We start from the raw sequence: 86,464 nt of genomic DNA, 5'->3' as shown, positions 1-86,464 counted from the left end.
ATGCGCCACGCCGTCTTACCCGCGCCTGGTTCGGAGGTAGAACAGGAGCCCCGATACATAGCCGGCGATTTCCTGCCTCGGCCCATCGTCCGCCAGGAACATCGGTACCACTACGGTAGCATTGCCCTGGATCATCGAGCTTTCGTTTTTTAGGCAAGAGTCGGCGAATGTTAAAACGGATGACGGCATCGGACGGCAGCGCCGCCCTGTCAAGATCGGGGCGAATTAGAGGCAGGCAAAAAAGACTTGGAGACAGGCTTGAATCGCAAGCGCTCACGTCCGACGGCGTAGAGCTGAGATCGATGCGCTGGTGCATTTCCACTCGCGCATTTCCTCGCCGCTGGGGTGAGGATCATCTGGTCTTCGCCACACCACTTTATAAGCCTGAACTGGCTGGCCCGTCGGCGGCACAGCGCAAATCAATGTCACTGTGCGGCGGTAAGCCTGACAAGGCTCGATGTCCGGTCCAGGGGCGGTCGCCAGCATCGTGAACGATGCTGGATGGTTGCCCTGGACCTCACGAACTCGAAGCATCCGCTGGCGGGAATGAGGCATCGGTTGCTGTTGGCAAAGCTTCGTCCTCCCGATCTCGCATAGGTGAACAGCCGCTCCGTCAATATCCACCGACGACCGGCAATATCTCGCCGGTGATGTAGCTCGAGCAGTGTGGCGAGGCGAGGAACACATAGGCGGGCGCGAGTTCTTCCGGTTGCGCCGGTCGTTTCATCGGCGTGTCGGCGCCAAACTTCGCCACATCATCTGCTTCCTTGTCCGCCGGATTGAGCGGCGTCCATACCGGACCGGGCGCCACGGCGTTCACCCGTATGCCCTTGCCGATCAGGCTGCCGGAGAGCGCTCGCGTGAAGGCATGGATGCCGCCCTTGGTCATGGAATAGTCGACCAGCGCCTTCGAGCCCTCGATACCCGTGACCGAGCCGGTGTTGATGATGGCCGAGCCGGGTTTCATGTGCGGCACGGCCTCCTGAGCCATATGAAAATAGCCGTAGAGATTGGTCTTCAGCGTGGTGTCGAAATGCTCTTCGGTCACTTCGCTGAAATCCTGGGAGTGAATCTGGAAAGCCGCATTATTGACCAGCACATCGATCCGCCCGAATTTTCCAACCGTCTCCGCCACCGCCCTGTGGCAATGTTCGCGCTTGCTGACATCGGCCTTCACCAAGACGCAACTTGCGCCTTCCTTCTCGACAGCCTCCTTAGTCTCTTGGGCGTCCTTGTCCTCCGCCAGGTAGACGATCGCAATGTCGGCGCCTTCTCGGGCAAACAAAACCGCTACGGAACGGCCGATGCCGGAATCGCCACCTGTGATCAAGGCCACTTTGCCGTCGAGTTTTTTCGATCCGAGGTAGTAGGGCGCGTCGTAAAGCGGAGCGGGCTCGATCGCCCACTCATGCCCAGGCTTTGGCTGGTGCTGCTCGGGGAAGGGCGGTTCGGGGTAATTTCGCGCGCCTGCCTGCATGGCGCGTTGCTGTTTGGCTTTGGGTCTCGATTTGTCCTTTGCATCGATGCTGCGCTGGATGTGACGCTGCTTGGCCGCCTCGCCGGCGATTTCCGATTTCATCCGCATGGCTGTCTCCTGATTTGGAGAACGAACAACTCCCGTCAGACAAAAAGGTTTACGCCGCTCACATCATTTCCTTTATCGGTCGCTGCTATCGGCCGGGCCGGAACTGCGGCTGTCTTGTCACCGGCTTAGCTGAAACGGCTGGCGCGGAAGGTTGCGAGCATTGGGTGTGGATTGCCCGAGACGATCTCGCGGGCAAGCAACTCGCCGACAATCAATCCAAGCGTGGCGCCGCTGTGGCTGAAGGCAACGTGGAGACCAGGGACGGTCTCGAGTCCTCCAAGCACCGGCTCGCCGTCGCCGGGGATAGGCTTCGGGCCGACGGCGTAGGCGGCGAGCTGGAGCCGCGGATTGCCGTCGAGCACTGCACTGGCTTCGTCGAGCAGTCCCTGGACGGTCCTGTCGTGCACGGTGTAGGTGCCGTCCGAGTTGGCGATGACCTCTTCCTCCGACCATGCCGAATCCAAAGCAAGCGCACCACCGGGCGTTGGCCGCACCGCCACCCGCGGCGTGTTCAGAACGGCACGAAGCTCGGTCTTGATTGGTTGGGTTTTCAGGAGCAGCGAAATCGGCGTGGCGTCGGGGACATGAACGCCAATCTCGGCGAGCGCGGCTGGAGTGGCTGGTCCAACGGCAAGCAGCACTGAATCCGCCTTTAGCGGCTCGCCGCCAGCGGTGACGACGCCGCGAGCGCGGCCCCCCGTAACATCAATCCGCACGCGTCCGGCATCCTCGACAAGCTTGCCGCCTTTGGCGCGGAATTCGTTGAGCAGCCGATCGATCAGAGCGGGCAAGTCGACCCATCCCTCGCCAGGATTGAAGATGGCGCCCTGTGGACTGATCGCACCGGCATTGACACCGGGCGTCACGGCGGCAACTTCCGCCGGGCTGAGCAACAGGGCGTCATAGCCGATGTCCTGTTCCAGTTGGCAGATCGAGACGATCTGGTTTGTGTTCTCGTCCGCATCCCAAGTCAGGCCGCCGTCGAAGCGGAGCCACGATGCCGTTTCCGGCTTTGTGGCGGCCAGCGTGCGATAGCGGTCGATGCCAGCGAGCCTCAAGCGATGATAGGCAGTGTCGGCGCGCCGCGCCGAGTTCAACCAGGAAAGTGAACGGCCCGAGGCCCCGTTGGCCGGCGCACCATCGTTCACGATCGTCACATCCAGGCCAAGACGAGCAAGATGCAGAGCGGAGGAGACACCAAAGATGCCTGCGCCGACGACGATCACCTGGCGCGGCTTTGGGGATGCGGTCATGGAGATTTCCTTCTACGCGGAAGAGGAATGGGGAATGCCGACATTGGGCAAGGAACGGTCGATCTAGTAGTCCATCAGCTTCTTCATGTAGCGCCGGCCCTCAAGCATCGGCCGGTCGCGCAGATCGGCCAGCTTGTAGGCAAACCGCCATAGAGTGTCGAAGAAAACCAGGGGCACGAGATAAGGCTTGATCCGATCTGCCATGCCCGTGAGATCGAGTTCCGTTGCGTCCACAAGCAGGATGTTCTCACGGCTGCCATATTTGAAAAGAAAGTCGCGCGCGCGTTCGGTGAGGCGCCGCGTCTCGTCCAGCCCCAACATCACAATGAAACCTGCATCCTCGTCCACCACCTCGAAAGGCCCGTGGAAGAACTCGTTGGCATGTATGGCCTGCGAGTCGTACCACTGCATCTCCATCAAGACGCAGATGGCGTACGAATAGGCCGCGCCATAGCTGGCACCGCTGGCGAGGGTATAGATTGCCTTGCGCGGCGCGAAGCGGGGTGCAAAGGCCTGAAACCGGTCTTCATAGATCCGGTGCGCACGATCGATCGCCGGCTGGAGATGGCCGAGGCTGGTCAGCAGGTCGGCGGTCAGTCCGGCATTCTCCCGATCATCGATCAGGCCAGCGAGCAACATGTAGAGCACTCCGTAGTTGCTGTAGGCTGAATCGATTGTTTTGCCGGTCGTATAGGAAGCCTGGTAGGTGACCGAGTGGTCGACCGCCCGGGCAAGCGGCGACGTTTGGTCGAGTGTCATGCCAATCGTCGTGGCGCCTCGATCTCGCGCATGATTGGCAACGCGCACCGTTTCCTTGGTGGTTCCGGTCTGCGAGCAAAGGACAACGAGCGTATCGGGTCCCAAGCGCCGTGGATCACGGCAGACGAATTCATCCGCATTGTAGATGTCGCAGGCCATCGTGCCGCTGTGACGGTCTACGAAGTATTTTCCTGCCATCATGACGGAGAGCGAGCCGCCGCACGCCACGAGAAATAGATGCGAAAACCGCCTGCCCGCCGTGGCGGCCAGGGCGCGTTCTGCATCGGCGGGCAGTGCGGAAATCATGAGCATCCTCGTCTCGTTCGGAAAGCTTGAGGCCGGCGCACAATTGACAAACAGCAGTCATTGTGTGAACGTTCTCATATTCATAAACCGAAAGTTCCGCCATGGTCAAGATTGCCGCGATGGGCGATAACGTTGTCGATTGCTATCTTGCCCGGGGCGAGATGTATCCTGGCGGCAACTGCCTCAATGTGTCGGTCAATGTCAGCCGCTTCGGCGGGCAGGCGGCATATGTCGGGGCGATCGGCAGAGACCGGGCCGGGGACCTGATCCACACCGCGCTGTCATCGGAGCGCGTGGACATCAGTCGGCTGCGCCGCCTCGACGGTCCTACCGCCTACTGCATCATAGGTCACCACAATGCCGATCGGATTTTCCTGACCTTCGATCTCGGCGTATCGATGTTCACGCCGAACCGACAAGATCTCGATTTTCTCTCGGGCTTTCAGGCCACCCACATCGGTCAGTCTAGCGGGCTCGATGCATGGATACCGGAGATTGCCAGTAAATCGTTGGTTTCTTATGATTTTTCGACGCGGCGGGAAGCGGTGCATCGCTATTCGGTCGGACGCTACTGCTACCTGGCCTCTGTGTCGGGTGACGGTCTCGATGACAAGGAATCGGACGCAATTGCATCCGAATTGCTTGCATGCGGTTCCAAATGGGTCCTTGTCACGCGTGGTCGGGCCGGTGCGCTGCTTCGCAGCCACTCGGTCTCCTGCCGTGTCCCGGCGCGACTCGTCGAACCGGTCGACACGCTGGGCGCGGGCGACACCTTCATCGCCCGAACGCTGTTCGGCCTGCTTAAGCAAGAGGCGCCTCGGGACATTCTCGCCCAAGCCGCCGAGGCAGCGGCGGCTACATGCCAGTACTACGGGGCGGTCGGCCATGCGGCGGCGATCGATATAGGCGAGGTCACGTCCGAAATCCTGCTCCGAGCGCAGCGCGCTCAAGAATTGCGGGGCTCTCCGGAACAATTGACGCAAGAAAAGGACAATGCTAGAAAGTGAGAACGTTCTCACTTTTCGAGCCGGACGCCGCCAGAGAGCGTCGGTCGATGAATGAGACGTCGAGTGGGATCGCGGGCCGGGTTCGGCCCCATAGATGTGAGGAGAAGACATGCAAACGAATTCGAGCAAGCGCCGATTGATGAAATGCGGTCTGGCGCTGACTATCGCCCTGGTGACAGGGCTCGGCGCGTTGGGTGCCTCGACGCGAGCAGAGGCAGCGGACAATCCCTACAACCTGATCGATCCTGCGGTGATCAGTGTGGGTACCATGGGTGACGCGAGGCCTTACGTCTTCACCGACGCCAACGGAAATTTCACCGGCTTCGATGCCGAACTCTTCCGAGACGTGGCGCGGCGGCTCGGGTTCAAAGAGGACCAGGTGATCTTCACCGGTCAAGATTTCGCGGCGCTGTTGCCATCCGTTGCGAGCGGTCGCTTCGATGTCGGTGTGGCGGCCATTGGAACAACGGCGGAGCGAAAAAAGACCGTGGATTTCAGCGACGGATACTTGGCTGGTTATCTGTCGATCATCTCTGCCGATCCGGCTCTGACCAGCAATGAGAGCACCGCGGGAAAGCGCATCGGAGTAATCCAGGGCACGCTTCAGGAAATCTATGCCGAGAAAAATCTGAAGGGCGACATCGTCAAATTCCCCGATAACAACTCCGCCGTGGCGGCGCTGAACAACGGGACCATCGACGGCCACTTTACCGACTATGAATCGGCCAAGCAGTATGTGGAGCGCTATCCAAACCTCAAGATAACGATGAACGTGCCATCCTTCGATGCGCCGGCGGGCTTCGTCGTAAAAAAGGGCAATGACGCCTTTCGCGAGGCGCTGAACAAGGCACTGCGCGCGGCCATGGACGACGGCACCTGGAAACGGCTGCACGAAAAGTGGTTCCCAGGCACCCCGATGCCGGACCAGTATCTGCCCAAGAAGTAGTCCGCAGGGCGTCTTTCATCGATGCTTTTTCGGCCGGGCTCGTGAGCGACGTGCCCGGTCGCATTTCAGGTGGGATTGAATATGAGCTGGCTCGATACATTCACGCGCAGCTTCCTGGATTTCCAGGCGATGGTGGACGTCCTGCCCAACATGATCATGGTGGGTCTGAAAAACACCTTGATCCTGGCGATCGCGTCGACCCTGTTCGGCACGCTCATCGGAATGGTGCTCGCCGTGATGGGGATCTCCGAAAGCTGGCCGCTGAAGCTCATTGCACGAATTTATACCGACATCTTTCGCGGGCTGCCCGCCATCGTCACGATCCTGATCATTGGCCAAGGGTTTGCCCGGCTGGGCCGCGACTTGTTCGGTCCGTCACCCTATCCTTTGGGCATTCTGGCGCTTAGCCTGATTGCCGGGGCCTATATCGGAGAAATCTTTCGCTCAGGGATTCAGAGCGTCGAGCGCGGGCAACTCGACGCCACGCGGACTCTCGGCATGACGTATGGCCAAGGTATGAGGCTGGTGGTTATTCCGCAAGGCATCCGCCGCGTGCTGCCGGCGCTGGTCAACCAATTCATTGGCAACGTCAAGGATTCCAGCCTTGTCTACTTCCTCGGCCTTCTGGCTTCGGAACGCGAACTGTTTCGGGTGGGGCAAGATCAGGCCGTCCTAACCGGCAACCTCTCACCGCTTTTGCTGGCGGGCGTATTCTACCTGGTGATTACCGTGCCTTTGACCCACCTTGTCAACTATATCGATGCGCGCATGCGCGTTGGCAAGCGCATCGTCGCTGTGCAGAGCGGGCTCAAGGAAGTCGCCGAGCTTGCCGAAGCGGGTGCGCCGGACCTTGCGAAGTCGTCCGCGGCAGCGACGACGCGTTTCAAGGGCGGCGGCATCGAAGTCAAAAACATAGATATGGCCTATGGCAGCCTTCAGGTCCTGCATGACGTCAGTCTGAAGGTAGAGCCAGGGACTGTCACGTGTCTCATCGGGCCATCCGGGTCGGGCAAATCAACATTGCTGCGATGCCTGAACCGGCTCGTCGAATGTCGCGCGGGGGATATTCTGCTCGATGGCGAAAGCATTCATAAGTCGACGCCTGACCAGCTTCGCCGGCGCGTCGGCATGGTCTTCCAGCAGTTCAACCTGTTTCCCGACCGCAGTGCCCTCGCCAACATCACTTTGGCACTGCGCAAGGTCAAAGGCGTGTCGCGCGAAAAGGCCGACAGCTTGGCCCAGGAACGACTCCAGGAGGTCGGGTTGCTGGAGCGCAAGGATCACCGGCCGGCCAATCTTTCGGGCGGACAACAACAGCGGGTGGCTATTGCGCGGGCATTGGCGCTCGAACCTGAAGTCATGCTTTTCGATGAGGTCACCAGCGCACTTGACCCGGAACTGGTGAAAGGCGTCCTGAATTTGATGGCCGACCTTGGGCAAAGGGGAATGACCATGGTCGTGGTCACGCACGAGATGAATTTCGCTCGCAAGGTCGCGAACCAGGTTGTGTTCATGGACGAGGGCCGGATCGTCGAAGCAGGGCGGCCGCAGGATCTTTTCGACAATCCGCAGAGCCCACGCCTCCGGCACTTTCTGTCCGAGGTGTTGTGATTGCAATGATGTGCGCAACTTCGGGTGACGCGGTTTTCAGCCTTGCGGGACAGGGGCTGCTGCCGCTAGCTCGTCTCTTCACGATGCACCCATGGGCGGCAAGGCTTGGTGAGTGACTCCAAGATCGTCAAAAAATCCAACCATCATCGAGGTCGCTCGCCGGGCCGGGGTGAGTTCCGCCACGGCAGGGCGCGTACTTGGTGACTACGGCTACAGCAGCCCCGAAGTTCAGGAGAAAGTGCGCGCCGCCGCAGCCGCGCTGGGCTATCGCCCCAACCGCCTGGCCAAGGGTTTAATCACCGGCAAGACGCAGACCATCGGAGTTGTGGTCGGCGACATCGAAAGCCCATTCTATGCGAGCGTGCTGCGCGGAATAGGGGATGTTGCACGTAGCGGCGGCTTCGGTGTCATCGTTACGAACAGTGACGAAAATGCCGAACTCGAGCGGGAGGCGGTTCAGCTGCTGCTGGAAAAGCAGGTCGACGGACTGATCGTCTCATCGACGTTTGTGGACGAGCCGGATCATCTGCGGGAAGCCATCGCGGCCCGCTGTCCCGTCGTCCAGTTCGATCGCATCGCGGCGGGTCTGGAAACCGATTCAGTGGTGGTCGACAACGTTTCTGCAACGCGCAGCGGCATCGCGACGATGATCGCGGCCGGCCACAGCCGCATCGCCATACTGGCGGAACTCGGGCCCGGCCAGCGCGATGATGTCGGCTCCTTTGTGGCAAACACCGATCTCTCCAGCGCTGATGTTCGCTGTCATCATCCAAGCTGGCAAAGGCTATTGGGTTATCTGGAAGCCCATCGTGCCGCGGGCATCAAGCCGGATCTGCGGTTGATCCGTCGCGTGGCGGTTTATTCGAGCGAGGCAGCCCGCAAGGAGGCGCTCGATCTGTTGACGATGCGCGATGCGCCGTCTGCCCTGTTTACCGCCGATGGTGTGATGTCGACTGGGGTTTTGGAGGCGACTTCCGCACTGAAACTTGCGATTCCGGGAGACGTATCGTTGCTTTGCTTCGACGATCTCGACTGGATGCAGTTCGTAGCCCAAGGCATCACCGCCATAGCGCAGCCGGCGCATCTGATTGGAGCGGCAGCCGCGGAACTCCTCTTGAAGAGGCTGGCCGAGGCGATGATGCCTTTCGAGCACCGTATCTTGACGGCCCGTCTGGTGGAACGCAGTTCGATCGCCGTGCATACCGACGCATAATCCGCCCTCGCGTCCGACGAGCATGATGAATTCGTACGCCGGTCAAAGGCGCACACCGCCCGCGATCTTCATCAGGCCGCGCGATGCACCGCGCAGGATCTGGTCGCCGAACTTGGCCCGCGCTAAGCCGCGGTGACGGGGGCGGTACGAGGCGTTCGGTTTCGTCGAGATGCTGCAGGCGATGAAGGGCAAGGGCCAGCCAGAGCACATTGCCGATGTGGTGTCATTCCTGGCGAGCGACGACGCCCGCTGGATCACCGGCCAGACGCTCAATGTCGACGCCGGCATGGTCAGGCACTAGGTGTTTAGTCCCGGCATTTGATGGATTGGATTGAGTCTGAAGCGCTCAGGCTCTTTTGTCCAGATATTGCAGATGAACTCATAGGGTGTGAGGCCCTTGAGGGTCTTCAGTCGCCGGGCAAAATTGTAGGCTGCCATGAAGTCGGCAAGGTGCTGGCGAAGTTGGTCATGGTCGTCGTAGTGGAAGCGCTTGACGGTGGCTTCCTTGATGGTTCGGTTCATTCTCTCGACCTGGCCGTTAGTCCAGGGATGCTTCACCTTGGTCGTGCGATGCTGGGTGCCGTTGTCGCGGCAGGTGCGCCCGAAAATGTGCTCCATGGCGGTGCGATCCTGCTCGCGGTTTTTGAACTGGATGCCGTTGTCGGTGAGGATGGTGTGGATCTGGTAGGGGACCGCCTCGATGAGGTGGCGCAGGAAGTCGGCTGCGATCATTTTTGTTGCCCGCTTGTGCAGCTCGACATAAGCGAACTTGCTGGTCCGATCGATGGCCACGAAGAGATACAGCTTGCCCTCGGCGGTTTGCACCTCGGCAATGTCGACATGGAAGTAGCCGATCGGATAGGCCTTGAACTTCTTCTCGGGCTGCTTGTCGCCTTCAACCTCGGGCAGCCTCGAAATGCCATGGCGCTGCAGGCAGCGATGCAATGACGAGCGCGTCAGGTTCGGGATCGTCGGCTGGAGCGCGTAGAGACAATCATCCAGCGGCAATAATGTGTACTTGCGGAAAGCGACGATAACGGCCTCTTCCTCGATCGTCAGCACCGTCGACTTCGGGTCTTTGGGTCCAGTCGGCAGGTCGGCGACCGAAGTGCGCCCCTTCCACTTGGCAACCGTCTTCGGGTCGATCCCGTAGCGCTTGGACAGCTTCCTCAGGCTCTCTTGACTATTTTGTATTGCTCGACGGATTGCCTCTGTCGTTGTGGCGCGCCCATGCAGAACCTGGCCCATAGTGCCTCCTTCCACTCCAGGGAAAATAATGCACCATTAAAGGTCGGGATGAAACAACTAGGCTCCAAACCCCAATCAGGCTCCCGGATGAGGCATCCGGGGCTGGATTTCCGGCGCTGTTACTGCCGAATTCTGGCCTGCCGCGACCTCCTGGCGGTCTTCTCGCCAAGTGGCGGACATCTTGCATGCGCGGCCTATGGGCCGGGCCTTAGTTTGCCGGCCGAAATGGTTTCGCGAGCGAGGCTGGAAAATGCAGTGCAAGCATTTGGCGATTTCGCGAAATAAGGACCAGTACGACGATCGTCGCCAGATACGGCAGGGCCGACAACAGTTCGGACGGCACCTCCAGTCCCAACGCCTGTCCTTGCAGCTGGAGGATGGTCATGCCGCCGAACAGCCATGCGCCAAGCAGGATGCGGAGCGGCCGCCATGTGGCGAAGACCACCAGTGCCAGCGCGATCCAGCCTTTGCCGGCGGTCATGTTCTCGACCCATAGGGGCGTGTATGCCACCGAAAGATAAGCGCCGGCCAGGCCGGCCATCGCGCCACCGAACAGCACCGCCATATAGCGTATCCTGATCACGGGATGGCCGATCGCATGGGACGTCTGTGGCGACTCGCCGATCGTGCGCAGAACGAGGCCGGCTTTCGTGCGGTAGAGAAACCAGCTTATGGCGACGAACATCAGCAGGGCCAGGTAGACCATCGGGTCGAAGCGGAAAAGCAGCGGCCCGATCAGTGGCAGGTCGGACAGAACCGGGATGTTGACGCCATGCAGCGCTTCGATCGGTTCGCTGCCGAAGCCGCGCCCGAGGAAGGCGGACACGCCGGAGCCGAAAATCGCCAGCGCCAGACCGGCCGCATATTGATTGGTCAGGAAGGTCAGCGCCAGCACGCCGAACAGCAGCGATGCGGCGGCGCCTGCCAACGCGCCGGCAAGGATCGCGACCGGCATGGAATAGCCCGCGGTGACGGCCCAGAAGGCGAGGGCGGCGCCCATCAGCATCATGCCTTCTATGCCGAGATTGAGCACGCCGGACTTCTCGACCACGAGCTCGCCAAGCGCTGCGAATATCAGCGGCGTGGCGGCGATGATGGTGCCGGTGAAGATGGCGATGAAGAGATCCATCAGGCTGTCTCCTGCGCAAACCGAAATTCACTCATCGTGCCGTCTCGAGTGCATGCGCATCTCGGGCCGGCCGTACCAGGCGAACGCGGTAGAAAATGAAGAAATCGGCGGCGAGCAGGAAGAACAGCAGGATGCCTTGAAAAATGCGCGTCAGCGCCGAGGGCAGGCCAAGCGTCATCTGCACGCCTTCGCCCCCCAGGAAAAGCAGCGACATCAACAGCCCGCCCAACACTATGCCGAAGGCGTTCAACCGCCCGATGAAGGCGACGATGATGGCGGCAAATCCGTAGCCCGGCGAAATCTGCGGTGAGAGCTGACCGAGCGGTCCGGCGGCTTCCGCCATGCCGGCGACGCCGGCCGCGGCACCACCCGCCAGAAGGCCGATCCAGACCGCGGCCGATTCGCGAAAGCCGGCATAGCGCGCGGCAAGGGGGGCCGCGCCGCTGACCGACATCTTATAGCCGAGGAAACTGCGGTCCGTGAACAGCCACATCAGGAACACAGCCACGATGGTGATGAAGATCGAAGGATTGAGCCGATAGGCCGGATCGAAGGGTCCGAACATCGCCGCCGCCGGCAGCAGCGCGGTTTGCGGGTAATTGAAGCCGGCCGGGTCGCGCCACGGTCCATGCACGAGGTAGGACAGGAACAGCGTCGCGATATAGGTCATCATCAGCGTGACCAGGATCTCGTTGGTGTTCATGCGGGCACGCAGGAAGGCGGGGATCGCTGCCCATGCCATTCCGGCGCCCATGCCGGCGACGAACATCAGCGGCAATAGCAGCGCGCTCTCCGGGTTCGGCCAGAACAGTCCGACGCCGCTGGCGGCAACCGCGCCCATGGTGAACTGGCCTTCGGCGCCGATGTTCCAGACGTTGGCGCGGAAGCCGACCGCCAGCCCGCAAGCAATCAGGATCAGCGGCGAGGCCTTGAGCAGCCACTCCGACAGTCCGTTCATGGAGTTCAGCGGCTCGACGAAGAAGGCATAGAGTGTCGGCAGCGGATCGTGCCCGAGGGAAGCGAAAAAGATCGAGCCCACGGCCAGTGTCAAAATCGCCGCCACAACCGGCGCGGCGATGCGCATCGGTGCGGAAGGCTCGGGTCTTTGTTCAATCCTGAAGCGCAACGTCGCCACTCCCACTTGCCATCGTGTCCTTGCTCATCGTTCTGCCGGTCATCAGCAGTCCGATCTCCTCGCGATCGGTCGTCTTGCGCATCAGCGGTGGTGAAACCCGTCCTTGGCAGATGACCAGAAGCCGGTCGCAAATCTCGAACAGCTCATCAAGTTCCTCCGACACGACGAGTACCGCCGCGCCGGCGCGGCTGAGGTCGAGGATGGTCTGGCGGATGAAGGCGCTTGCACCGACGTCGACACCCCAGGTCGGTTGCGAAACAATGAGAAGTTTCGGCGCCAGTGCGATCTCGCGTCCGACAATGAATTTCTGCAGATTGCCGCCGGACAGGCTCTGCGCGGTCGCTCCCGGGCCGCTGGCCTTGACCTTGAACCTGTCGATGATGCCTGCGGCGAAACCACTGGCCTTGCGCCGGTTGACCAATCCGTTGCGGACGGTGCCGAAGCGATGTGCGGTCAGCACCGTGTTTTCCCATAATGTGTGCGATGGCACCGCACCCCGCCCGAGCCGCTCCTCCGGAACGAAGGCGAGACCGAGCTTGCGGCGTTCGTCGGGACGCAGGCGGGCGGCAGCCGTGCCGCCAATCCTGATCGCATCGCTTTGCTCATGCGTGCGTTCGCCGCTGAGCAGGGCGATCAGCTCGGCCTGGCCATTCCCCGAGACCCCCGCCAGGCCGACGATCTCGCCGCCATGCACGGCGAAGGACACGTCCTCCAGGTCAACGCCGAAATGGTCCCTTGCTTTCGCCGACAGGTTCCTGACTTCCAGCACCGGCTTCTCGGTTGGGACAGAGGGGCTGACATGCATTTCCGGCAGCTTCGAGCCGACCATCATGCGGGCGAGCTCGAGCGATGTCGTTTCCTTCGGACGAGCGGTGCCGGTGACCTTGCCGTTCCGCAGCACCGTGGCGGAGTCGCAGAGCTCCTGCACCTCGTCGAGCTTGTGGCTGATATAGACGATGCTGCACCCCTCGGCCGCGAGCTGCCGAAGCGTCTCGAACAGCTTGACCACGGCCTGCGGCGTCAGCACGGATGTCGGCTCGTCGAGGATCAGAAGCTTCGGCGCCTGCAGCAGGCAACGCACGATTTCGACACGCTGGCGCTCGCCAACCGAGAGATCGTGCACCTGGCGGTGCGGGTCGATCGGCATGCCATAACGAAGCGAAAGCTCACGGATCTTGTCGGCAAGCGAGGGCAAGTGAAAGGCGCTGCTTGTCGAGAGCGCTATGTTTTCGACCACCGAGACGGATTCGAACAGCGCGAAGTGCTGGTAGACCATTTCGATGCCGAGCGAGCGCGACATCGCTGGATTGTGCGCCGCGATCGGATTGCCGTCGCAAAAAATCTCGCCGGAATCGGCTTGTGCCGCGCCATAGATGATTTTCATCAGCGTCGATTTGCCGGCACCATTCTCGCCGAGCACGGCGTGGATCTCGCCGGGCTGGATCGACAGCGAGACGTCGTCGTTGGCGATGACGCCCGGATAGCGCTTGCAGATGTTGCGCAATTCTAGTCGCGGATGCATGGCGGGTCCTGCCGTGGCGTGAAGCAAGGTTGGACGGGAACCAGGCAAGGAGACGCCGAAAGTCAGGCTTCGGCGTCTCCCGGCTCTGCGATGGCGATCAGCTCAGCTTGCCGATCATCCCCTTGACGAACCAGTTCATGCCGCGAATGCCGTCGTCGGTCAAAACCGATCCCGCCGCGACCTTGACCTTGCCGTCCTGGTCCTTCAACTCGCCGGCATAAGGGTGCACCTTGCCGCTGCCGATGTCGGCCTCGAGCTGCTTGAGCTTGGCCTTGGTGTCGGCTGGCATGCCGTCATTATAGGGGGCCATCTTCACGACGCCGGCTGCCAGTCCGTCCCAACGCACTTCCGGCTTCCAGCTGCCGGCGGCGACAGCCTTGGCGGCACCAACATAGTCGCTGGTCCAGTCCAGCACGAAGGAGGTCAGCTGCTTGCCCGAGCCGAACTTGGCCATGTCGCTGGCATAGCCGATCGACCAGGCGCCGCCTTCGCCGGCAACCTGGACGCCGGTCGCGGTATCGGTCATCGAACAGATGACGTCGCAGCCTTGTGAAAGCAGCGTCTTGGCCGCTTCCTTCTCCTTGCCCGGATCGAACCAGGAATTGAGGAAAATGGCGTTGCAGGTGGCGTTCGGGTTGACGCTTTGCGCGCCGAGCAGCAGCGCATTGGCGGGGCCGACGATATCGGGGATCGGAAAGCCGCCGATGAAGCCGATCTTGCCCGATTTCGACATGTAGCCGCCCGCCGCTCCGGCGACGAAAGTGCCTTCGTAGTACTTGGCCTCGAAGGTTCCGAGATTGGCGAGATGGACGATGCCCGAGCAATGTTCGAAGGCGATCTTGGGGAAGCGCGGCGCCACCTTCTGCATCGGCGTGCCGTGCGAGAAGCTGGTGCCGAAGATCAGTTGGTTGCCGGCGCTGGCGAGCTCGCGGAAGATGCGCTCCGCGTCCTGTGGCATGAAGATGTTGTCGATGACGGTCAGGGCGACCTTGTCGCCGAATTGCGACTTGATCGCGTCGACGCCAAGACTGTGCTGCTTGGTCCAGCCGATCTCCGCGACCGGCGAGACATAGACGACGCCGATCTTGAGCACCTCCTGGGCCCGCGCGATGGTGCTCAGTCCTCCGGCGCCGAGCGCGGCGCCGATCGCGCCGCTGTATTTGAGGAATCCGCGTCTTGTCAGGTTGTTCATGTTGGTAACCCTCTGTTGGTTTTTTTGGTTGATGCCCGGCTTGTCGATGCCCGGTCTGTTTTGGGGAGATGGACGTGCACGTGCCCCGCGCTGTCGCCATTTCCGGATGTCCTTGCCGGCTTCCTCGATGGCACCAGGGTTGCACCGTCGGCCTTGCCGTCAAGGTAAGGTGCCAGCGCCTCGGCCGGCGTCATTTCCGCAAAGACTTCACGGTCCATGATGTAGCCGCGCACCACCGTGCGGTGATGCGTGTCGATCAGGTCCATGGCCTGTTTCAGGCGGCCCTTTTCCAAGAGGTCGACCACCCGCGAATGGTCGTCGAGCAGATTGCAATAGTCGAAATCCGCGGTGATGAGCGAGCGCAGCAGCGTCGTGCGGCGCACGAGCTGCGCATGGATTTCCTGCATCACCTTGTTGCGGCTGAGACGCACGAAAACGGTGTGGAATTCCTGCCCGAGCACATCCGCCAACGCATCGTTGCCGGCGGCAACCGCCTGGCGCTGACGTTCGACATGCTGGCGCAATTCCGCCCAACCGGCCGGACCAAGGCGGTCGCTGAGCTGGGCGGCCACGCCCTGTTCGACAAGCGTCAGGGCGTCGTAGATTTCCATCGCCTCCTGCATGCTCGGCTTGGCGACGAAGGCGCCACGATTGCGCTCGATCTGGGCCAGTCCATCGTCGGCAAGCCGTATCAAAGCCTGGCGCACCACGATGCGGCTGACGTCGAATATTTCCGCAAGTTCGCGCTCGCCGAGCTTGCATCCCGGAACCAGACGGTGATCGATGATGGCGCGTGTCAGTGTATCCGCGATCGTCTGGGAACGGCTGGTCAAGGCGTGGCTCTCCGCCATTTCGAGGGCATGATCAGCAGGCTCTCCGTGGTGACGACGTGCCTCGTTGGGATGCGACATATCCCGAATTCAGAATTTCATGTATCGGAAGTCAATCACCGAATTCTGTCAACACAAAAAACGAATTTGGCCGACAAAAAATTATTGATTGATATCCAATCTTATGGTTTCGTGATCTCGAAACGCCGGGCTAGGTTCATGGTGAAGGGCTAGCCGAGTTGGGAGGGAAGCCGATGGCAACCCGCTGCGTCGATCGCGAGCTTCTGAACGACTGGCATGTTGTCGCCGACCAGGAATCGCTCAGTCCGGATACGCCATTTCCGACACGTCTGCTGGGGGCCGACCTCGTGGTGCGCAGGCGTCGCGACAGGACTGATGTCGTGCGCACCGATACCGGCGCCGCGCTGAGGAGCGCTGAGCGCTACGGCTTCATCTGGGCATGTCTCGACAAGCCCTGGCGCGACATCATCTACATTCCCGAGGCCAACGAGGCCGACCGCCATCTCGTCAGTGGCGGGTCGATCGCGGTCAAGGTGTCCGGCCTTCGGGCCGTCGAGAATTTTCTCGACATGGGCCATTTCCCATTCATCCACACCGGCTGGCTTGGCGAAGAGCCGCATACGGAAGTGGCTCCCTACAAGGTGGAAATCACCGCCCAGGACGAGGTGCTGGCGACCGAATGCAAATTCTATCAGCCCATCGCCTCGCCGACCGCCAAGGAAGGATTTGTCGTCGACTACATCTACAAGGTGATCCGGCCCTATACGGTGGCGCTTTACAAGAGCAATCCGATCCAGAAGGACCGGCTCGATGTGATCACTCTGTTCGTGCAGCCGGTCGACGAGGAGAACTGCATCGCCCATCCCTATCTTTGCTATCTCAAGGAAGGCATGGCGGCGGCAACGGTGCGTAGCTTCATGCAGCTCATCTTCGCCCAGGACAAGCCGATCCTGGAAAACCAGGTACCCAAGCGCCTGCCGCTTGATCCGCGCGCCGAAACGCCGATCCGAGCAGATGCCGTCTCGGTTTCATACCGGCGCTGGCTGCGCGATCGGGCCGTCACTTATGGCGCCATACCGGCACAATCCTGATGACGTCCAAAACGGCATTCAAAGGTAACACGATGACAAAATGCTCCGATCCTGTGATTCTCAATCTCTGGCATCCTGTCGGTGCGATCGCCGAGGCCGCCCCCGGGGTTATCCAGGAAACAGTTTTGCTTGAGGAACGCCTCGGTTTCGCAGTCGAGGCGAATGGAGAGCCCGTTGTCTGGCGCTCGCGGCCGGATCTGCGTTGGGCCGATCAGGTTCCGAGCGTCGACAGGCTTCCGGCAAGGAGCGCCTATGGCTACGTCTGGACCTCGCTTGGGTCGCCGCCAGCCGATCTGTTCCCGATCCCCGAATATGGCGAGCCGGATCGCCGCAAGCTCAACGCGGCAACCTTTGGCGTCAATGTCTCGGCGCCTCGCGCCATCGAAAATTTTCTCGACATGGGCCACTTTCCCTATGTGCACACCGACATTCTCGGCGTCGAACCGCATACCGAAGTGAAGGAATACGATGTCGAGATTTCGGTGGATCGTGACGAGATCCTGGCTACCCGTTGCCGCTTCTTCCAGCCGATGGCTTCGACTGCTTCCGATGGTGGCGCCGACGTGGATTACGTCTATCGCGTGCCGCACCCCTATTGCTCGGTGCTCTACAAATCGAGCCCGGTCGACGAGGCCCGGCGCGACGTGATCGCCATCTTCCTGCAGCCGGTCGATCAGGAGCATGTACGTGCGCACATGCTGCTTTGCGTGCTCGACGAGGATAATGAAGACAAGGTGATCAAGCGCTTCCAGCAGACGATCTTCGGCCAGGACAAGCCGATCCTCGAGAACCAGGTGCCGAAACGCCTACCGCTCGATCCGCGCGCCGAAACTCCGATCCGTGCCGACAAGTCCGCGATCGCATACCGGCGCTGGCTCAGCCAGAAGGGCGTGACCTACGGGGTCATTCCGGCCGCGGCCTGACAAGACATTTTTTGGAGACGACGAATGCTGGAAGTAGCCAAGAGCCAGTGGCATCCGATCGCTGCCGCCCATGACCTGCCCTACCGCCATGTTTTCCATGGCCAATTGCTCGGCCGGGAATTCGCCGTCTGGCGTGCCGACGACGGCTACGTCAACATCTGGGAGAACCGCTGCCTGCATCGCGGCGTCAGGTTGTCGATCGGCATCAATGACGGCCGCGAGTTGAAGTGCCAATATCACGGCTGGCGCTATTCGAACCGCACAGCCGGCTGCACCTATATCCCCGCACATCCGGCCGACGCGCCGGCCCGCACCATCACCAACCGCACCTTTCCGGCCGTCGAGCGCTACGGCCTGGTCTGGTCGTCCGAAGAGCCGCGCGGCGAAGTGCCTGTCATCGCCAGCCTCCCCGAGGGCAAGCTTCTTGCATTGCGTGGAATTCCGGTCAACGCGCCGGCCGACCGGGTCGTCGAACGGCTGAAGGCCTACCGCTTTCAGCCGAATGGGGCGATCGATGGCGATGGTGGCGAAACCCTGGTCGAGGCCGCTCAGGATTTTGCCGTGGCGCTGCTTTCGCGCGACGGCAACGCGCGGACGCATGGTGTCTTCTTTGTTCAGCCGGTTGATTCCAACCGCTCGGTCATCCGCGGCGTGCTCGACCAGGATGCCGAGGGGGCTGTGCGCATCGCCATCCTGCGCCACCACAATGAACGGCTGTCGAAGCTGCGCGACGAGGCGGAGCGCGAGGCGGCCAACGCGTCGGCGCCCGCGCCGCTCGAGCCGGTCTATGAAAGGGTGTCGGCCGAGCTTGCCGAAATGCCGGAGCTGACCACGCATGGCCGCAAGGCGGCGCTGCGCGTCACGGTGGCGAGGAAATGGCCGGCGGCTGATGGGATCGCGGGCTTCGAGCTTCGCCCGATCAAGGGTCTTCTGCCCACTTTCCAGCCCGGCGCGCATATCGACGTGCACATGCCAAATGGCGAGGTCCGCCAATATTCGATTACCAATGGGCCCGGCGAGACCGACAGTTTCGTCATCGGCGTCAAGCTGGAACGGGATTCGAAGGGCGGTTCGAAATGCATGCACGAGACTGTGCGCGAGGGCGATGTGCTGGCGATTTCGGAGCCGCGCAACAACTTCCCGCTGCGCCGCGACTCCATCAAGACGATCTTCGTCGCCGGCGGCATCGGCATCACGCCGCTGCTCGCCATGGCGCAGGCGCTGAAGAACCAGGACCTGACGCATGAGCTGCACTATTTTGCCCAAGGCGAAGAGCATCTCGCTTTTGCCGACCGGCTGAAGCAACTCGGCGATGCGCTCAAGCCGCATCTCGGGCTGTCGCCGGACGCGACCGGCGCCGAGCTTCGACAGGTTCTCGGCGGTTACCGGAACGGCATGCATCTCTACATCTGCGGCCCCGGACCGATGCTGGAAGCCGCGCGCAAGATCGCGGCCGAGCAAGGCTGGCCGGATACGGCAGTGCATTTCGAGTACTTCAAGAACACCAACAAGATCGACGACAGCTCGAGCTTCGAGATCGCTTTGGCGCGGTCCTGCGTCACGCTGCAAGTACCGGCCGGCAAGACGATCATGCAGGTCATGCGCGAGAACGGCATCGAGGTGCCGTCATCTTGCGAGCAGGGCGCCTGCGGCACCTGCGTGGCGGCGGTGATCGAAGGCGAGCCCGACCATCAGGACGTCTATCTCAACGACGCCGAGAGGAAGGCAGGGACCAAGATCATGACCTGCGTGTCGCGAGCGAAGTCCGCGCGCCTCGTGCTGGACATCTAGGGGATGCCGATGATCACGCTTTACGACTACGAACTCTCTGGCAATTGCTACAAATTGCGGCTGCTGATGAGTTTCCTCGGCATTGAGTACAAGACCGTGCCGGTGGACTTCTATCCCGGTCGCGAGCACAAGTCGGAATGGTTCCTGAAGCTCAATCCGCTCGGGCAACTGCCGGTCATCGAGGATGGTGGACTGATCCTGCGCGACGCCCAGGCAATCCTGGTCTATCTCGCATCGAAATACGATCCGTCCGGCACCTGGTACCCGCGAGACAATCCGGACTTGCTTGGCGAAGTCAGCCAGTGGCTGGCTTTTGCCGACAGTATCACCGCAACGGCGTCCGCCGCCCGCCTGCATGATGCGCTATTCTACGATTTCGACATCGATGCCGCGCGCGCTGGAGCGCATCGGCTATTCCGCATCCTCGACGAGCATCTATGGTTCGGCGAGCAGCAAGGCCGCAACTGGATCTGCCCGGCCGGTCATCCGACCGTCGCCGATATCGCCTGCTTCCCCTACATCATCCTGTCGGAGGAGGGGGGCATCCCGCGCCAGGACTATCCGGCGATCCGCCGTTGGTGCGATCGCGTCAAGCGCATCAAGGGATTTACCGTTATGTCGGGCGTGTTCCCGGCAGGACCGGCCAGGGCCGCAGCATAATCATTTTCAGAAGAGTCCGGGCACGGCCTGGCAAATGAAGTTTGGGGAGAAGGAAGAATGAAAACGCGCGCCGCTGTCGCCGTCGCCGCCGGAAAGCCGCTGGAGATCATGGAGGTCGACCTCGACGGTCCTCAGCCCGGCGAGGTGTTGGTCGAGATCAAGGCGACGGGCATCTGCCACACCGACGAGTTCACGCTCTCGGGCGCCGATCCGGAAGGCATCTTCCCGGCCATTCTTGGCCATGAAGGCGCCGGTGTCGTGGTCGATGTCGGCAAGGGCGTCACCTCGGTCAGGAAGGGCGACCATGTCATCCCGCTCTATACGCCCGAATGCCGGCAGTGCCCGTCCTGCCTGTCCAGGAAAACCAACCTCTGCACCGCCATTCGCGCCACCCAGGGGCAAGGCCTGATGCCGGACGGCTCGTCGCGCTTTTCCACCGGCAAGGACAAGATCTTCCACTATATGGGCTGCTCGACCTTCTCCAACTTCACGGTGCTGCCCGAGATCGCGGTGGCCAAGGTCAACCCCGACGCCCCCTTCGACAAGATCTGCTACATCGGTTGCGGCGTCACCACCGGCATCGGTGCCGTCATCAACACCGCCAAGGTCGAGCAAGGGGCAACGGCCGTCGTCTTCGGCCTCGGCGGCATCGGCCTCAACGTCATCCAGGGCCTGAAGCTTGCCGGCGCCGACATGATCATCGGCGTTGATCTCAACAACGACAAGAAGGAATGGGGCGAGCGCTTCGGCATGACGCATTTCGTCAATCCGAAGGAGATCGACGGCGACATCGTGCCTTATCTCGTCAACATGACCAAGCGCGGCGCCGACCAGATCGGCGGCGCCGACTACACGTTCGACTGCACCGGCAACACCAAGGTGATGCGCCAGGCGCTGGAAGCCTCGCACCGCGGCTGGGGCAAGTCCGTCGTCATCGGCGTCGCCGGCGCCGGCCAGGAGATCTCGACGCGGCCGTTCCAACTGGTCACCGGCCGCAGCTGGATGGGCACCGCCTTCGGCGGCGCGCGCGGCCGCACCGACGTGCCCAAAATCGTCGACTGGTACATGGACGGCAAGATCCAGATCGACCCGATGATCACCCACACGCTGAAGCTCGAGGACATCAACAAGGGGTTCGACCTCATGCATGAGGGCAAGTCGATCCGAAGCGTCGTCGTTTATTGAAGCCAGCCACACGCCGCCAGCCAAGACCGGGCTCGAACCCTACGATTGCCTCAAGCCCCGGCCTGATGGACAGCCAGGAAATCCGGCGCCTGCGGCCATAGTCACGGAACGCCAAGGCTTTTCGCGGGCCTCCAGCCTCCCGGCCAGGTCAGCGTGTTCCCCAAGCCCGGCGTCAACCGGCGGCGCCATCGAGGTGCACCCCGATTACGCCGCCGGCGCTGTTTGCCCCCTCCAGGCTAGTGCCCTTGAGGTTTCGGCTTGGGAGATCGGAGCAAAAGCGCCAGGGGAACAAGCAAGGCCGTCGCCACCGCGCAATAACGGAAGACGTCGACATAGGCGAGCAGCGACGCCTGGCGCGCGATGAGCTGGCCGATCCAGCCGATGGCTTGCTGCTTGGCTTCGACCAAGGGCGAGCCCTGGGCGACGAAATGGTCGGTCACCTGGCGAAGAACCTGTTGATAGGTCGCGGACGATTGTGCCGTATGGGCGACCAGATTGGATTGATGCAATTGCGCGTTTTGAGCGATTACGGTGTTGGACAACGACACGCCGACGCTGCCGCCGATATTGCGGGCGACGTTGATCAGGGCCGAGGCCTGGTTGGTCTGCTGCGGCCGCAGGCCGACATAGGACGCGGTCGAGATCGGAATGAAGAGGAAGGGCAATCCGATCATCAGGAAGACGCGGGCGAAGGCGAAAAAACGGAAGCTGGCGTCCGGCGTCAGCGACGTCATGTGCCATAGGGCGACCGCCACCACCGACATGCCGAGCATGATCAGGTATTTGGGCTGGACGATACCAGCGGCAAATCCCGAAACCGGCATCAGCATCAGCATGGCGATGCCGCCCGGCATCATCGACAAGCCCGACAGCGTCGCCGTGTAGTCGAAGGCGGTCTGCTGCAGCTGCGGCATCAACTGCGTGGTGGAGAACAGGACGGCGCCGACCGCCATCATCACCAGGAACGACGTGCCAAACTGGCGGCTGAAGAGCAGCCGTATGTCGACGATCGGGTCGTCGCGGCTCAGTTCCCATGGGATGAGCAGCAGGAACGAGATCGCCGAGATCACGGCGAAAATGGTGATGAAGGTCGATGCGAACCAGTCGTTGCGCTGCCCCTCGTCAAGGAAGATTTCCAGGCAGCCAAGCGCCAGGGCGACGAGCAGGAAGCCGACCCAGTCGATCTTCAGGCCGCCGCGCAGCCTCTCCTGGCGTTCGTCCTCGAGCACCTTAGGCTCAACCAGCAACCACTGGACCAGCGCCACCGAGAGGATGCCGAACGGCACGTTGATGAAGAAAATCCAGTGCCAGGAGAAATGGTCGGTCAGCCACCCGCCTAGGGTCGGTCCGACCGTCGGCGCGACGATGACGGCGATACCGTAGAGGGCGAATGCCTGCGAGCGCTTTTCAGGTGGAAAGGTGTCGGCCAGGATGGATTGCTCGCTTGGCGCCATGCCCCCGCCGCCAAGGCCTTGCAGGATCCTGAACAGGATCAGCATTTCGAGATTCGGGGCCAGCCCGCACAGCAGCGATGCGATTGTGAAGGTCGCGACGCAAAACATGTAGTAGCGTTTGCGGCCGACAACGCTGGCCAGCCAGCCGCTGACCGGAATGATGACGGAATTGGCGACAAGGTAGGTCGTGATGATCCAGGTGCTTTCATCCACGCCGGCCGCCAGGCTGCCGGCGATGTTGCGCAGCGCCACATTGGCGATGGAGGTGTCGAGCACCAGCATGAAGGTGGCGATGGAGACCACGATGGCGATGAGCCAGGGGTTGCGGCCGCCGGCGGCCGAACGGCTTTCGTCTTGCCCGCGCGTCGCTTCGCCGGTCATCGCACCTTGCCGTCGGCACCACCGAAAGGCCGGGGCCCAGAAGCACGTCAGGCGCATTGTCGAAGACGATCTTGACCGGCACACGCTGCACGACCTTGACGAAGTTGCCGGTGGCGTTTTCCGCTGGCAGCAGGCTGAAGGCGGTGCCGCTGCCGGCCTGGATGCTGTCGACACGGCCATGGAAAGTCTTGTCGGGATAGGCGTCGATGTCGATGTCGACTGGCTGTCCGGCCCGCATCAGGTCGAGTTGGGTCTCCTTGAAGTTCGCCTTCACCCAAACCTCGTTGGGAACGAACATCATCAGCACCTGGCCCGGCTGGGTATAGGTGCCGATGGCGGCTGAAATGTTTGTTGCCCGGCCGGCGACAGGCGCGGTTATGGTGGTGCGTGCCAACGCCGTGCGAGCCTGGTTCTGGGTGGCTTCTGCCTGCCGGAGCTTGGCTTCGCTGGTTTTGGTCTGCGCCTGCAAAACCGAAACCTGGCTCTTCGCCGCGGCCACGTCCGCCACCGTGCTGTCGAGCGTTGCCTGGTCCTGCCGCAGCGTCGATGCCGCCTGCTGTGCCTGCTGTTGCGTCGCTGTTCCCTTGGCCAGCAATTCGCGATTGCGCTGGTCCTCTGCCTTGGCGAAGTCGACCGCCGCCTGCGCCTGGGCAACCTGCTTCTGCGTCGCGTCGATCTTGGCGTTTTGCGCCTCGATCTGGGCCGCGACATTGGCGATGTCGGCTTGCGCGGCGGCCACGCCGGCGTCGGCTTGGTCGAGCGATGCGCGGTAGTCGCTGTCGTCGATGCGCAACAGGACATCACCCTTGCGCACCGGCTGATTGTCGGTGACGGCCACGTCGGTGATGCGCCCGGCGATTTCGGCGCTGACGGTGACCGTGCGGGCATCTATGAAAGCATCGTCCGTGGATTCGTATTGGCGGGCATTGAGCCACCAGATGACGCCTCCCGCCACGATCAGCAGCAGCACAAGGGCAATGGCGGCTGTCGCATAGGGATGACGCCTGGGAAAACCGAGCAGATCGGTGTCCCGCGGCGGGGCGTCCGGCCCTCCCTTACCGCTATTACGCGGTCGTTGAGCCCGCGCTTGGCGGAGCGCCGCTCGCGTTTCATCGACGCGCTCAGCTTTTGGGTCGGCTCTTTCAACTTTCGTGTCCAAGGGGATAGCTTTCGGGTTACCGAGGCTTTCGTCGACGCCGGCGGCGGACGCAAAACAACGAAGGGCCTTGGCAAAGGTTCCTGTCCAAAGGACATGACCCCTCGCGGCTTGGCACCTCAGCCGATCGCAAGGCGCAGCACGATTGCCAGCGCTACGATACCAATCAGCCCGGCGATGAAGATGATCCGGCCGTGCGGGTTCTCAGGACGATTTCGCCTTGCCGAGCGTCTTGTGCGGAAAGACCGGTCCTTCGTTCTCACGGCGGGTTTGTCGATCGCTCATACTTAATCGCCTCCTGCTCAGGCAAAGAACCGCCGCTGAAGGAAGGAGGTTCCCGCTGGAGTTACTTGTCAAAGAGGAATGCGATCACAGAGACGTGAGGGGGGAACCTTGTGGCATCTCGGCGGTTCGGGCCACTCAAGCCAGCCGCGAGCCAGCCATGCCCAAGGTCATATCAACCGGCACCTCCACCGTTTCGAAACTCAGCCGGCGCAGCTTCATGAGCGGATCCGTTCTTGCAGCGGCGACAATGCCGATCATTACCCGGTCGGCGAAAGCCGAGGAGCCGCCATCCGACGGTCAGGACAATGCGCGCGCTCTTGCGGCGGTTTCGATGCGCGTCAACAGGCAGTCCTACAATTTTGCCCTCGACAATCGCACCAGTCTGCTGGACGCGCTGCGCGACCATGCCGGACTTACTGGTACCAAGAAGGGTTGTGACCACGGTCAATGCGGCGCCTGCACTGTTCTTGTCGACGGCAGACGGGTGCTCTCGTGCCTAAGCTTCGCGGTCATGAACGAAGGCCGCGACGTTACCACCATCGAGGGGCTTGCCGCCGCCGATGGCAGTCTGCATCCGATGCAACAGGCCTTCATCGACAATGATGCCTTCCAATGCGGCTATTGCACGCCGGGCCAGATCATGTCCGCGATCGGCTGCGTCAACGAAGGCCATGCGGGATCGGAAGATGATATCCGCGAATATATGAGCGGCAATCTTTGCCGGTGCGCCGCCTATCCGAACATCGTCGCGGCCATTGTCCAGGCGCGGGACGAAACGAGGAGGTCCTGACATGCGGCCCTTCGTCTACGAAAGACCTGCCGACGTCTCCGCCGCGGTTGCGGTCGCCTCGCGCTTTGCTGACCAGCAGGATCAGCCGACGAAAGCCGACGTTCAGTTCATCGCCGGCGCCACCAACCTTGCTGACTACATGAAACTCGGCGTTGCCAAGCCCAAGCGGCTGCTCGATCTGAACGCCCTGAGAGAACCGACCTTGCGACAGATCAAGATCGGTGACGGCATCATCCGCTTCGGGGCGTTGGTTCGAATGGGTGAGGCAGCCGACAATGACGATGTCAGGCGAATCTGCCCTCTGCTCTCCGAGAGCCTGAAACTCGCCGCCAGCGGTCAGATCCGCAATATGGCCAGCCTTGCGGGCAATGTCTTGCAACGAACGCGATGCGAGTATTTCCGCGAGACCTCTTGGCCCTGCAACAAGCGCGATCCAGGTTCCGGCTGTGCGGCAATGGAAGGGTTCAACCGCCAGCATGCCGTGCTCGGCACAAGCGATGGCTGTATCGCCACCTATCACGGCGATTTTGCCCAGGCGTTGATTGCGCTCGATGCCACCGTCGAGATCGAAGGAAAGCGCGGCGCGCGCAGAATGGAGTTCGCCAAACTTCATCGTCTTCCCGGTGATACGCCCGACATTGAAACAAATCTTGCGCCGGACGACGTCATTGTCGCCATCGAGGTGCCTTTCGCGGCATGGTCACGCCGCTCGCACTATCTGAAGATACGCGACCGCGAGTCCTATGCATTCGCCTTGGCTTCGGCGGCCGTCGCCCTCGATCTGGATGGCAACATGATAAGGCATGCGCGAATAGCCCTGGGCGGCGTGGCGACGGTGCCGTGGCGGGCAAAAGCCGCGGAAGAGGCGCTCCAGGGCAAAACGCTCGATCAGGAGGTGGCCGAGACGGCCGCCGACGCCGCTTTCGCGGAAGCGCAGCCGAGGCGATACAACGCGTTCAAGATACCACTTGGCAAACGCACTTTGGTGCGGGCGCTGCTCGAAACACGCGATATGAAGGTCTGACTATGAACCAAGCCGCTCCCGCGCCGAAGGAGAACATGGGCCAGCCGGTTCCCCGTATCGATGCCCGTCTGAAGGTGACCGGCCAGGCCGGTTATTCCGCCGACCTTGCCGCCGGGAATGTCGCCTATGCCGCGCTTGCAACCAGCACGATTGCCAAGGGCGCGATCCAGGCTCTTCACCTTGACAGGGCGCGAGCCGTCCCCGGCGTGCTCGACATCGTCAGCATCGGCGACATGGATCAGATCGAAAAGCCGAAATTCGGCAATACCGGCGCTAGTTCGATCGGTCCGTTGCACGACAAGACCGTTTTCCATGATGGCCAGATCATTGCCCTGACGATCGCCGAGAGCTTCGAGGCAGCCGAAGAAGCCGCGATGCTGATTGAGGCCGACTACGCGCAGGAAAACCCGAGCGCAAGCTTCGATTCCCAGGGAACCAAGATCGAACCGGCCGCCGGCAAAAGCCCGATGTACAAGGAGGACGCCAAGGTCGGCGACTTCGATTCCGCCTATGCCTCGGCCGAAGTGAAGATCGACCAGAAATATTCGACACCCACCCAACATCACAATCCTATCGAGCTCTTTTCAACCACGGCATGGTGGCAGGGCGACCAACTCACCGTGCATGAGCCCAGCCAGAACGTCACCGGTTGGAAGATCGAACTGGCGAGGCAGCTGAAGATCGATCCGGCCAATGTGCGTATCATCAGCCCCTATGTTGGCGGTGCATTCGGTTCCAAGGGACCGATGACGGCTCGTACGGCGATCGTGGCGGTCGCCGCTCGTCGTGTGGGTCGGCCGGTGCGCTGCGTGGTCAGCCGCATGCAGGCTTTCGGCACGCAGACCTATCGGGCAGAAACCCGTCACCGCATTCGCATCGGAGCAGGCAAGGACGGTCACATCACCGCATTCGCGCATGAGGGCTGGGAGGTCACGTCCCGGCCCGATCCCTATGTTGTCGGCGGCGCCTCCGCCACTGCCCGCATGTACAACTATGGCTCGGTGCTGACGCATGTCTCGCTGGTCCGTGCCGACCGGAACACGCCGGGTTACATGCGATCGCCGCCCGAGACGCCCTATGTCTATGCGCTGGAAAACGCCATGGACGAAATGGCGGTGGCGCTTGGCATGGATCCCATCGAGTTCCGACGTATCAACGAGCCGCAGAAGGAGCCGATCGGCGGAAAGCCCTTTTCCAGCCGGTCGCTGCTCAAATGCTATGAACAGGCCGCCAGGGCGTTCGGCTGGTCGAGGCGCGAGGCAAGGGTAGGTTCGATGCGCGACGGGGACTGGCTGGTCGGCATGGGATGCGCGACCGCCATTTACCCGACCGCTGTAGCGCCGTGTGCCGCCCGCATTCGTTTGACAGCGGATGGCCAGGTCCGGGTGCAGTGCGGCTCGCACGAAATCGGCACCGGCGTGCGCACCGTGGCCGGCCAGATGGCCGCCGAACGCCTCGGCGTCGACTTGGACAAGGTCAGCGTCGAAATGGGTGACAGTGCCCTGCCGCCGGCACCGGTGTCGGGAGGCTCGATCTCCACCGCCAGTGTCTGCTCCGCGGTTCTCAAGGCGTGCGATGCGGTGCGTCAAAAACTGTTTGCGGCCGCCGTGGGCGAGGGTGGTCCGCTTGCCGGTTCCGGCAATGCGAAGCTCGACATGGCAGGAGAAAAGATCGTTGCCGATGATGGCAAGTCGGCAGCTCTGTCGGACCTCTTCAAGACCATGCAGATCGGCGCGATCGAGGAATATGCGGAATTCGCGCCACGGGGTTCCTCGCCGGAGGCGCTGAAGAAACTCTATGCCGGGGAGTCGGAGTTCCACGGCGGCGACCAGGATCAGGATTCGGTAAAATATGCTTTCGGCGCGGAGTTCGTCGAGGTTCGCGTCAACAGCCATACGCGGGAGGTTCGGGTACCACGACTGGTCGGCGCCTTTGCCGCTGGGCGCATCATGAACACGCGAACCGCCCGAAGCCAATTGATGGGCGGCATGATCTGGGGCATCGGTCAGGCCCTTCATGAAGCGACGGAGATCGACCAGCGCCACGCGCGTTACGTCAACCGCGACCTGCAAGATTATCTGGTCCCCGTCAACGCCGACATCAAGGAGGTGGAGGTGATCCTGGTTCCGGAAATCGATCACGAGGTCAATCCGGCCGGTGTCAAGGGACTGGGTGAGCTCGGCAATGTTGGAACCGCGGCCGCCGTGGCAAGCGCGGTCTATCATGCAACGGGAAAACGCATTCGCGACCTGCCGATCAGGATCGAGGATCTTGTCACTTGACCACGATGCCGGATTGGCCTGCCTTGCCGGCTCGTATCCGTGGCAGCACGCGGATGAGCGATTGAACCTACTCTTCCGGCGCTGTGGCTGGAGCGGTGTAACGCCGGCGCACCGCGTCGAGCACGATCTTGCGGCTCTCTTGCGGCGATAGCGTCTTGTCCTTTTCGGCGGCTGCCGTTTCGCGCGCCAGATCCTTGTCCCTGATCTGGTGGCGAAACCATTCGGAATAGTCGCCGGCGCGTAAATGATAGTCCCAGGTCTTGTCATCGATGCCCTCCGCCATCTGGGCGAAAATCATCAGATTGTGCGCCCTCAGGTTCATCGCATCGTCGGGACCTTTGAAATAGAAGCTGCCGGCCTCGTCGAGTTGGCCTTCGGCATATTTGCGGCTGTGTCGCCTGAGCGACTGGCGCGGTTCGATCACCTTCACGGTCATTGGTTTCTTGCCCATTTGCGGGCGCCAGAACAGCACGCGGTCTCCCTTTGGCGAAGGCATTTGCCCTGGCGGTTCGGTTCTCGTCTCACGACAGAATGTCTGGATGACGCTCTTGGCTGTTGGGCCAACGCCGATCACCGCCGTCACCAGGCGCAGAACATCCGCCGAGACCGCCTCCGGATGCACGGTGATGAGGATCGTGCCCGGCAATTCCAGGGACAGCACGGCACGGGTATCGTCGCGCCGGCTGGGCAGAAGATGGTGCGCTTCGTCGATGACCAGCCAATGCGGCCTTGCGGTTCGATAACGGAAATTGCCCAGGCCCGGCAGCAGGTCGGCGAAGAAGTCGGGGCGTTCGTCGACACGCAGAGCCAGTCCGTTGACGATCACATTGGTATCAGGCTTTTCGATCAGATCGAGCACTTGCTGCTTTGTCGGCACGCTCGAACCGTCGCCCAGCCCAACCGCACCTTGAAGGCCGTCATAGTCGCCTTCCGGATCGAAAATGCAGAACTGAAAACCCGCCTCGACGAACCGTTCGGTGAGCGCCGTGGCCAGCGTCGATTTGCCGATGCCGGAACTCCCCGCGATCAGGACCGTATCGATCGGCGACAGATGGATGTCCTTGCCGCCTGCCGTTCCGAGCAGGACGCCGTCGCGCCCCTTTTTCACGATAGCGCGATCCTGCTTGATCAGTTTGCTGATAAGTTCCTCGACGCCCTTGCCGCGTGCGCCGCGCGTCACGAGATCGGCGGTGTCTTTCACCGCCGGCAGCGCGTTGTCGACGGCGACGCTGCAGCCGCAGGCTTTCAGGAAGGCGTGGTCGTTTTCGGCATCGCCGACCGCCACCACATTGAGCGGCGACAGGCGAAGATCCTCCAGCACAGCGGCAAGCCCGGTCGCCTTGTTGATGCCGCTCGGCAGGATCATCACCGCGCCCTTGTTGAAGATGATCTCGAGTTCCAGTCCCAGTTTCTTGATGACCTCGAGCACCGTTGCCTGGTGAGGCTCCCAGGTGGCCACGATCGAGCGCCCGACCGATAGCGGCTTGACGCCGCGCTTCTTCAGCGCGGCGACAAAGTCGGGCGAGGGCGCCGGTGAAATGGTGCGTTCTTCTTCGCTGGCCGGCGTATAGACCAACGCCCCATTTTCGGCGACGACCTTGTCGAACAGCGCCATCTCGGGAAAGACCTGCTTGAGGTCGGGCAATTCGCGGCCGGTGACCAGGATAAGCTTTCGACCGGTCTTTTTCAGCCGCTCGAGCGCGGAGATGGTCTTTTTTGAGACAGTCCCGTTATATGCAAGAGTGCCGTCGTAATCCGTCGCGAAGGCTATTAAATACATCTCACCGACCTTTCACGACGCCGATAGGCTGCTGGCCGACGGATCGAGGAGTACCGATGTTGCGCTGGCGTTGCTTGGCGGCCTAGCCGGCGATTTGCGATTTCATCTGGCATGGTTGTCTCCCGGTCTGGAGAACGAACAACGCCTGTCGAACAAAAAAGTTTACGTCGTTCACGCCATTCCTTTGTCGGTCGCCCCTGGCGGCGGTGCCTGGACGCGTGATTGCGCAAGGCATGGCCGCCACCAATCTACAGCGGGCGCGGCCGACAGGGCACGCCGACGGAGCATTCTAGTGCGTCGCGATCCCATTTGCCGAGGTCGGCCGCCACCTCGTAGGTGCTCTGCAGAAACGACATGAGCGTGGCTTCCGGATCCCGCGCCCGGCGCACGGCATCGTAGGGCAGGAGGAATTCACCGAACTCCTTGGAGAAGAACGCCTGTGGTGGCTGGACAGCAGCCGATGCATAGCCTTCCGGCGCCGGATAGGCATAGGAATAGAAGGTTAGGTAGTCGATCGGGCCGCCACCCGGCCAAAACCCGGCACTGCACACCTCGTGCGAATATGCTTCGCGGGCCACCGTGTCCGGCAGGCCGGGCACGCCGCCGGGATGCAGCGGTGCCCGCCTGCCGGAAAAGCGCGTGACCGCGAGGTCGAAACCGCCCCAGAAGAAATGCACGGGACTGACCTTGCCCAGGTATCCCGTGCGAAATCGCGAAAAGACCGCGTGCGTCGAAAGCAGGATGCGCCAGAAGCGGTTGGCATAGTCGCGGTCGTAAGCGGCATGAACACGGTCCTGATCGAACGGGACGCCGTCGGCGATCTCGGACGGTTGGGTGAAGATCGGCGTCGTGAGCCCGAGTTCGTCCAGCGCGAGCGTTACTTCGCCATAGAACTCCGCCACGGTTTTGGGCGCGAGCATGATTTGCCGGATGTGACCGTCGCTCGTCCTCAGCCACAGCAGATGGTCTATGAAATCGAAATCGATCTGAAATGCTCGCCCACCCATGGGGATCGGCGAGGTCGTCAAGCCGCGAGCGGTCACGTAAAGCGGCACATGCCAGGAATGGTTCAGCCAGGGCTCGCGCATCAAGCGGATCTTGCCGACGATCTGGGTCCACAAGTGGAGGGTCTCGTACGTGTCCTTCCAGGCCGCGTAAGGCAGGTCCGGCCAGCGTTCCAGATCATCGGCAGACGACAAGGTTCTCTCCCTTCGTTGAGGCTCCGGACGGGTGCATGCGGTTTTCCCTCACCGGAAGATAGTCCATCTGTCCGCCGCGTCCGCAAGCTACGATGGAGGTACTATATGAGGACCGCCCGACGATTGGCCAGCCCGGCACAAGGCGATCGCCACCCAGCACCATGGTGCCGCATTGGCCTCGTTGGTCGGGGAGCAATGCACGTGTTCGCATCTCTCTGGCGTGACTGGCACTGCAATGTCGCCTCAGCGAGCGGTTCGATTACCGGTCGGTCACCAGCACCTGTTCGAGGTAATCGCTGAATGCACGCGCTTTCTGCGAAGGGCGCCGCCCTGCCGGGAAGACCACATATGCGGTTGTGGGCTCGAGCCGATAATCGGCCAGGACTTCCACCAATCTCGCGGAGGCGAGTTCTTCGGCGCACATCCATGCCGAGGCGATCGCGATGCCCAGACCAGCGCTCGCGGAGGCAACCGCGCCTGTCGCCGAACGGGTCCGCACCCGCGGATCGACCGGGTGGACCTCGATCACCCCATCACGATGGGCCGTCCAATTCTGCTCGCCGCCGTCGCCCGGGCCGCCGACGAGATGATGTTGAGCAAGGTCGGCAAGGGTCCTCGGCGTGCCACGGCGCGCAAGGTAGTCGGGCGAAGCGACGAAGAGGCGACGGGCGGTGGCAAGCTTGCGCGCCACGAAGCTGGAATCCGGCTGACTGCCGAGACGAAGCGCCATGTCGGCGCCCTCGGCAACGAGGTTCTCGTAGCGGTCGGACATCATGAGATCGATCTTGAGCTGGGGGTGCCGATCGAGGAAACCAGGCAAGAGCGGCACGATCTGCCTGGCGCCGAAGGTCGCCGGCAGCGCCACACGCAGAACGCCGGACAGCCGGTCCGCGCCGCGCGCGGCGTTTTCCGCTTCCTCTACGCCGGCAAGCGCCTCGCGCGCCCTGGAAAGCAGCGCTTCGCCTGCATCCGTGAGGGAGAGCTGGCGCGTGGTCCGCGTCAGCAGCTTGACGCCGAGCCGCTCCTCGAGCGCTGCCACCGTGCGCGAGACGGAAGGCTGCGACAACGCGAACTCGCGGGCCACCTTGGAAAAGCTTCCGGTCTCGACCGTGCGGACGAAGATCGCAAGTTGCTGAAGCCGATCATTCATACTAGATACGTATATATCATATGATGTCAGCGGCGCTACCCGCTGCATGATGCATGATTTATCTCCTGACCAACACGCCGATTGGCGGCGGTTCACAGGAAGGAGAAAGATCATGGATGAGTTGAAAGGCAAGGTAGCGATCGTGACCGGCGCCTCGAAAGGGATTGGCGCGGCAATCGCGCGGCAATTCGCAAAGGCGGGCGCCGCGGTGGTGGTCAACTACGGCTCGAGCAAGGAAGACGCGGACAAGGTGGTTGGCGACATCCTGCGCGACGACGGCAAGGCCGTTGCGATCCAGGCCGATGTCAGCAAGGGCGCCGACGTGAAGCGGCTCTTCGCCGAGGCGAAGGCCACCTTCGGCACACCTAGCATCCTCGTCAACAATGCCGGCGTCTACCGTTTCGGGCCGCTGGAGGAGGTGACGGAAGCGGAATTTCATCGCCAATTCGATACCAACGTGCTGAGCACGATCCTGACGACGCAGGAAGCGGCAAGGGTTTTTGACGGCCATGGTGGCAGTGTCATCAATCTCAGCACGATTTCGAGTGCCAACCCGGTGCCGAATTCGGTCGTCTATTCGGCCTCCAAAAGCGCGGTGGACACGATCACCAAGGCGCTCGCCAACGAACTCGCCGCCCGTAAGATCCGCGTCAACGCGATCGCCCCGGGCATGACGGAAACCGAAGGCCTGGCGGTTGCGGGCATCGAAGGCGAGACGGCCAGGACCATCGGCGCGACATTGCCGATGGGACGGCTCGGACAGCCCGACGACATCGCCCGCGTGGCCGTTTTCCTGGCCTCCGACCAGTCGGCCTGGCTGACGGGCGAACGCATCACCGCCTCCGGCGGGCAGCGCTGACGGCTTGCCTGGCTAGTCCGGCATCAAGCGTAAAGAGCGACGGCAGGCGAACGGACTCGTCCGCTTGCCGTCGGATGTGCCATTATCCTTTCCGGAATGCAGCGGAGAAAGCTCATGCCCCAACCAGAACATTATGACTTCCTGATCCTAGGCAGCGGCCAGGGCGGCAAGGCGCTTGCCTGGCATCTGGGCCGATCCGGCCATCGCGTCGCGGTCGTCGAGCGCCGCTGGGTTGGCGGCTCCTGTCCCGCCGTCGCCTGCCTGCCCAGCAAGAACGAAGTGTGGAGCGCCCGCGTCGCGCACCTCTCCCGCAACGCCGCCCAGTTCGGCACCGTCACCGGGCCGGTCTCGACCGACATGGTGAAGGTCCGCCGACGCAAGCAGGAGATGGTCGAGCGCGAGATCGCCTTCCATCTCAATGCGTATAAGACCAGCGGCGCCGAGCTGATCATGGGCAGCGGGCGCTTCGTTGGTCCGAAGACCATTGAAGTTGCGCTGAACGAAGGCGGCACGCGCCTGCTCACTGGCGATAAGGTCGTCATCAATGTCGGCACGCATGCGGCGATCCCCAGCATTCCCGGCCTTCAGGAAGCCCAGCCGCTCACCCATATCGGCGCCCTCGAGCTCGACACGTTGCCGCCGCATCTCATCGTGCTCGGCGGCGGTTATGTCGGGCTGGAAATGGCGCAGGCCTATCGACGCTTCGGCAGCCGGGTGACGGTGATCGAAGCCGGACCTCAGCTTGTCGGTCGGGAGGACCGCGACATCGCCGAAGAGATGCAGCGGCTTCTCGAGATCGAAGGCATCGATTTTCTCGTTGGCGCCGAACCTCTTGTGGTGCGCGGCCGCTCCGGCGAAGAGGTCAACGTGACGGTGCGCACCGCTTCGGGCGAGCGGACAATAGAGGGCAGCCATCTGCTCGTTGCCGCCGGCCGCGTCCCGAACACCGCCGGCATAGGCCTGGACGAGGCCGGCGTCGCGCTGGACGCCCGTGGCTTTATTAGTGTCAACGAACGGCTGGAGACGGCCGCACTCGACGTCTGGGCGCTCGGCGAATGCGCTGGCAGCCCGCAATTCACCCATGTATCGGTCGACGACTTCCGCATCATCAGGGACAATCTTGCCGGCGGGCATCGCAGCACGCGCGACCGGCTGGTGCCCTACACGATGTTTACCGATCCGCCGCTCGCCCGCGTCGGCCTGAGCGAGGGCGAGGCGCAGCGCCAGGGCATCATCGTGCGGGTCGCCAGGCTGCCGATGAGTGCGGTGCTGCGCACCGAGGCGACGGACGAAACCGAGGGTTTCATGAAGGTGGTCGTGGCCGGCGACGACGACCGCATCCTCGGCTTCACGATGATCGGCTCCGAGGCCGGCGAGGTCCTGGCTGCGGTGCAGACGGCGATGCTGGCGAATTTGCCCTATCCGAAGCTGCGCGACGCCGTCATCACGCACCTGACGATCGCCGAGGGACTTGGTCCCTTGCTGTCGAATGTGCCGCCCCGGTCCGAGCGACATGTCGAATGAGGCGCCGCGCCATAGTCGGGATCCGCCTTCGTGCAATTCTCGATGTGGCGCTGCCTCACCTCGGCCCTGGCATTGCCCATCCGAAGTCCACCACGTCAATGCTGGCCCGCCCCGGCTGGAGCCGAGGCGGGCCTTTACGCCCTGTGGAGATCGTTTCCGGGGGCGCTACCTGTTGGCGCCGCCGAATATCCTGATCTTGTCGCAGAATGGAGCGTAGGCTTGCCCGTCGCCGCGTCGTTGCATTTCTCCATCAGGAAGTCCTGATTGCTCTTGGACATGCCTCGGCGCTCCTCGTCAGCGGCCCGCACGGTGTTCCGCAAAGATTAGGCCGATGGCAGGCCCTTTGCCTCGATGTCTCGCACAGCGCGGATGTCTCGCACAGCGCGTAGGCTGGAACACGGAGGGAGCGTGATCCTCATTCTGCCGGGCGATGGCGAACGGTTGACCATCAAGCTGTGATGCTCTGGAAGCTCCTGACAAATCGCTCCATCACATCGTCGACGTCCGCCATCGACAGGCAAAGCGGCGGGCACATCCTGATGACGCTTCTATAAGGTCCGGATCGGCTCGCAACGAGGCCGTTGCGCCGGCTTTCTTCGAAGATCGCGAGTGTGGCCTCGGGTGCGGGTTCCTTCGTCGTCTGATCCTTCACCAACTCGATGGCAAGCATGAGACCTTCCCCCCTGATGTCGCCGATCAGGCGAGAATGGTTCTTGAGCTCCTGCAGCCTCGTCTTCAGTGCGGCGCCGACCGTTCGCGCATTCTCTTGCAAGCGCTCTTCGCGGATCACCTTGAGAACCGCGCGTCCGGCCGCGCAGGCTACCGGATTGGCGCCGTAAGTATGGAAAAGAAACTTGTCCGCCATGGATTCGGCGACGTCTCGTTTGGCGATGACGGCGCCAAGCGGGATGCCATTGCCGACGCCTTTGGCGACAACGACGATATCGGGAACGACACCGTGCGTTTCGAAGGCCCAGAAGGCATCGCCGGTGCGTGCGACGCCCGATTGCACCTCGTCGATGATGCAAAGGCCACCAGCCGCGCGCACACGCTCGAACGCGCCGGAAATGTAGCCGTGGGGCATCGGCACGATGCCGCCATAGCCTTGTACCGGCTCGATGATCATGCCAGCCAACCTGCCGCTGGTTGAAGTGGCTATGGCCCGCTCGACCTCGTTCAAATAGGGCTCGACGCCCTCGCCGTGGATACCACGATACTGGTTGGGCTCGGCCACGAAGGTCACCCCGCCGAGCTGTGGGACGGGATGGCGAAATCCCGATATTCCCGTCAGCGATTGGGCTCCGAAGGTGGCGCCATGATAGCTCGAGGCAAGTGCGAGCATATCGATGTTGCCGGTGTGGCTGCGGGCCATCAGCAAGGCAAGGTCGATCGCCTCGGCGCCGCTGTTGGTGAAATGCACCACCCAGTCATGGCCCCCTGGCATCGTCGCCACCAGTTCCTCCGCATATTGCGCGGGAACCGGGTGATAGAACATCGTCGTGCAATGTGTGAGTTCGGCGAGCTGCTCGGTGGTGGCCTTCACCACCTGCGGGTGCGCGTGGCCGACGGAAATGCAAAGATTCATGCCGAGCAGGTCGATGTATTTGCGGTCCTTGTCATCCCAGACATACTGGCCCTTGCCGCGCTTGATGATCAGCGGGTCCTTGTAGGGCACGAACTTGCGCTGCGAGGCCGCATAGAAGCGGTTTCGCCGGTCGACGATCGCCTCGCTCGACCAGTCGATCTCCAGATTAGAATGAGCGTGAGGAGCATTCATGCCCGTCTCCTGTGTTGGGAACCTGGCAGGGATTGAACACTGAATGAGGAATGTGTGAACCGCCAAAGATATCCATCAGTTTAAATGATGGAGCCGATTAGTCCTGCGATGAGGGGCGGTCGACCACATAACAATCGGGAGGAAGGCCAGGCAGGCGCGTACGGATCGCATTGGTCAGCACCTCGGCGGTGCGCGTGGCGAAGGCTTCCGGCAGGTTGCCCAGTTCGCGTTCCCGCGCCACCAGCAGGATGTTGCGCGACAGCCCGGTGAACGGCAAAGCGTGCACATCGATCTCCATGCCTTCCGCCAGCCCGTCGATGAGCAGGGTCGGTGTCAGGATCGCAAAGCCCATCCCGGCCGCGACAGGCGCCATGACCACGCTCGAACGGTCGCCTTCCATGGTGCGCGGGATTTCGATGCGCAGCCGGCTCAGATGCTGGTCGACCCGCAGGCCTACCGGCGTTTCCCTGGAAAACCGCACGAAGGCCAGCTTCTTGGAGAGCTTGAAGATGTCGCCGACATCGCCCGCGAAGCCCTTCGGCGTTACCAGCAGGAACTTCTCCGTCATGATCGGATAACGCGTCAGCCCCTCGATCTCGAAAAGCTCGCCGGAGGTGACGGCGAGGTCCGCGCGCCGGGCCCGCAACAACGCGACATGATCGGTCGCCAGGCCGGCGAAGAGACTGAGTTCAGGAATGCCGAAGGTGTTCCTGGCCAGCACGGAAAGCGCCGGCGCCAGTGTCGTCGCGATCGAGGCCAGAAGCGCGACGCGCAGCAGCGGCAGCGGCGCGGCATTGACCCGCCGCGCGTCGGTGCGTAGCCCCTCCACCTCGGCCAGGATGGCAATGGCGCGGCGATGCAATGCGATGCCTGCCTTGGTCAGTTCGATCGGGCGCAGATTGCGGTCGATCAGGCTGACGCCAAGCGCGGTCTCGAGGTTCTTCAGGTGCTGCGAAGCGGCGGACTGCGTCATGCCCAGCATTTGGGCCGCCTGGGTGACGTGCCTTGTCTCCACGACGGCCGCAAAGACCTCGATGGATCGAAACAGGTTGAAATCGAAACCGCCGCTCTTCATCCGCCAACTCCAGTCCGCGATGTCTTCATAAGTTTTCCTAATGTTGCAAAAATTCGATTGAGTGCAAGAGGCTTGCCGGGAAAAGATCGCGCCGTTCGATCCCAACAAAGGTATTTGCCCGGTGAATGACAGCGCACGCATCGTGATCATTGGCGGCGGCGTCATTGGCCTCGGCATAGCCTATCATCTCGCCGAACTCGGGGTGACCGACGTCGTTCTGCTGGAGCGTCACCAACTGACCAGCGGCACATCCTGGCATGCTGCCGGCATCGTCGGTCCGCTGCGCGCCAGCCTCAATCTCACAAGGCTTGCGCAATATGCGACCGAATTGTTTCCACGCTTGGAGGAGCGGACCGGCCAGGCCTCCGGGTATCGGCGCACAGGCGGCCTGTGGCTGGCGCGCAGGCCGGAGCGAATGGATGAGCTGAAGCGTATCGCGCATATGGGCGATGTCTGTGGCCTGACGGTCGAGATGATCGACGGCGCTGGCGTTGCGGGGCGCGTGCGCGGCATCGTCCCGGATGGCATCGAGGGCGCGCTGTGGGTCGAGGAGGATGGTCAGGCCAATCCGGTCGACATCTGCGCGGCCTATGCCAAGGGCGCACGCGCCGCCGGCATTCGCATCCTGGAAGGGGCCGTCTGCACTGGCTTCGTGACGAAGAACGGCAGGGTCGCCGGCGTCAAGCTGGCGTCCGGCGCCACAATCGACTGCGCAACGGTGGTGAACTGCGCCGGCGCCTGGGCGCGCGATATCGGCGCTCTGGCCGGCGTTCCGGTGCCGCTGCAGGCGGTCGAGCATATGTATGTGGTGACGGAGCCGATTGCGGGCCTGCAGGATCCGTTTCCCATCGTGCGTGACCTCGACGAGGGCATCTACATCAAGGGCGATTCCGGCAAGCTGGTTCTGGGTGGGTTCGAACCGAATGCCAAGATATTCGACGTTCGCGGACCGGCTGGCGATAGGCCATTCCTCGAACTGCCGGAGGATTGGGATCAGTTCGAACCGTTCATGTCGGCCGGACTTAAACTTCTGCCGGCGCTCTCGCAAGCCGGCATCAGGCACTTCATGAACGGCCCCGAGAGTTTCACGCCCGACACGCGGCCGCTCATGGGGGAGTCGCCTTACCTGCGCGGCTTCCATGTCGCCGCCGGTTTCAATTCCACGGGCATGATGTCTTCGGCCGGCGCCGGCAAGGCGATGGCCGAATGGATCGTCGACGGCGAGCCAGGCCTTGATCTGTGGGCGCTCGACATTGCCCGCTTCGACCGGTCCGCCGCGTCTAGATCCTTTGTCGGCGCCCGGATGGAGGAAGCGGTCGCCGATCTGTTCCGTATGCACTGGCCCTACAAGCAGCCGAGCGCGGGCCGCGACGTCAGGCGTTCTGTCTTTCACCAGACTTTCGCGGCTGCCGGCGCTGTTTTCGGTGCGCCGACAGGGTGGGAGCGGCCGCTCTGGTTCGGCCGGGATGAGGCCGCACGAGCAGTCCGCTATTCGGTCGGCGCGCAGCCATGGTGGGGTGCTGCGAAAGCGGAAGCCGGCCGCATGGCCGAGGGCGTCGGCCTGTTCGAGCTCTCCCCTTTCACCAAGCTCGACATAGTTGGCCGCGACGCAGGGACGTTGTTGCAGAGGCTTTGCGCCAACGACGTCGATGTCGCCGAAGGCCGTGCCGTCTATACGCAGATGCTCAATGCGCGGGGCGGGATCGAGGCCGACGTGACCGTGACCCGCGACGGCGCCCACGCATTCCGCGTGATCTCCGGTGCGGCGACCAGACAGAAGGACATTGCCTGGATCAGGCGCCATGCTGAGGATCTTGGCCTCGACGTCTCGGTCTTCGACGCGACGTCTTCGGAAGCCGTGCTCGGCGTCATGGGGCCGCGCTCCCGCGACCTGCTTCAAAGCCTGACCGACGCCGATCTTTCCGATGCCGCTTTCCCGTTCTCGACCTCGCGCTGCATCGACATCGGCATGGTCAGTGTCCGGGCCACCCGCGTCAGCTTCGTCGGCGAACTCGGCTTCGAGCTCTACGTGCCGGTCGAATGCGCGCAAAGCCTGCTCGCCACGATCGCCGCGGCGGGCAGCGCCTACGGCCTCGTCTTCTGCGGCCATTATGCGCTGGATGGCTGCCGCCTTGAAAAGGGCTATCGCCATTGGGGGCACGATATCGGCCCGAAGGACACGCCGCTGGAGGCTGGCCTGTCCTTCGCGGTCTCCTGGAAGAAGAACGATTTCATCGGCCGTGAGCCGCTGCTGGCGCAGAAGGCCGGGGGCGTCAGCCGCCGGCTCTTGCATTTCGCGGTCGACGGCGCCAATCCGCTTCTGCTTCACGATGAGCCGATCTATCGGAACGGCAAACTTGCCGGCCTGACCACGTCGGGCGGTCTTGGTTCACGCACCGGCTTGAGCCTTTGCCTTGGCTACGTTGCCTGCGAGCCGGGTGAGACGAAAGCACAGGTGCTGGCCTCCGACTACGAGATCGCGGTGGCCGGCACGCGCCATATGCTGAGGGCGCTCGACAAGCCGCCCTATGACCCAACTGGAGCGCGGATGCGCGGCTGCGAGGAGACAATTTCATGAGGCAGCATGCCCGTGTCGTTATTATCGGCGGTGGAGCCATGGGCGTTTCCCTGCTCTACCACTTGGCCAAGCGCGGCTGGGGCGACGTCGTCCTCGTCGAGAAGCATGAGTTGACCGCCGGTTCCACCTGGCATGCCGCCGGCCTTTGCACGCATTTCGCCCATAATGCGACGATCATGGAGATGCGCGCGCATTCGGTGCGGCTCTATCGGGAAATCCTGACCGCCGAGACCGGGCTGCCAACAGGTTTCCATGCCAGCGGCGCACTGCGCATCACCCGCTCGCGGGACCGCATGGACGAATTCCGCCATGTTCAGGGGCTCGGCCGGTTCGTGGGCCATGATTTTCACATCCTGAGCCCGGAAGAACTCAAGCAGATCTATCCGCTCTGCCTGACCGACGGCATTATCGGGGCGATCTACGAGCCCAATGACGGCCATGTCGATCCGACGCTGGCGACCAACGCGATGGCGGCCGGCGCGCGCTCGCGCGGCGCCGAGATCGTCCGCCACAATCCCGTCCTGGCGATCGAACGGAAGGCATCCGGCGAGTGGCTCGTCCGCACGACGCAGGGCGACATCACCGCCGAGCATGTGGTGAACGCCGCCGGCACCTGGTGCCGTGAGATCGGCACCATGATGGGGCTCGACCTGCCGGTCGTGCCGATGCTGCACCAGTATGTCGTGACCGACAGGGTGCCTGAAATCGCCGATCGCATTGCCGCCGGCGCCAAGGAATTGCCGATCATCCGCGATCCCGAAGAAAGCTGGTATCTGCGCCAGGAACGCGACGGCTATATCGTCGGCCCCTATGAAAAGTCGGCCCAGCCCTGGGCAATCGACGGGGTGCCGGCCGAATTCGGCATGGAGTTGCTGCCGCCTGACCTGGACCGCGTCGAGCATATCATCGCGCTGGCGATGGAGCGCGTCCCCGCACTTGCCAATGCCGGCATCAAGACGGTGGTCAACGGGCCCATCACCTTCACCCCGGACGCCAATCCTCTGATCGGTCCCGCATTCGGCCTTGATAACGCCTGGCTGCTGACCGGTTCCAGCATGGGGGTGATGGAAGGCGGCGGCGCCGGACGTTTCCTCGCCGACTGGATCGTCGACGGGGCGCCGCCGAGCGACGCGCTCGCCATCGATCCACGCAGGTTCGGCAACTATGCCGATCGGGATTATCGCATCGACAGGGCGGTCGAAGGGTTCGGTCTGCAGTTCGGCATCCACTATCCCTATGAAGAGCGTGAAGCCGGGCGCCCGCGCCGCACCACACCGGCGCTCGACCTCCAGAAAAACCAGGGCGCCGTGCTGGGCGCCGCCTATGGCTGGGAGCGGCCGAACTGGTTCGCCATCGGCGGGATCGATCGCGATCCGCCGCTGACCTTTCGCCGGCCCGGCTGGTTCGAAGCGGCGCGCGGCGAATGTCTCGCCGTGCGCGATGGCGTCGGCGCCATCGATCTGTCCGCCTTTTCCAAGTTCGAAGTTGGCGGCCCCGGGGCGAGCGCCTTCATGGATTCGCTTGGCGCCAATCGCCCGCCAACGCGGCAGGGTCGCATCGGCCTCGTCCATGTGCTGACGGCAAAGGGCGGCGTCGCGTCGGAATTCACGGTGACCCGCCTCGGCGATGACTGGTTCTACCTGACCAGCGCCGCTGTGGCGGAGCGGCATGACGAGGACCTGCTGCGCACTCGTGCCGCGGCCTTTGCGAATGTGACAATCGACAATGTCACTGAAAGGCGCGGCGTGCTCGCCGTCATGGGCCCTCGTGCCCGCGATCTGCTGCAGACGGTGAGCGAGGCCGATCTGTCCAACGCGGGATTTCCCTGGCTTTCCGCCCAGATCATCCGTGTCGCCGGCATCAAGGCGGCGGCGCTCCGGGTGTCCTATGCCGGCGAACTGGGATGGGAGCTTCATGTCCAGCTGGCGCAATTCGGCAAGCTCTACGATTCGATCACCAGGGCCGGCCGACGTTTCGACCTGCGCCCGTTCGGCATCCACGCCCTCAACGCCATGCGGCTGGAGAAGGGTTATCGTGCCTGGGGCGCCGACCTGACGACGGAGCGGACGCCGCTTGAAGCCGGGTTGGACGCCCTGGTCAAAACCGAGGGACGGGATTTCGTCGGCCGCGAGGCCATGCTCGCACGCGTCGGCGATGGCGCCTGGAGAATGGTGCTTCTCGAAATCGATGATGACGCCGAAAGGCTGCCTTTCTACGCCCATGCCGTGATGCAGGCGGAGCGGCCGGTCGGGATCGTCACCTCCGGCGCCCATGGCTTCCGCACCGGCAAGACCATTGCGCTTGCCTATCTGCGCCCCGGTGTCCCGACCGGAGGGTTGAGCGTCTCTATCCTCGGAAAGGAACTCGCGGCGCGGGAACTTCGCGAAGCCCCCTATGATCCCGGCAATATGCGGCTGCGCGGCGTCCATGCCGCGGAACCGGCTGCCTTCACGCTTGCCTGATGTCGGAGAAAAAGATGAACACGGACGCGACGATCACCACCGAAGCTCACGCACCCCGAACCGGGGGCAGGGCTGGAAGGCAGGGCCAGCGCATGGCGCAGCAGGCGCCGCGCCGTCCCTATATCAGCCGCAGGATCGGCACCTTCAACATCCTCGACGAGGAAGGGCTGAGCCTGATCGAGGCCAATGCCGACCGGCTGCTCAAGGAGATCGGCATGGAGTTCCATGACGACCCCGAAATCCTCGACATCTTCCGGGAGGCGGGCGCCGACGTGCAGGGCACGAGGGTGCGCTTCGAGCCGGGCATGTGCCGCAAGATCATCCGTGCCACGGCGCCTTCCCAATTCAGGCAGCATGCCCGCAACCCCGCCAACACGGTGATGATCGGCGGCGACAACACCGTGCTGTGCCCGTCCTGGGGACCGCCCTTCGTCCACGACCTCGACCGTGGCCGTCGCTATGCCACGATCGGCGATTTCCGCGACCTGGTGAAAATCCATCAGATGATCCCGCACCTGCATCATTCGGGCGGCGTGGTGTGCGAGCCTGTCGACCTGCCGGCCAACAAGCGACATCTCGACATGCTGTACACGCACATCCGCCATTCCGACCGGCCATTCATGGGTGCCTTCATCGGTTCGAAGCGCGCACAGGACGCTGTCGACATGGCCAAGATCGTCTTCGGCGAAGAGTTCGTCACCAACAACGCCGTGCTCTACAACGTGTCCAACACCAATGCGCCGCTTGTGCTCGACGCCAACATGTCCGGCTCGCTGAAGGTCTATGCCCGCAACAACCAGCCGGTTGCCTGCACGCCCTGGACTCTGGCCGGCGCGATGAGCCCGTGCACGGTTGCCGGCACGCTGGCGCAGGTGCTGGCGGAAGCGCTCGCTAGTCTCAGCCTTGTGCAACTGATCAACCCGGGAGCGCCTTGCCTGATGGGAAGCTTTGCCAGCACCATCTCCATGCAGAGCGGTGCGCCGACCTTCGGCACGCCGGAAGCAGGCAAGATGGTGCTGGCGTGCGGGCAACTGGCGCGCCGTGTCGGCGTGCCGTTCCACACTGTCGGCTCCTTGTCGGCATCCAAGCTTCCCGACGCCCAAGCCGAACAGGAGGCGACATGGGGGATCCTGATGTCGATGTTTGCCGGCGCCAATGTGATCAACCACGCCACCGGCTGGCTGGAAGGCGGACTGGTCACCGGCTTCGAAAAGACGGTCATCGACGCCGATCTTTGCGGCAAGGTCGCCAGCCTGTTCGAGGGCATTGATCTATCGGCCAACGCACAGGCGATGGAGGCGATCGAAGCGGTCGGACCGGGATCGCATTTCCTCGGCAGCGCACACACGCAGTCCAACTTCCTGTCGGCTTTCTACCGGTCCACCAGCAGCGACAACAATTCCTTCGAACAGTGGAACGAGGATGGGCGCCTCGACGCCGCCCAGCGCGCCAACCGGCAGTGGAAACGGCTGCTCGATGAGTATCAGGACCCGGGCCTCGATCCGGCCATCGACGAGGCGCTGCAGGCTTTCATTGCCGCGCGCAAGGCCAGCGAGCCGGATCAGGCGTATTTCTAGAGCATGATCCCCAAAAAGTGGGAACCGGTTTTCGGGAAAGATCATGCTCCAACAAAGAGACAGATCAGGATGGCGAAACGTCATCCTGATCTGGTGCCATCCAGTCAGGAGCATGCGGCTGCGAGGTGATGACCTTATGCGGCTCATCGTTTTTCCTAATGCGAGGAAATTTGGGATGGATTGGCTGCGCGTTCCGCTAACCTGATGGATAGACTGAACGAAATCAGCGCAATGGGGAACATCATGAAACGCTACCTACTCGAAACGGCATTCGGCGCTCTGTTGCTGATGCCTGTGTCCTCGGCGCTCGCCGCGGACGTGACGATGCCCGATCCGAACTACGCCACCGCGACAGCGGTCATGAACGTCATCAAGGACGCCGCCCAACAGGAATTGGGGCTGGAGGTTTCGACGGTGACCACCACCGCCGTCCCGGTGATCTGGGAGGCGATGAGCCGTAACAAGGGCGAGGTGGACATCTGGCCGGATGTCTGGCTGCCGAACCAGCAGGGCCTCGTGGACAAGTATGTGAAGGGCGCCGGCACCGTGAAGCTCGCGCAAAACGGCTATGAGGCCAAGCAGGGCTACTGCGTCACCCAGGTCACCGTCGACAAATATGGCATCAAGGATGTCTCGGATCTCGCCAATCCGGACAATGCCAAGCTTTTCGACACCAATGGTGATGGCAAGGGCGAAATCTGGATCGGCGCGTCAGGCTGGCAATCCACCAACATCGAGAAGGTTCGTGCCCGCGACTATGGCTTTGCCGATTTCTTCGACCTGCAGGTGACCGACGAGGCGGTGGCGGCAGCTTCGCTCGACCGCGCCGCCAAGGCCGACAAGCCATGGGTCGGCTACTGCTACAGCCCGCACCAGAATTTCGCCCGCTATAAGCTCGCCTTCCTGACCGAGCCGAAAAACGATCCGGCGAAATTTGTCGTCGTGCAGCCCAACGACGACCCGCAATGGTTCGAAAAGTCGAAAGTCTCATCCGCCTATGCTGACACCACCGTGCACGTTGCCTATGCTGCCTCGCTTGCGCAACGCCAGCCGGACCTGACCGCGGCGCTGGAGCGCATCACCTTCAACCCGGACGACATCAGCAAATGGGCGTATGCAATCATAGTCGACAAGAAACCGGCGGACGATGTGGCCAAGGAATGGATCAAGGCCCATCCTCAGGACGTGGCGAAGTGGTTCGGCCACTGACGGTCGGCCGGCGTACGGTTTACAGCCTGCATCACCTGTTCGCCGCCGAGCGGGATCGATAGACGTGGACGCCGCCGCCGGTCCCGCCGCCATTGTCATGAACGATGTCTGGAAAGTCTTCGGCGCCCGGGCGCCGGAGGCGATGACGGCTATCCTGCGCGAGCACCTCGACAAGGACGAGGTGGTCAAGCGGTTCGGCTGCGTGGTCGGCGTGGCCGACGTCAGCATTTCGGTCGCTCCGGGGGAGATATTCTGCGTCATGGGGCTTTCGGGCAGCGGGAAATCGACGCTGATCCGCCATATCAACCGTCTTCTCGAACCGTCGGCCGGCAAGATTTTCGTCGACGGCGAGGACATCATGGCCAAGACGCCGTCCGAACTCAGGGCGCTGCGGTCCCGCAAGATCGGCATGGTGTTTCAAAGCTTCGGCCTGCTTCCACACCGGACGGTTCGCGACAATGTCGCCCTGCCGCTGGAAATCCAGGCGGCAAGCAAGCAGCGTCGCTTCGATGTCGCCGAGGCAGCGCTCGCCAAGGTCAACCTGTCCGGCTGGGGCGATCGCTATTGCCACGAGCTTTCGGGCGGCATGCAGCAGCGCGTCGGACTGGCCCGGGCGCTGGCCGCGGATTCGGCAATCCTCTTGATGGACGAGCCGTTCAGCGCGCTTGACCCGCTGATAAGGCGGCAGCTTCAAGACGAATTCCTCGCGCTGTCACGATCGATAGGCAAGACGGTCGTCTTCATCACGCATGATCTCGACGAGGCGATCCGCATCGGCGACCGCATCGCGATCATGAAGGATGGCGTCATCATCCAGATCGACACGCCCGAGGAGATCGTCACCGCGCCGAAGCACGAATATGTGGCAAAGTTCGTCGCCGATATTTCGCGCCTGACGGTCATCACCGCGCGGCGCATCATGGAACCCGTCGAGAGCTTCAGGGCACGGGATCGCTCAATGCTGGATATCGATCGGTTGCGCAAGGTCGCCTCGCAGCAGCCGCTGGCCGAGCTTGTCGAACTCGCCGCCCAGGATGCCGCTCCACTGGCGGTAACCGATGGTGGCGGGATTGTCGGCATCGTCGACAGGCAAGCTCTCCTCGAGGGTTTGAGAAAGGGCGCACGACCGTGAACGCTCATGATCCGGTAGCCAAGCCGATGGTCGGGCACGACCGGTCGTCGGAAGAAGGTCTTGTCCGGGAATTCGTGGTCCAGAATTCGGCCTATTACGTCGAGATGTTCGCCCGCATCAGGGACGCGCGAAATGCCGTCTGGCCGTTCAACATCGCGGCGGCGCTGCTGGGTCCGGTGTGGGCGGCCGCCCGTGGCACAATGGTGCTGTTCTGGATCGCCTTCTTCCTCGAGATGCTGGCGGTGGTTCAGATCGGTGTTGGCGCTGCCGGAAATCTGGGCGGTGCGGAGATGGCGCGGGCCGAACGGCTCACCAAGCAGGCCGAAGCGCGCGCCGAGCAGGCAAAGGCCGCGACGGCGGCGGGAGCCGACAATGCCGAAGGCCTGAAATCGTCTGCCGCGGCCTTGGAGAAGGCCGCGAGCGCCGCCAGGCAGCAGGTCGAAACGGCGAGGGCGAAAGTGCCGCTGCTGATCGGAGCGGGTCTCCTCACGCTGTTTGTTGCCAAGCTCATCACCGGATTTCTCGCCAACAGGATGCTTGAGCGGCGGTTCGCGCGATGGCGTTCGCAGCCCACGCTGCGGCACGGGCTCGATTATCCGCTCGCCACGGGAGCGCTCGTCTTCTGTCTCCTCGCCTACGGGCTTTCCGTCTATCGCTTCGCCATCGCGGCACCGGCCGCCTGGCTCACCGTCGCGCCGTCCAATCGTGACTGGCAGGTCGCCCTGTCCTCCGGACTGGATGGCTTGATGGCGGCGATATCGCATAGCGGAGAAGGCGTGTTCGGCGTGGTCACCGGGGCGATATCTCTGGTTCTCGACGGCCTGGCCTATGCGCTGACGGGAATGCCCTGGCCGGTGACGATGGCGATCATCCTCGTCCTTGCCTGGCAATTGGCGGGGCCGCGCGTCGCCATCTTCACCGCCGCCGCACTGGCCTATCTCGCCGTCCTCGGCTTCTGGGAAAAAAGCCTGGAGACAGTGGCCTTGCTGGGCACCGCAGCGGTCCTCTGCCTGGCCATCGGCATTCCGCTCGGCATCTGGTGTGGGCGCAGGCCGCGTGTCTACACGGCATTGCGGCCGGTGCTGGACTTCATGCAGACCATGCCCGCTTTCGTCTATCTCATCCCCGTGATCGCTTTGTTCGGCATCGGCAAACCCCCCGGCGTGATCGCCACCTTGATTTTCGGCACGCCGCCCGTGGTGCGTTTGACGGCGCTTGGCCTGCAAGGTGTGCCGTCGGCCGTCCGCGAAGCCGCGCAGGCCTATGGCGCCACAAGGTGGTTTCTGCTGACGCGGGTGGATCTGCCGCTTGCGATGCCCTCGATCATGGCCGGCATCAACCAGACCATATTGATGTGCCTGTCCATGGTCGTCATCGCCTCGCTGATCGGTGCCAAGGGACTTGGCGAGGACGTCTTGAACGCCCTTCAATATGCGGCGGTGGGGCAGGGGCTGCTGGCGGGTTTCGCGATTTTGCTCTGCGCCATGATCATCGATCGGATCGTGCAGGGAAGGCCCGGCCGGTAGCCTCCGGGCCCCTCGCGTTGCGGCCACTTCAGGACATGCAAGATCGCAACACCGGCGGCGCTAAAAAATGCCCGTGCCGCCGGTCATGGTCCAATCCACCAGCCTTGCCGTGATCCCGGTCAATGCCTTAGACAGGCGCCCGTGAACAATCCAAAGGCGGAGAAGAACCACATGTCGGACCGGATGAAGACCATCTCCTCTGCCAGGTCGCATGGCGGCGTGCAGGGCGTCTATTCCCACGCTTCCGATGCCTGCTCCTGCGACATGATTTTTGCCGTTTTCGTGCCGCCGCAGGCCCGTGAAAAACCTTGTCCGGTCGTATGGTACCTCTCCGGCCTGACCTGCACCCATGCCAATGTAATGGACAAGGGCGAGTACAGGCGGATGGCCGCCGAGCTTGGCCTGATCGTCGTCTGTCCCGACACCAGCCCCCGCGGCGCCGATATTCCCGACGAGAAGGAGAATTGGCAGTTCGGCAGCGGCGCCGGCTTCTACGTCGATGCGACGCAAGCGCCCTACGCCAGGAACTATCGCATGTATTCCTATGTGACCGAGGAGCTGCCGGCGTTGATCGCGCGGGAATTTCCGGCCGACATGACGCGCCAGGCGATCTTTGGCCACTCGATGGGTGGGCATGGCGCGCTGACGATCGCGCTCAAGAATCCCGAGCGCTTCAAGAGCTGCTCGGCGTTTGCCCCGATCGTGCAGCCAAGTACCGCCGGCTGGTCGAGGCCGGCCTTCGAGAAATATCTCGGCGCGGACGAGGCGTCATGGCGGAACTGGGATGCCACCTCGCTCATCGAGGACGGCCACCGCTTCCCGGAGTTCCTCGTCGATCAAGGGAAGTCGGACGGATTTCTCAATGATGGGCTGAGGCCGTGGCTCCTGGAAGCAGCCTGCGCCAAGGCCGGCATTCCCCTGACACTGCGCGTGCAGGACGGCTATGATCACTCTTATTTCTTCATTTCGACGTTCATGGACGACCATCTGAAGTGGCATGCGCAAAGGCTCTGATACGGGACCAGCGTCCGTCGTCGTGCCTGGTCAGTCGCCTCGACGGCCCGCGACTGGGCGCCCGCCGTCGATCCACAGGGCAAGCAATGTGCAGCCCGCGCCTGAGAGCAAATAGGCACCGGCGGCGATGAGGCCGAAATTGCCGGCCAACAGCAGGGCTGCGAGCGGCGCGAAGCCGGCGCCGAACATCCATGCCAAGTCAGAGGTTATTGCAGAGCCGGTATAGCGGTACTGTCGGGAAAAGCTCGATGCGACAACGCCGGACGATTGCCCGAAACTCAGCCCCAGGAGGATGAAGCCCAGCACCATGAACAAGGCCTCGCCGATGGTGCCGCCATCGAGAAGCTGCGGGGCAAAACCGCTGAATGTCGCGATTGCGATCGCCGAGCCGCCGAGCAGCGCGCGCCGTCCGACGCGGTCGGCCAGCGGACCCGATGCGACGATGGCCGCAATGCCGAACAGTGCGCTCACCGCCTCGATCACCAGGAAACGCGCCGGTCCCTCATTGGTGAACAGGAACACCCAGGAGAGCGGAAACACCGTCACCATGTGGAACAGGGCGAAACTCGCCAGGGGTGCGAAGGCGCCGACGACGACGTTGCGGCCTTCGGCCCTGATCGTGTCCCTGATGCGGGTCGGCTGCAGGTCCCCGCTCTCGTACAATCTTGCGAATTCGGGTGTGACGACGATGCGCAGCCTGGCGAACAGAGCCACGACATTGATGGCGAAGGCGACGAAGAAGGGATAGCGCCAGCCCCACGAGAAGAAGTCGTCGGCCGACAGGTTGGCGACGAAGAAGGCGAAAAGGGAACTCGCCACGATGAGCCCGATCGGCGCGCCCAGTTGCGGGATCATGGCATAGAAGCCGCGCCGGTTCCGCGGCGCGTTCAGCGCCAGCAGCGAGGGCAGCCCGTCCCATGTACCGCCAAGCGCCAGCCCCTGTCCGATGCGGGCCAGCGCCAGCAGCCAGACGGCGACAGCACCAATGTCGCCATAGCCAGGCAGAAACGCGATGGCGACGGTCGACGTGCCGAGCAGGAACAGCGCGATCGTCAGTTTCGCGCCGCGGCCATGGGCGCGATCGACCGCCATGAACAGCACGGAGCCGAATGGGCGCGCGACGAAGGCCAGCGCGAAGATGCAGAAGGAGTAGAGCGTGCCGACGAGCGGATCGTGCGCCGGAAACATGAGCTTGGGAAACACGATGACGGAGGCGATCGCATAGACGAAGAAGTCGAAGAATTCCGACGTCCTGCCCACGATCACGCCGACAGCGATATCGCCCGCGCTGACCTGGCCATGATCCGAGCCGATCAGCCCGCTGTTCGTTTCGGCACTCGAAGTCTGAGCCATTTGTCCGTCGTCACTGAGTGGAATGAGGTGTCAGGGACCTAATTCCCGGGATCCCATTGTGCGCTGCACACTGTGCCAAAGCCACCCCAGCTGGGCATTGGACAAATTGTCCAATGTCACCGCGCCGCCGCCAGCGGTAGCCCCTTGTCGATACCGCGCTGCAGCATGGACGGCTGCTGCGGTCCATCGAGGGCAGCGTTTGATGAAACGATTTGGAGCCTTGCTTCTGTTTCCCCTGGCCGGGCTGTTGAGCGGCTGCGATCTGGTCGTGCTGGCGCCCGCGGGCGACGTCGCGGCCCAGCAGCGCGACCTGCTCGTGGTCTCGACCCTGCTGATGCTGGTCATCATCGTGCCGGTCATGGCGCTGACTGTCTTTTTCGCCTGGCGCTACCGGCAATCCAACGCCTCGGCGACCTACACGCCGGACTGGGATCATTCGACGAAGCTGGAACTGGTGATCTGGGCCGCCCCTCTGCTCATCATCATATGCCTTGGCGCGCTGACCTGGCTCGGCACGCACCTGCTCGACCCATACCGCCGGATCGACCGGATCGAGTCGGGCCAGCCCGTTACCCAACTGCACAAGCCGCTCAGGGTCGAGGTCGTGGCGCTCGACTGGAAATGGCTCTTCATCTATCCGGACTATGGCATCGCCTCAGTCAACGAACTGGCCGCGCCGGTCAACCAGCCGATCGACTTTCGCATCACCTCGTCGGCGGTGATGAATTCCTTCTATATTCCGGCACTTGCCGGACAGATCTATGCCATGCCCGGCATGGAGACGAAGCTGCACGCCGTCATCAACCAGCCGGGCACCTATAGCGGCTTCTCGGCCAACTACAGCGGCGCCGGCTTTTCGGGGATGCGTTTCGCTTTCCACGGCCTGTCCGACCAGGCTTTCGACCAGTGGGTGGCACAGGCCAAGACCGCGTCGGCGGCGCTCAACCGCGACAGCTATCTCGAACTCGAAAAGCCGAGCGAGAACGAACCGGTCCGCCACTACGCTTCCGTCGATTCCGACCTTTATGGCGCCATCCTCAATCTGTGCGTCGAGCGCGGCAAGATGTGCATGAATGAGATGATGTCGATCGATGCCAAGGGTGGCCTTGGTCTCGCGGGCGTCCGCAACACGCTGCTGCTGCAATATGACAAGCTCGCCCGGCGCGGCGCGATATTTGGCAACGACCCGTCCTATGTCGCAAGCATCTGCACGGCGGAGGAAGCTGCCGCGGCGGCGCGCGCCGCCGGCGATGCCACGCCGACGAACTGGTCGGCGAAGGATCTCTCCCCGCTTCGCGGGGCGGGGCTGCTGCGGCCCGGGACCGAGAGCCGTCGCGCCGAGGCGGGTACGCCGCCGCTCGGCCTGCTGCGGCGCGAATTGTGAGAGATAGCCGATGCCCGACTCTTTGACCAAGTTCATCTTCGGCCGTCTCACCTGGGAATCGCTGCCCCTGCACGAGCCGATCGTCGTCGCCACCTTCGTCGCGGTGGCGCTCGGCGGCATCGCCCTTCTCGGCGCGATCACTTATTTCAAGCTGTGGGGCTATCTCTGGCGTGAGTGGTTCACCAGCGTCGACCACAAGAAGATCGGCATCATGTACATGGTGCTCGGCCTGATCATGCTGCTGCGCGGCTTCTCGGACGCCATCATGATGCGGCTCCAGCAGGCCATCGCCTTCAACGGCTCCGAGGGCTATCTCAATTCGCATCACTACGACCAGATATTCACCGCCCATGGCGTGATCATGATCTTCTTCGTGGCGATGCCCTTCGTCACCGGGCTGATGAATTTCGTCGTGCCACTGCAGATCGGCGCACGTGACGTCTCCTTCCCCTTCCTCAACAATTTCAGCTTCTGGATGACGGTCGGCGGCGCCATCCTGGTCATGGCGTCGCTGTTCGTCGGTGAATTCGCCCGCACCGGCTGGCTCGCCTATCCGCCGCTCTCCGGCATCGGCTACAGTCCTGACGTCGGCGTCGACTATTACATCTGGGCGCTGCAGGTGGCGGGCGTCGGCACGACGCTGTCGGGCATCAACCTGATCTGCACGATCATCAAGATGCGCGCGCCTGGCATGACGATGATGCGCATGCCTGTCTTCACCTGGACGTCGCTTTGCACCAACGTGCTGATTGTGGCGTCCTTCCCGGTGCTGACGGCGGTGCTCGCGATGCTGTCGCTCGACCGCTATGTCGGCACCAACTTCTTCACCAACGACTTTGGCGGCAACCCGATGATGTATGTGAACCTCATCTGGATATGGGGTCACCCGGAAGTCTACATCCTCATCTTGCCGCTGTTCGGCGTCTTTTCCGAGGTCACCTCGACCTTCTCCGGCAAGCGCCTGTTCGGCTACACCTCGATGGTCTACGCCACGGTGGTCATCACCATCCTGTCGTATCTCGTCTGGCTGCATCACTTCTTCACCATGGGCTCCGGCGCCAGCGTCAATTCCTTCTTCGGCATCACCACGATGATCATCTCGATCCCGACCGGGGCGAAGATATTCAACTGGCTGTTCACGATGTATCGCGGCCGCATCCGCTTCGAACTGCCGATGATGTGGACAGTGGCCTTCATGCTCACCTTCGTCGTCGGCGGCATGACCGGCGTGCTGCTGGCGGTGCCGCCGGCGGACTTCGTGCTGCACAACAGCCTGTTCCTGATCGCGCACTTCCACAACGTCATCATCGGCGGCGTGCTGTTCGGCCTGTTCGCCGGCATTGCCTACTGGTGGCCCAAGGCCTTCGGATTCAAGCTCGATCCGTTCTGGGGGAAGGTCTCGTTCTGGTGCTGGGTGGTCGGCTTCTGGTTCGCCTTCATGCCGCTTTACATCCTGGGCTTGATGGGCGTCACGCGCCGCATGCGCGTCTTCGACGATCCTTCGCTGCAGATCTGGTTTGTGATCGCCGCCTTCGGCGCGGTGCTGATCGCCTTCGGCATCGGCGCTTTCCTGATCCAGATCTTCGTCTCGGTTCGCAGACGTGCCGAACTCGTCGATGTCACCGGCGATCCCTGGGGCGGTCGCACGCTCGAATGGTCCACCTCCTCGCCGCCGCCGGCCTACAACTTCGCTTTCACGCCGGTCATCCGCGACAACGATGCCTGGTGGGACATGAAGAAGGCCGGCTATCGGCGCCCGCTTTCCGGCTTCAGGCCGATCCATATGCCTGATAACACCGGCACCGGCATCATCCTAGCGGCCTTCAGCGTCGCGCTCGGCTTCGGCATGATCTGGTACATCTGGTGGCTGGCGGCGCTGAGCTTCGTCTGTCTGATCGCCACCGCGATCGGCCACACCTTCAACTATCACCGCGACTTCCACATTCCGGCGGCCGAGGTCACGCAAACGGAAGAGGCGAGGACGACGCTTCTCGCCGCTCGGGTCTAGGGTTTGAGCATGCTATCGAGGACAATCACGGCCGACACCGAGCCGGTCTTTCATCTGGAAGAAGAGCATGCGCATGCCGAAGGCAGCAGCACCATGCTTGGCTTCTGGCTCTACTTGATGAGCGATTGTCTGATCTTCGCGATGCTGTTCGCGGCCTATGGCGTGCTCGGCGGCAACTACGCGGCCGGTCCCGCGCCCAAGGACCTGTTCGATCTCGATCTGGTGGCGGTCAACACCGCCATGCTGCTCTTCTCCTCGATCACCTATGGCTTTGCCATGCTGACCATGGACAAGGGCCGCGTGGCCGCGACACAGGCCTGGCTCGCCGTGACCGGCCTGTTCGGCTTGGCCTTCCTTTCGATCGAGCTCTACGAATTCGCCCACATGATCCATGAGGGTGCCACGCCGCAGCGCAGCGCCTTTCTGTCGTCCTTCTTCACCCTGGTGGGAACGCACGGCCTGCATGTCACCTTCGGCACGGTCTGGCTGGTGACGCTGATGGTGCAGGTCGCGAGATTTGGCCTCATCGAGGCGAACCGCCGCCGCCTGATGTGCCTCAGCATGTTCTGGCACTTCCTCGACGTCGTCTGGATCGGCGTCTTCACCTTCGTCTATCTGATGGGGATGTTGCGATGAACGCTCACGATCACGCCGCCGATCACGGCCCCGCGCATGGCGGCGCCGCGCACGGAACGCTGAAAAGCTACCTGACCGGATTCGTCCTGTCGGTGATCCTGACCGCCATCCCGTTCTGGCTGGTCATGACCGGCGCCATCGACAACAGGCAGGCCACGGCCATCGTGGTCATGGTCTTCGCGGCGGTGCAGATCGTGGTCCACATGGTCTTTTTCCTGCACATGAACACCGCCTCGGAGGGCGGATGGTCGATGCTGGCGCTGATCTTCACGCTGATCCTGGTCGTCATCGTGCTGACCGGCTCGCTCTGGGTGATGTACCACCTCAACGCGAACATGATGCCGGGGCTTCACGACATGCGCGAGATGCCATGAGCCCGCCGCCGGGCGCGGGGAGCACCACTATCGAGGCACGGGACGGCCAAGCTGGCATCCGTCTGCGCACCGCGTCACGCAAGCACGCGGGCAGATCGCCCGCGTCGCGTCTTTTCCTCCTGCTGCTCGGTATCCTCGGTGTGCTGGTGTTTGTCGGGCTTGGCATTTGGCAGCTGGAAAGGCGCGTCTGGAAACTTGACCTGATCGCCCGCGTCGATCAACGTATCCATGCTCCCGTCGTCGATGCGCCTGGCCCGGTCAGTTGGAACGGCTTGACCGCGGCCGGGTCCGAATACAGCCATGTGCGACTGGCCGGACGCTTTCTGAGCGGCGCCAACACGCTGGTGCAGGCGGTGACGGAGCTTGGCGGCGGATACTGGGTGCTGACGCCGATGCGGACCGACCACGGCTTCGTCGTGCTGGTCAACCGCGGCTTCATTCCGCAGGAGCGCAAGGTAGAATTCGAACGGGAGAGTAGTGGTTTCACCGCGCCGGCCGTCATTGACGGGCTGTTGCGCATGAGCGAACCCGGCGGCGGCTTCCTGCGCAAGAACGATGCCGCGGACAATCGCTGGTATTCGCGGGACGTTGCCGCCATCGCAGCCGTGCGCGGCCTGACGGATGTCGCCCCCTATTTCGTCGATGCGGAAGCGTCCGGCATGGACAACTGGCCGCGCGGCGGTTTGACTGTCGTTAATTTCCGCAACAGCCATTTGGTCTATGCTTTGACCTGGTTCACGCTCGCTGCGATGCTCGCCGTCGCCCTGGGCGCGCCGATGATCGGCCGCCGCTCGCGGCAAGGGCCGGCAAGATGAGCATCCCGACGCAAGCACTTCGCAACGACAAGTCCTTCGCGGCGGCGTCCATTGCCGGCAAGGGTGGTGCGGCCGCCAATCCCGATGCGGCGAACAGGAAGAACCTGTTCCTGCTCATCCAGCTGCGCTGGTTGGCGGTGGCTGGTCAGGTGCTTACCATTTTGGTGACGGAATACTGGTTCGCCATCCCGCTGCCCTTGCCGGAGATGGCCGGCGTCGTGCTTTTCCTGATCGGGCTGAACATCTTCAGCCTCCTGGTCTTGCGTGGCCAGCGGCCGATCAGCAACGCACAGCTGTTCGTCGCGCTGATCTTCGACATGGCGGCATTGACCATCCAGCTTTACCTGAGCGGCGGCGCCTCGAATCCATTCGTGTCGCTCTACCTGCTGCAGATCACCCTCGGCGCCGCGCTGCTGACACCGTGGTCCACCTGGATCCTGGTGGTGGCCGCCTCCGCCTGCTTCGTCTTCCTCACCTTCCAGTTCCAGCCGATCGCGATCCCGCATCACGGCGGCAGCGACCTGTTGGCCCTGCATATACGCGGCATGTTCATCTGCTTCGTGCTGGCAGCCGGCCTGATCGTCATCTTCATGACCCGCATCAACCGTAATTTGCGTGAGCGCGATGCCTATCTCGCCGATCTGCGCCAGCGATCGGCCGAGGAGGACCACATCGTGCGCATGGGCCTGCTGGCCTCGGGTGCCGCGCATGAGCTGGGCACGCCGCTTTCGACCATCTCCGTTATCCTCTCCGACTGGCGCCAGATGCGAAGCGTCACCCGCAACCGCGAATTGGCCGGAGACATGGCCGAAATGCAGGCGCAGATCGAGCGCTGCAAAAGCATCGTGTCGGGCATTCTCATGTCTTCGGGGCAGGCGAGGGGCGAGGGTACGATCCGCACCAGCATCCGCCATTTCCTCGACGATCTTGTCCAGGAATGGCGTGTCAGCCGCCAGCCGCTCAATCTGGATTACAGGAACGATTTCGAACCCGACGAGCAGATCGTGTCCGACACGGCGCTGAAGCAGGTCATCTTCAACGTATTCGACAACGCCCAGGAAGCATCGCAGGATTGGGTCGGCGTCACCGCCGAGCGGCAGGGCGAGAAACTGGTGATTGCCGTGCGCGACCGCGGGCCCGGTTTCGACGAGGGTATTCTGGCCGCGCTCGGCCAGCCCTATATGTCGAGCAAGGGACGGCCCGGCGGTGGCCTTGGTCTTTTCCTGGTGGTGAATGTGGTTCGAAAGCTGGGAGGCGACTTTTCGGCGCGCAACATGGAGCAGGGGGCTTGTGTCACCCTTTCGCTGCCGCTCGCGGCGCTGACCGATGGAGATGATCATGAGGGCTGATCGATCCCTGTTTATCGTCGAGGACGACGCGACCTTCGCGAAAACGCTGAAGCGCTCCTTCGAAAAGCGCGACTATGACGTCATGGTCTGCCACGGCAGGGAAGACTTGGCTCGCGCCCTCGAAACCGCTGTTCCGGCCTACGCCGTCGTTGACCTCAAGCTGGGAGCCGGCGGCTCCGGGCTGGAATGCGTCAAGCTTCTGAGCGGCCGCGACGCTTCGATGAGGATCGTCGTGCTGACCGGCTTTGCCAGCATCGCCACGGCGGTCGAGGCGATCAAGCTTGGCGCATGCCATTACCTGGCGAAGCCCGCCAATACCGATGACATCGAAGCCGCCTTCGGCCGGGCCGAAGGCGACGTTTCGGTTTCGCTGAGCAGCCGTCCCACCTCGATCAAGAACCTCGAATGGGAGCGCATCCACGAAACGCTCGTCGAGACCGGTTTCAACATCTCCGAAACCGCGCGCCGGCTTGGCCTGCACCGGCGTACTTTGGCCCGCAAGCTCGAGAAACGCGTGGTGAGATAGCCGGACGGGTTCGGCTCGCGGCGGGCTGAAAACCGGCTAGACTCTCATCGGCCATCGGGGATAGGCCCATTCCGGGCTTCCCTGAACCGCCCGGGAGACTTATCTGTCCGGACAGACACCGGAACGGGCAACAGGCGTGGCGCAGCGATCGGGCAGTGCTGATCTTCCACTTCACGGCGGACGCGTGCCGAAATGGCTGGGCGACCGCATGACGCGTCTTGGCGCCGTGATGTGCGAGGCGATCATCCATCACTATGGCCGCAACGAATTGCTGCGGCGGCTGGCGCATCCGTTCTGGTTCCAGTCCTTCGGCGCCGTCATGGGCATGGACTGGCATTCATCCGGCATCACGACCAGCGTTGTCGGCGCCTTGAAACGCGGCCTCACGCCGCTGTCTGGCGAACTCGGTATCCACGTCTGCGGCGGCCGTGGCGCGCATTCGCGCAAGACCCCGCATGAACTTGCCGCGATCGGCGAGCGCATCGGCTTCGACGGGATACGCCTGGCCACCGCCAGCCGGCTTGTCGCCAAGGTGGACAGCGCCGCGGTCCAGGATGGTTTCGATCTCTATCTGCACGGCTTCATCGTCACCGACGACGGCGACTGGGTGGTGGTGCAGCAAGGCATGAACGGCGACAGCAAGGTGGCACGCCGCTACCATTGGCTGTCCGAAGGTCTGGAGAGTTTCGTCGATCAGCCGCACGCCGCCATCGAGGGCGCCAACCAGGGCGAAATCGTCAACCTGACCGACCATCGTGCCGAGGCCTCGCGTCTGGGCCAACTGGATCTGCTTCATGACCTCGGCCCGGATCGCATCCTGCGGGAGTTCGCTGCCCTGAATTCGGGCACTCTGCCGGCTCCGGAACAGCCGCTGCTGCCGCATCTGGTCATGCCGGCTCATCATGACGTTCGCGAAAGCGATGTCGTCATGCGCCGCCTGCATGGAAACATGGCGGCGGCCGCCGAACGCGGCCCGGCGGATTTTTCCGAGCTTCTGCTGGTGCCCGGTGTGGGCGCGCGCACGGTGCGCGCATTGGCGCTCGTGGCCGAGGTGGTGCATGGCGCGCCGTGCCGTTTTTCCGATCCCGGCCGTTTCTCGCTCGCGCATGGCGGCAAGGACAGGCACCCGTTTCCCGTTCCGCTCAAGGTCTATGACGAGACGATCGGCGTGCTGAAGTCGGCCGTGCACAAGGCCAAGCTTGGCCGCGAGGAGGAAATCGGCGCGTTGAGGCGGCTCGACGATCAGGCTCGGCAGGTCGAGCGGTATGTCACCGGTCCCAGCCTGAAGGAGATTGTCGCCGGCGAATTCGACCAGTCGCATCTGCTTGGCGGCCGCAGTGTATTTGGCTGGGAGGCAGCGCCGGACAATGCGCCCGTCGAGCGGGACAAGAAGGGCATGACAGGGGAGTAGTGGCGGACGCATCGCGTTCGGGTCATGCCACGCGACGATACGTATAATTATCCCGGATGTATTCGTTGAAGAAGCGGCCCTTCGAGGAGGACTTCCTGAAAGCGGTATAGGTCGCGAGGGGAACGTCCATGTAGTCGTAACGATAGCCGGTCGGCACGAACCAGACGGAGAGGACCCTGGTCGCGGGATCGTATTGTGTGTTTTGGATCGCTGTCGACGGCATCTTGGCAACCTGACTGCTCAGCCGGATAAATCCGCCAGGGCAACGTCTGGTTCCGTGCAGCCATAATCTGTGTCACGTCTGGAGCGGGTGCCGATATTGCCTTGGGGTACGCTCCTCACCATCTAGGCGGGATGTCGCCGCTCAAATCGAAAGCCACCGCCCGCAACGTCGCACTCCAGCACGATCTCTTTGGCGATGCCTCGGATCTGCCGGAGGGGTTCGCCTACCAGGCCGGATTGATCACCCCGCAGGAAGAGACACAGCTCGTCCAGCATCTGGAAGAACTGCCTTTCCAGGCGTTCGATTTCCATGGCCATCTCGCAAACCGGCGCGTCGTCGGGTTCGGCCTGCGCTACGATTACGATCGGCGCGAAGTCGTCGAGGCGCCGCCGATCCCCGATTTTCTGCTGCCTTTGCGCGAGAAGGTCGCGGCCTTTGCGCGCCGGCCTGCCGAGGCCTTCGCGCAGGTGCTGATCAATGAATACCGGCCTGGTGCCGGCATCGGCTGGCATCGCGACAAGCCGCATTTCGAAGATGTGGCTGGCGTCTCGCTGCTGGCGCTCTGCAGCTTCCGGCTTCGTCGAAAGAACAGTGACGGGTGGGACCGCCGGACCATTTTGGTCGAGCCGAGGTCAGCCTATCTCATGACAGGCCCTTCGCGCACCGAATGGGAGCACAGCATCCCACCGCTTGCCGAGCATCGCTATTCGATCACCTTGCGGACATTGAGGGCGTGAAACAGCTGAGCATCAGGGCTCCATCGGAAATCACATGATGCCGAAGGTCCTGTACGCCTCCACCGCGCTCATGCCCTCGCGGATCGCCCTGGCGACGAGCTTTTCGCCGCGCACCTTTTCCAGGGCCAACCGCACCACCTCTTCCTCGGTTTGCCGTGGAACGACGAGGACACCTTCCTTGTCGCCAAACAGCAGTGTCCCCGGTTCGATCCGCACGCCGCCGATTTCGACTGCGCAGCGATAATCGACGACCTTGCCGCGCACGCCTTGGTCCTGCGCGTAGTAGCCGGTGCAGAAGCAAGGGAAACCCAGCGCCTTGATGCCGTCCGTGTCGCGGGCAAAACCGTCGACCAGCGCGCCATGCGCGCCGAGGATTTTCGCTCGCGTCGACATCAATTCGCCCCACAGCGCGTAGCGGGGCGAGGCGCCGCTGGCGACGTAGATCTCGCCGGGCTTCAAATCGTCAAGTGCCTCGAACATCAGCCCGAACGGCTTGGTCATCAGCGGATTGCGCGTCGGCTCACTTGATGGAAAAATATCGGTTTCCAGCACCGGCATGGCCCGGCCGAGCAGCCGCGTCTTCTCGTCGACAGGCTTGAACACGGGCGGCAGGAACTGATGCTGCAGCCCAAGCGTGTCCATCACGTCTCCGACGACCGCGACAAAGAGCTCCTTCTCAAACAGACGGTACATTTCAGCGTCGTCTGCATAGAGGCGGGTGGATGTGGTCATGAGGCTTGCCTCCGGGCGCTGGTTGATTGGATGGTGCGGGAGGGCCCGAGCGATGCGGCGTTCTGGACCAGCGCGCGCATGTAGCCGAGGGCAAAAGCCTTTCCGGCATGCCAGGGCGCGTCGCAGGACATTTCCGGCGTATGGTCGGGAATCATCACGCCGTCATAGCCCTCGTCGCGCAGGATGCGCACGATCTCGGCCATGTCGATGTCGCCGTCGTCGACAAAGGTCTCGTGGTATCTGGGCACCTTGCCGCGCACGTTGCGGAAGTGGATGTAGCCGATACGCTTGCGCTGCGCGAAGCGGCGGACATGTTCGTATATGCCGTCGGCGCCTGGCATTTCCTGCAGCGAGCCGAGGCAGAGTTCGAGCCCGTTGGACGGTGAATCGACGATGTCCATCAGCCGGTCGTATTTCTCCGGCCGGTTGACGAGCCGCGCCGCGTCGCGCAGCGCCTCGGCCGGCGGATCGTCGGGATGCGCCGCCATCACGACGCCGGCCTCCTCGGCCACCGGCACGATCTCGCGCAGGAAGGTGTCAAGCCGCTGCCAAAGCTCGTCGCTGGTGACTTTCACCGGTTCGGAATCCGGCCGTCCGGCGCGGTAGCGCATGTTCCAGACCACACCGTCGGGAAGGGGTAGATCGGGGTCGATGGCCGAGAGGTCGAGCCCCACCGACATCGCCTCGCCGCGCGCGAACGGTCCCCGCGACCAGCCCCAGACACCGGCAATGGAAAAATTATAGCCGATGCAGGGAATGCCGGCGCGCCCGGCATCGCGGACAAGGCGCTTCAACCCTTCGATCTGCTTTGCCCTGTCGGGTCCGCCGAGCAGCACATCGGACCAGAAGCGCGGCGAGAAATTCTCGATCGCCGCGATTTCCAGCCCATTCTCGCGCACCGTCTTCACCAGGCCGGCGAAATCCTCGTAGCTCCAAAGTTCATCGGTGGAGCAGTCACCCCAGCCTTCTTTCTCGCTGCCGGCTGACAGCGAAGGGTCGCGGCCGCGAAAATAATTGGTGAGGTGGGCAACAATGTGAGACGCGCCCGCCTGCCGCGCGAAACGGAAATTGTCCGGGGTCAGCGACTCCCGGTAAAGGCCAAGACCGATCTTCATGTTTCTACTTCACACCGATGCCGGCGGTCAGGCCGCCGTCGATCTTGTAATCGGCGCCGGTGCAGAAGCCGGCCTTGGACGAGCACAGGAAAGCGATGAACTCCGCCACCTCTTCCGGTTCGCCGATGCGGCCGAGCGGATGGGCCGCGCCGAAGCGCCTGTAGGCCTCTTCGACATCGGCATCGCTGCCATTGTCGCCGCGCGCGGCTTTCTCGAGGATCGGCGTGCGGATCGAACCCGGGCTCACCGAATTGACCCGGACGCCTGAAGCCGCGTAGTCGAGCGCCAGCGAACGTGTCAGCGTGTGGATGGCGCCTTTGGTCGTCGCATAGGCGGCGACGTTCTGCTGACAGGCAAAGCCCTGCACCGAAGCGACGTTGACGATGGCGCCGCCGCCGCGCTTGACCATTTCCGGGATGCCGAAATGCGCGGTCAGATAGATCGAGCCGACATTGACCGTCATCGCCCGGTTCCAGGTTTCCCAGTCGGTCGTCGTCGCGGTTCCGTAGGGATGGACCGCGGCGGAATTGACGATGATGTCGATGCCGCCGAACTTCGCGACACCGGCCGCGACCGCATCGCGAACCTGGTCGGAGACGGAAACATCCACGGTCTGCACCAGCGCCTTGGCTCCGGCCTTGGCGAGGCTTTCCTGCATGGCGGTGTTGGCTGTCCGGTCGATGCCGCAGGCGATGATCGCAGCACCCCCTTGGGCCAGGCGCCTTGCGGTGGCGAGCGCGATGCCGGTCGTGCCGGTCACCAGCGCAACCTTGTTCTCAAAATCAAGCATGGGGCAAATCCTTGGAAGATGACATGTCTGGCGACGGCACCATCGGCGCGGCGCGGGCATTTTCGAGATCGTCCGGGACGAAGCGCAAGCCGAAATCGAGATGCCGGCTCATCAGGTAGCTGTAGGCGATGCGGTCGCGTGCGCGCAGCGCGGCGATAATCTCGCCATGGGCACGGCGTGTTTCACCGAGCACCGGGCGGATCGATTTGCCGACGGTCATGATGTGCTGGATGACGGGCGATAGGAACTGGTACGTCTGCACCAGCATGCGGTTGCCGGCGAGCTTCATCAGCGCCATGTGGAAATCGAAATCGCGCTGCGCGGCTTCCTGGACATCCTTGGCGGTTTCTATCAGGCCGTTGACCTCATCCAGGGCGCCGAGTTCGGCGACGCTGGCGTTGAGAATGATGTGGTCGCCGATGCTCACCTCGATAATGCGGCGAAATCCCTGGATGTCGTTGAACGACGTCTTGGAGATGTCCATCTGCGCGGCGAAAAAATTCTGGATCGCGACATTCTGGCGATCGGCCAGCACCGCGCCGACACGCGGCTTGGGATCGATCAGCCCGTAGGTGCGGATGGTGCGCAGCGCCTCGCGTATCGTGTTGCGGCTGGCGCCGAACAATTCGCCGAGTTCCCGCTCGGTAGGCAGGACGTCGCCAACGGACATGGCGCGGTTGCGAATGAGGTCGAGGATCTGCCGCACCGTCTGGTCGACGGCAGAGCTGCTGACGCCGGCATCTTCCGCCAGATCGTGCCCAGCCTGTTCCAACGGCTACCTCCTTGTTTATTTGTTGGACCAGATTAGAGTTTGATTGGAAGGAAATCAACTGCAGGGTTGCAAAAAGGTGCTGTTGACAGGGTTGTGGTCCAACAATATGGTTTGCACCATCTGACGATTAGGAGGCTTCATGGAACAGTGTTGGCGCTGGTATGGTCCGGATGATCCGGTGACGCTTGAGCATGTCAAGCAGGCTGGCGCCACCGGTGTGGTTTCAGCCCTTCACCACATCTACGACGGCAGGGCCTGGCCTGAGGCCGAAGTGCTCGAGCGCAAGCGGATCATCGAGGCAGCCGGCCTGACATGGTCGGTCGTCGAGAGCATCCCGGTCCATAATTCCTTCAAGATCGGCGCGCCCGAACGCGAGCGTTATGCCGGCTATTATCGCGACAGCATCCGCGCGCTCGCCAAGGCCGGCATCAAGACGATCTGCTACAATTTCATGCCGGTGGTGGACTGGACCCGCACCGACTTGATGTATCGCCTGCCGACGACGGGCTACGCGCTGCGCTTCGACGCCATCGACTTCGCCGCCTACGATCTTTTCGTGCTGCAGCGCAAGAATGGCGCCGCCAGCTATATGCCGGCGCGCATTGCCGAGGCCGAGAAGCGGCTGAAGGTGCTGACGCCAGAGCGGATCGACCAGATCGAGCGCAACCTTATCGCCGGCCTGCCGGCGACCGAGCGCAGCTATAACAGGGACAGTTTTCGCGAGGCCTTGGCGGAATACGATGCGATCGGGCCGAAGGAGTTGCGCGACAACCTTGCCTGGTTCCTGCGCGAGATCATTCCGGCGGCCGAAGACGAGGGGGTGCGCATGTGCATCCATCCTGACGATCCGCCATTCTCGCTCTATGGCCTGCCGCGCGTCGTTTCGACTGCTGAGGATGCGCGTTTCATCCTCAATGCCGTCGACAGCCCGGCCAATGGGCTGACCTTCTGCACCGGCTCCTACGGCACGCGTGCCGACAACGACATTGTCGCCATGATCAAGGAATTCGCCGACCGCATCCATTTCGTGCATCTGCGCAACATCACCATCGAGGAGGACGGCTCGTTCCACGAGGCCGAGCATCTCGAGGGTGGCACCGACATGGCGCACGTCATCCTCGCTTTGATGCAGGAAGAGGCGCGCCGGCGGAAGGAAGGCCGTGCGGACTGGCGCATTCCAATGCGGCCGGACCACGGCCATCTGCTGGCCGACGACATCGGCAAGGAAAAGATCAATCCAGGATACTCGCTGATCGGCCGGCTCAAAGGCCTCGCCGAACTGCGCGGCATCATGCGCGCCGTGGAGCGGTTCGAACTGGCGTGAAGCCCCCGGTAGGCGAGTGGCTGTTTGCATATGTAAAAGTTACTTGTACATGTGAAAATACCTGCTACTAAAGCGGGCCGGGTGGAGATGCCCGGTTCCAGGGAGGAATTGCCTGAAATGACAAGACTGCGTGGTCTTGCGTGGGATCATCGACGTTGCTGGGGTCCGCTGGACGCCAGCGTCGCGCCCTATCGCGCTGGCAATCCTGGCCTGGAAATCGAGTGGGACCGCCGCAGCCTCTATGAGTTCGGCGAGGGCGCCCTCGGCCTGGTGCTAGGCACCTATGACCTGGTCGTGTTCGACCATCCCTTCATCGGCGACATCGCGCAGGACGAACTGATGGTGCCGTTCGATGCCTATTTGTCGGCCGAGCAAATCCGCTTCTTCGAAAACGATTCAGTCGGTGCCTCCTGGCGCTCTTACGAAAAGAACGGGCGCCAGTGGGCGCTGCCGATCGACGCCGCTTGCCAGGTCGCCTCCTACCGTCCTGATCTTCTGGAGCGCTACGGACCGGTGCCGCGCACGCATGAAGAGGTGGTCGAACTCGGCCAGCGCGCGCGCAGGGACGGCAAGTGGCTCGGCCTGCCGTTCGTACCGACGGATGCCATGTGCATGCTTCTGACGCTTGGCAGCCCACAGGAGAAGGGCGAGCAATTCATTGCCAGGGAAAGGGTCGAGCAGGCGATCGGGCAATTGCGGGAGCTTGCGGCGCTGTCGCATCCGAACTCATCGAAATGGAACCCGATCCGCTGCTACGATCACATGATCGCGCATGACGATGTGGTCTATGTGCCGTTCGCATTCGGCTATGTGAACTACGCCTCGAAAATCGACAGGCCGTATCTGCGCTTTGCCGACGTGCCGACCCCGCACGCCGCCGGCGCCTTGCTCGGTGGTGCCGGTATCGGCGTCAGCGCCCAGTCGAAGCACAAGCAGGCCGCGATCGACTACGCGCTGTTCCTGTGCTCGCCCGAATACCAGCGGGGCGACTACGTGAAGGCGGGCGGACAGCCCGGATCGTTGGCTGCCTGGAAGGACGCTGGGGTCAACGGTCTCTCCGGTGATTTCTTCTCCTCCACGCTGCGGACGATCAGCTCCTCCTATCTGCGTCCGACGCATCCGGGTTTCATCACCTTCTTCCGCGAATGCGCGCCGCATGCGGCCGCAGCGATAGACGGCGATCTATCGGCGGCCGAACTCGCGGACCACGTCAATCGCCTCTACCGCGAAACCAGGCAACCGGAACGGAGCATCGCCTAATGGCCGCCAGCGTTGCCGAGACCCTGGACGACAGCGAAAGCGGCCGCAATGGCTATCGCGTGCCGGCGGTGGAGAAAGCGCTCGACGTTCTGGAGTTCATGGCGACCAGCGCCGAAACGCTGACCCAGACCGAGATCGCGACCGGCCTTGGCCGCTCCATCCACGAGATTTACCGCATTCTGCTTCTCTTGGAGAAGCGCGGCTACATCTTCCGCATGCAATCGGACCGCTTCCGGCTCTCGCTGAAGCTGTTCGAACTGGCGCACATGCATCCGCCGGTGAACCGGCTTGTCGAATGCGCGCTGCCGGTGATGCGCGAATTGACCGCCAATGCCGACCAGAGCTGCCACCTCGTGGTGCGCGAAGGCCAGAATGCGCTGGTGGTTCTGCAGATCGATTCACCGCTGCCCATGCGTTATTCGGTGGCGTTGGGGTCGCATTTTCCGATCCTCGAAACCAGCTCGGGTGCCGTGCTGCTTGCCCATTCGAACCGCGCCGAGCGCGACCGCATCGTCGAGCGCATCGTGGCCGCCGGCGAAGGCCAGGGCAGCCGGGCCGAAATCGAAGCGCGGCTGAACGAGGTTGCCAGGCTCGGTTACGAGATGCGTGCCTCGCTGGCGGTCGAAGCCTGCACCAACATCTCGATGCCGGTGCGCGACCACACCGGCGCCGTCATTGCCGCGCTCACCGTTCCGCTGCTGCCGCAGAAGGCGGCGCGGTTCGACCGCGATACCGTCTTCGAGCGCACCCGGGCCGCCGCCGAAAAGATATCGGCGGCGCTCGGCTGGGGCGAATCCACCTCTTCCTTACGTGCCGACCCGGAACGGCGGGACTACCCGTTCAGCGATTAACAAAAGCGATAAAACCTGGGAGAAGAAAATGCACTGGTCCAAGTCAATCCTGTTCGCATCCGCCGCCGTGCTGGCGATGAGCGCGGCAGCCGCGCATGCCGAGAACATGCCCAAGCGCATCGGCTACGTCACCAACTACGCCACCCACGAGTGGTACCAGAACGTCATCAAGGGCATGAAGGCTCACGGCAAGGAACTCGGCATCGAGGTCGAGGTGCAGGACGCCAATCTCGATATATCGAAGCAGGTCGCCGCGGCCGAGGACTTTATCGCCAAGGGCGTCGACGTGCTGATCATCACCCCGGTGAACGAGGAAGGCGTGGTGCCGCTGCTGCGTCAGGCCAAAGCCGCCAACATCCCCGTTGTGCTCGAGGGAAACCCGGTCAAGGGCATGACCACGATGGTCGCCATCTGCGATTACGACACCGGCTACATGTCGGGCGTCGAAGCCGGCAAATATGCCAAGGAAAAGCTCGGCGGCGTTGCCAAGGTGATGAATGTCGGCCTGCCGCTGCTTTCGGCCACGGTGCTGCGCTCGCACGGCTTCATGGACGGGCTGAAGACCATCGTTCCTGATGCGGTCATGGTCCACGACCTCGATGGTGGCGGCAACCCGGACCGCGCGCTGGAAGTGTCATCGGCGGCCCTCGCCAAGAACGCCGACATCAACATCATCTACGGCATCAACGATTCATCCTCGCTGGGCGGCCTGCAGGCCTGGAAGGCGGCTGGCAAGTCGCAGGACGGCCTGTTGACCGTCGGCACTGGCGGCGAAGGCCTTGCCTTCATCAACGCGATGCAGAACGAGCCGTCCTACCGTATCGAAGCCGCGATGTTCCCGGAGAAGGAAGGCTTCACCGCCATCGATGCGGCGGTCAAGCTCTTCAACAAAGAGGAAGTGCCGGAGCACATCGTCAGCCCGACCGCGCCGATGAACGGCGAGGACTGGAACAAGTACTACGATTATGACGGCAAGATCCGTACCATCAAATGGGATGCCGTCAACGCGCTGCAGCCGCCGGCAAAGTGCATGAAGACCTCGGCTGACCTGAAGAAGTAAGGCCGGCCGACATTGCCCTTCCCGCGCCGCGGGAAGGGCACATGGTCAAGAGCTGTTGACGGCCAAGGACAGGCGCGACGCCTGGGACAATCGGCCCGGAATGGACTGAAATGAGCGAGCTTACTCACGCCACCGCGCCGAAGCGCTTTATCGGCGGCCAGCTTCTGGGCAGCAGCCAGCTTGTGCTGGGTGTCATCCTGGCAGCGCTGTGCATCGCTATCTCGATCGCCGCGCCACAGTTCTATTCGGAGGCCAACATCATCGCCATCCTGCGCCAATGCGCGCTGGTGCTGATCGTCGCCTCGGGCATGACCATGCTGATCATCACCGCCGAGGTCGACCTGTCGGTCGGCGCGTCGCTCGCCTTCGTCGGCTGCATCGGCATGGCGGTGCTCAATTCCACCCACAGCCTCACGCTGGGCATGCTGGCGGCCCTTGCCTTTGCCGGCGGGGTCGGCCTGTTCAACGGGCTGGTCGTCACCCGATTGCGGGTAAATTCGTTGATCGCCACCATCGGCACCATGATGATGCTGCAGGGCGGCGTCTATCTCTTCACCCGCGAGGCGGTGCAGAACCACAACCAGTTGGCCAGCTTCACCGATCTCGGCGCCGGCTATGTCGGCGCGGTGCCGGTTCCCGTCATCCTGGCGGCGCTGATCTTCGTGGTCGCCTATGTGACACTGCGTTTCACCACGCTCGGCCGCTACCTCTACGCGGTCGGCGCCAATGAAAAGGCAGTGCGCCTGTCCGGCCTGCGTTCCGAACGCCTCAAGCTGTTTGCCTTCGTCGTCACCGGCCTGTGCGTTGGCGTCGCCGGCATGATCCTGTCGTCGCTGATGAATGCCGGCCAGCCGACCGCCGGCCGTGGCTTCGAACTGACGGTCATCGCCGCCGTCATCCTCGGCGGCACGAGCCTGCTCGGCGGCCGCGGTTCGCTGTTCGGCACCTTGCTCGGCGTGCTGGTGCTGAAGGTGATCGACAACGGCATCATCATCCTCGGCTGGAACCAGGACCTGCAGATGGTGGTGCCGGGCGTCGTCATCATCCTGGCCACCTATCTCGATATCATCCGGAACAGAGCCAATGTCCGTTGATTTTCTTCACCCCGGCGAAGGCGTGGTCATCGACAAAGATGTGCCGGCGCTGGAGCTGCGCGGCATCGACAAGCGCTTCCCGGGCGTGGTGGCGCTGGACAATGTCGACTTCACCCTTGAGCCCGGCAAGATCCATGCCCTGATGGGCGAGAACGGCGCCGGCAAGTCGACGCTGATCAAGATCATGGCCGGCGTCTATGGCAAGGATGCCGGCACCATTCGGCTGCGCGGGCGCGAGGTCGACATCAAGTCGCCGCGCGACAGCTTGAAGGAAGGCATCAAGGTCGTCTTCCAGGAGATCGCGCTGATTTCCGAATTCACCGTCGCCGAGAATATCTTCCTCGAAGGCTATCCGACCGGCAGGGCCGGCTCGATCGACTGGAAGAAGATCCGCGCCGATTCAGCCGCCCTGTTCAATCGCATCGGCTTCAACGTCGATCCGGCGGCGCGCACCGGATCGCTGCCTGTCAGCCAGCAGCAGATGGTCGAGATAGCACGCGCGCTCGCCCATGAAGCCCGCGTGGTGGTGATGGACGAGCCGACGTCCTCGCTGACGCCGAACGAGGTCTCGCTGCTGTTCACCGTCATCCAACGGCTGGCCAGCCTCGGCATCGCTGTGGTCTATGTCAGCCACAAGCTCGACGAGGTCTTCGAGATCGCCGACACGGTGACGGTGCTGCGCGACGGGCGTCACATCTCGACCAAGCCGATCGGCGAACACACCAGCGACACGCTGATCCAGGACATGATCGGCCGGCGCATCGACAATCTGTTTCCCCGCCAGCGCGGCGCGGCAGGCAGCAAGGTTGCCCTGTCGGTGGAGAAGCTCAGCACGGCGAAGAAGCTCGACGATGTGTCGTTCGAGGCACGCGCCGGCGAGGTGCTTGGCTTCTTCGGATTGATGGGGGCGGGCCGCACCGAACTCGCCAAGGCGATCGTCGGCTATGATCCGATCATTTCGGGAAAGATCACCGTCGACGGCAGCCGGCTCGCGCCGCATGACACGCGCACCGGCGTCCGGCTCGGCATCGGCCTGCTCACCGAAGACCGCAAGAGCGAGGGACTGATGGGCGAGCTACCTGTCTACCAGAATGCCAGCCTGGCCTCGCTTGGTGCCTTCGCCCGACTGGGCTTCGTCGACAAAGCGAAGGAGCACCGCGCGGTGCAGGACTATGTCGACCGCTTCCGCATCAAGACGCCGAGCCTGTTCCAGCAGGTGAAGAACCTGTCGGGCGGCAACCAGCAGAAAGTGCTGATCTCGCGCTGGCTGATGCGCGGCCTCAAGGTCATCGTCGTCGACGAGCCGACGCGCGGCATCGATGTCGGCGCCAAATCGGAAATCTTCGCGCTGATCGACCGGCTCGCCGGCGAAGGCCTGGCGGTGGTCATGATGACGTCCGAGATGCCGGAGCTGCTTGGTCTGTCCGACCGCATCGCGGTGATGTGCGAAGGCCGGCTGACCGCGATCATGTCGCGCGATGAAGCGACGCAAGAGAACATCCTCAATGCGGCGATCGGGTGAGACAATGACGCTTCGCGATCGGCCCAGCCTTTTCGAAGGGAGCAAGCGATGAGCCTTGCTAGCACGGCTTCCGCAAAAACCCAGCCATCCACGCTGGCGCGGCTCTTTGCCCGGCAGGAGCTGGCTCTGCTTGTCTGCCTCATCCTGGTGCTGGCGTTCTTCTCCGTCACCGTCGAGAATTTCTTTTCCGTGCGCAACCTGACCAATGTGCTTGGCCAGGCCTCGCTGCCGCTCATCGCTGGCATCGGCTGCGCGGTCGTCTTCATCTCCGGCGAAGTGGACATCTCCATAGGATCGCTGCTGGCAACCATCGCCCTGCCGCTGATCATCATCATGAACGACACCAACTCGCTTCTCCTCGGTGTCGGTGGTGCGCTGCTGTTTGGGCTGATCATCGGCGCGGTGAACGGCTATCTCACCGCTTATGCCGGCATCAACTCGCTGATCGTGACCCTCGGCACGATGTTCATCATGCGCGGCGGCGTCTATCTTTACACCGGCCAACGCGCGATCCCGGACGATGCCAGCCTCGACAGTTTCATCGCGCTGTCGGATGGCCGGCTGTTCAACATCATGCCGTATTCGGCGGTCATTGCCATAATCCTGCTTGTTGCCTTCGGCTACATGATGCGGCACCGGCCGTTCGGGCGACAGATCTACGCCGTTGGCGGCAATCAGGAAGTGGCGCGTCTGGCGGGTTACGATGTGCGGCGCGTCAAATTCGTCTGTTTCATCATCAGCGCGCTGCTGGCGACGGTCGCCGGCATCATCCTGGCCGCGCGGGTCGGCTCGGCGCAGCATACGGCGGGGTTGAATTTCGAATTCCAGGTCGTGGCCGCCACGGTGCTTGGCGGGGTCAGCCTTGCCGGTGGCATCGGCAGCCTGACCGGCATGGCGCTCGGTGTGCTCATCCTGCAGTTCCTGTCCAATGGTCTGCGCGGGCTCGGCCTGCCCACCGAATGGCAGCTGGTCATCACCGGCATGATCATCATTGCGGCCGTCGCCTTCGACGAGGCGAAACGCCGGCGCGCGAACGGAGGCTGATATGGCTCGTCTCGACGGAAAAACCGCTGTCATCACCGGCGCCGCGGACGGCATCGGCCATGCGATTGCCGAGGCCATGGCGCGGGAAGGGGCGCACGTCTTCCTGGGCGACATCGCCGATAGCGCGGGCGAGGATTTTGCGGCGGTATTGCGAGCAGCCGGGCATCGGGCCGACTATGTGCATTGCGATGTCTCGCGGGAGGCCGATATCGCGGGCCTCATCGACAGTGCCGTGAAGAAGACCGGGCGTCTCGACATCCTGGTCAACAATGCCGCCATCGCCATCGGCGGCATGCCCGTGCACGAAATGACCGACGAGCAGTGGCATCGGCTGATGTCGGTCAACCTGACCAGCGTGTTTCGCGGCTGCAAATATGCACTGCCGCACATGATCGCGCAGAAGTCCGGCTCGATCATCAACATGGCTTCCGCACAAGGCCATATCGGCCTCGACGGCTGGACCGCCTATGCCGGCGCCAAGGGCGCGGTGATGGCAATGACGCGCCAGATGGCGGTCGAATTCGGGCCGATGAACATCCGCGTCAATTCGATCTCGCCCGGCACCATCAACACGCCGATGAACGACAGACTGATCAAGGAAATCGGCGGCAACCTCGCCAAGGCCTGGGTAAAAATGCATCCGCTCGGCCGTATCGGCGAGCCCTCCGAAGTGGCAGAGGCGGCCGTCTATCTCGCCTCCGACGCGGCGGGCTTCACGACCGGTACTGATCTGCGCGTCGACGGCGGACTGACCGCCGCGCCGCGCTACGTTCCCGAACTGCTTTGAAACTTTGAAACGAGACATGAAATGAACAAGGCCCTCGAAGGCGTCCGCATCCTCGACTTCAGCCATCTGCTGCAGGGGCCGTTCGCCACGCAGCTGCTCGGCGACATGGGCGCCGATGTCATCAAGGTCGAGCGCGCCGGCGCCGGCGATATGTTCCGCGGCATGACCTTCTTCGCCAAATGGGTGGGCGGCTCGGAAAGCCCGAACTTCCTCGCCTGGAACCGCAACAAGCGCTCGATCGCGCTGAACCTGAAGAGCCGCAAGGTCCATGCCATCGTCATGGAGATGGCCAAGAGCGCCGACGTGGTGGTGCAGAATTTCCGCCCCGGCGTGCTGGCCAAGCTCGGCTATGGCTATGAGGACTTCAAGGCCGTCAATCCGCGCATCATCTACTGCTCGGGTTCGGGCTATGGCGAGGAAGGCCCCTATGTCGAACGCCCCGGCCAGGACATGCTGATCCAGGGGCTCGCCGGGCTGATCGCCAACACTGGCCGTGGTGACCAGGCTCCGGTTCCCGCCGGCGCGGGCCTCGCCGACCAGATCGGAGCCATGAACATGGTCTATGGCATCCTGTCGGCGCTTTATTATCGTGAGAAGACCGGCAAGGGCCAGAAGATCGAGGTCAACCTGCTGGCCGGCCTTCTGGCGCATCTCAACCAGGAATATGTCGCCGTGCTCAACCTCGGCGAGGATTTCGTGCGCCCGAACTCCGGCATCGGCCATCCCGGCATGCAGGCGCCGTTCGGCATCTACGAGACGAGGGACGGCAGCTACGTGTCAATCGCCATGAGCCCGTTCAAGACGTTGTACGAAGTGCTGGAGGCACCGCAGCTCGCCCTCTATGACGACCTGAAGACCTTGTTCGACAAGCGCGACGAGGTGTTCGAGAAGGTCAACGCCGAGACGAAGAAATTCGGCACGCAGGATTTGCTGGCGCGGCTTCTGGCGGCCGACATCTGGTGCGCGGAGGTGAAGGATATCCGCCGCGCGGCCGAGGACCCGCAGGTCACGCATATGGGTATGATCACCAGCTACGATCACCCTCGTGGGGGCAAGGTGCGGGTCGTGGCGCCCGCGGTCAAGATGAGCGAGACGCCGGCGACCATCGAGCGGCCGGCCCCACTGGTCGGCCAGCACGGCCGCGAGATCCTGGCCGAGTTCGGCCTGTCGAAGGATGAGATCGCGGCGCTGGAAGCGTCCGGCGACATGACCGTGGATGCGGCCTGACGATGCGCGCCTACCAGACACTCACCGTCGAAACCGCCGGCCGCGTCGCGATCGTCACCTTCCGCCGCGCCGACCAGCTCAACGCCATGAACCGGCTGATGCAAGGCGAGATCACCGAGGCCTTCGAGGCTCTGTCGGCCGAGGAGGGCATCGGCGCGATCGTGGTGACCGGCGAGGGGCGCGGCTTCATGGCCGGTGCCGACATCAAGGAATATGCCGCGCAAACCGGCCCCGAATTCGACACGTTCCAGGCTGCCGGCACGCGCATGTATGCGGCAATCGAGAACAACCGCAGACCGGTGATCGCCGCGGTCAATGGTTTCGCTCTGGGCGGCGGCATGGAGCTGGTGCTGTGCTGCGATATCGTCATCGCCAACCAGTTCGCCAAACTCGGCCTGCCGGAAATCAAGCTCGGGCTGATCCCGGGCGGCGGCGGCACGCAGCGCACCGTCGCCAAGCTCGGCCGCAACCGCGCCAATCTTCTCCTGATGACCGGAGCCATCGTGCCGGCCTCGGAATTCGTCCATGCCGGGCTGGTCAATGAGATCGTCGATGTCGACCGGCTGATGCCGCGTGCGCTGGAACTGGCGGGGATGATCGCCGCCGAGCCCGCCGCCGCCATCGAAGGGCTGAAGGCGCTGACCGCGCATGCCATGTCGGGTGATCTGGCCGACGGCCTCGCCATGGAGCGCGACATACTGGGCGATCTTTATCGCGGCGAGATCGGCCAGCAACGCGTCAGGGAATTCGCCGACAGGAGTGCTGTGAAGAAGGCCGGGCCGTGAAGGGCAACGACGAGTATCGCGGACTGGGCTGGGCGCATGGCGCGCTGACCGTCCAGCGGCTCGGCGCGATGCTGGCGCCGGTCACGTTCCTGCTGCCCGATGGCCGGCAGGTCTCGCCAATGCACGTTGCACCGTGGTCGAACGAACCGGAGGCGGGAGCGCTGCCTGGTATCCTGCGTAAACTGCGCGGTGAATGGCCTTGCGTGCCCTTCGGCTATTCGGTGCCTGCCGACGAATGGCCCGGGAATTGGGCACGCGTCATGGGGCCGCCGGAACAGGATGAAGAGGTCCATGGCCACAGCTCCAACCATGACTGGAGCTGGCACCACAACCGGAGCGGGTCGCTGTCGCTGATACTGGACTATCCCCGGGGCAGCCCTGTCGAGCGGGTTGAACGGACGATAACACCTGATCAATCAGCGCCAGCCATCGACATTGAATTCAAGGTCGTCGTCCGCCGCGCCTGCCGCTTGCCGATCGGCCTGCATCCGGTGTTCCGGCTGCCTTTCGAGACGGGCGCGGCCACGCTAGAACTCGGCCACTTCGAGCAGGGCCGTACCTATCCTCACGATGTCGAACCGGGTGCTGAGCTGTTTGCCCGGAACTCGACGTTCGCCGACTTGAGCAGCGTGCCCGCCCGAGGCGGCGGAATGGCTGACGCCTCGCGCCTGCCATTGGCCGCGGACACCGAGGAACTGCTGCAGATCGAAGGCGTCGACGGCATGGCGACGCTCGCCAACCATGAGGACGGGTACCGGGTGACGCTTGGGTGGCAGAAGGAGCATTTCCCAAGCCTCCTGCTCTGGTACTCCAATCGCGGCCGCAAGGCGGCTCCCTGGAATGGGCGCCATGTCGCCATCGGCATCGAGCCGGTCAGCTCGCCCTTCGGGCTCGGCCCGGCAACCGCTAAGGCCGACAATCCCATCGCCCAATCCGGTATCGCGACGGCGCTGGACTTCTCGCCAGAACAACCGTTCGTGACCCGTTATCGCATCGAGGCATCCGCGCTGTGACGAACCGTGCCGCAATGTCCCTGGTCAAGCCGAACCGGCCGCGTTTCACTGATGTCGCCGGACTGGCCGCGATGGTCGGCCAAGGCGGCTCGCTCGGCGTCGGCGGCCACCATTTCGCCCGGCTGCCGATCGCCTTGCTGCGTGCGATAGCCCAATCGGGCGCCAAGGACTTGCACTACGTATGCTGGGCAGGTGGATTGCCGCTCGAACTGATGCTCGAAGCAGATGCTGTGGCGGAAATCGACCTTTGCTTTTCCAGCCTCGACATTTTCGGCCTGCCGCCCCGGTTCCGTGCCGCCGCTGAGAGCGGTGCCATTCCGGTTCGCGATTGGACGGCGCTCGCGATGATCCAGGCGCTGCGCGCCGCCCAGCAAAACCTGCCATCCATGCCGTTCCAGCTTCCGCGGGGATCAGACATGCTGGCGCGGGTGCCAGGTGCGCATGCTGCGTCCGATCCGATTTCCGGAGCCGCCACCGGGTTCATCCCACCATTGCGGCTCGATAGTTTCGTCGTCCACGCCCAGCGCGCGGATGAAAGCGGCAATGTGCAGATCATCGGGCCGCGCGCCTTGGACTTCGCCATGGCGGGAGCCGCGCGACAGGTGCTGGTCACGGTCGAGGAGATCGTGCCGGTCGGGACGCTTCGGCATGACGAGCGCCAGAGCATCCTCACCCGCAACCAGGTTTCGGCCATAGCGCTGGCGCCCGGCGGCGCTTATCCGGCCTCGTGCCTGCCATTCTATGTCACGGACTATCAGCGATTGGCGGAGGCATTCGCGGCCCGGGAAACACCACTGGAGGACAATCTGCGCCTGCCTTCCAAAGGTGTTCCGGCGCCGCTTCAAGACGCTGCAAAGGTTCGTGCGGAAACGGTCGTCGCGATGCCCACGCCGGTGCACGGCGAAATGAAAGCGTCCATCGACGAGATCATTGCCGCCCGTATCGCGGCCGAGCTCGACAATGAGAGTTTTGCCAGCGCCGGCGCGGTGTCGCCGCTGGCCAACGTCGCCTACCGGCTGGCCAAGGCTACCCACGCGCCCGACATGATCATCGCGACAATGAGCTGCGGCCACCTCGACATCGCGCCGAGCCCGATGATCCTGTCGCTGATCGAGAGCCTGGATTGCGAGACGGCGGTAGCGCATGCCGGTGGCGACGACACCTATTCGACCTACTATCAGGCGGGTGCGGTGACCCATGAGATCGTCGGCGCCGCCCAGGTCGACCGGCGCGGCCGCGTCAACACCATCGAACTGCGCAAACCGGGCGGTGGCCCGATCCGGCTGCCGGGGCAGGGCGGCATGGCCGACGTCGCCAACATGCATCGCGACTATTTGCTCTATCTCCCACGCCATTCGGTCCAGTCACTGGTGGATAAGGTGGAGATCGCGAGCTCCGCCCGTGGGCTGCTGACGCCGGCCGAGCGCGAGCCGATGGGCTATCGCACCGGCAAGGCGCTGGTCTTCACCGATCTCTGCGTCTTCCGGCTCGATCAGATATCCAGGGAATTGACCGTCGTCGAGATCATGCCCGGCGTTACGTACCAGCAGATCCGCGACGCCACCGGTTTCGCGGTGACATTCGGCGCCGATTGCCGGGAGGTTCCGCTGCCTTCCGGGGAGGCGCTTGCCATCTTGCGAAACCGCATCGACCCACTCGGCCTGCGTCGCCTGGAATTCGTCAGCGCCAAGGAGCGCGGTGCGCTCATCGCGAAGATTCTTGCGGCCGACCGCGCCATGGTCGCACGCTGTATCGCCGCCCAGAGATCGCTTACCGAAAGCTGAGGACCCATGGCCAAGCCGTTGCTCGACATGTCCGCCGCGCGCGTCTTCTTCGACGGCATCTTCACCAGTCCGCGCGTCGCGCACCCGGAGGGCGTTGCGGTCCACCGTGACGGATCGATCTGGTGCGGCACCGAAACCGGCGACCTGCTGCGGCTCGCCCCCGATGGCGGTTCGGTCGAGCGCATGGGTGGCACGGACGGCTTTCTGCTCGGCATCGCCTTCGACAGCGCGGGGAACTGCTTTGCCTGCGATCTCAGGCATGCCGCGATCTTCCGCTGGGACGCCGCGACAGGCCAGATGGAGCGCTTCGCGTCGTCCGGCATCCGTGTGCCGAATTATCCCATAGTCGATGAGGCAAGGGGCTGGCTCTACGTGTCCGACAGCATTGGCGAGGATCATCGCTCGGGCATCTTCCGCTACCACCTTGAGACGGGCGAGGGCGGTCTGTGGTGTCGGGAGGCCATGTCGTTCGCCAACGGCATCGCCATGGCGCCGGACGAGAGCGGCCTCTATGTCGTGGAAAGCGATGCAGCCTGCATCAGCCATGTGCCGATCCATGCCGACGGCACGGCAGGGCCGCGAAAAGTCGTCGTCGATGGCGTGCACAACGTTCCCGACGGCGTCGCCTTCGCGCCGGACGGCTCGCTGTTCATCTCGTGCTACGAGCCAAGCCGCATCTATCGCTGGCGCGTCGACAAAGGTCTCGAAGTGCTGATCGAGGACCCGGCGGCAACCACGCTGGCGCACCCCACCAACATCGCCTTCAAGGGCGACAAACTTTACACGGCAAATCTTGGCCGCTGGCATGTCACCGAGATTGATCTGGCGGCGCTTCGAGAGCCAAACAGCTGAGTTGCGGCATCATGCCATGGCCATCATTGCCCGGCTAAGCAACGGTGCTTTCCTCGCCGGCTTTTTTTGACCTTGCGCCGCAGGTCCGCCTCGATGCGTTCGATGCTCATCGGTATGGTGTCGACATATTTCTCGAAGACCAGCTTGCGACAGAGCGGGCGCGGCAGTGCCTCGACGGTGGCCAACAATTTCATTGTGCTGGCACGCAGATTTCCGAGTTCGGCCGTGTAGTGCTGACCAGCGCTCTCTTCACGCGTTGCCGACGTCCCAGGGGAGCGACTCTCGCGCCGCCAGGACCAGCCATCGGTGCAGGGCCGTGGCGTACCAAAAGGACAATGCTCTTTGACGACCTTCCCCTTCACTGAAGCCACTCCAATCCAGTTTCAAGCGCCGCTGCCGAAGACGTCGGATGTCGTGATTGTCGGCGGCGGCATCATCGGCGTGACCGCGGCCTTGTTCCTGGCGCGGCGCAACATACCGGTGACTTTGCTGGAGAAGGGGCGCATCGCCGCCGAGCAGTCCTCGCGCAACTGGGGCTGGATACGCCAGCAGGGCCGCGATGCGGACGAACTGCCCATCGTCATCGAAGCGCAGCGTCTCTGGCGGCAACTGGCCGAGGAGACCGGCGAGGACATAGGTTTGACGCAGACGGGCGTTACCTACCTTGCGCGCACCGACAAGGAAATGGCCGGTTTCGCCAAGTTCCTGAAGATCGCCGAAGCTCACGGCGTCGACACACGTCTTCTCGACCAGGGTGAGACCGCGAGGCTGATTCCGACCATGTCGCGCTCCTTCAAGGGCGCCATGACCACGCCGTCGGACATGCGTGCCGAGCCCTGGGTCGCTGTGCCGGCGCTTGCCCGCCTGGCCGCTCGCCAGGGTGTCACCATCATCGAGAACTGTGCCGCACGCATGCTCGATATCTCCGCTGGGCGCATCAGCGGCGTCTGGACCGAACGAGGCCGCATTGCCACATCGAACGTGCTTGTCGCCAGCGGCGCGTGGACATCGCTGTTCCTGCGCGCGCACGGAGTTTCGATCCCGCAGCTCAGTGTCAGAACGACCGTCGTGGCGACCGCGCCTATGCCGGAAATCTACGCGGGCGCCGCCGCGGACGAACACATCGCGTTCCGGCGTAGAAAGGATGGCGGGTATACGCTGGCGGCGGGAGGCAGCCATCTGCTCTATGTAGGGCCGGACGCTTTTCGCCACGCACCGAAATATCTGCCCGCCCTGAAGGCAAGTCCGTTCGGCACGCGCTACCGGCCGGCGGCACCCCGTGCCTATCCGGACGCCTGGTCGACCCCACGCAAATGGGATGCGGACAAGGAAAGCCCGTTCGAAAGGATGCGCGTTCTCAATCCTGCTCCCGAGGCCAGGGCCCTTCGCGCCATCGACGCCGGCTTCAGGAGCCTTTTCCCGCAATTCGACGCGGTGCCGCTCAAGGCCAGATGGGCCGGCATGATCGATGCGATGCCGGACGTCGTGCCTGTTGTCGACCGCGCGGCCGCGGTTCCCGGCCTGGCCATTGCGACAGGGATGAGTGGCCATGGCTTCGGCATAGGGCCTGGCATGGGCCGTATCCTGTCCGATTTGATCCAGGGCAACGAGACAGGACACAGCCTTCACAGGTTCCGTCTGTCCCGGTTCAGCGACGGCAGTCCCATCCATCTGGGACCTTCCCTTTAGACGTCGCTTGCCCTGAGCCCCAGGATCGCCGACACGCTGGCCGACCCTGACGAACCGCACGATCTGTTCGGCATGGCTCTACACGCTGAGCGCGCGACCGGCATGCCCACCGCCTGTGCGGGGGGCTGCATGATCGCGATCAGCTTTCCCTCGGGAAAAATATCTCGTCGCGGCTGCAACGAAAGGCTGATCGTGCCTTTCCAGAATCTAAAGTCGATGAGACTTGGGGGCATTGACGGCGCCTCCGGTCGCGGAAAGGCGCCTGCCATGTTGGACCCCTATCCATCCGAGCTTTCCTCCGCCAACAGCAGGGCGTCGGCATTGGACGCGCCATGGTCACCAAGCCGAACTCGTTGTCCTACACGAGCCGACCTCCGCGCTCGACCCGACGGCGCGTGCTGTCAAGAAGGTGGAAGGGGCACTTGGCCGGATTGATATCCTGATCAACGACACCGGCATCCACACCACTTCCATGGTGGCCGAATGAGCGCCGCCATGTGGCCAGAAGCTCACCGACGATGCAGTGTCGATGTTCATCAAGCTCATGGGTAGGCTGTTATCGCAGCCGATAAGCAGCGTCGCTGGGCATGTGATCGAGGACAACGAGGCGTAAGCTTGAGGCTTGTCACTGAGTCTTCATTGAATTTCCCGTTGACGCACGGCACCGGTAGAGTTAAGGATTTGTTAATATAAGGTGCTGCTAATATTTTTCATCGGTTACGATGAGTTGCGGCGCTACTGGGGCGGGAGGTACGAAGCGCGGCTTTTATAGTCGTCGCAGCCATTATTATTTAGCCACGCTCGTCCGTGTACCGCCATCGGCTGGCCGCTCAGGGCCGGATTGAATGGTTGTGCGCGGTTCGCGTGGCGCTCTGATCCTTCTTCTCCCGCAAAAAATTGGGCGCCGCACGCCTTTCGGCATGGGGTAGTTAGCCGCCTTGCGCGGCCGACATGCCAATCCCGGCGGCTTACGTGTCCGGGATGTGCAAGGAAAGCTGCGACTGTGGAGTTCAGTAAGGCGTCGGTCTGCAAATGATGGGCAAGGCAACGTTTCGATCGCAGCAGGCAAAGATCAAGCTTTTCGGCTTGATCCTCATCGCATGCGTCGTCAGTTTCTTTCTCCTGGGTTCCGGCCGGCATACATCGCCGGGCTCGATGCTCGGCGCGGTGGCGATAGCGAGTTTCGGTTGCCTGGCCATATTCCGCGCTCGCGGCGACGCCGTACGAAATGCCATCGGCGACGCACATCATCCGACCGTGGCACGTGGCAAGCCGTCGGCGAGACCGATCGGCCGGCGGCCGGCCGGCTCCGCTCGCTCGGAGCTCTCCGCGGCGCTTGCCAGCTGCCGGTCGGCCTTCCTTGCGGTCGGCTTGTTCAGCGGCATGCTCAATTTGCTGATGCTCGCAGGCTCGCTCTACATGCTCGAGGTCTATGACCGCGTGCTGCCGAGCCGCAGCCTGCCGACGCTCGTCGGCATTTCGATACTGCTCATCATCCTTTACTGCGGGCAGGGCTTTCTCGATTTCGTGCGCGCGCGGGTTCTGGTTAGGATCGGCGGCGCTCTCGACGAGGCTCTTGGTCACCGTGTGTATACGTCGACGCTGAGACTGCCGCTGAAGGCTGGGCGCGAGGGTGACAGCCTGCAGCCGATGCGGGATCTCGATAGCGTGCGCGGCTTCTTGTCCGGCATGGGTCCAACGGCGCTGTTCGACCTTCCATGGATGCCGATCTATCTGATCATCATCTTAATGTTCCACTGGGTGCTTGGCGTGACGGCGCTGTTTGGGGCGATCGTTCTGGTCTTGCTGACCCTGCTCGCAGAGCGGTTGACGCGAAAACCGGTGTCTTCCGCAACCTTGAGCGGGAACCGGCGTAGCGGGCTGATTACGGCCGGCAGCCGCAATGCGGAAGTCGTCGCCGCCATGGGCATGGCTGGCGGGCTTGCCGCACGTTGGGAAGATGCCAACCTCGAATACATTGCCGACCAGCGCAAGGTGAGCGACGTTGCCGGCAGTTTCGGCGCGGTCTCGAAAGTACTGCGCATGCTGCTGCAGTCATCCATGCTCGGCGTTGGCGCATGGCTGGTTATCGAGGAGCAGGCGACGGCGGGCGTCATCATCGCCGCTTCCATCATCAGCGGCCGCGCACTGGCGCCGGTCGATCTCGCGATCGCCAATTGGAAGGGGTTCGTCGGCGCGCGCCAGGGCTGGCACCGGCTGAGCCGGGTGCTTGCGGCTATGCCCGCCGAAGCCGAAGCGATGCTGCTGCCGGCGCCAAACGCCAATGTCATGATGCACGGCGCCGCCATCGTGGCCCCGGGAACCCAGCGGCTGCTGGTGCAGGATGCCAGCTTCGCCATGGAGGCGGGCCACGGGCTGGGTATCATCGGCCCAAGCGGCTCGGGAAAGTCGACCTTAGTCAGGGCTCTCGTCGGGGCCTGGCAGCCCGTAAGCGGTCGCGTCAAGCTGGACGGCGCCGATCTCGACCAGTGGTCGTCACAAGAGCGTGGCCGCCATATCGGCTACCTGCCGCAGGATGTGGAACTGTTCGCCGGCACCGTGGCCGAAAATATCGCCCGCTTCGAGCCGGACGCCGATGCGGATGCAATCATCGCCGCGGCCAAGGCCGCGGGCGCGCACGAACTGATCGTGGGGTTCCGTCAGGGCTACGAGACTGAGATCGGCGAGCATGGCGAGGCGCTTTCGGCCGGACAGCGCCAGCGTATTGCGCTCGCCCGCGCGCTCTATCGCGATCCGTTCCTCGTGGTGCTCGACGAGCCGAATTCCAACCTCGACATGGATGGCGAGCAGGCATTGATCCGGGCCATGCTTGGCGTTCGCGAACGCGGCGGCGTGGTTGTCATCGTCGCCCATCGTCCGAACGTGCTGACGGCGGTCGATTTTGTCCTGGCGATGAATCAGGGGCGCATCCACGACTTCGGACCGAAGGACGAGGTCTTCGCCAAGATGTTCCCGACGCTGCGGCCCGTACCGGCCGCCGGTCCAACGCTGAGGGTGGCCGCGGAATCCGGCGCCCCGGCTGTCGCTAACGGAACTGAGGGAGGGAACTGACATGACTCCGTCGGGCGCCTCGCATGCGTCGATCCGCTTCTACACGAGGCTTGGGCTCGGAGCCGTGCTGCTGCTCGGCGGAGGCGTCGGCGGCTGGGCCTCGGTCACCGAGATTGCCGGCGCGGTCATCGCCCCCGGCACGCTCGTCGTCGATTCTCACGTCAAGAACGTTCAGCATGCGACCGGTGGCATCATTGCCGAGATCGATGCCCGCGACGGCGACCGCGTCAAGGCCGGCGACCTTTTGCTTCGCCTCGACCGCACCATGCCGGCCGCCAATCTCGCGGTGGTGAGCAAGGCGCTCGACCAGCTCACGGCGCGTAAGGCCCGTCTCGATTCGGAGCGCCGCGGCAGCGACGCCATCATCTTCCCGAATGATCTTCTGGATCGCGTCGCTGATCCCGACGTCGCCGAGGCGGTGGCTGGCGAGAAGCAGCATTTCGAGACCCGACGCATGTCCCGCGCCGGTCAGAAAAGCCAGCTCGGGGAACGCATCGCCCAACTCGAGAAGGAGATCGCCGGCGACGTCGCACAGGCGGATGCCAAGAGCAAGGAGATCGAGCTGGAGCAAAAGGAGCTCGCTTCGGTGCGCGCGCTTTGGGCCAAGAAGCTCATTTCCATCGATCGCCTGACCTCGGCCGAGCGCGAAGCCACGCGCCTCGATGGCGAACGCGGCCAGCTCGTTGCCGCGCAGGCGCAGGCTCAAGGAAAGATCGCGGAGATCAAGCTGCAGATCATCCAGATCGACCTTGACCTCAGCACCGAAGTGAACAGCGACCTGCGCGACATCGACGGCAAGATGGGCGAGCTCTTGGAGCGCAAGGTCGCCGCCGAGGACCAGTTGAAGCGGGTCGACGTTCGCGCGCCGCAGAACGGCGTCGTACAACAGTCGCTCGCCTATACGATCGGCGGCGTGATTCAGGCCGGCCAGACGATCATGCAGGTCGTGCCGGACAATGACAGCCTTGCCGTGGAAGCCAGGATCGCGCCCAGCGACATCGACAAGTTATGGGTCGGCCAGTCGGCCTCGCTGCGCTTTTCCGCATTCAGCACCCGCACGACGCCGCAGATCGACGGCGTGGTCGAGCGGACCTCGCCCGACATCGCAACCGATCAGCGCACCGGTGTCAGCTACTACACCGTGCGCATCAGGACGACCGCCGCCCAGGTTGCGCGCCTCGGCGAGGTCAAGCTGGTGCCCGGCATGCCGGTGGAATCCTTCATCAAGACCGAGGACCGTTCGGTGATGTCCTACCTCGTGAAGCCGTTGCAGGACCAGATCACCAGAGCCTTCAGACAGTAAAAAACCCGCCTCAGGCGGGAAATGAAAATAGAAACGACGATAAGTAACCGCACCCGACGGTGCCGCATTCAAAGTTAAGGGGAAAAATCATGGCCTCTAGCGATATTACGGACAATCTGACGACTGATCTGCTTGCGACATCAGATCCCACCACGACGGGAAGCACCGATCCCGTTCCGCCACTTGCAGTCTCGCTCGATCATGCGGATGCGGACTACGTGCCCGGCGAGACGGTGGGGATCACGACCACCGATATCGCGGACGGCGGCACGTTCACGTTCCAGGTCGCCCACATCGCCGCAGGCGCTGATGGGATCCTCGGCACCGCGGATGATGTGCTCGCCTATGATCTCACCGGAACCGGTACGCCCTGGACCGTCACCGACGGTGGCGTCGGCGACCTGGATGGGATCGTCAACGGCTCGGTCAAGACCTCATGGTATGTCAATGCCGACGCGGCGAACCAGGCCTTCGTGCTGACCGCGACCGACGCTGCCTCCGGCGCCTCGGCAACGGCGAACTTTACCGATGCGCTGCCGCCTAACCCGCCACCCAACGATCTGACCTTTGAAAACACCGTAACGATTAACGGTGCACTCTTTTCGTCCTCGAACCTCGTCATCGGTGCCGGAACGGGTCTGCTTGCTCCTTTCTCCCAAGTCCAGGCTCATGGAAACGGCACTACGGAGCAGGGATATAATACGGATTTTAACGATTTCGTCCTGGATAATGCCGGAAAGGGCGGCACCAACTTCATTCATTCACTGAATATTTCCGACATTCCGATTCAATTCGTAGATGGTGTCGGCTACTATCGGTTTGATCTTGACATCAATCAGGCCAACAAAGGCGTCGCTCAGAACCTTTCATTGGATACACTTCAGATCTGGCAGGCACCTACCGCTGATTTGCATGATTACGATCCCGGAGCGACCCCGGAACAGGGTACGGGCGGCTTCCCGGGGGCCGACAACGCTTCGCTGATCTACAATATGGATAGCGGCGGCGATACGTTTGTTGGGTTGAACGGCCAGCTCCAGCCGGGTAGCGGCAACACCACCGACATGTCGCTGCTGGTTCCGGTCGCCGATTTCAATGCGAGCCAGCCTTATATCTATCTCTATTCTGCGTTCGGCTATCAAGCCGGCGGCTATCAAGGGCCAAACGAATCGGAGCCGAGCACTTGGGCGGCTAATTCCGGTTTCGAGGAATGGAACCGCCAGATCGGCCAGGTGATCGATGGCCACAAGTTCAACGACCTGAACACCGACCATATTTGGGAGGCCGGGGAGCCGGCTCTCAGCGGCTGGACGATCTATCTCGATGCCAACAACAACAACCACCTGGATGCGGGCGAGCCGTTTGCGGTCACCGACGCGAACGGGTATTATAAATTCACCGTCACGCCCGGCACCTACACGATCCGCGAGGTGCCGCAAGCGGGATGGACGCAGGATGCGCCGAACACCCCAGAGGGCGAGTACACCGTCACTTTGGCAGCGGGGCAGTCCAGCCACAACAACGACTTCGGGAACTTCAAGCTGTTCTCGATCTCGGGCCACAAATACACCGACATCACCGGCAACGGCCTGTCGGCCGACGATACCCCGCTGGCCAACGTGACGATCTTCATCGACAAGAACGGCAACGGGGCCAACGACGACGGCGCGGCCAACCAGACCGTGACCGCCGCCGACGGCAGCTGGTCATTCGGCGGGCTTGACGCCAGCTATGCCGGCAAGAAGGTCTATGAAGTCCTGCCGAACGGCTATGTGCAGACGGTCGGTGCTGCCGGCTACGGCATTACCGGCACTTCTGGCACCAACCAGACCGGGCTCGACTTCGACAACTTCAAGCTGTTCTCGATCTCGGGCCACAAATACACCGACATCACCGGCAACGGCCTGTCGGCCGACGATACCCCGCTGGCC

At 62.9% G+C, this 86,464-nt stretch carries 70 protein-coding genes and 1 pseudogene; 48 read left to right on the top strand and 23 right to left on the bottom strand.

Going from position 1 to position 86,464, the window contains the following annotated elements:
• Positions 1–613: 613 nt before the first annotated feature.
• From FJ930_RS24020 to FJ930_RS24010, 3 genes are all read right to left on the bottom strand, one after another.
• Entirely contained in the window at positions 614–1,585 is a 972-nt protein-coding gene (locus FJ930_RS24020) for an SDR family oxidoreductase (protein ID WP_141840378.1), read from the bottom strand.
• A 125-nt stretch (positions 1,586–1,710) separates the two neighbouring features.
• Entirely contained in the window at positions 1,711–2,838 is a 1,128-nt protein-coding gene (locus FJ930_RS24015) for an FAD-binding oxidoreductase (protein ID WP_141840377.1), read from the bottom strand.
• Between the two features lie 63 nt (positions 2,839–2,901).
• Positions 2,902–3,909 carry an SIS domain-containing protein gene (locus FJ930_RS24010; protein WP_246677006.1) on the bottom strand — a complete coding sequence of 336 codons (1,008 nt, stop codon included), beginning with the start codon at positions 3,907–3,909 and terminating at the stop codon, positions 2,902–2,904.
• A 95-nt stretch (positions 3,910–4,004) separates the two neighbouring features.
• Here FJ930_RS24010 and FJ930_RS24005 point away from each other — a divergent pair, with 95 nt between their 5' ends.
• The 5 genes and pseudogenes from FJ930_RS24005 to FJ930_RS23985 all read left to right on the top strand — a co-directional run.
• Positions 4,005–4,910 (top strand): PfkB family carbohydrate kinase, encoded by a 906-nt coding sequence (locus FJ930_RS24005; RefSeq protein WP_141840376.1) that lies wholly within the window; start codon positions 4,005–4,007, stop codon positions 4,908–4,910.
• Positions 4,911–5,049: 139 nt separating this feature from the next.
• Positions 5,050–5,856: an ABC transporter substrate-binding protein gene (locus FJ930_RS24000; protein ID WP_140749585.1), complete on the top strand. Its 807-nt coding sequence runs from the start codon at positions 5,050–5,052 to the stop codon at positions 5,854–5,856.
• 81 nt (positions 5,857–5,937) lie between these two features.
• A complete protein-coding gene (locus FJ930_RS30775) occupies positions 5,938–7,467 on the top strand; it encodes an amino acid ABC transporter permease/ATP-binding protein (RefSeq protein ID WP_141840375.1) in 1,530 nt (509 codons plus the stop codon).
• 112 nt (positions 7,468–7,579) lie between these two features.
• Entirely contained in the window at positions 7,580–8,680 is a 1,101-nt protein-coding gene (locus tag FJ930_RS23990; RefSeq protein ID WP_141840374.1) for a LacI family DNA-binding transcriptional regulator, read from the top strand.
• Positions 8,681–8,828: 148 nt separating this feature from the next.
• Positions 8,829–8,981, top strand: a pseudogene (locus tag FJ930_RS23985) (SDR family oxidoreductase); the annotation flags it as partial.
• Here the strand turns inward: FJ930_RS23985 and FJ930_RS23980 are convergent.
• The 6 genes from FJ930_RS23980 to FJ930_RS23955 form a co-directional block, all read right to left on the bottom strand.
• Complete coding sequence (locus FJ930_RS23980) at positions 8,978–9,928, bottom strand: IS481 family transposase (RefSeq protein ID WP_141840373.1); 951 nt, start codon at positions 9,926–9,928, stop codon at positions 8,978–8,980. The pseudogene FJ930_RS23985 and the gene FJ930_RS23980 sit on opposite strands and share 4 nt — an antisense overlap.
• Before the next feature lie 208 nt (positions 9,929–10,136).
• The gene (locus FJ930_RS23975; protein WP_140749565.1) at positions 10,137–11,057 is read right to left on the bottom strand and encodes an ABC transporter permease; all 921 of its coding nucleotides are present in this window, start codon (positions 11,055–11,057) and stop codon (positions 10,137–10,139) included.
• Positions 11,058–11,088: 31 nt separating this feature from the next.
• A complete protein-coding gene (locus FJ930_RS23970) occupies positions 11,089–12,183 on the bottom strand; it encodes an ABC transporter permease (RefSeq protein WP_141840372.1) in 1,095 nt (364 codons plus the stop codon).
• A complete protein-coding gene (locus tag FJ930_RS23965) occupies positions 12,167–13,714 on the bottom strand; it encodes an ABC transporter ATP-binding protein (RefSeq protein WP_141840371.1) in 1,548 nt (515 codons plus the stop codon). Before FJ930_RS23965 ends, FJ930_RS23970 begins: the two co-directional genes overlap by 17 nt.
• A 97-nt stretch (positions 13,715–13,811) precedes the next feature.
• Entirely contained in the window at positions 13,812–14,906 is a 1,095-nt protein-coding gene (locus tag FJ930_RS23960; RefSeq protein WP_141840370.1) for a BMP family ABC transporter substrate-binding protein, read from the bottom strand.
• Positions 14,903–15,739 (bottom strand): GntR family transcriptional regulator, encoded by an 837-nt coding sequence (locus FJ930_RS23955; protein ID WP_140749554.1) that lies wholly within the window; start codon positions 15,737–15,739, stop codon positions 14,903–14,905. Before FJ930_RS23955 ends, FJ930_RS23960 begins: the two co-directional genes overlap by 4 nt.
• Before the next feature lie 251 nt (positions 15,740–15,990).
• Here FJ930_RS23955 and FJ930_RS23950 point away from each other — a divergent pair, with 251 nt between their 5' ends.
• Genes FJ930_RS23950 through FJ930_RS23930 form a run of 5 tightly spaced genes read left to right on the top strand, consistent with a single transcriptional unit; the run spans position 15,991 to position 21,407 of the window.
• Positions 15,991–16,848, top strand: coding sequence for an aromatic ring-hydroxylating dioxygenase subunit alpha (locus FJ930_RS23950; RefSeq protein ID WP_141840369.1), 858 nt, complete (start codon positions 15,991–15,993; stop codon positions 16,846–16,848).
• Positions 16,848–17,771, top strand: a complete 924-nt coding sequence (locus tag FJ930_RS23945) for an aromatic ring-hydroxylating dioxygenase subunit alpha (RefSeq protein ID WP_141840368.1) — start codon at positions 16,848–16,850, stop codon at positions 17,769–17,771. The genes FJ930_RS23950 and FJ930_RS23945 overlap by 1 nt, the downstream gene beginning before the upstream one ends.
• Before the next feature lie 24 nt (positions 17,772–17,795).
• A complete protein-coding gene (locus tag FJ930_RS23940) occupies positions 17,796–19,562 on the top strand; it encodes a Rieske 2Fe-2S domain-containing protein (protein ID WP_141840367.1) in 1,767 nt (588 codons plus the stop codon).
• A gap of 9 nt (positions 19,563–19,571) precedes the next feature.
• On the top strand, positions 19,572–20,222 hold the full coding sequence (locus tag FJ930_RS23935) for a glutathione S-transferase (RefSeq protein WP_140749542.1): 651 nt from the start codon (positions 19,572–19,574) through the stop codon (positions 20,220–20,222).
• A gap of 57 nt (positions 20,223–20,279) precedes the next feature.
• On the top strand, positions 20,280–21,407 hold the full coding sequence (locus FJ930_RS23930; protein ID WP_141840366.1) for an S-(hydroxymethyl)glutathione dehydrogenase/class III alcohol dehydrogenase: 1,128 nt from the start codon (positions 20,280–20,282) through the stop codon (positions 21,405–21,407).
• A gap of 236 nt (positions 21,408–21,643) precedes the next feature.
• On the opposite strand, the gene FJ930_RS23925 is transcribed toward FJ930_RS23930, so the two are convergent.
• Together FJ930_RS23925 and FJ930_RS23920 are read right to left on the bottom strand one after the other, a co-directional pair.
• Entirely contained in the window at positions 21,644–23,173 is a 1,530-nt protein-coding gene (locus FJ930_RS23925; RefSeq protein ID WP_246677007.1) for a DHA2 family efflux MFS transporter permease subunit, read from the bottom strand.
• The gene (locus FJ930_RS23920; RefSeq protein ID WP_246677005.1) at positions 23,067–24,212 is read right to left on the bottom strand and encodes an HlyD family secretion protein; all 1,146 of its coding nucleotides are present in this window, start codon (positions 24,210–24,212) and stop codon (positions 23,067–23,069) included. The genes FJ930_RS23925 and FJ930_RS23920 overlap by 107 nt, the downstream gene beginning before the upstream one ends.
• A gap of 628 nt (positions 24,213–24,840) precedes the next feature.
• Here FJ930_RS23920 and FJ930_RS23910 point away from each other — a divergent pair.
• The 3 genes from FJ930_RS23910 to FJ930_RS23900 are packed head-to-tail and all read left to right on the top strand — an operon-like array spanning position 24,841 to position 28,779.
• Positions 24,841–25,473: a (2Fe-2S)-binding protein gene (locus tag FJ930_RS23910; RefSeq protein ID WP_246677004.1), complete on the top strand. Its 633-nt coding sequence runs from the start codon at positions 24,841–24,843 to the stop codon at positions 25,471–25,473.
• Between the two features lies 1 nt (position 25,474).
• Positions 25,475–26,497, top strand: a complete 1,023-nt coding sequence (locus tag FJ930_RS23905; protein ID WP_140747138.1) for a xanthine dehydrogenase family protein subunit M — start codon at positions 25,475–25,477, stop codon at positions 26,495–26,497.
• Between the two features lie 2 nt (positions 26,498–26,499).
• The gene (locus FJ930_RS23900) at positions 26,500–28,779 is read left to right on the top strand and encodes a xanthine dehydrogenase family protein molybdopterin-binding subunit (RefSeq protein ID WP_141840364.1); all 2,280 of its coding nucleotides are present in this window, start codon (positions 26,500–26,502) and stop codon (positions 28,777–28,779) included.
• A 67-nt stretch (positions 28,780–28,846) separates the two neighbouring features.
• On the opposite strand, the gene FJ930_RS23895 is transcribed toward FJ930_RS23900, so the two are convergent.
• From FJ930_RS23895 to FJ930_RS23885, 3 genes are all read right to left on the bottom strand, one after another.
• Entirely contained in the window at positions 28,847–30,559 is a 1,713-nt protein-coding gene (locus FJ930_RS23895; RefSeq protein ID WP_141840363.1) for an HAD family hydrolase, read from the bottom strand.
• Positions 30,560–30,807: 248 nt separating this feature from the next.
• Entirely contained in the window at positions 30,808–31,758 is a 951-nt protein-coding gene (locus FJ930_RS23890; RefSeq protein ID WP_246677003.1) for a DUF5996 family protein, read from the bottom strand.
• A 259-nt stretch (positions 31,759–32,017) separates the two neighbouring features.
• Complete coding sequence (locus FJ930_RS23885) at positions 32,018–32,908, bottom strand: LysR family transcriptional regulator (RefSeq protein WP_141840362.1); 891 nt, start codon at positions 32,906–32,908, stop codon at positions 32,018–32,020.
• Positions 32,909–33,020: 112 nt separating this feature from the next.
• Between FJ930_RS23885 and FJ930_RS23880 the strand changes: the two genes are divergently transcribed.
• On the top strand, positions 33,021–33,767 hold the full coding sequence (locus FJ930_RS23880) for a glucose 1-dehydrogenase (protein WP_141840361.1): 747 nt from the start codon (positions 33,021–33,023) through the stop codon (positions 33,765–33,767).
• Between the two features lie 114 nt (positions 33,768–33,881).
• Positions 33,882–35,291, top strand: coding sequence for a mercuric reductase (locus FJ930_RS23875; protein WP_141840360.1), 1,410 nt, complete (start codon positions 33,882–33,884; stop codon positions 35,289–35,291).
• A 448-nt stretch (positions 35,292–35,739) separates the two neighbouring features.
• On the opposite strand, the gene FJ930_RS23865 is transcribed toward FJ930_RS23875, so the two are convergent.
• Together FJ930_RS23865 and FJ930_RS23860 are read right to left on the bottom strand one after the other, a co-directional pair.
• On the bottom strand, positions 35,740–37,068 hold the full coding sequence (locus FJ930_RS23865; protein WP_140747156.1) for an aspartate aminotransferase family protein: 1,329 nt from the start codon (positions 37,066–37,068) through the stop codon (positions 35,740–35,742).
• 97 nt (positions 37,069–37,165) lie between these two features.
• Complete coding sequence (locus FJ930_RS23860; protein WP_181763458.1) at positions 37,166–38,143, bottom strand: LysR family transcriptional regulator; 978 nt, start codon at positions 38,141–38,143, stop codon at positions 37,166–37,168.
• Between the two features lie 121 nt (positions 38,144–38,264).
• Here FJ930_RS23860 and FJ930_RS23855 point away from each other — a divergent pair, with 121 nt between their 5' ends.
• The 7 genes from FJ930_RS23855 to fghA all read left to right on the top strand — a co-directional run bounded on the left by FJ930_RS23855 (position 38,265) and on the right by fghA (position 49,641).
• Positions 38,265–40,721, top strand: coding sequence for an FAD-dependent oxidoreductase (locus FJ930_RS23855; protein WP_141840357.1), 2,457 nt, complete (start codon positions 38,265–38,267; stop codon positions 40,719–40,721).
• Positions 40,718–43,183: an FAD-dependent oxidoreductase gene (locus tag FJ930_RS23850; RefSeq protein WP_141840356.1), complete on the top strand. Its 2,466-nt coding sequence runs from the start codon at positions 40,718–40,720 to the stop codon at positions 43,181–43,183. The genes FJ930_RS23855 and FJ930_RS23850 overlap by 4 nt, the downstream gene beginning before the upstream one ends.
• 14 nt (positions 43,184–43,197) lie before the next feature.
• Positions 43,198–44,760: a trimethylamine methyltransferase family protein gene (locus FJ930_RS23845; RefSeq protein ID WP_141840355.1), complete on the top strand. Its 1,563-nt coding sequence runs from the start codon at positions 43,198–43,200 to the stop codon at positions 44,758–44,760.
• Positions 44,761–45,003: 243 nt separating this feature from the next.
• The gene (locus tag FJ930_RS23840; protein ID WP_181763457.1) at positions 45,004–45,969 is read left to right on the top strand and encodes a glycine betaine ABC transporter substrate-binding protein; all 966 of its coding nucleotides are present in this window, start codon (positions 45,004–45,006) and stop codon (positions 45,967–45,969) included.
• 97 nt (positions 45,970–46,066) lie between these two features.
• On the top strand, positions 46,067–47,101 hold the full coding sequence (locus FJ930_RS23835) for a betaine/proline/choline family ABC transporter ATP-binding protein (protein WP_140747305.1): 1,035 nt from the start codon (positions 46,067–46,069) through the stop codon (positions 47,099–47,101).
• Complete coding sequence (locus FJ930_RS23830; RefSeq protein ID WP_210245377.1) at positions 47,098–48,627, top strand: ABC transporter permease subunit; 1,530 nt, start codon at positions 47,098–47,100, stop codon at positions 48,625–48,627. The genes FJ930_RS23835 and FJ930_RS23830 overlap by 4 nt, the downstream gene beginning before the upstream one ends.
• Before the next feature lie 171 nt (positions 48,628–48,798).
• Positions 48,799–49,641 (top strand): S-formylglutathione hydrolase, encoded by an 843-nt coding sequence (fghA, locus tag FJ930_RS23825; protein ID WP_141840380.1) that lies wholly within the window; start codon positions 48,799–48,801, stop codon positions 49,639–49,641.
• Between the two features lie 30 nt (positions 49,642–49,671).
• Here the strand turns inward: fghA and FJ930_RS23820 are convergent, their stop codons facing one another.
• Positions 49,672–50,994 (bottom strand): MFS transporter, encoded by a 1,323-nt coding sequence (locus tag FJ930_RS23820; RefSeq protein WP_140747174.1) that lies wholly within the window; start codon positions 50,992–50,994, stop codon positions 49,672–49,674.
• A 202-nt stretch (positions 50,995–51,196) separates the two neighbouring features.
• Here FJ930_RS23820 and cyoA point away from each other — a divergent pair, with 202 nt between their 5' ends.
• From cyoA to FJ930_RS23780, 8 genes are all read left to right on the top strand, one after another.
• Positions 51,197–52,378 (top strand): ubiquinol oxidase subunit II, encoded by a 1,182-nt coding sequence (gene cyoA, locus FJ930_RS23815; protein ID WP_141840353.1) that lies wholly within the window; start codon positions 51,197–51,199, stop codon positions 52,376–52,378.
• Between the two features lie 10 nt (positions 52,379–52,388).
• Positions 52,389–54,386: a cytochrome o ubiquinol oxidase subunit I gene (cyoB, locus tag FJ930_RS23810; RefSeq protein WP_141840352.1), complete on the top strand. Its 1,998-nt coding sequence runs from the start codon at positions 52,389–52,391 to the stop codon at positions 54,384–54,386.
• Positions 54,387–54,395: 9 nt separating this feature from the next.
• Positions 54,396–55,022, top strand: a complete 627-nt coding sequence (cyoC, locus tag FJ930_RS23805) for a cytochrome o ubiquinol oxidase subunit III (protein WP_141840351.1) — start codon at positions 54,396–54,398, stop codon at positions 55,020–55,022.
• Positions 55,019–55,396, top strand: coding sequence for a cytochrome o ubiquinol oxidase subunit IV (gene cyoD / locus FJ930_RS23800; RefSeq protein ID WP_141840350.1), 378 nt, complete (start codon positions 55,019–55,021; stop codon positions 55,394–55,396). Before cyoC ends, cyoD begins: the two co-directional genes overlap by 4 nt.
• Entirely contained in the window at positions 55,393–56,211 is an 819-nt protein-coding gene (locus FJ930_RS23795) for an SURF1 family protein (protein WP_141840349.1), read from the top strand. The genes cyoD and FJ930_RS23795 overlap by 4 nt, the downstream gene beginning before the upstream one ends.
• Entirely contained in the window at positions 56,208–57,560 is a 1,353-nt protein-coding gene (locus tag FJ930_RS23790; protein ID WP_141840348.1) for an ATP-binding protein, read from the top strand. Before FJ930_RS23795 ends, FJ930_RS23790 begins: the two co-directional genes overlap by 4 nt.
• The gene (locus tag FJ930_RS23785) at positions 57,550–58,086 is read left to right on the top strand and encodes a response regulator transcription factor (RefSeq protein WP_181763456.1); all 537 of its coding nucleotides are present in this window, start codon (positions 57,550–57,552) and stop codon (positions 58,084–58,086) included. The genes FJ930_RS23790 and FJ930_RS23785 overlap by 11 nt, the downstream gene beginning before the upstream one ends.
• Positions 58,087–58,222: 136 nt before the next feature.
• Entirely contained in the window at positions 58,223–59,497 is a 1,275-nt protein-coding gene (locus FJ930_RS23780) for a DUF763 domain-containing protein (RefSeq protein ID WP_141840346.1), read from the top strand.
• A 22-nt stretch (positions 59,498–59,519) separates the two neighbouring features.
• Here FJ930_RS23780 and FJ930_RS23775 read toward each other — a convergent pair whose 3' ends face one another.
• A complete protein-coding gene (locus FJ930_RS23775) occupies positions 59,520–59,720 on the bottom strand; it encodes a KTSC domain-containing protein (RefSeq protein ID WP_141840345.1) in 201 nt (66 codons plus the stop codon).
• A 131-nt stretch (positions 59,721–59,851) separates the two neighbouring features.
• On the opposite strand from FJ930_RS23775, the gene FJ930_RS23770 reads away from it, so the two are divergent.
• Positions 59,852–60,457 carry an alpha-ketoglutarate-dependent dioxygenase AlkB gene (locus FJ930_RS23770; protein WP_141840344.1) on the top strand — a complete coding sequence of 202 codons (606 nt, stop codon included), beginning with the start codon at positions 59,852–59,854 and terminating at the stop codon, positions 60,455–60,457.
• 30 nt (positions 60,458–60,487) lie between these two features.
• Here FJ930_RS23770 and FJ930_RS23765 read toward each other — a convergent pair whose 3' ends face one another.
• Genes FJ930_RS23765 through FJ930_RS23750 form a run of 4 tightly spaced genes read right to left on the bottom strand, consistent with a single transcriptional unit; the run spans position 60,488 to position 63,866 of the window.
• Positions 60,488–61,189: an RraA family protein gene (locus FJ930_RS23765; protein ID WP_141840343.1), complete on the bottom strand. Its 702-nt coding sequence runs from the start codon at positions 61,187–61,189 to the stop codon at positions 60,488–60,490.
• Complete coding sequence (locus FJ930_RS23760) at positions 61,186–62,304, bottom strand: mannonate dehydratase (protein ID WP_141840342.1); 1,119 nt, start codon at positions 62,302–62,304, stop codon at positions 61,186–61,188. The genes FJ930_RS23765 and FJ930_RS23760 overlap by 4 nt, the downstream gene beginning before the upstream one ends.
• Positions 62,305–62,308: 4 nt before the next feature.
• The gene (locus FJ930_RS23755; protein ID WP_141840341.1) at positions 62,309–63,094 is read right to left on the bottom strand and encodes an SDR family oxidoreductase; all 786 of its coding nucleotides are present in this window, start codon (positions 63,092–63,094) and stop codon (positions 62,309–62,311) included.
• On the bottom strand, positions 63,087–63,866 hold the full coding sequence (locus tag FJ930_RS23750) for a FadR/GntR family transcriptional regulator (RefSeq protein ID WP_140747244.1): 780 nt from the start codon (positions 63,864–63,866) through the stop codon (positions 63,087–63,089). The genes FJ930_RS23755 and FJ930_RS23750 overlap by 8 nt, the downstream gene beginning before the upstream one ends.
• Positions 63,867–64,005: 139 nt before the next feature.
• Between FJ930_RS23750 and uxuA the strand changes: the two genes are divergently transcribed.
• From uxuA to FJ930_RS23685, 13 genes are all read left to right on the top strand, one after another.
• Positions 64,006–65,190, top strand: a complete 1,185-nt coding sequence (gene uxuA / locus FJ930_RS23745; RefSeq protein WP_141840340.1) for a mannonate dehydratase — start codon at positions 64,006–64,008, stop codon at positions 65,188–65,190.
• Positions 65,191–65,307: 117 nt separating this feature from the next.
• Entirely contained in the window at positions 65,308–66,450 is a 1,143-nt protein-coding gene (locus FJ930_RS23740) for an extracellular solute-binding protein (protein ID WP_141840339.1), read from the top strand.
• Positions 66,450–67,301: an IclR family transcriptional regulator gene (locus tag FJ930_RS23735; protein WP_140747252.1), complete on the top strand. Its 852-nt coding sequence runs from the start codon at positions 66,450–66,452 to the stop codon at positions 67,299–67,301. Before FJ930_RS23740 ends, FJ930_RS23735 begins: the two co-directional genes overlap by 1 nt.
• A 28-nt stretch (positions 67,302–67,329) precedes the next feature.
• Positions 67,330–68,361 (top strand): sugar ABC transporter substrate-binding protein, encoded by a 1,032-nt coding sequence (locus FJ930_RS23730; protein WP_141840338.1) that lies wholly within the window; start codon positions 67,330–67,332, stop codon positions 68,359–68,361.
• Between the two features lie 110 nt (positions 68,362–68,471).
• Complete coding sequence (locus FJ930_RS23725; RefSeq protein WP_141840337.1) at positions 68,472–69,455, top strand: ABC transporter permease; 984 nt, start codon at positions 68,472–68,474, stop codon at positions 69,453–69,455.
• Entirely contained in the window at positions 69,445–70,977 is a 1,533-nt protein-coding gene (locus FJ930_RS23720) for a sugar ABC transporter ATP-binding protein (RefSeq protein WP_141840336.1), read from the top strand. The genes FJ930_RS23725 and FJ930_RS23720 overlap by 11 nt, the downstream gene beginning before the upstream one ends.
• Before the next feature lie 48 nt (positions 70,978–71,025).
• A complete protein-coding gene (locus tag FJ930_RS23715) occupies positions 71,026–72,021 on the top strand; it encodes an ABC transporter permease (RefSeq protein ID WP_141840335.1) in 996 nt (331 codons plus the stop codon).
• Position 72,022: 1 nt separating this feature from the next.
• Complete coding sequence (locus tag FJ930_RS23710; protein ID WP_141840334.1) at positions 72,023–72,808, top strand: SDR family oxidoreductase; 786 nt, start codon at positions 72,023–72,025, stop codon at positions 72,806–72,808.
• Between the two features lie 21 nt (positions 72,809–72,829).
• Complete coding sequence (locus FJ930_RS23705; RefSeq protein ID WP_141840333.1) at positions 72,830–74,035, top strand: CaiB/BaiF CoA-transferase family protein; 1,206 nt, start codon at positions 72,830–72,832, stop codon at positions 74,033–74,035.
• Between the two features lie 2 nt (positions 74,036–74,037).
• Positions 74,038–74,820, top strand: a complete 783-nt coding sequence (locus FJ930_RS23700; protein ID WP_141840332.1) for an enoyl-CoA hydratase/isomerase family protein — start codon at positions 74,038–74,040, stop codon at positions 74,818–74,820.
• The gene (locus FJ930_RS23695) at positions 74,817–75,833 is read left to right on the top strand and encodes a hypothetical protein (RefSeq protein ID WP_141840331.1); all 1,017 of its coding nucleotides are present in this window, start codon (positions 74,817–74,819) and stop codon (positions 75,831–75,833) included. Before FJ930_RS23700 ends, FJ930_RS23695 begins: the two co-directional genes overlap by 4 nt.
• A 14-nt stretch (positions 75,834–75,847) precedes the next feature.
• Entirely contained in the window at positions 75,848–77,617 is a 1,770-nt protein-coding gene (locus tag FJ930_RS23690; protein ID WP_141840330.1) for a CoA-transferase, read from the top strand.
• 6 nt (positions 77,618–77,623) lie between these two features.
• Positions 77,624–78,469, top strand: coding sequence for an SMP-30/gluconolactonase/LRE family protein (locus tag FJ930_RS23685; protein WP_141840329.1), 846 nt, complete (start codon positions 77,624–77,626; stop codon positions 78,467–78,469).
• Between the two features lie 23 nt (positions 78,470–78,492).
• Here the strand turns inward: FJ930_RS23685 and FJ930_RS23680 are convergent, their stop codons facing one another.
• Complete coding sequence (locus tag FJ930_RS23680) at positions 78,493–78,831, bottom strand: hypothetical protein (protein WP_141840328.1); 339 nt, start codon at positions 78,829–78,831, stop codon at positions 78,493–78,495.
• Here FJ930_RS23680 and FJ930_RS23675 point away from each other — a divergent pair.
• From FJ930_RS23675 to FJ930_RS23660, 4 genes are all read left to right on the top strand, one after another.
• Positions 78,812–80,158: an FAD-binding oxidoreductase gene (locus FJ930_RS23675; protein ID WP_141840327.1), complete on the top strand. Its 1,347-nt coding sequence runs from the start codon at positions 78,812–78,814 to the stop codon at positions 80,156–80,158. The two genes, FJ930_RS23680 and FJ930_RS23675, sit on opposite strands and share 20 nt — an antisense overlap.
• Positions 80,159–81,190: 1,032 nt before the next feature.
• Positions 81,191–83,230, top strand: a complete 2,040-nt coding sequence (locus FJ930_RS23670; RefSeq protein ID WP_246677002.1) for a type I secretion system permease/ATPase — start codon at positions 81,191–81,193, stop codon at positions 83,228–83,230.
• Position 83,231: 1 nt separating this feature from the next.
• Positions 83,232–84,533, top strand: coding sequence for an HlyD family type I secretion periplasmic adaptor subunit (locus FJ930_RS23665; protein WP_140747290.1), 1,302 nt, complete (start codon positions 83,232–83,234; stop codon positions 84,531–84,533).
• An 89-nt stretch (positions 84,534–84,622) separates the two neighbouring features.
• Positions 84,623–86,464, top strand: a 1,842-nt coding sequence (locus FJ930_RS23660) for an SdrD B-like domain-containing protein (RefSeq protein WP_210245376.1), incomplete at its 3' end; no start/stop codon positions are given.

The sequence above is a fragment of the Mesorhizobium sp. B2-4-15 genome (assembly GCF_006658505.1).
Classification (GTDB): domain Bacteria; phylum Pseudomonadota; class Alphaproteobacteria; order Rhizobiales; family Rhizobiaceae; genus Mesorhizobium.
This window is presented reverse-complemented; position numbering and strand designations above follow the sequence as displayed.

What these genes read in the sequence shown, in the direction of transcription:
- FJ930_RS24020 (WP_141840378.1), bottom strand. Translation starts at nt 1,585, where the DNA reads ATGCGGATGAAATCGGAAATCGCCGGCGAGGCGGCCAAGCAGCGTCAC.
- FJ930_RS24015 (WP_141840377.1), bottom strand. Translation starts at nt 2,838, where the DNA reads ATGACCGCATCCCCAAAGCCGCGCCAGGTGATCGTCGTCGGCGCAGGC.
- FJ930_RS24010 (WP_246677006.1), bottom strand. Translation starts at nt 3,909, where the DNA reads ATGCTCATGATTTCCGCACTGCCCGCCGATGCAGAACGCGCCCTGGCC.
- FJ930_RS24005 (WP_141840376.1), top strand. Translation starts at nt 4,005, where the DNA reads ATGGTCAAGATTGCCGCGATGGGCGATAACGTTGTCGATTGCTATCTT.
- FJ930_RS24000 (WP_140749585.1), top strand. Translation starts at nt 5,050, where the DNA reads ATGAAATGCGGTCTGGCGCTGACTATCGCCCTGGTGACAGGGCTCGGC.
- FJ930_RS30775 (WP_141840375.1), top strand. Translation starts at nt 5,938, where the DNA reads ATGAGCTGGCTCGATACATTCACGCGCAGCTTCCTGGATTTCCAGGCG.
- FJ930_RS23980 (WP_141840373.1), bottom strand. Translation starts at nt 9,928, where the DNA reads ATGGGCCAGGTTCTGCATGGGCGCGCCACAACGACAGAGGCAATCCGT.
- FJ930_RS23975 (WP_140749565.1), bottom strand. Translation starts at nt 11,057, where the DNA reads ATGGATCTCTTCATCGCCATCTTCACCGGCACCATCATCGCCGCCACG.
- FJ930_RS23965 (WP_141840371.1), bottom strand. Translation starts at nt 13,714, where the DNA reads ATGCATCCGCGACTAGAATTGCGCAACATCTGCAAGCGCTATCCGGGC.
- FJ930_RS23960 (WP_141840370.1), bottom strand. Translation starts at nt 14,906, where the DNA reads ATGAACAACCTGACAAGACGCGGATTCCTCAAATACAGCGGCGCGATC.
- FJ930_RS23950 (WP_141840369.1), top strand. Translation starts at nt 15,991, where the DNA reads ATGGCAACCCGCTGCGTCGATCGCGAGCTTCTGAACGACTGGCATGTT.
- FJ930_RS23945 (WP_141840368.1), top strand. Translation starts at nt 16,848, where the DNA reads ATGACGTCCAAAACGGCATTCAAAGGTAACACGATGACAAAATGCTCC.
- FJ930_RS23940 (WP_141840367.1), top strand. Translation starts at nt 17,796, where the DNA reads ATGCTGGAAGTAGCCAAGAGCCAGTGGCATCCGATCGCTGCCGCCCAT.
- FJ930_RS23935 (WP_140749542.1), top strand. Translation starts at nt 19,572, where the DNA reads ATGATCACGCTTTACGACTACGAACTCTCTGGCAATTGCTACAAATTG.
- FJ930_RS23930 (WP_141840366.1), top strand. Translation starts at nt 20,280, where the DNA reads ATGAAAACGCGCGCCGCTGTCGCCGTCGCCGCCGGAAAGCCGCTGGAG.
- FJ930_RS23910 (WP_246677004.1), top strand. Translation starts at nt 24,841, where the DNA reads ATGCCCAAGGTCATATCAACCGGCACCTCCACCGTTTCGAAACTCAGC.
- FJ930_RS23905 (WP_140747138.1), top strand. Translation starts at nt 25,475, where the DNA reads ATGCGGCCCTTCGTCTACGAAAGACCTGCCGACGTCTCCGCCGCGGTT.
- FJ930_RS23900 (WP_141840364.1), top strand. Translation starts at nt 26,500, where the DNA reads ATGAACCAAGCCGCTCCCGCGCCGAAGGAGAACATGGGCCAGCCGGTT.
- FJ930_RS23895 (WP_141840363.1), bottom strand. Translation starts at nt 30,559, where the DNA reads ATGTATTTAATAGCCTTCGCGACGGATTACGACGGCACTCTTGCATAT.
- FJ930_RS23885 (WP_141840362.1), bottom strand. Translation starts at nt 32,908, where the DNA reads ATGAATGATCGGCTTCAGCAACTTGCGATCTTCGTCCGCACGGTCGAG.
- FJ930_RS23880 (WP_141840361.1), top strand. Translation starts at nt 33,021, where the DNA reads ATGGATGAGTTGAAAGGCAAGGTAGCGATCGTGACCGGCGCCTCGAAA.
- FJ930_RS23875 (WP_141840360.1), top strand. Translation starts at nt 33,882, where the DNA reads ATGCCCCAACCAGAACATTATGACTTCCTGATCCTAGGCAGCGGCCAG.
- FJ930_RS23865 (WP_140747156.1), bottom strand. Translation starts at nt 37,068, where the DNA reads ATGAATGCTCCTCACGCTCATTCTAATCTGGAGATCGACTGGTCGAGC.
- FJ930_RS23860 (WP_181763458.1), bottom strand. Translation starts at nt 38,143, where the DNA reads ATGAAGAGCGGCGGTTTCGATTTCAACCTGTTTCGATCCATCGAGGTC.
- FJ930_RS23850 (WP_141840356.1), top strand. Translation starts at nt 40,718, where the DNA reads ATGAGGCAGCATGCCCGTGTCGTTATTATCGGCGGTGGAGCCATGGGC.
- FJ930_RS23845 (WP_141840355.1), top strand. Translation starts at nt 43,198, where the DNA reads ATGAACACGGACGCGACGATCACCACCGAAGCTCACGCACCCCGAACC.
- FJ930_RS23840 (WP_181763457.1), top strand. Translation starts at nt 45,004, where the DNA reads ATGAAACGCTACCTACTCGAAACGGCATTCGGCGCTCTGTTGCTGATG.
- FJ930_RS23835 (WP_140747305.1), top strand. Translation starts at nt 46,067, where the DNA reads ATGAACGATGTCTGGAAAGTCTTCGGCGCCCGGGCGCCGGAGGCGATG.
- fghA (WP_141840380.1), top strand. Translation starts at nt 48,799, where the DNA reads ATGTCGGACCGGATGAAGACCATCTCCTCTGCCAGGTCGCATGGCGGC.
- FJ930_RS23820 (WP_140747174.1), bottom strand. Translation starts at nt 50,994, where the DNA reads ATGGCTCAGACTTCGAGTGCCGAAACGAACAGCGGGCTGATCGGCTCG.
- cyoA (WP_141840353.1), top strand. Translation starts at nt 51,197, where the DNA reads ATGAAACGATTTGGAGCCTTGCTTCTGTTTCCCCTGGCCGGGCTGTTG.
- cyoB (WP_141840352.1), top strand. Translation starts at nt 52,389, where the DNA reads ATGCCCGACTCTTTGACCAAGTTCATCTTCGGCCGTCTCACCTGGGAA.
- cyoC (WP_141840351.1), top strand. Translation starts at nt 54,396, where the DNA reads ATGCTATCGAGGACAATCACGGCCGACACCGAGCCGGTCTTTCATCTG.
- cyoD (WP_141840350.1), top strand. Translation starts at nt 55,019, where the DNA reads ATGAACGCTCACGATCACGCCGCCGATCACGGCCCCGCGCATGGCGGC.
- FJ930_RS23795 (WP_141840349.1), top strand. Translation starts at nt 55,393, where the DNA reads ATGAGCCCGCCGCCGGGCGCGGGGAGCACCACTATCGAGGCACGGGAC.
- FJ930_RS23790 (WP_141840348.1), top strand. Translation starts at nt 56,208, where the DNA reads ATGAGCATCCCGACGCAAGCACTTCGCAACGACAAGTCCTTCGCGGCG.
- FJ930_RS23785 (WP_181763456.1), top strand. Translation starts at nt 57,550, where the DNA reads ATGAGGGCTGATCGATCCCTGTTTATCGTCGAGGACGACGCGACCTTC.
- FJ930_RS23775 (WP_141840345.1), bottom strand. Translation starts at nt 59,720, where the DNA reads ATGCCGTCGACAGCGATCCAAAACACACAATACGATCCCGCGACCAGG.
- FJ930_RS23770 (WP_141840344.1), top strand. Translation starts at nt 59,852, where the DNA reads ATGTCGCCGCTCAAATCGAAAGCCACCGCCCGCAACGTCGCACTCCAG.
- FJ930_RS23765 (WP_141840343.1), bottom strand. Translation starts at nt 61,189, where the DNA reads ATGACCACATCCACCCGCCTCTATGCAGACGACGCTGAAATGTACCGT.
- FJ930_RS23760 (WP_141840342.1), bottom strand. Translation starts at nt 62,304, where the DNA reads ATGAAGATCGGTCTTGGCCTTTACCGGGAGTCGCTGACCCCGGACAAT.
- FJ930_RS23755 (WP_141840341.1), bottom strand. Translation starts at nt 63,094, where the DNA reads ATGCTTGATTTTGAGAACAAGGTTGCGCTGGTGACCGGCACGACCGGC.
- uxuA (WP_141840340.1), top strand. Translation starts at nt 64,006, where the DNA reads ATGGAACAGTGTTGGCGCTGGTATGGTCCGGATGATCCGGTGACGCTT.
- FJ930_RS23740 (WP_141840339.1), top strand. Translation starts at nt 65,308, where the DNA reads ATGACAAGACTGCGTGGTCTTGCGTGGGATCATCGACGTTGCTGGGGT.
- FJ930_RS23735 (WP_140747252.1), top strand. Translation starts at nt 66,450, where the DNA reads ATGGCCGCCAGCGTTGCCGAGACCCTGGACGACAGCGAAAGCGGCCGC.
- FJ930_RS23730 (WP_141840338.1), top strand. Translation starts at nt 67,330, where the DNA reads ATGCACTGGTCCAAGTCAATCCTGTTCGCATCCGCCGCCGTGCTGGCG.
- FJ930_RS23725 (WP_141840337.1), top strand. Translation starts at nt 68,472, where the DNA reads ATGAGCGAGCTTACTCACGCCACCGCGCCGAAGCGCTTTATCGGCGGC.
- FJ930_RS23720 (WP_141840336.1), top strand. Translation starts at nt 69,445, where the DNA reads ATGTCCGTTGATTTTCTTCACCCCGGCGAAGGCGTGGTCATCGACAAA.
- FJ930_RS23715 (WP_141840335.1), top strand. Translation starts at nt 71,026, where the DNA reads ATGAGCCTTGCTAGCACGGCTTCCGCAAAAACCCAGCCATCCACGCTG.
- FJ930_RS23710 (WP_141840334.1), top strand. Translation starts at nt 72,023, where the DNA reads ATGGCTCGTCTCGACGGAAAAACCGCTGTCATCACCGGCGCCGCGGAC.
- FJ930_RS23705 (WP_141840333.1), top strand. Translation starts at nt 72,830, where the DNA reads ATGAACAAGGCCCTCGAAGGCGTCCGCATCCTCGACTTCAGCCATCTG.
- FJ930_RS23700 (WP_141840332.1), top strand. Translation starts at nt 74,038, where the DNA reads ATGCGCGCCTACCAGACACTCACCGTCGAAACCGCCGGCCGCGTCGCG.
- FJ930_RS23690 (WP_141840330.1), top strand. Translation starts at nt 75,848, where the DNA reads ATGTCCCTGGTCAAGCCGAACCGGCCGCGTTTCACTGATGTCGCCGGA.
- FJ930_RS23685 (WP_141840329.1), top strand. Translation starts at nt 77,624, where the DNA reads ATGGCCAAGCCGTTGCTCGACATGTCCGCCGCGCGCGTCTTCTTCGAC.
- FJ930_RS23670 (WP_246677002.1), top strand. Translation starts at nt 81,191, where the DNA reads ATGATGGGCAAGGCAACGTTTCGATCGCAGCAGGCAAAGATCAAGCTT.
- FJ930_RS23665 (WP_140747290.1), top strand. Translation starts at nt 83,232, where the DNA reads ATGACTCCGTCGGGCGCCTCGCATGCGTCGATCCGCTTCTACACGAGG.